95 protein-coding genes and 1 pseudogene (1 of these 96 cut by a window edge) are annotated in these 115343 nt (G+C 67.5%); 47 read left to right on the top strand and 49 right to left on the bottom strand.

Features of this window, described 5'->3' with window-relative positions; all coding sequences use genetic code 11:
• The 6 genes from ASD86_RS03425 to ASD86_RS03450 form a co-directional block, all read left to right on the top strand.
• Positions 1-144 carry the 3' portion of a LacI family DNA-binding transcriptional regulator gene (locus ASD86_RS03425; protein WP_036105828.1) on the top strand. 909 nt of this gene lie to the left of the window's left edge, so 144 of the gene's 1053 nt are visible here — the last part of the coding sequence; its start codon lies off the left edge, out of view; it ends in the stop codon at positions 142-144.
• Positions 141-1439 (top strand): sugar MFS transporter, encoded by a 1299-nt coding sequence (locus tag ASD86_RS03430; protein WP_056106802.1) that lies wholly within the window; start codon positions 141-143, stop codon positions 1437-1439. Before ASD86_RS03425 ends, ASD86_RS03430 begins: the two co-directional genes overlap by 4 nt.
• Entirely contained in the window at positions 1439-2476 is a 1038-nt protein-coding gene (locus ASD86_RS03435; RefSeq protein WP_082578006.1) for a carbohydrate kinase, read from the top strand. Before ASD86_RS03430 ends, ASD86_RS03435 begins: the two co-directional genes overlap by 1 nt.
• Before the next feature lie 13 nt (positions 2477-2489).
• Positions 2490-3710: an AGE family epimerase/isomerase gene (locus tag ASD86_RS03440; RefSeq protein ID WP_056106804.1), complete on the top strand. Its 1221-nt coding sequence runs from the start codon at positions 2490-2492 to the stop codon at positions 3708-3710.
• Positions 3711-3826: 116 nt separating this feature from the next.
• Positions 3827-5473 carry a serine hydrolase domain-containing protein gene (locus ASD86_RS03445; protein WP_082578007.1) on the top strand — a complete coding sequence of 549 codons (1647 nt, stop codon included), beginning with the start codon at positions 3827-3829 and terminating at the stop codon, positions 5471-5473.
• A gap of 146 nt (positions 5474-5619) precedes the next feature.
• Entirely contained in the window at positions 5620-5985 is a 366-nt protein-coding gene (locus ASD86_RS03450; RefSeq protein WP_056106806.1) for a nuclear transport factor 2 family protein, read from the top strand.
• Between the two features lie 108 nt (positions 5986-6093).
• On the opposite strand, the gene ASD86_RS03455 is transcribed toward ASD86_RS03450, so the two are convergent.
• From ASD86_RS03455 to dtd, 5 genes are all read right to left on the bottom strand, one after another.
• Positions 6094-6594 (bottom strand): hypothetical protein, encoded by a 501-nt coding sequence (locus ASD86_RS03455; RefSeq protein ID WP_056106809.1) that lies wholly within the window; start codon positions 6592-6594, stop codon positions 6094-6096.
• Between the two features lie 25 nt (positions 6595-6619).
• The gene (locus tag ASD86_RS03460; RefSeq protein WP_056106810.1) at positions 6620-7102 is read right to left on the bottom strand and encodes a hypothetical protein; all 483 of its coding nucleotides are present in this window, start codon (positions 7100-7102) and stop codon (positions 6620-6622) included.
• A gap of 222 nt (positions 7103-7324) precedes the next feature.
• A complete protein-coding gene (locus tag ASD86_RS03465; protein WP_056106812.1) occupies positions 7325-7840 on the bottom strand; it encodes a hypothetical protein in 516 nt (171 codons plus the stop codon).
• Positions 7841-7982: 142 nt separating this feature from the next.
• Positions 7983-9848: an RNA polymerase sigma factor RpoD gene (gene rpoD / locus ASD86_RS03470; RefSeq protein ID WP_056106814.1), complete on the bottom strand. Its 1866-nt coding sequence runs from the start codon at positions 9846-9848 to the stop codon at positions 7983-7985.
• A 126-nt stretch (positions 9849-9974) separates the two neighbouring features.
• Entirely contained in the window at positions 9975-10415 is a 441-nt protein-coding gene (gene dtd, locus ASD86_RS03475; RefSeq protein WP_036105813.1) for a D-aminoacyl-tRNA deacylase, read from the bottom strand.
• 132 nt (positions 10416-10547) lie between these two features.
• On the opposite strand from dtd, the gene ASD86_RS03480 reads away from it, so the two are divergent.
• The 3 genes from ASD86_RS03480 (at position 10548) to ASD86_RS03490 (ending at position 13771) form a co-directional block, all read left to right on the top strand.
• Complete coding sequence (locus ASD86_RS03480; RefSeq protein WP_056106816.1) at positions 10548-11468, top strand: lauroyl acyltransferase; 921 nt, start codon at positions 10548-10550, stop codon at positions 11466-11468.
• 177 nt (positions 11469-11645) lie between these two features.
• Positions 11646-12215, top strand: coding sequence for a PH domain-containing protein (locus ASD86_RS03485; protein WP_056106818.1), 570 nt, complete (start codon positions 11646-11648; stop codon positions 12213-12215).
• A gap of 116 nt (positions 12216-12331) precedes the next feature.
• The gene (locus ASD86_RS03490) at positions 12332-13771 is read left to right on the top strand and encodes a PH domain-containing protein (protein ID WP_056107147.1); all 1440 of its coding nucleotides are present in this window, start codon (positions 12332-12334) and stop codon (positions 13769-13771) included.
• Positions 13772-13862: 91 nt separating this feature from the next.
• Here ASD86_RS03490 and ASD86_RS03495 read toward each other — a convergent pair whose 3' ends face one another.
• The 7 genes from ASD86_RS03495 to def all read right to left on the bottom strand — a co-directional run bounded on the left by ASD86_RS03495 (position 13863) and on the right by def (position 22335).
• A complete protein-coding gene (locus ASD86_RS03495; protein ID WP_056106820.1) occupies positions 13863-14891 on the bottom strand; it encodes a UDP-N-acetylglucosamine 2-epimerase in 1029 nt (342 codons plus the stop codon).
• A gap of 2 nt (positions 14892-14893) precedes the next feature.
• A complete protein-coding gene (locus ASD86_RS03500) occupies positions 14894-15709 on the bottom strand; it encodes a glycosyltransferase family 2 protein (RefSeq protein ID WP_056106822.1) in 816 nt (271 codons plus the stop codon).
• Positions 15710-15911: 202 nt separating this feature from the next.
• The gene (locus ASD86_RS03505; RefSeq protein ID WP_157476077.1) at positions 15912-17231 is read right to left on the bottom strand and encodes an O-antigen ligase family protein; all 1320 of its coding nucleotides are present in this window, start codon (positions 17229-17231) and stop codon (positions 15912-15914) included.
• A gap of 4 nt (positions 17232-17235) precedes the next feature.
• On the bottom strand, positions 17236-19002 hold the full coding sequence (locus tag ASD86_RS03510; RefSeq protein WP_056106826.1) for a glycosyltransferase family 39 protein: 1767 nt from the start codon (positions 19000-19002) through the stop codon (positions 17236-17238).
• Between the two features lie 76 nt (positions 19003-19078).
• Positions 19079-20401, bottom strand: a complete 1323-nt coding sequence (gene rsmB, locus ASD86_RS03515) for a 16S rRNA (cytosine(967)-C(5))-methyltransferase RsmB (RefSeq protein WP_056107151.1) — start codon at positions 20399-20401, stop codon at positions 19079-19081.
• A 305-nt stretch (positions 20402-20706) separates the two neighbouring features.
• The gene (gene fmt / locus ASD86_RS03520) at positions 20707-21636 is read right to left on the bottom strand and encodes a methionyl-tRNA formyltransferase (protein WP_056106827.1); all 930 of its coding nucleotides are present in this window, start codon (positions 21634-21636) and stop codon (positions 20707-20709) included.
• A gap of 186 nt (positions 21637-21822) precedes the next feature.
• Positions 21823-22335, bottom strand: coding sequence for a peptide deformylase (def, locus tag ASD86_RS03525; protein WP_036105800.1), 513 nt, complete (start codon positions 22333-22335; stop codon positions 21823-21825).
• A gap of 159 nt (positions 22336-22494) precedes the next feature.
• Between def and ASD86_RS03530 the strand changes: the two genes are divergently transcribed.
• The 13 genes from ASD86_RS03530 to ASD86_RS03590 all read left to right on the top strand — a co-directional run bounded on the left by ASD86_RS03530 (position 22495) and on the right by ASD86_RS03590 (position 37243).
• A complete protein-coding gene (locus ASD86_RS03530) occupies positions 22495-23649 on the top strand; it encodes a LysM peptidoglycan-binding domain-containing protein (protein ID WP_056107153.1) in 1155 nt (384 codons plus the stop codon).
• Between the two features lie 100 nt (positions 23650-23749).
• Entirely contained in the window at positions 23750-24982 is a 1233-nt protein-coding gene (dprA, locus tag ASD86_RS03535; protein WP_056106829.1) for a DNA-processing protein DprA, read from the top strand.
• Positions 24983-25071: 89 nt separating this feature from the next.
• Positions 25072-25560 (top strand): DUF494 family protein, encoded by a 489-nt coding sequence (locus ASD86_RS03540; protein WP_036105793.1) that lies wholly within the window; start codon positions 25072-25074, stop codon positions 25558-25560.
• Between the two features lie 342 nt (positions 25561-25902).
• On the top strand, positions 25903-26727 hold the full coding sequence (locus ASD86_RS03545) for a pilin (RefSeq protein WP_056106831.1): 825 nt from the start codon (positions 25903-25905) through the stop codon (positions 26725-26727).
• A gap of 112 nt (positions 26728-26839) precedes the next feature.
• Positions 26840-27982: an RDD family protein gene (locus ASD86_RS03550; RefSeq protein WP_056106833.1), complete on the top strand. Its 1143-nt coding sequence runs from the start codon at positions 26840-26842 to the stop codon at positions 27980-27982.
• 272 nt (positions 27983-28254) lie between these two features.
• On the top strand, positions 28255-30771 hold the full coding sequence (locus ASD86_RS03555; protein WP_056106835.1) for a DNA topoisomerase I: 2517 nt from the start codon (positions 28255-28257) through the stop codon (positions 30769-30771).
• 389 nt (positions 30772-31160) lie between these two features.
• Positions 31161-32156 (top strand): lytic polysaccharide monooxygenase, encoded by a 996-nt coding sequence (locus ASD86_RS03560; protein WP_056106837.1) that lies wholly within the window; start codon positions 31161-31163, stop codon positions 32154-32156.
• Between the two features lie 387 nt (positions 32157-32543).
• Entirely contained in the window at positions 32544-33635 is a 1092-nt protein-coding gene (locus ASD86_RS03565) for a lytic polysaccharide monooxygenase (protein WP_235567661.1), read from the top strand.
• A gap of 108 nt (positions 33636-33743) precedes the next feature.
• Positions 33744-34304 (top strand): Sua5/YciO/YrdC/YwlC family protein, encoded by a 561-nt coding sequence (locus ASD86_RS03570; RefSeq protein WP_056106838.1) that lies wholly within the window; start codon positions 33744-33746, stop codon positions 34302-34304.
• A 65-nt stretch (positions 34305-34369) separates the two neighbouring features.
• Positions 34370-34816, top strand: coding sequence for an EamA family transporter (locus tag ASD86_RS03575; protein WP_056106839.1), 447 nt, complete (start codon positions 34370-34372; stop codon positions 34814-34816).
• Between the two features lie 104 nt (positions 34817-34920).
• On the top strand, positions 34921-35739 hold the full coding sequence (locus ASD86_RS03580) for a DUF4124 domain-containing protein (RefSeq protein ID WP_056106841.1): 819 nt from the start codon (positions 34921-34923) through the stop codon (positions 35737-35739).
• The gene (locus ASD86_RS03585) at positions 35739-36413 is read left to right on the top strand and encodes a DUF4124 domain-containing protein (RefSeq protein ID WP_056106843.1); all 675 of its coding nucleotides are present in this window, start codon (positions 35739-35741) and stop codon (positions 36411-36413) included. Before ASD86_RS03580 ends, ASD86_RS03585 begins: the two co-directional genes overlap by 1 nt.
• Positions 36414-36574: 161 nt before the next feature.
• Positions 36575-37243, top strand: coding sequence for a hypothetical protein (locus tag ASD86_RS03590; protein ID WP_157476079.1), 669 nt, complete (start codon positions 36575-36577; stop codon positions 37241-37243).
• A 25-nt stretch (positions 37244-37268) separates the two neighbouring features.
• Here the strand turns inward: ASD86_RS03590 and ASD86_RS03595 are convergent, their stop codons facing one another.
• Both ASD86_RS03595 and ASD86_RS03600 read right to left on the bottom strand, forming a co-directional pair.
• On the bottom strand, positions 37269-37814 hold the full coding sequence (locus tag ASD86_RS03595; RefSeq protein WP_157476081.1) for a hypothetical protein: 546 nt from the start codon (positions 37812-37814) through the stop codon (positions 37269-37271).
• Positions 37815-37860: 46 nt separating this feature from the next.
• The gene (locus tag ASD86_RS03600; RefSeq protein ID WP_056106848.1) at positions 37861-38637 is read right to left on the bottom strand and encodes an SDR family oxidoreductase; all 777 of its coding nucleotides are present in this window, start codon (positions 38635-38637) and stop codon (positions 37861-37863) included.
• Positions 38638-38722: 85 nt separating this feature from the next.
• On the opposite strand from ASD86_RS03600, the gene ASD86_RS03605 reads away from it, so the two are divergent.
• Positions 38723-38950 carry a hypothetical protein gene (locus tag ASD86_RS03605; RefSeq protein WP_056106850.1) on the top strand — a complete coding sequence of 76 codons (228 nt, stop codon included), beginning with the start codon at positions 38723-38725 and terminating at the stop codon, positions 38948-38950.
• Between the two features lie 418 nt (positions 38951-39368).
• On the opposite strand, the gene sppA is transcribed toward ASD86_RS03605, so the two are convergent.
• Entirely contained in the window at positions 39369-41258 is a 1890-nt protein-coding gene (gene sppA, locus ASD86_RS03610) for a signal peptide peptidase SppA (protein ID WP_056106852.1), read from the bottom strand.
• A 175-nt stretch (positions 41259-41433) separates the two neighbouring features.
• Positions 41434-42867: an MATE family efflux transporter gene (locus tag ASD86_RS03615; protein WP_056106854.1), complete on the bottom strand. Its 1434-nt coding sequence runs from the start codon at positions 42865-42867 to the stop codon at positions 41434-41436.
• Positions 42868-42992: 125 nt separating this feature from the next.
• Here ASD86_RS03615 and ASD86_RS03620 point away from each other — a divergent pair, with 125 nt between their 5' ends.
• Both ASD86_RS03620 and ASD86_RS03625 read left to right on the top strand, forming a co-directional pair.
• A complete protein-coding gene (locus tag ASD86_RS03620; RefSeq protein ID WP_082578012.1) occupies positions 42993-44528 on the top strand; it encodes a DUF3667 domain-containing protein in 1536 nt (511 codons plus the stop codon).
• Complete coding sequence (locus tag ASD86_RS03625; protein ID WP_056106858.1) at positions 44525-44872, top strand: DUF4286 family protein; 348 nt, start codon at positions 44525-44527, stop codon at positions 44870-44872. Before ASD86_RS03620 ends, ASD86_RS03625 begins: the two co-directional genes overlap by 4 nt.
• Before the next feature lie 129 nt (positions 44873-45001).
• Here the strand turns inward: ASD86_RS03625 and ASD86_RS03630 are convergent, their stop codons facing one another.
• From ASD86_RS03630 to ASD86_RS03640, 3 genes are all read right to left on the bottom strand, one after another.
• Entirely contained in the window at positions 45002-45556 is a 555-nt protein-coding gene (locus ASD86_RS03630; protein ID WP_056106860.1) for an SMI1/KNR4 family protein, read from the bottom strand.
• An 88-nt stretch (positions 45557-45644) separates the two neighbouring features.
• Entirely contained in the window at positions 45645-46247 is a 603-nt protein-coding gene (locus ASD86_RS03635; RefSeq protein ID WP_056106862.1) for a DUF3106 domain-containing protein, read from the bottom strand.
• 62 nt (positions 46248-46309) lie between these two features.
• Positions 46310-47329: a sigma factor-like helix-turn-helix DNA-binding protein gene (locus ASD86_RS03640; RefSeq protein ID WP_056106865.1), complete on the bottom strand. Its 1020-nt coding sequence runs from the start codon at positions 47327-47329 to the stop codon at positions 46310-46312.
• Positions 47330-47771: 442 nt separating this feature from the next.
• Between ASD86_RS03640 and ASD86_RS03645 the strand changes: the two genes are divergently transcribed.
• On the top strand, positions 47772-50030 hold the full coding sequence (locus tag ASD86_RS03645; RefSeq protein ID WP_056106867.1) for a primosomal protein N': 2259 nt from the start codon (positions 47772-47774) through the stop codon (positions 50028-50030).
• Between the two features lie 231 nt (positions 50031-50261).
• Here the strand turns inward: ASD86_RS03645 and ASD86_RS03650 are convergent, their stop codons facing one another.
• The 3 genes and pseudogenes from ASD86_RS03650 to ASD86_RS03660 all read right to left on the bottom strand — a co-directional run.
• Positions 50262-50684: a hypothetical protein gene (locus ASD86_RS03650; protein WP_056106868.1), complete on the bottom strand. Its 423-nt coding sequence runs from the start codon at positions 50682-50684 to the stop codon at positions 50262-50264.
• 176 nt (positions 50685-50860) lie between these two features.
• Positions 50861-51142 (bottom strand): hypothetical protein, encoded by a 282-nt coding sequence (locus ASD86_RS03655; RefSeq protein WP_157476085.1) that lies wholly within the window; start codon positions 51140-51142, stop codon positions 50861-50863.
• Positions 51143-51649: 507 nt separating this feature from the next.
• Positions 51650-52375: pseudogene (locus ASD86_RS03660) on the bottom strand (NYN domain-containing protein); the annotation flags it as partial.
• A 180-nt stretch (positions 52376-52555) separates the two neighbouring features.
• Between ASD86_RS03660 and tal the strand changes: the two are divergent.
• Positions 52556-53509 (top strand): transaldolase, encoded by a 954-nt coding sequence (tal, locus tag ASD86_RS03665; RefSeq protein WP_056106873.1) that lies wholly within the window; start codon positions 52556-52558, stop codon positions 53507-53509.
• A 10-nt stretch (positions 53510-53519) separates the two neighbouring features.
• Positions 53520-54809: an NAD(P)/FAD-dependent oxidoreductase gene (locus ASD86_RS03670; RefSeq protein ID WP_056106875.1), complete on the top strand. Its 1290-nt coding sequence runs from the start codon at positions 53520-53522 to the stop codon at positions 54807-54809.
• 81 nt (positions 54810-54890) lie between these two features.
• Here the strand turns inward: ASD86_RS03670 and ASD86_RS03675 are convergent, their stop codons facing one another.
• The 15 genes from ASD86_RS03675 to ASD86_RS03745 all read right to left on the bottom strand — a co-directional run bounded on the left by ASD86_RS03675 (position 54891) and on the right by ASD86_RS03745 (position 72115).
• The gene (locus tag ASD86_RS03675; protein ID WP_056106877.1) at positions 54891-55319 is read right to left on the bottom strand and encodes a hypothetical protein; all 429 of its coding nucleotides are present in this window, start codon (positions 55317-55319) and stop codon (positions 54891-54893) included.
• 266 nt (positions 55320-55585) lie between these two features.
• Positions 55586-56053: a DUF1203 domain-containing protein gene (locus ASD86_RS03680; RefSeq protein ID WP_056106879.1), complete on the bottom strand. Its 468-nt coding sequence runs from the start codon at positions 56051-56053 to the stop codon at positions 55586-55588.
• A 174-nt stretch (positions 56054-56227) separates the two neighbouring features.
• Entirely contained in the window at positions 56228-57106 is an 879-nt protein-coding gene (rpoH, locus tag ASD86_RS03685) for an RNA polymerase sigma factor RpoH (RefSeq protein ID WP_056106881.1), read from the bottom strand.
• Between the two features lie 521 nt (positions 57107-57627).
• Positions 57628-58329: an N-acetylmannosamine-6-phosphate 2-epimerase gene (locus tag ASD86_RS03690; RefSeq protein WP_200957179.1), complete on the bottom strand. Its 702-nt coding sequence runs from the start codon at positions 58327-58329 to the stop codon at positions 57628-57630.
• A gap of 5 nt (positions 58330-58334) precedes the next feature.
• Positions 58335-58688, bottom strand: coding sequence for a hypothetical protein (locus ASD86_RS03695; RefSeq protein ID WP_056106885.1), 354 nt, complete (start codon positions 58686-58688; stop codon positions 58335-58337).
• A gap of 20 nt (positions 58689-58708) precedes the next feature.
• A complete protein-coding gene (locus tag ASD86_RS03700) occupies positions 58709-59875 on the bottom strand; it encodes a peptidogalycan biosysnthesis protein (protein WP_056106887.1) in 1167 nt (388 codons plus the stop codon).
• A 4-nt stretch (positions 59876-59879) separates the two neighbouring features.
• Positions 59880-60632, bottom strand: a complete 753-nt coding sequence (locus ASD86_RS03705) for a class I SAM-dependent methyltransferase (RefSeq protein WP_056106889.1) — start codon at positions 60630-60632, stop codon at positions 59880-59882.
• A gap of 263 nt (positions 60633-60895) precedes the next feature.
• Positions 60896-63118, bottom strand: a complete 2223-nt coding sequence (locus tag ASD86_RS03710) for a carbohydrate binding family 9 domain-containing protein (RefSeq protein WP_157476087.1) — start codon at positions 63116-63118, stop codon at positions 60896-60898.
• Complete coding sequence (locus ASD86_RS03715) at positions 63118-64686, bottom strand: glycosyltransferase family 87 protein (protein WP_056106894.1); 1569 nt, start codon at positions 64684-64686, stop codon at positions 63118-63120. The genes ASD86_RS03710 and ASD86_RS03715 overlap by 1 nt, the downstream gene beginning before the upstream one ends.
• Positions 64687-64794: 108 nt before the next feature.
• Complete coding sequence (locus ASD86_RS03720) at positions 64795-65553, bottom strand: HAD family hydrolase (protein WP_046658196.1); 759 nt, start codon at positions 65551-65553, stop codon at positions 64795-64797.
• Positions 65550-67628, bottom strand: coding sequence for a glycosyltransferase 87 family protein (locus tag ASD86_RS03725; RefSeq protein WP_157476089.1), 2079 nt, complete (start codon positions 67626-67628; stop codon positions 65550-65552). Before ASD86_RS03725 ends, ASD86_RS03720 begins: the two co-directional genes overlap by 4 nt.
• Complete coding sequence (locus tag ASD86_RS03730; RefSeq protein WP_056106899.1) at positions 67625-68209, bottom strand: phosphatidylinositol-specific phospholipase C/glycerophosphodiester phosphodiesterase family protein; 585 nt, start codon at positions 68207-68209, stop codon at positions 67625-67627. Before ASD86_RS03730 ends, ASD86_RS03725 begins: the two co-directional genes overlap by 4 nt.
• Positions 68206-69411 carry a glycosyltransferase gene (locus tag ASD86_RS25720; RefSeq protein ID WP_162253605.1) on the bottom strand — a complete coding sequence of 402 codons (1206 nt, stop codon included), beginning with the start codon at positions 69409-69411 and terminating at the stop codon, positions 68206-68208. Before ASD86_RS25720 ends, ASD86_RS03730 begins: the two co-directional genes overlap by 4 nt.
• A complete protein-coding gene (locus ASD86_RS03740) occupies positions 69408-71066 on the bottom strand; it encodes an NTP transferase domain-containing protein (RefSeq protein WP_056106901.1) in 1659 nt (552 codons plus the stop codon). The genes ASD86_RS25720 and ASD86_RS03740 overlap by 4 nt, the downstream gene beginning before the upstream one ends.
• Positions 71067-71101: 35 nt before the next feature.
• A complete protein-coding gene (locus ASD86_RS03745) occupies positions 71102-72115 on the bottom strand; it encodes a class II aldolase/adducin family protein (RefSeq protein ID WP_200957181.1) in 1014 nt (337 codons plus the stop codon).
• 426 nt (positions 72116-72541) lie between these two features.
• Between ASD86_RS03745 and ASD86_RS03750 the strand changes: the two genes are divergently transcribed.
• The 8 genes from ASD86_RS03750 to ASD86_RS03785 all read left to right on the top strand — a co-directional run bounded on the left by ASD86_RS03750 (position 72542) and on the right by ASD86_RS03785 (position 88569).
• Complete coding sequence (locus ASD86_RS03750) at positions 72542-75895, top strand: non-ribosomal peptide synthetase (protein ID WP_082578019.1); 3354 nt, start codon at positions 72542-72544, stop codon at positions 75893-75895.
• Positions 75892-79236: a non-ribosomal peptide synthetase gene (locus ASD86_RS03755; protein ID WP_056106907.1), complete on the top strand. Its 3345-nt coding sequence runs from the start codon at positions 75892-75894 to the stop codon at positions 79234-79236. The genes ASD86_RS03750 and ASD86_RS03755 overlap by 4 nt, the downstream gene beginning before the upstream one ends.
• A gap of 28 nt (positions 79237-79264) precedes the next feature.
• The gene (locus ASD86_RS03760) at positions 79265-83836 is read left to right on the top strand and encodes a non-ribosomal peptide synthetase (RefSeq protein ID WP_056106908.1); all 4572 of its coding nucleotides are present in this window, start codon (positions 79265-79267) and stop codon (positions 83834-83836) included.
• Positions 83833-85176 carry an MFS transporter gene (locus ASD86_RS03765; RefSeq protein ID WP_056106910.1) on the top strand — a complete coding sequence of 448 codons (1344 nt, stop codon included), beginning with the start codon at positions 83833-83835 and terminating at the stop codon, positions 85174-85176. The genes ASD86_RS03760 and ASD86_RS03765 overlap by 4 nt, the downstream gene beginning before the upstream one ends.
• Before the next feature lie 252 nt (positions 85177-85428).
• Complete coding sequence (locus tag ASD86_RS03770; RefSeq protein ID WP_056106912.1) at positions 85429-86244, top strand: DUF6875 domain-containing protein; 816 nt, start codon at positions 85429-85431, stop codon at positions 86242-86244.
• 40 nt (positions 86245-86284) lie between these two features.
• Positions 86285-87628, top strand: a complete 1344-nt coding sequence (locus ASD86_RS03775; protein WP_056106914.1) for an NAD(P)/FAD-dependent oxidoreductase — start codon at positions 86285-86287, stop codon at positions 87626-87628.
• A gap of 76 nt (positions 87629-87704) precedes the next feature.
• Complete coding sequence (locus ASD86_RS03780) at positions 87705-88052, top strand: hypothetical protein (RefSeq protein ID WP_056106916.1); 348 nt, start codon at positions 87705-87707, stop codon at positions 88050-88052.
• Positions 88053-88116: 64 nt separating this feature from the next.
• Entirely contained in the window at positions 88117-88569 is a 453-nt protein-coding gene (locus ASD86_RS03785) for a hypothetical protein (protein ID WP_056106918.1), read from the top strand.
• Between the two features lie 31 nt (positions 88570-88600).
• Here ASD86_RS03785 and ASD86_RS03790 read toward each other — a convergent pair whose 3' ends face one another.
• Positions 88601-90055, bottom strand: coding sequence for a PLP-dependent aminotransferase family protein (locus ASD86_RS03790; RefSeq protein ID WP_056106920.1), 1455 nt, complete (start codon positions 90053-90055; stop codon positions 88601-88603).
• A gap of 88 nt (positions 90056-90143) precedes the next feature.
• On the opposite strand from ASD86_RS03790, the gene ASD86_RS03795 reads away from it, so the two are divergent.
• From ASD86_RS03795 to ASD86_RS03805, 3 genes are all read left to right on the top strand, one after another.
• Positions 90144-90839 (top strand): glutathione binding-like protein, encoded by a 696-nt coding sequence (locus ASD86_RS03795; RefSeq protein WP_056107162.1) that lies wholly within the window; start codon positions 90144-90146, stop codon positions 90837-90839.
• A 260-nt stretch (positions 90840-91099) separates the two neighbouring features.
• Positions 91100-91903, top strand: coding sequence for a hypothetical protein (locus tag ASD86_RS03800; protein ID WP_056106921.1), 804 nt, complete (start codon positions 91100-91102; stop codon positions 91901-91903).
• Positions 91904-92037: 134 nt separating this feature from the next.
• A complete protein-coding gene (locus ASD86_RS03805; RefSeq protein WP_056106923.1) occupies positions 92038-92511 on the top strand; it encodes a cupin domain-containing protein in 474 nt (157 codons plus the stop codon).
• A gap of 151 nt (positions 92512-92662) precedes the next feature.
• Here ASD86_RS03805 and ASD86_RS03810 read toward each other — a convergent pair whose 3' ends face one another.
• The 4 genes from ASD86_RS03810 to ASD86_RS03825 all read right to left on the bottom strand — a co-directional run bounded on the left by ASD86_RS03810 (position 92663) and on the right by ASD86_RS03825 (position 94612).
• Positions 92663-93010, bottom strand: a complete 348-nt coding sequence (locus ASD86_RS03810; protein ID WP_056106925.1) for a metalloregulator ArsR/SmtB family transcription factor — start codon at positions 93008-93010, stop codon at positions 92663-92665.
• On the bottom strand, positions 93000-93458 hold the full coding sequence (locus tag ASD86_RS03815) for an SRPBCC family protein (protein WP_056106927.1): 459 nt from the start codon (positions 93456-93458) through the stop codon (positions 93000-93002). Before ASD86_RS03815 ends, ASD86_RS03810 begins: the two co-directional genes overlap by 11 nt.
• A 122-nt stretch (positions 93459-93580) precedes the next feature.
• Positions 93581-94015 carry a hypothetical protein gene (locus ASD86_RS03820; protein WP_056106930.1) on the bottom strand — a complete coding sequence of 145 codons (435 nt, stop codon included), beginning with the start codon at positions 94013-94015 and terminating at the stop codon, positions 93581-93583.
• A gap of 84 nt (positions 94016-94099) precedes the next feature.
• Positions 94100-94612: a hypothetical protein gene (locus ASD86_RS03825; protein ID WP_056106932.1), complete on the bottom strand. Its 513-nt coding sequence runs from the start codon at positions 94610-94612 to the stop codon at positions 94100-94102.
• Positions 94613-95368: 756 nt separating this feature from the next.
• On the opposite strand from ASD86_RS03825, the gene ASD86_RS03830 reads away from it, so the two are divergent.
• The 3 genes from ASD86_RS03830 (at position 95369) to ASD86_RS03840 (ending at position 98012) form a co-directional block, all read left to right on the top strand.
• Positions 95369-96067, top strand: a complete 699-nt coding sequence (locus ASD86_RS03830) for a response regulator (RefSeq protein ID WP_056106934.1) — start codon at positions 95369-95371, stop codon at positions 96065-96067.
• Positions 96068-97432, top strand: a complete 1365-nt coding sequence (locus ASD86_RS03835; RefSeq protein ID WP_056106936.1) for an ATP-binding protein — start codon at positions 96068-96070, stop codon at positions 97430-97432.
• A gap of 88 nt (positions 97433-97520) precedes the next feature.
• Entirely contained in the window at positions 97521-98012 is a 492-nt protein-coding gene (locus ASD86_RS03840; protein WP_157476091.1) for a hypothetical protein, read from the top strand.
• A 58-nt stretch (positions 98013-98070) separates the two neighbouring features.
• Here the strand turns inward: ASD86_RS03840 and ASD86_RS03845 are convergent, their stop codons facing one another.
• On the bottom strand, positions 98071-98700 hold the full coding sequence (locus ASD86_RS03845; protein ID WP_162253606.1) for a TetR family transcriptional regulator: 630 nt from the start codon (positions 98698-98700) through the stop codon (positions 98071-98073).
• Positions 98701-99611: 911 nt separating this feature from the next.
• On the opposite strand from ASD86_RS03845, the gene ASD86_RS03850 reads away from it, so the two are divergent.
• The 3 genes from ASD86_RS03850 (at position 99612) to ASD86_RS03860 (ending at position 106694) form a co-directional block, all read left to right on the top strand.
• Positions 99612-103619, top strand: coding sequence for a non-ribosomal peptide synthetase (locus tag ASD86_RS03850; protein WP_056106942.1), 4008 nt, complete (start codon positions 99612-99614; stop codon positions 103617-103619).
• A gap of 10 nt (positions 103620-103629) precedes the next feature.
• Positions 103630-105045 (top strand): glycosyltransferase, encoded by a 1416-nt coding sequence (locus ASD86_RS03855; protein ID WP_200957183.1) that lies wholly within the window; start codon positions 103630-103632, stop codon positions 105043-105045.
• A gap of 377 nt (positions 105046-105422) precedes the next feature.
• A complete protein-coding gene (locus ASD86_RS03860; RefSeq protein ID WP_056106944.1) occupies positions 105423-106694 on the top strand; it encodes a patatin-like phospholipase family protein in 1272 nt (423 codons plus the stop codon).
• A gap of 273 nt (positions 106695-106967) precedes the next feature.
• On the opposite strand, the gene ASD86_RS03865 is transcribed toward ASD86_RS03860, so the two are convergent.
• Both ASD86_RS03865 and ASD86_RS03870 read right to left on the bottom strand, forming a co-directional pair.
• The gene (locus tag ASD86_RS03865) at positions 106968-108641 is read right to left on the bottom strand and encodes a phosphoethanolamine--lipid A transferase (protein WP_056106946.1); all 1674 of its coding nucleotides are present in this window, start codon (positions 108639-108641) and stop codon (positions 106968-106970) included.
• Positions 108638-109465: a phosphatase PAP2 family protein gene (locus ASD86_RS03870; protein WP_235567644.1), complete on the bottom strand. Its 828-nt coding sequence runs from the start codon at positions 109463-109465 to the stop codon at positions 108638-108640. The genes ASD86_RS03865 and ASD86_RS03870 overlap by 4 nt, the downstream gene beginning before the upstream one ends.
• Before the next feature lie 412 nt (positions 109466-109877).
• Here ASD86_RS03870 and ASD86_RS03875 point away from each other — a divergent pair, with 412 nt between their 5' ends.
• Both ASD86_RS03875 and ASD86_RS03880 read left to right on the top strand, forming a co-directional pair.
• On the top strand, positions 109878-110588 hold the full coding sequence (locus ASD86_RS03875; protein ID WP_056106948.1) for a response regulator transcription factor: 711 nt from the start codon (positions 109878-109880) through the stop codon (positions 110586-110588).
• Positions 110572-111894 (top strand): HAMP domain-containing sensor histidine kinase, encoded by a 1323-nt coding sequence (locus ASD86_RS03880; RefSeq protein WP_082578022.1) that lies wholly within the window; start codon positions 110572-110574, stop codon positions 111892-111894. Before ASD86_RS03875 ends, ASD86_RS03880 begins: the two co-directional genes overlap by 17 nt.
• Positions 111895-112075: 181 nt before the next feature.
• Here ASD86_RS03880 and ASD86_RS03885 read toward each other — a convergent pair whose 3' ends face one another.
• The 4 genes from ASD86_RS03885 to ASD86_RS03900 all read right to left on the bottom strand — a co-directional run bounded on the left by ASD86_RS03885 (position 112076) and on the right by ASD86_RS03900 (position 115298).
• The gene (locus tag ASD86_RS03885; protein WP_235567645.1) at positions 112076-112972 is read right to left on the bottom strand and encodes an EcsC family protein; all 897 of its coding nucleotides are present in this window, start codon (positions 112970-112972) and stop codon (positions 112076-112078) included.
• A gap of 148 nt (positions 112973-113120) precedes the next feature.
• Entirely contained in the window at positions 113121-114077 is a 957-nt protein-coding gene (locus tag ASD86_RS03890; protein ID WP_056106950.1) for an ADP-ribosylglycohydrolase family protein, read from the bottom strand.
• 65 nt (positions 114078-114142) lie between these two features.
• Positions 114143-114544, bottom strand: coding sequence for a DUF3037 domain-containing protein (locus ASD86_RS03895; protein WP_056106952.1), 402 nt, complete (start codon positions 114542-114544; stop codon positions 114143-114145).
• On the bottom strand, positions 114522-115298 hold the full coding sequence (locus ASD86_RS03900; protein ID WP_056107182.1) for a HipA family kinase: 777 nt from the start codon (positions 115296-115298) through the stop codon (positions 114522-114524). The genes ASD86_RS03895 and ASD86_RS03900 overlap by 23 nt, the downstream gene beginning before the upstream one ends.
• Positions 115299-115343 lie beyond the last annotated feature (45 nt).

The raw sequence follows: 115343 nt of genomic DNA on the forward strand, positions 1-115343 counted from the left end.
GCGCGCGGCCGCCAGGCCGCCGAACTGATCCTCAAGCGCCTGCGCGAACCCGAGTTGCCGCGCGCCCACACCGTCGCCCCGGTCCGGCTGCAGGCACGCAGCAGCAGCGAGGTGCTTGTTCCGCCGTCCGGAGAGTCCGCATGAGTCGTCGCGACATGTCCTACACCGCCGCGCTGGCGGTGGTGACCATCATCTTCTTCACCTGGGGCGGGCTGACCAGCCTCAACGACGTGCTGATCCCGCATCTGAAGAACGTGTTTCAGATGAACTACACCGAGTCGATGCTGATCCAGTCGACGTTCTTCGGCGCCTACTTCCTGATGTCGCTGCCGGCGAGCAAGGTGGTGGCGATGTACGGCTACAAGAACAGCATCGTGATCGGCCTGATCGTCGCGGCGATCGGCGCGGCGATGTTCTTCCCGGCCGCGCGCCTGCCTTCGTATCCGTTGTTTCTGAGCGCGCTGTTCGTGCTCGCCAGCGGCATCACGCTGCTGCAGGTGTCGGCCAATCCCTACATCAGCCTGCTCGGCGATCCGGCCGGTGCGCCGAGCCGCCTGAATCTCGCGCAGGCGTTGAATTCGCTCGGCACCACAGTATTTCCGTATGTGATCGGGCCGCTGATCCTGGCCGGCGCGGCGCTCAGCGTCGACGAACTGGCGGCCAAGCCGGTCGCCGAGCAGATCGCGTACCGCGCGCACGAAGCGGCCTCGGTGCAGATTCCGTACATGATCATCGCCGCCGGCCTGCTGCTGCTCGCGGTGTTCGTCTACACCATGCGCATCCCCTCGCTCGCCGAAGCCACCGAGAGCGCCGATCCGGTGCATCACAGCTTCGCCGAGGTGCTGGAGCAGAAGCATCTGTTCTATGGCGTGATCGCGATCTTCCTGTACGTCGGCGCGGAAGTGTCGATCGGCAGCTTCCTGATCAACTACATCTCCGCGCCGGAGATCGGCAACATGGATCACGCCACCGCGAGCGAGCATCTGCCGTATTACTGGGGCGGCGCGATGGTCGGCCGCTTCATCGGCGCGGCGCTGCTGCAGCGCTTCGATGCGCGCCGGCTGCTGGCGTTGTTCGCGGTGGTCGCGATGGCCTTGCTCGCGTTGACCATGCTGACCCAGGGCACGGTGTCGATGTGGGCGGTGCTGGCGATCGGCCTGTTCAACTCGATCATGTTCCCGACCATCTTCACCATCGCGATCGAACGGCTGGGGCCGCTGACCAGCAAGGCCTCGAGCCTGCTGATCATGGGCATCGTCGGCGGCGCGCTGATCCCGTTGCTGCAGGGCGTGCTGTCGGATCGCTTCGGCATCCAGCATTCGTTCGTGCTGCCGCTGGCGTGTTACGCCTTCATCGTCTGGTACGGCCTGAGCGGCTCGCGCATTCGCGCCGGCCAGGGCCAACACGCCAACGCCCAGGCTTCCGGAGTGATGCATTGATGTCTGTTGCACCCGTGGTATCCGATTCCGCCGTATCCAACCCATCCTCGTCGCGCGGCGCCGCCATCCTGTGCTTCGGCGAGGCGCTGATCGACTTTCTCGCCCGTCCGTCGTCAATCGCGGGCGAGCCGCGCCACTTCGTCGAATACGCCGGCGGCGCGCCGGCCAATGTCGCGGTCGCGGCGGCGCGCCTCGGCGGCAATGCGCGCTTCGTCGGCATGCTCGGTCAAGACATGTTCGGTGACTTCCTGGCCGAGCAGTTCGAGCACTACGGTGTCGACACCCAGCACGTGGTGCGCACCGCTCAAGCCAAGACCGCGCTGGCGTTCGTCTCGCTCGACGGCCACGGCGAACGCAGCTTCAGTTTCTACCGGCCGCCGGCCGCGGATCTGTTGTTCCGCGATTCGGATTTCAGCGTCGACAGCTTCGTCGATGCGGGCGTGTTCCATGTCTGCTCCAACAGCCTGACCGAGGAAGCGATCGCCGCGGCGACCCTGGCCGGCATGCGCCGCGCGCGCATGGCCGGCGCCTTGGTCAGCATGGACATGAACCTGCGTCCGTCGCTGTGGCCGAGCGATGTCGATCCCGCGCCGCGATTGCTCGCCGCGTTGTTGGAAGCCGACCTGATCAAGCTGTGCCAGAGCGAACTGGATTTCCTCGCCCGCCATCTCGGCGGCGAACGCGCCGCGTTGCAGCGCCTGTGGGTCGGTTACGCGACCTGCGTGCTGATCACCGACGGCGCCACCCCGATCCGCTGGCATACCCGCACGCGTTCGGGCGAAGTGGCGACGTTCAAGGTCGCACCGGCCGACACCACCGGCGCCGGCGACGCTTTCGTCGGCGGCCTGCTGCATCGTCTGGCCGCGTTGAAGGTCGACACGGCGAATTTCACGTCGTTCCTCGAACGCGAGAGCGATTTCGTCGACGCGCTGCGGTACGCCGCGGCGGTCGGCGCGCTCGCCACCACCCGCCATGGCGCGTTCGCGGCGATGCCCAGCGCCGCCGAAGTCGAGCGTCTGATGCAAGAGCAAGCCTGATCCAGGAGCAAGCATGAATCTTCCCGCGACCCCACTGCCCGATTTCCGCAAGGCCGATGTGTTGCGCGCGCATGTCGCCGACACGATGGCGTTCTACGATCCGGTCGCGCTCGATCCGGACGGCGGATTCTTCCATTACTTCCGCGACGACGGCTCGGTCTACGACGCATCGCACCGGCACCTCGTCAGCAGCACTCGCTTCGTTTTCAACTATGCGATGGCGGCGATCGAGTTCGAGCGCGAGGACTACCGCGAACGCGCGCGCCACGGCCTGCGCTATCTGCGCGAGGCGCATCGCAACCCGATCAGCGGCGGCTATGCCTGGACGATCCGCGACGGCGTCGCCGAAGACCGGATGAATCACTGCTACGGCGTGGCGTTCGTGCTGCTCGCCTACTCGACCGCGCTCAAGGCCGGCATCGAGGAAGCGGCGGCGTGGATGGACGAAACCTGGGATCTGCTGGAAGCGCGCTTCTGGGAAACCGACCACGGTTTGTATCGCGACGAAGCCGACGCCGACTGGAACTTCACCGATTACCGCGGCCAGAACGCCAACATGCACATGTGCGAGGCGATGCTGGCCGCGTATGAGGCGAGCGGCAAGACGCGTTATCTCGAACGCGCGCTGACCCTCGCGCAGAACATGACTCAGCGTCAGGCCGCGCAGGCCGACGGGCTGGTGTGGGAACACTACGATCGCGACTGGACCATCGACTGGGACTACCACCGCGACGATCCCAAGCACTTGTTCCGCCCGTGGGGTTTCCAGCCGGGCCATCAGACCGAGTGGGCGAAGCTGCTGCTGATCCTCGACCGTCATCTGTCCGCGCGCGGCGATGCGCCGCGGTGGCTGGTGCCGACCGCGCGGCATCTGTTCGACGTCGCGGTCGCGCGCTCCTGGGACGACGCGCGCGGCGGCCTGTACTACGGGTTCGCGCCCGACGGTTCGGTCTGCGACGACGACAAGTATTTCTGGGTGCAGGCCGAATCGCTGGCGACCGCGGCGCTGCTCGGCGCGCGCACTGGCGACGACTTGTACTGGCAGTGGTACGACAAGCTGTGGGCCTATGCCTGGAACCACATGGTCGATCACCGCTACGGTGCGTGGTATCGAATCCTTGATGCCGACAACCGCAAGTATGACGACGAAAAGAGCCCTGCCGGCAAGACCGACTATCACACGATGGGCGCCTGCTACGAGGTCATGCGCTTGTTGCGTTCGCACGCGGCCTGAGCAGCACGCCACGTCGCAACCGGGCCGGCGCATGCGGGTAACGCCTGAGCGCACGGCGCCGCGGGCGGTCGCGGGCATCGGCTAACCTGCCGGCTTCGCCAGGACAGGATGACCGCATGCGCTCGACCCGCTTCCACATCGCGCATCCGCGCGCGCCTCGTTCGCCGCGGACGTTCGCGCCGCGGCGTTTGTCGTCGCTCGCGCTGGCCTTACTCGCATCGGCCTCGCTCGCAACGGCAGGGATGGCGCCGGTCGCCGCGGCGACCGCGGCCGACACGACAAGCGCATCCGTATCCAAGCCGGCGACAACGACCGCCGCGCCTGCCGCGATCGCCTGGGAACACCGGCTGCGTCCAACCGTGATCAAGGCCGGCGACGCGCAACCTGCGTGGTCGCTGAGCGAACGCATGGCCCACTACCGCGTCCCCGGCGTCGCGGTGGCGATCCTGCGCGACGGCAAGGTCGTGTCCAGCCGCGGCTACGGCGTGCGCGACAGCGTCAGCCGCGAACCGATCGACGCGCAGACCCTGTTTTCCACCGGTTCGGTCAGCAAGGTGGTTACCGCCGCGACGACGTTGCGATTGAGCGCCGCGGGCAAGCTCGACCTGGATCGCAACGTCAACGATTACCTCAAGCAGTGGCAGGTGCCTGCGGATCCGAAGTGGCCCGATGCCCGGATCACGCTGCGCATGCTGATGTCGCACACCGGCGGCTTCAACGTGCACGGCTTTCCCGACCTGCAGCCCGGCGAACCGTTGCCGAGCCTGTTGCAGACCTTGAACGGCCAACCTCCGTCGAAGACCGAAGCGGTGCGGTTGATCCATGCGCCCGGCGCGCAGCAGGATTATTCCGGCGGCGGCGTGACCATCGAACAGGCGGTGATCGAAGCGGTCGACGCGCATGGCCTGGACGCGGTCGCGCGGCGCGAAGTGTTCGAGCCGTTGCACATGCGCCGCAGCGGCTTCATCGCCGAACTGCCGGCGACCACGGCGAACGTGGCCAGGGCTCACGACGAGAAAGGCCAACCGACCGCGTTGCCGCGCGGCTGGGAGTCATTCCCGGAACTGGGCGCGTCGGGACTGTGGACCAACGCCGACGATCTGGCCGCTTTTGTCGCCGCGCTGCTCGGCAGCTATCGCGGCTCAAACGATTTCCTGCCGCGCGCGTTGGCGACGGCGATGATGACCGAGGTCGCGCCGGGCAACTTCGGCCTGGGCCCGCGTCTCAATGGCGTCGGTCGCGGCCGCGTGTTCCATCATGGCGGCGCGAACGATCACTACTACGCCTGGATCGAAGGCCATCTCGACAGCGGCGACGGCTTGGTCGTGCTGACCAATGGCGCGGAAGGCGACCGCTTGATCACCGAGATCCGCAACGCGGTGACCGACGCCGCGCATTGGCCGCTCAACGAACCGGTGCATAGCGTGACGCTCGCCGCGGACGCGGTCGCAAGCGCCGATTATCGCGGCAACTACCGGCTCGACCCGCGCCAACCCATGGACCTGCGCGGTGTGCTCGCCGATATGTTCGATGTCGAATCGCTGGCGATCGGCGGCGACGACGCCGGCGCGATCACGCTGCAGGCGGCCGGTTCCAAGCGCGTGCATCCGCTGCTGCCGCTGACGCCGAACCGCTACGTCGCCCCGGAAATCAGCGTGCCGGCGACGACCTTGCAAGTCGAATTCCACCGCGGCGCCGATGGCCGCGTGCACGCGCTGACCGTGCTGTGCGGCGAATCGCGCGCGCATTACCTGCGCGAGTGAGCGCCGGCTCGCGTGCGTCTCGCAGGCGACCGTCGATCTGAATGAATGCGCGGGTGATGCCTGTCACCGCGCAGCGCTGACGTTAGTGCGCAGCGCCGTCATGGCCCGCCGCCTATGCTGGGCGCTCCCCTCAACGGAGCGCCGCCATGGACATCCAACAGATCGCCAATCGCTATGTCGAGCTGTGCCGCGCCGGCAAGCACGAGCAGATCCAGGACGAGTTGTACGCCGACGATGCGGTCAGCATCGAAGCGCCCGGCAACGAGTCCGGTCCGCTCGGCAATGTCGAAGGCCTCGACGCGATCCGCGCGAAGGGCCGCGCGTTCCAGGCGGACGTGAGCGAACTCCACGACAGCTGGTGCAGCGATCCGGTGATCGGCGGCAGCTGGTTCAGTGTCGCGATGGGCATCGATGCGACCTACAAGAGCAGAGGCCGCATGGCGGTGGCCGAGGTCGCGGTGTATCGGGTGCATGACGGCAAGATCGTGCATGAGCAGTTCTTCTACGGCTGAGTTCGTGGCGCATGCGGCGTAAGCGCATGCACGTGCCGCGATGTTCCCGCGTTGATCGACGGTCGAGTCGCGCGCCTGCCGTAAGCCGCTACGGCAGGCCGCGCGGTCTCAATAGCCCAGCAGCGTCGCCATCACGCCCACCAGCACCATGGCCAGTGGCGCGATGAACAACACCAGCGCCGGCAGCAACGCCACCGCGATCACCAGCGCGAGCACGTTCGACGCCATCGGCCCGCCGGCCCGAATGCGTTGCGCGATCGCCGGGCCTTGCAGCATCGCCGCCAGGCCCGTCATCGCCAGCGGCTGCGTCACCAGCGCGAGCAACAGCAGCGGCATCGGTTCGATCCCGAACCTCCGCGAGCCGACGTACAAGCCGCTCAGCACCACCATCGTCAGCACCGGCCCGAGCAGCAAGACCACCGCCCACGCGGTGCCCCGCTGTTTCTGCGCGGCGTAGTTCAGCGCGATCAGTACCGTGCCGGCGAACACGCTGCCCAGCGCGCTGGCGAGCGCGATCGCGGGCAGGCCGAACAGACCGCGCTCGCCGCCGTCGGCGTCGGGCAGCCGGATGTCCGCTTCGGGTGGTCGGTAGGGGTCGATATCGGTCACGGATCGACCCAGTTCTCGATCCGCATCACAGGCCGCCGCCATCGACGCCCGAGCCCGACAAATAGATTCCGCCTACGACCAGGGCGACGTTCAGCGCCAGCACGATCACAAGGAACAGCAGCGCGATGCCCGCGGCAAGCCAGTTCGAGCGCATCGGCCGGCCCGCTGCGATGCGCTCGGCGATCGCCTTGCCTTGCAGCGAGCGCGCCAAATAGATCAAGCCAAACACCTGCGGGACGATGACTGCGACACGGGGCACCTGCTCGGGCAGCACCATGGATAGCGCCATCAAGGCGAAGAGACTCAACACCGAAAGAACTTTCGCTTTGAGCGCCTGCGCGGGACGACCGAGCGCGGCGTAGTTCATCGCGATCAGCCAACCGCCCGCGAGCACCGACCCCAACACCGTGGCGAGACCGATCGCGTTGATGCGGAACAGCGGAGCACCGACGCGATCTGTAGCGTCTTCGACTACGGATTGCGGTGCCTGATAGGGGTCGCGGTCCATTCGAATTTCCTTGGCCGGTTGCGTATGCGGGGGGATCGGGCGGTATCTATCAAGGGCTCGGCATCAAGGCACAACCGTCGGCCCGGAACAAAACAAGCCCTGTTTCCGCAATGGCCTGTCGGTGCTTTCTTGCGAACTTGGTTCAACGATAGGGATCGATGTCGTGCAAGCGATCATCGTGTTGCACCGCGCGTTCGTCCGCGCTCGGCGTAATCGGTCCGCTCATGTCGCCTCAACCAGACCGACCACGGTGAACATCAGCATCAGGATCAACGGAAACGCGATGGCCAACAGCATGAACGCCATCGCGACCAACAGCGCCAGCCACCACGGCCGCGCCGCCAACCCGGCTGCGGCGCGCGCGCGGATCGCCCTTCCGTGCGCCCAGTCGGCTAGCAGGTACATGATCGCCGGCACGATCACCACGACGGCCAGCGCCACGGTGATCCGATCGTTGCTGTTGGCGTTGACCGCGAAACGGAATCCCTCGAGCGCGGCGAGCGCGAACATCGGCACGGCCACCAACCGCAACAGCCAGGCCGTGGCGTACCGACCCTGCGCCGCGTAGTTCATCGATATCAGCCAGACCCCGGCGAGCGCGCTGCCGACGATGCTGGCGACGGCGATGCTTGCCAAGCCGAACAACGGCGGGCCGGAGTCGGGCGCGCTGACGGTCGTGCCGGCTTCCCGCAGCGGCGGTGGCGGTAACGGCGGCGGTGAACTGGGTGACGCGTCCATGGTCCGGCCTGCTCCAGCGTTGTCCTGCGCCGATCATGCACCGGCGCGACGGCGATGTCGCCATGCGTGCAGTCGCGAGGGCCCAAAACGAAACAGGCCCCGTTTCCGGGGCCTGTTTCTTACACATTTTCTACTGACGCGATCAATCGATATCGAGGAAGCTGCGCAGCTGTTCCGACCGGCTCGGATGACGCAGCTTGCGCAGCGCCTTCGCTTCGATCTGACGGATGCGCTCGCGGGTCACGTCGAACTGCTTGCCGACTTCTTCCAGGGTGTGATCGGTGTTCATGTCGATGCCGAACCGCATGCGCAACACCTTGGCCTCGCGCGGGGTCAGGCCGGCGAGCACGTCGCGGACCGTTTCCGACAGGTTGATGTTGGTGGTGGCTTCGACCGGGGACTCCACGTTGGTGTCCTCGATGAAGTCGCCCAGGTGCGAGTCTTCGTCGTCGCCGATCGGAGTTTCCATCGAGATGGGCTCCTTGGCGATCTTCATGACCTTGCGGATCTTGTCCTCGGGCATGTCCATTTCTTTCGCAAGCTCTTCCGGCGTGGCCTCGCGGCCGTACTGCTGGAGCATCTGACGCGAGATGCGGTTGAGCTTGTTGATCGTCTCGATCATGTGCACCGGAATACGGATGGTGCGGGCCTGATCGGCGATCGAACGGGTGATGGCCTGACGGATCCACCAGGTGGCGTAGGTCGAGAACTTGAAGCCGCGGCGGAATTCGAACTTGTCGACCGCCTTCATCAGACCGATGTTGCCTTCCTGGATCAGATCAAGGAACTGCAGACCGCGGTTGGTGTACTTCTTCGCGATCGAGATCACCAGACGCAGGTTGGCCTCGACCATTTCCTTCTTGGCCTTGCGCGCCTTGGCTTCGCCGTAGGCCATCGCGCGGCTGATTTCCTTGATGTCGTTCAAGGTCAGCAGCGAGGCCTGTTCGATCTCGATCGTCGTCTGCTGTTCGACGATGATCTGATCCTTGACGTCGCGCAGGCCCGACGACCACTTCTGCTTGCGCTTGAGCAGTTCGTCGACCCATTCCAGATTGGTCTGGTTGCCTTCCCACGCGCGGATGAAATCCTTGCGCGGCATCTTGGCGACGCGGGTGGCCAGATCCAGGATCTTGCGCTCGCGGTCCTTGATCGAACCGACCACGTCGCGCAGGTTGCGCATCAGGCTGTCGGTCAGGGCGAGCGGCAGCTTGAGGGTGACGAACACCGCGGCGATGTCTTCGCGCAACTTGGTCACGGTCTTGTGGCCGGCGCCGTTCTTGGCCTGGGCCTTGACGAACTTGCCGTACAGGTCGGCGATGGCCTCCATGCGCGCGGCGACTTCGACCGGATCGGGACCGGACGTGGTTTCCTCGGCGTCGGCATCGTCGCCGGCGGCTTCGACTTCTTCGTCGTCGTCCGCGTCGGCATCGGCCTCGGCCACCACCACCGGCGGCGCCGGCGGTTCGGGTTCTTCGTCGAGGTGATCGTTGAAGCCCACGACGATCTCGGCCAGGCGCTTCTTGCCGGCCTTGTGGGTTTCGTAGTCTTCCAGGATCAACTGGATCGTGGACGGGAACAGAGCGAGCGAAGCCTGGACCTGGTTGAGGCCTTCTTCGATGCGCTTGGCGATGGCGATTTCGCCTTCGCGGGTCAGCAGTTCCACCGTGCCCATTTCGCGCATGTACATGCGCACCGGGTCGGTGGTACGGCCGCCTTCGCCGTCGAGCGCAGTCAGCGCCGCCGCGGCTTCTTCAGCGGCGGTGTCGTCGACTTCGCGGTTACCGGTATTGCCGTCGGCGAGCAACAGCGTTTCGGCATCGGGCGCAACTTCATGCACCTCGATGCCCATGCCGTTGATCATGCCGATGATGTCTTCGATCTGTTCCGCGTCGACGAGATCGTCGGGCAGGTGATCGTTGACCTCGGCATAGGTCAGATAGCCCTGCTCCAAGCCCTTGCTGATCAGGAGCTTGATATCGGACGGAGGGGGCTGACGTTCGTTGGCCATGGGCTGCGCCACCGCGCTATTGAGGGTAGGGAACGCTCCAGTATAGCAGGTCCGGGCCGGTCGGCCGGGTCATGCATGCGGGAGGCTTGGGTCGAGCGGGTCGATCAGGGCGGTCGGATGGACCGGTCAGGCGCGGAGCAAGAAGGTCACCGGACCGTCGTTGACCAGGCTGACCACCATATGGGCACCGAAGCGGCCGGTTTCCACCCCCCCGGCATGACGTTGCCGGCAAGTTTCGACCAAACGGTTGAATAGCGGTTCAGCCAGGGCCGGGGCGGCCGCGGTACTGAAGCCTGGACGCATGCCGCTGCTGGTGTCGGCCGCCAGGGTGAACTGGCTGACCAGCAACAGTCCACCGCCGCTGTCGGCCAGGCCGCGATTCATGCGGCCGGCGTCGTCGGCGAAGACCCGGTACCCGAGCAGGCGTTCGGCCATGCGAGCGATCTGGGGTTCGCCGTCGCCCGGTTCAACCCCGACCAGGGCCAACAGCCCCGGGCCGATCGCGCCGACGGTTTCGCCGTCGACGACCACGCTGGCCTGGGTCACGCGCTGGATCAGGCTCAGCATGCCGCACACCTGTTGGAAAAGTCGGGAACGCCAGTGTAAAGCCTGGATCGCGCCGGCATCGGCGGCGTTCGTCCACCGAACCGGCACACCCGCCACGATCGGCGCCGAAGTGCCTGCCGCTACACTCGCGCCATGAGCTCATTCGTCGCCCGCGTGCTGTATGTCCTGGCCGGTCTGCTCGGCCGCCTGCCGTGGTCGTGGCAGCGGCGCCTGGGCGACGCGATCGCGGCCTTGTGGCTGCGCCGCGACGCCCGCGAGAGCCGGGTGGTCCGGGTCAACCTGGAACTGGCCTACCCTGGCCTGCCGCCGGCCGAACGCGCGCAGTGGCAGCGCGCGATCATGCGCACCACCGCGCGCCAGGCGGTCGAAACGGTGCGGTTATGGACCCGGCCGCATGCGGAAAATCTGCGCCTGTTGCGTGAGCAGCACGGCACCGAACTGTTCGACGCGGCCGTGGCCTCGGGCAAGGGCCTGATCGTGGCCGCGCCGCATTACGGCAACTGGGAACTGTTGAACCAGTGGCTGGCCTCGCGCACGCCGCTGGCGATTTTGTACCGGCCGCCGGAATCGGCGATAGGCGAGGCGTTCCTGAACCTGGTTCGCGCCGATACCGACGCCGAACGCGTGACCCAGGTGCGCGCCGAAGGTGCCGCCGTGCGCCAGTTGTGGAAACGGCTCAACGCCGGCGGCGTGGTCGGCATCCTGCCCGACCAGCAGCCCAAGGCCGGCGACGGCGAGTTCGCGCCGTTCTTCGGCGTGCCGGCGCTGACCATGACCCTGCTCGGCCGGCTGGCCGAACGCACCGGCGCGACCGTGCTGTTCGCGTATTGCGAACGCATCGGCACCGATGCCGACCCGCTCGGCTTCGCCTTGCGCATCGAGGCTGCGCCCGACGGCATCGCCGACCCTGATCCGCAACGCGCCTGCGTGGCGCTCAACGCCGCGGTCGAACGCATCGCGCGGCGCGACCCGGCCCAATACCAGTGGACTTACAAGCGCTACACCCTGCGCCCGTCCGGCGACGGCAACGACAATCCGTATCGGTTGCGTTGAATTCCGGTCGCATTGAACCCTGGGCTTCGTTGAAGCCTCGCCCGTGTCGGCCCCCTCGACGGCGATCCGCGCCTTTTGCACGCACGATCAAACATCGCCGCACGCGCGCGTGTCGATGCCGTTCCACGCCCCGCGCCGACGACTACACTGCAAGCTGACTCGCCCGATGGCCGCAGGATGACGCAGACCGATCACGACGACGCAGCGCCCGCCTCCGCATCGGCCGCCCAGACCGAGCCCGCGTCGGCTCCGCCCGCGCCGCCGGTCGCCGCCGACGGCGAATGGCAGCGGCTGCCGGCGCGCGCGATCCCGCTGTGCACGATCGACATCAGCCTGTCGCTGGCATTCGTGTTCGGCATCGCCGGCACCATCGTCGGCGTGCTCACCCTGGGCCGCTATGCCGGCCTCGCCAGCGGCCTGGCCGGCGCGCTGTTCGGCGCCGGCATCGGCATGTGGATCGGCTTCCGCCGTTATCGCAACACCCTGTGGCGATTGGACGACTACGGCTTCGCGGTGCGCCGCGGCGTGGCCTGGCAACGCGAAACGCTGGTACCGCTGACCCGGGTGCAGCATCTCGACCTCAAGCACGGCCCACTGCAACGCATGCGCCGGCTGTCGACCCTGGTCGTGCACACCGCCGGCACCCGCCACAGCGCGGTCTCGATCGACCATCTCGATGCCGACGACGCCCAACGCCTGCGCGAGCGCCTGGGCCGCCAGCTCGATCACGAAGACGACGACGCCTGATGAGCGCGTCCGAGATCGAGCCTGCCGCGCCGGCCGGATCCGCCGCGCCCGCAAGCGTCAACGCAACGAACGCCAATCCGGCCGCGGCGGTCGACGCCGACCGCCGCCTGCATCCGATGTCGTGGCTGTTCGTGCTGATCCAGCAACTGCGCCAGTTCATCGTGCCGCTGCTGGCGCTGCTGTTCTTCGGCCGCGGCGATCGCAACGAGCTGTGGTCGCTGATCGGCGTCGGCGTGCTGGTACTGGTGTCGCTGTGGCGCTATTTCACTTATCGCTACGGCATCGGCGGCGACAGCGTGGTGGTGCGCAGCGGCCTGTTGAACCGCAGCCTGCGGGTGATCCCGTTCGTGCGCATCCAGAACGTGGCGCTGCATCAGAACGTCCTGCATCGTTTGTTCGGCGTGGCCGAAGTGCGGCTGGAATCGGCCGGCAGTAAAGAGGCCGAAGCGCATATGCGCGTGCTCAAGCTCGACGATGCGCTGGCGCTGGAGTCGCTGGTGCGCCGGCGCGGCGTGAGCGCGGCCGAAGCGGTCGAGGAGCGCGCCGACGTCCTGTTGCGGCTCAGCACGGCCGACGTGCTGCGGCTCGGGCTGGTCTCCAACGGCGGCCTGGTGCTGGTCGGCGCGGGCTTGGCCGCGCTGTCGCAGATGGTGCCCGACGTCAACGGCCGCATCCCCGAACGCATGCTGCGTCAGGGCCTGCGCTGGGTCTCGGGCCATGTCGACGTGCACCACTTCGACACGGCCGGTTATGCGTTGCTGGCGATCGGCGTGATCGGTGCGACCGCGGTCGCACTGAAGACCTTGTCGATCGCGTTGGCGCTGCTGCGTTACCACGGTTTCGAACTGAGCGAACAAGGCCGCCGGCTGACCGCCGAACGCGGCCTGCTCGGGCGTTGGCGCACCACCGTGCCGCGTCGGCGGATCCAGGCGTGGACCTTGGAAGAAGGCCTGATGCATCGTCTGCTCGGCCGTCGCCGGCTGGCGGTGGACACGGTCGGCGCGGACGAGGGCGACGAGGGCCGCGCGCTCAAGGACCTGGCGCCGATCGCGACGCCGGCGGCCTGCGATGCGCTGGTCGAACATCTGCTGCCGCGCGCGCACTGGGATCGGCTGCAATGGCAGGCGCTGCCCGGCGCGACCTGGTGGCGGCTGTTCCTGCCGGACGTGCCGTGGACCGTGCTGGCGACGGTCGCGTTGTATTGGCACCTGGGCGCGTGGGGCCTGCTCGCCCTGCTGTGGCTGCCGTGGACCGCGTTCAAGGCGCGCCGGCGCGCGCAGCGGATCGGTTATGCCTACAGCGAAGATCTGATCGCGGTGCGCGAGGGCTGGTGGCATCGCTATTGGCGTTTCGCCGAACTCGACAAACTGCAGGCGCTGCAGATCAAGCGTTCGCCGATCGACCGGCGCTGTGGCACCGCGACCTTGTGGCTGGACACCGCCGGCGCCGGCACCCTGGCGCCGCCGCTGCGGATCCGTTTTCTGCCGGAAGCCGACGCCCGGCGCATCTACGAGACGCTGGCCGCGACGCTGTCGAAACGGCCGTTGCGCTGGTAACGCGCGACCGGCGCCAGTCCACGATGCCGCCCATCGCGGCGAGCGTGGATGCAGCAACCACCCGCGCGGATCGCGCGGGCCGCCTAGGCGATCAGCGCGCCGATCCCCAGTAGCCGATGCGGCGGCGAAGCTTCAGCTTGCGCCACCAGTTGAGGGGCTTGCGCTTGCGGTTGACGCCGCCGCGGGCGATGAACTCGTCGATCGCTTCGAGCACGCGTTCGCTGGAACGTCCGTCGTGATACGGATGAATCGCCTGACCATATTCGCGGATCGCCTGCATCAACTCCGCGGGCCGCGCCAAGGCGCGCTCGATCGCCGGCTCGAACTGGTCAACTTCCTGGATGTCGATCAGCTGCGGGCCGGGACGGCGGTTGCGGAAGGTCACCACCGGCTTGCCGGTGAGCAGGAATTCGTTGAGCGCCGAGGAGGTGTCCGAACACATCATGTCGACCTGGGCGAACAGTTCGAAGATGTTGTCGTTCTCGGCGAAGGTCAGGTGTTCGTTCTGCAGCGCCTTGTAGCGCGCGACGGTGTCGGGATTCATTTTCGGATGGAAGGTCACGATCCAGCGCTTGCTGCCGTCGCGCGACATCCGCTTGACCTCTTCGTACAGCGTCTCGGCGGCGCTCCACGACGGCGAGAAGGTCGAGTGGTACAGGATCGTCGGCGGCTGGCGCAGCGGTTCGGGCTGGCCGGACAACTGATCGGCGAACGGGTCGAGCTTGGGCCAGCCGGTTTCGACCACGCTGAAGTGGCCGACGCGGTCGGCGATCTCGCCGAACTTGGCGGTGTCGCGCGGCCCGGTGGTGCAGTACAGGTCGAAGAAGCCGCGGATATAGATATGCCGGGGCTTGCCGGCATCGAAGCCGTGGAAGGTTTCGACCTTCACGCCGGGAAAGAAATGCGGCACGGCATTGCTGGAGGTGATGACCGCTTCGGGCCGCCAGCGCCGCACTTCGGCCACGCTCAGCAGACGCTCGCCTTCGACCAGATCTTCCGCGCCGGGGCCGTCGAAGAACCACGCGGCTTCGTCGCCGCGCGCGCGGATCGCGCGCTGCAGCGGCCGCAGGATCGCCAGCGCGTAACGCTCGGAACCGTAGAGAAGATAGTGTTTTGGCATGGTCAGCGATCAAGTCCGTGGCGCCGCAACACCGTGCGCGCCTGTTCGATCGACGCGGGATTGCGCCGCATTTCGTAATAGCGGATGCGTTTGTACACCGCGTAGGCGGCGGCGACATGCGACACGATCAGGCCGCGCCATCCGTCGAGGATCGCCAGCCGCATCACGTAGTCGCGCAGGAACGCCGACAGGTACACGAGCGGCGTCTGCCACATCCGCACCGGGCGGTTCTTGTCGTTCCAGTCCAGGCATTTGAGTTCGGCGTAACGGAGCACCTTGAGGTGCTTGTGCGCCAGGGTCGGGTTGTGCGCGTGATCGAACGGCGCCTTGAAATCGACCGATTCGCCGTCCCAGCGCAGCGACTCGTGCACGCGCGCGTCGGTCCAGCGCGCGCGGCCGCGGTGATACAGCCGCGCCAGGCGCTCGCCGCGCATCGGCCGGTACCAGCGCATCGGCGCGCCCATGTAGGAGGTGCGCCGGCGCAGGATCGCGACCGCGGCCTGAGAGCTCAGCAACTCGGGCAGGCGCTCGCGCAGTTCGGCGCTCAACTGCGGCGTCAACGATTCGTCGGCGTCGAGAAACAGGATCCAGTCGTGCCGCGAATGCGCGGCGGCGGCGTTGCGTTGCGGGCCGAAGCCCAGCCAGTCCTGATGCACCACCCGCGCGCCGTGCGCCTGGGCGATGGCGACGGTGTCGTCGTCGCTGCCGCTGTCGACCACCAGCTTCTCGGCCGCGAACGGAACACTGTCGAGACAGGCCGCGATATTGGCCGCCTCGTTGTGAGTGATGACGATCAGGGAAAACGGCAGTTCGACCATGCCCGAATCATACCCGATGGGCCGAGGCCGCCAATCTCGACCCGGCCTCGTTACCGCGCCGGAATGCGCGGCGATTCAGGCCTGTGGCCGCTTTTTGCAGCGGCCGATGCAGAACCGGGGCGCGGCGTTCAATGCAGCGCCAATGGCATGGCAGCGGCGGACTCACTCTCGATCGACACCGGCGAGGCAGACCGGTAAGGCGTCACGCAAGCGCGGGCTTGAGTCCCATCGCGACCTTGGCATCACGGGCTTCGCGCAAGGCGAAGCCGTACAGCGTGCCGATCGCCACCGCGTAGAACGACGCGATCAGTTGGTGCGCGAACATCGATTGAGTCAGGCCGCAGGCGAGATAGACCAGCACCAGCACCAGGCCGGCCAGCGCCGCGCTGCGCGCGCGTCCTGTCGGCAGCTCGCGCAGGCGTCGCGCGAACAAGAACAACGGCAGCAGATAAACGCCGAGGATCGCCAGCAGCCCCGGCACGCCCATGGTCGCCGCCCATTCGGGCACATCGCTGTGGGCATGACCGAGCCTGCACAATCCGGGACGCGGCGCCGGCGGCTGGCATTGCGGCAGATCGCGCACCGCGCGACCGAAACTGCCCACGCCGATGCCGGTGACCGGGTGCTCGGCGAAGGTTTCGCCGGCCAGCGACAGCAGCACCAGGCGCTCACCCAGCGAGGATGCGGCGTCGCCTTCCATGTAGCGGTCGACGTCCGAGCGCAATTCCTCGATCCGGGTCTGCTCGGCCAGCGGCGGAATCCACCACGACGCGATCACCGCCAGCGCCAGCACCGCCAGCAAGCTCAGCAACAACTTGCGGGCGCGGCCGGCGCTGACCAGCAGGCCGATCACCAGCACCAGCCCCAGCCCCGGCCAGATACCGCGGCTGCCGCTCAGGGCCACCGCGCCGATGCCGATCGCGCAGGCCACGGTCGTCCACAGCAACTCGCCGGGCGGACGGCAGAACACCGCCAGCACGATCAATGCGATCAAGGCGTCGGCGAACATGATCGCGTTGTCGGTCCAGCCCAGCGCGCGATCCACGCCGTTGCCCACCTGCCAGGCCGCGACCGCGAACGCGCCGACCAGCCCGGCCAGCGCCCCGGCCCACAGCCAGCGCCGCGAAGGCCGGTAGGCATAGACCATCAACGCGAAGAACGGCAGGGTCAGCAAGCGCAGCCGGTTGTCGACCTCGCGCCAGCGCACGTCGAAGACGAACTTCGAGATCACCACCACCGCCGTCACCGCCAGCACCAGCGCCAGCAACAGCCGCAGCGAACGGCCGATCTCGCGCTTGCCGCGCGCCAGCTGATCGGGCGCCATCAGCAGCGCGGCCAGGGCGAACGCGGTGAACGGGGTCAGCCCCCAGGGCGTGGAGATCAGCAGCGCCGGCAGGCAGAACAAGCCGATCTCGAGCACCCGCCGCGCCCTGCGCACGCGCGGCGATTGTGCGCTCGCGATGGCGGCGTCGGCGGTCGGGTGGGCGCGCGATTCGGGCAAGGGCATTGGCGATGCGGGCACGGACTCAGTCCAGGTCAGCTTTGTCTATCCCGCTGATCGCCGGCGCGGCGGAACAGGTGACCCGCGCCGAATACGGCACCAGCCACCAGTTGCGCCGATTGGAGACACCGACCTTGGCCTGGCTGCGATCGACGCAGTCGGGCACCGCCGGCTCCTGGATCAGCAACCAGCGCCGTTGCGGCGACTGCGCCTGCCAGGCCAGACCCATCGCCAATTGCTGGTTCCACGGCACCGAGTAGCCGAAGTCCTTGGTGCCCGGCGGGCTCATCAGCATGTTCTGCACCCGCCAACCCACCAGGCCGAGTTCCGCGTCCGGCCCGATCGTGTGCGCGACCCGGGTCATCACGCCGCGGGCGGACGAGGCATCGTTGAAAATCGGCGGAATCAGCAGGCCGTACAGCACCCACAGCCCGGCCAGGGTCGCAATCAAGCCGTGGTACGGCCGCTTCCACCCCGCCCACAGCAGGGCCGCCGTGCCCCACGCGCCGATCGCCAGCACCGCGACGGTCAGCTGGTGCGCGCCGTCGGTCAACTGACGCTCGACGATGAGACGCCGCTCGAATCCCGGATCGCCGAACCACATCGCCAGACCGACGCCGAGCGCGGCCAGGGTCAACGCGGCGGCGAAGGCGATCGCGAACACGCGCAGCGCGCGCCGGCGCATCAGCCCCGGCAACAGCGGCGCCAGCGCCAGACACACCATCGGCAGCGCCGGCATGATGTAGACGTCGCGCTTGCCGGCCGGAATCGAGAAAAACACGATCACCAGCGCCCACCACACCAGCGGCAGCAGATAGCGGCCGTCGAGCCGGCGCAGGCGCCTGCGCCAGGCCGGGATCGCCCACGGCAGCGCGAACATGGTCGGCAGCCACATCGTCGCCATGACGCCGAAGTGGTACCAGACCGGCTGATGGTGATCCCAGGAGCGCGAATAGCGCCCGGCGGTCTGCCGGAACAGGATGTCGTTGAGATAGGCCTGATGCGACGGATCACCGCTGGACAACACGCCCGCGACCATCGGCACGATCCACAGCGACACCGCGACCAGGAACGCCAGCGGCCCCAGCCAGAAGCGTGGATTGCCGATGCCGGCGCGCACCGGCAAGCGCGTCCACGCCAGCAGCCGCGCGCCGACGCCGCCCGGCGCCAGCGCGCCGTGCACCGGCCGCAGCACCGCCGCCAGCGCCACCGGCGCCAGCATCAGCAGTGCGATCACGCCGACGCCCTTGGTGATGGTGCCGATGCCGGCGGCGAACCAGCCCACGGCCCACCAGCGCCAGCTCGGGCCGGTCAGCAGATGCCGCAGCAGGCCGTAGTTGGCCAGGGTGATCCAGAACACCACCGACGGATCGATCTGCGCCTTCTTGCCCTGAAAGACGAATTGCACCGTGATCAGCAAGGCCCAGCCCGCGTACAGGCCGACCCGCGGGGTCCACAGGCGCCGGCCCAGATCGACCACGCACCACAGCGTGCCCAGCGCCGCCAGCAGCGACGGCAGCAGAAACGCGACCCGCCAGTTGCCGGTCAACAGGTAAGAGACCGCCTGGGTCCACATGAACAACGGCGGCTTGTCCGAGTACAGCTCGATGCCGCGATGCGGGAACAGCCACACCCCGGTGTCGACCATCTGCTTGGCGACCAGGGCGAAGCGCGGTTCGTCGGTGGGCCACGGATCGCGCAGGCCCAGACCGGCGACGAGCACCAGCGAGGCGACGACCCAGAACAACCACAGATGTCGCTGGGTGGCTCGATTGAATGCGGTGATAGGCATGGCGCGGATGATACCCAACGAACTCGAAACCAGTGCGGGGCGGCGCCGTCGACGGCGCCGGCTGCTTACGGTGCACTCATCCTGGGTGCGCGGAGCCGTCGGGCGGCGAACGGCGAAGGCGCGCGTAGAAGAATCCGTCGCCGCCGTCCTCGCCGGGCAGGCGCTGACGGCCGACCTCGCGATCGTGGCCATAGCGCGCGTCCAGCGCCTCGCTGCGCGCATCCGGGGTGCGGGCGAGGAACGCGCGCACCTGCGCCTCGTTCTCCTCCTGCAAAATCGAGCAGGTCGCGTAGACCAGCACGCCGCCGGGCGCGACGGTGTGCCACAACGCATCCAGCAGGCGTGCCTGCAGCACAGTAAGCGCGGCAATGTCGGACTCGCGTCGGTGCAGGACCACGTCGGGCTGACGGCGCACGATGCCGGTGGCCGAGCACGGCGCGTCCAGCAGCACCGCATCGAACGGCCGGCCGTCCCACCACGCGTCCAGCTCGGCCGCGTCGGCGGCGAGCAGTTCGACCCGGTCCTCGAAGCCCTGCCGGACCAACCCGCTGCGTACGCGCTGCAATCGCTGCGCGTCGATGTCGAGCGCGGTCAGCCGCAGCGAGGCGTCGCGTTCGAGCAGGTGCGCGCTCTTGCCGCCGGGCGCGGCGCAGGCGTCGAGCACGCGCGCGCCGGGCGCGGGCGACAAGGCGTCGGCGACCAGTTGCGCGGACAAGTCCTGGATCGAGACCACGCCTTCGGCGAAGCCGGGCAGCGTCGAGACCGGCACCGCCGCATCCAGGCGCAGCGCTTCGGCCGGCGCGGCCGGCGCCATGCTCTGGATACCCGCCTCGGCGAGCTGAGCGCGGTAGTCCTCACGCCCGACCCGCGCGGCGTTGACCCGCAGCCACATCGGCGGCGCGATCGCGCTGTTGGCCAGGATCGCGTCGAAGTGTTCGGGCCATTGCTTACGCAGCAAGCCGCGCAACCAACTGGGCCAATGCGAATGGCGCGGGTCGGTGGCCGGCAGGCCGTCGCGCTGGGCGCGGCGCAGCAGCGCGTTGACCAGTCCGGCCTGATGCTTGCGGCCGAGCACGCGGGTCGCTTCGACCGTCGCGGCGAGCGCGGCGTGCGCGGGCAATTGCAGCGGATCGAGCTGGGCCAGCCCGGCGAACAGCAAGGCGCGCAGTTCGCCGTCGCGGCGCGACAGCGCGCGCGGCATCCACGCCTCGAGCGCGGCCTCGTACCGCAACGGTTGGCGCAGCACCGCGAAACACATCGCCTCGACCAGGGCGCGATCGCGAGGGTCGGGCAAGGTCGGCAGCGCGGTGGCGAGTTCGGCTTTCAGCGAGCGGCCGCGATGCAGCACCGCATCGAGCACGCGCGCAGCGATCGCGCGCGGCTGTGCGCCGGGCAGCAACGGCGGCGGCGCGGGCCGGGTGACGGTGGGCTTACCGGTTGACGACGCGCCGGCCGAGTCGTCGGCGCGGCGCGGCGAAGCGCCACGGGGCCGATCGCCGGCGCGCGGCGCGGCGCGATACGGCGACTTACCGTCCGCCGGCTTTCCGCCAGCAGACTTCGCCCGATACGCCTTGGTGCCGCCAGGCTTGGTCGCACCCGGTGTCGCATCGGCCTCGCCGCGCGGATCACGCGCGCCGGGCGATCCGTTCACACCACGCTCGCCTCGCGGCCCACGCGGACCTTTCGGCGGCGGAGTCGATTCGCTCATGCGCCGCGCGCCGCGATCAGATCGCGCCGGCCGTTCAAGTAATCGGCCGCGGTGATCGCCTTGCCGCCGTCGCGTTGCAGCACCCGCACGCGCAAGGCGCCGACGCCGCAGGCAATGTCGATGCCGTCGCGACCGGCCAGCAGCACCGTGCCGGGTTCGGCGCGATGCTCCAGCGGTAACGCGATCGCGCCGTGGATGCGCACGCGCTCGCCGGCGATCAGCGCATCGGCCATCGGCCAGGGATTGAACGCGCGCACCTTGTTGGCCAACGCGGTCGCGCTGTGGCTCCAATCCAATCGCGCTTCGGCCTTGTCGAGCTTGTGCGCGTAGGTCAAGCCGGCCTCGGGCTGGATCCACGGCCGCGGGAATAGTTCCGCGCGCGCCAGGCCCAGGCCGTCGCCGAGCACTTCCGCGCCGAGTTCGCTGAGCCGGTCGTGCAACTGCCCGCCGGTCTCGGTGTCGCCGATCGCGAGCTTGGCCTGCAGCAGCACCGGCCCGCTGTCGAGGCCCTTTTCCATCTGCATCAGGCACACGCCGGTTTCGGCGTCGCCGGCCTCGATCGCGCGCTGGATCGGCGCGGCGCCGCGCCAACGCGGCAGCAGCGAGGCATGCACGTTCCAGCAGCCGTAGGTCGGAATATCGAGCACCGACTGCGGCAGGATCAGGCCGTAGGCGACCACGATCATCAGGTCCGGCTGCAATGCGCGCAGCGCCTCGCGCGCGGCGCGGGTCTTGAAGTTTTCCGGCTGGAACACCGGAATCCCGCGCAGCAGCGCCTCGCGCTTGACCGGCGAGATCGACATCTCACGGCCGCGTCCGGCCGGACGATCGGGCTGGGTGTACACGCCCACCACCTCGCCGCGTTGCGCGGCCGCGCGCAGGCTCGGTACGGCGAAGTCTGGGGTACCGGCGAAGATCAGGCGCATAGGGGCGGGGATTCGGGATTGGAGATTCGGGATTGGAGATTCGCAAAAGCGCTGCGCGCAGTTTGCGGTCTCAGAGCACAGACGTGGTCACAACGGCGATCCGAACGAGACGAAAACCGACGCCACGACCCGACCGCGCCGAAACGCTCTTTCGAATCCCGAATCCCGACTCTCGAATCCCGGCCCTTACGCCGACTGCCGCCGCTGCTTGGCCAGCTTCTTGCGCACCATCTCGCGCTTGAGCGGCGAGAGGTAGTCGACGAACAGCTTGCCGTCGAGGTGATCCATCTCGTGCTGGATGCACACCGCGAGCAGGCCGTCGGTGCTCAGCTCGAACGGCTGGCCGTCGCGGCCGATCGCCTGCACGGTGATTTCGTTGGCGCGGGTCACGTCGGCGAAGATGCCCGGTACCGACAGACAACCTTCCTGGTAGACCTGCTCGCCGGATTTAGCGACGATCTGCGGATTGACGAACACCAGCGGCCGGTCTTTCTCTTCCGACACGTCGATGACCATGAACCGCTGATGCACGTCGACCTGGCTGGCCGCGAGGCCGATGCCGGGGCATTCGTACATGGTCTGGAACATATCGTCGAGCAACTGCTGGAATGCAGGCGACGTTACGTGCGAGGCTTCCACCGGCACTGCTTTGGTCCGCAGGCGGGGGTCGGGAAATTCGAGGATGGGGAGCAGGGCCATGGGCGTCAAAAATGGGGGCGTGGGTCACATACGCAAGCTTTGGTTGCATTGTACCCCCGTTATAGGCTGTAAATGCCTGCTAGTGTTCGCAGCTCTTGGGCTATAGTCCGGGTGCCCGCAGAGGGCAAACCTGGAAGGGGAATCAGGTAGATGGCCGCCATGTTTAAACCTATCCGTGCGGTTTTTACCGCAGCGTTGCTGACTGTTGCCACGTACGCCCTCGCGGCGGAACTGCGTGGCGACCACCCCAACACCTATACGGTGAAACGGGGCGACACCCTGTGGGACATTTCCGCGCGCTTCTTGAAGAAGCCGTGGCTGTGGCCGGAAATCTGGCAAGCCAACCCGCAGATCAAGAATCCACACCTCATCTATCCCGGTGACGTGATCTCGCTGGCCTACCTCGACCGCGTCGCCGCGGCCCAGGTCCAGCCCGGTCCGCGCCAGGAAGCGCCGCTCACCGGCGTGCCGTTGTCGGAGATCGAGCCGTTCCTGAAGAACCTGCGCGTGGTCGACGACTTCGAACAGCTGCCCTATGTGGTCGGCCTCGAGGAAGACCGCCTGCGGGTGACCCAGGGCCAGGCCGCCTACGTCAAGGGCCTGACCGACCAGAGCCCGGGCACCCGTTACGCCGTGGTCCGTCCGACCCAGCGCTACACCCGCCTGGACCGCGTCGCCTGCTGCGACATCATGCGCGCGGCCGATCTGGACTACCGCGGCAAGCGCACGGTCGACTTCGACGCGATCTGGACCGACGTGGTGGTGCCCGACAAGGGCCGCGAACTGCTCGGCTACGAGCTGCTGCAGGTCGCCACCGGCACGCTCAGCCGCGGCGCCGTCGGCGGCATGCAGGCCTCGACCCTGGTGATCGACGACACCGGCCGCGAAATCCGCGTCGGCGACCGCCTGATTCCGGTCCAGGCCCAGCCCTACGACCTGCAGTTCTTCCCGCATCCGCCCAAGGCCCAGTTCGACTACGGTCGCGCCCAGGTGCTGTCGGTCGCCGATCTGGTCAAGAGCGGCGGTCCGCGCGACGTGATCGCGCTGTCGGTCGGCTCCAAGGACGGCATCGACAACGGCACCGTGTTCTCGACCTGGCGCGTAGGCACCAGCAAGCCCGACCGGGTCAAGGTCGGTCCGGACCGCGCCGAGGATCTGTTCGGCAAGCATTCGCGGGTGCGTCTGCCCGATGAGTTCTCCGGCCACGCGATGGTGTTCCGCACCTTCGACAAGGTCAGCTATGCCTTGATCATGGACGGCGTGCGTCCGACCAAGGTCGGCTACGAGCTCAAGCACCCCGATTCGTCGTACTGAGTCTGGATAAGCCTCGCGGCCAAGGCCGCGCGGACTTTTCCTACAGCATCACGCGACGGCGCCTTCGGGCGCCGTCGTCGTTTGCGGGCTAGGCTGGGGCATGAACCAGACCGATGCCGACATCACCGGCGAAGACGCCCTCGCCCTGCTGAGCCTGATCGACGCCGGTGGCGCTGCGGCGCCGCGACGGCTGCTGCTCGAACAACACGGCAGCGCCGCGGCCGTGCTGGCGGCCGGGCCGCGCGCCTGGCGGGCGGCGGAGTTGTCGGAAAAACAGATCGACCGCCTGCGCACGCCGCAGGCCGAAACCCTGGACCGCGCCAGCCGCTGGCTGAGCGAGCCGGATCACCACCTGATCGAGTGGAACCACCCCGACTACCCGCCACTGCTGCGGCGCGCGCCCAGCCCGCCGCTGGCGCTGTTCGTGGTCGGCGAACCGGCCCTGCTGTGGCATCCCTCGGTGGCCGTGGTCGGCAGTCGCTCGCCGACCCCGACCGGCAGCGACAACGCCGCCGACTTCGCCCGCGCCCTGGCCCGCAGCGGCCTGGCGGTGATCAGCGGCCTGGCCGCGGGCATCGACACCGCCGCGCACCGCGCCGCCCTGGACGCCGGCGGGCTGACCGTGGCCGTGCTCGGCACCGGCCCCGATGTCGCCTACCCGCGCAGCAACGCCGAACTGTTGGCGCGGATCGGCCAGCTCGGCGCGGTGGTCAGCGAGCACCTGCCCGGCACCCAGGCCCGGCCCGAGCATTTCCCCAGCCGCAACCGGATCCTGGCCGGGCTCAGCCTGGGCACCCTGGTGATCGAGGCGGCCGAGCGCTCCGGCGCGCTGATCACCGCGCGCTTGGCCAGCGAATGCGGGCGCGAGGTGTTCGCGGTGCCCGGCTCGATCCACAACCCGCTCGCGCGCGGCTGCCACCGCCTGATCCGCGAGGGCGCCGGGCTGGTCGAAAGCGCCCGCGAAGTGACCGCGGCCTTAGCGCCTTTGGCGGCCGAACTGGCCGACGGCTTGCGCAGGCGCCTGGGCGTCCCCACTACATCGGGCCATGCCAGCGACGAGGCGTCGCCTCCGGCGGATTACGCCAGCCACGCGAGCGTCACACACGACGATCACGATGGCCACGACAGTATTTCCGGAGCGCCGCCGCACGCCGAATACGCCGATCCCGACTACCAGCGCTTGTGGAATGCGCTGGGTTACGACCCCACCGGTATGGATCGCCTGGTCGATCGCACCGGATTGACGATCGCCGAACTGTCCTCCATGCTGCTGGTCATGGAGCTTGAGGGTCGCGTCGCGGCGCTGCATGGCCGTTACTTCCGCAACCGCTGAATCCGAATCGGCATCGATCTGCCGGCGGGTCATTCGGTCAATCAGCAACTCCTGACCCACCGCGCCGCATGCGGCGCAGGCCGAGGGAAATGAAAGAGAGCATCCTGGACGTCCTGCTGTACCTGTTCGAGCATTACTTCACCGACGATGCGGACCTTGTCCGCGACCGCGATTCGCTCCGCAGCGGCCCCCTGTTCGATGAACTGGGTCAGGCCGGTTTCAGCCCCGCCGAGATCAACAAAGCCATCGAATGGCTCGATGCGCTGGCCCAGCAACGGCCCAGCGTCAACGCGCCGCGCGTGGGCGGACCGACCCGGATCTATTTCGGCCCGGAACTCGACAAGCTCGATGTCGAATGCCGCGGCTTCCTGCTGTTCCTGGAACAGCACGGCATCCTCGATGCCGATCAGCGCGAACTCGTGCTGGATCGGGCGATGGCGCTGGATCAGGAGGAACTCGACCTGGACGACCTGAAATGGGTCGTGCTGATGGTCCTGTTCAACCAGCCCGGCTCCGAGGCGGCGTACGCCTGGATGGAAACCCAGATGTTCGCCGACGAGCCCGAACCGGTGCATTGACCCCGCTCGCGCCGGCCGTCTGACGCCGGCGCGCAGCCCTCGCCGCGCCGGCCCTGCCGGCGTGGCGGCAGCGATCCGGAGCGCCTCGCGCCGCGCTTGCCGAGCCTCCCCAGACCGCCCCATCCGGATCTCGCGCGACACCGTTCATCGCCGAGCGCGTGCCGCCGCTGCGGCCTGCGTCACGTTTTCTCCTCTCCGTGCTAGTTTCTTGCGTCTCGCGCACGCCCCAGGGGGCGGCGGCGCGGCAGCATGCCATCGTCCGCGCGATCGCCCGACCGGGTCCGTCCGCCACCACGATGGCCTTCACTACACAGGGACGATCGCAAGATCAGGGGGAACGACATGACGAATTGGTACTACCACGACCCGGCCCAGGGCCGCGTCGGTCCGATCGACGCCGACGCGCTGCGCGGCCATTTCCGCGAAGGCCGCATCCAGCGCGACACCTTGCTCTGGCGCGAGGGCCTGCGCGAATGGCAGCCGCTGGAACGCCTGTCGGCCGAACTGGGCCTGGACGGCGACCTGCTGTCGTCGACCCCGCGACCGCCCGCGCCGCCGCCGTTGCCGCCCGGCGCCAACGACGCGCCGGCGTACTCGGCACCGGCCTATTCGGCCGGCCCGGGTTCGAATGGCCAGGTTTCGAATGGCGCGGGGCCGTCCACCGGCGCCAACCCCGCCGATGCCGCAGCCGCGCATTTCAACCGCCGTCCGGCCGCGCCGCCGCCGCGCAAGGGTCTGTCGGGCTGTGTGATCGTGCTCATCGTGCTGGCCGTGCTGGCGATCCCGGTGATCGGCATCCTGGCCGCGATCGCCCTGCCGGCGTACCAGGACTACACCCACCGCGCCAAGGTCGCCCAGGCCATGGTCGCCGCCAGCAGCCTCAAGGTCTCGGTCGCCGAGTACGTGCTGAGCAACGACAGCTGCCCGGCCAACAACAGCGAAGGCTTCCAGCCCTCCGAGGACTACGCCGACACCTATATCGCCAGGATCAGGATCGGCCAGTTCACCGAGAACGGCAGCTGCGCGATGCAGATCGAACTGCGCGGTATCGGCGCCGCCATCGACGGCAAGCACCTCGTACAGTCGTACGACCCGGCCAGCGGCAGCTGGACCTGCAGTTCGGACATCGAAAAGCGCTCGGTCCTGCCGATCGAGTGCCGCGACTGAGCCCGACCCGGCGCGCGCGATCGCGCGCGCCGGCGCATCGCGACGGCAGTCGATGGCATCATGCGGGGCATTGCGGCCCCGCAGCCGGGCCCACGACCGCCAGAGACTCGCGATGACCCAGTGGTACTACAGCGACAACGAACGTAACCGGCACGGACCGCTGGACGGCGCGCAGATGATCGAGCGCCACGGTCGCGGCGAGCTGGGTCCCGATACCCTGGTGTGGCGCGACGGTCTGCCGCAGTGGCAGCCGTGGCGCGATCTGGCCGCCGAACTGGTCGCCGACCCCGGCTTCAGCGCCGCGCCCGACCCGGCCCAGGTCCTGTCAGAGCGGGTCGACAACGTGGTCGGCCATGCCGTCGCCGATGCTCATGAGCGCGCCGACGACGCGGTCGATGCGGCCGCTGCGCGCAACCCGGCCGGCACCGCCGCGCCGCTTCAGGACGAGCCCCGGCCGAGTCCCGCCGAGGCTTTTCAGGCCGAATCGACATCGGCCAACGTCGGCGATACCGCATCGTTCACGCCGTCTTCGTCAGCGAAACCGAGCGATACCTACATCCCCGCGCGGGCCCTCGACGAACCCGATTCGCCCTACGCCGCGCCGCGCGCCGGCGTGGCCGAGGACATGTCGGTCGTGCTGGGCCACGAGGTGGTCTATGCCGGGTTCTGGAAGCGCCTGGCCGCGTACATGATCGACGGCCTGCTGGTCACCATCACCTATTACGCGGTCAACACCGTGCTGGTGCTCGGCGGCATGGTCGCCTTCGGCGCCGCCAGCGGGTTCGATTCGGCCAAGTGGCTGACCAGCGGCGCCGACAGCATGTTCATCGTGTACACGGTGCTGTCGTACGTGATGATGGGCGCGATCAGCCTGAGCTACTACGCCGGGTTCGAGTCGTCCTCGATGCAGGCCACGCTGGGCAAGCTCGCGGTCGGCATCAAGGTGGTCGACGCGCAGGGCCGGCGGCTCAGCCGCGGGCGCGCGATCGGCCGCTGGTTCGCGGCCATGCTGTCCTACCTGAGTCTGTACGTGGGCTACCTGTTGATCGCCTTCACCGACCGCAAGCAGGGCCTGCACGACATGGTCGCCAAGACCCAGGTGGTCGACCGTTGGGCCTACACTGCGCGCCCGGAACTGCAGAACCGGACCCTCGGCGCGGTGGCGCTGGTGATCCTGATCCTGGCCGGCCTGATCTGGGCCGCGGTGGTCGGCGTGCTGCTGGTCGCGCTGGGATTCGCTGCCTTCTCGAGCTGAGTCGCAACGCGCTGGCAGCTGAACAGGACACAATCCATCACACCTTCTTCAAGCAATTGAGTGCCACTTTATTGGCGGTTCCGAGGGGCCGAGCTTGACAGCTCCGCCCAGCTCGTGATTCCACTAGAAAGAGGAAACCTGAACGCCCGCCGCTGAACGCTGCGGGCGTCGCCTTCTTAAACCTTCGCAGCGCCGGGCCCGTCCCGACGATGCCCGCCGCAACAGAACACGCTGTCGAGCAGGCGCCCCGCCCCGGGCCCTGCGGAGTACCAATGGCCAAGAACCTCCTCATCGTCGAGTCGCCCGCCAAGGCCAAGACGATCAACAAGTACCTCGGCAAGGACTTCACTGTCCTGGCCTCCTACGGCCATGTCCGCGACCTGGTGCCGAAAGAGGGCGCGGTCGATCCCGACAATCACTTCGCGATGGACTACGCCGTCATCGAGAAGAACGAAAAACACGTGGACGCGATCGCCAAGGCCGCCAAGAGCGCCGACAACGTGTTTCTGGCGACCGACCCGGACCGCGAGGGCGAGGCGATCAGCTGGCACATCGGCGAGATCCTGCGCGAGCGCGGCCTGCTGGAAGGCAAGCCGCTGCAGCGGGTGGTGTTCACCGAAATCACCCCGCGCGCGATCAAGGAAGCGATGAACCACCCGCGCGAAATCGCCAGCGACCTGGTCGATGCGCAGCAGGCCCGTCGCGCGCTCGATTACCTGGTCGGCTTCAATTTGTCGCCGGTGTTGTGGCGCAAGGTCCAGCGCGGCCTGTCCGCCGGCCGCGTGCAATCGCCGGCGCTGCGCATGATCGTCGAGCGCGAAGAGGAAATCGAAGCCTTCGTCGCCCGCGAGTACTGGTCGATCGAAGCCGAGTGCGCGCACCCGCAGCAGTCGTTCACCGCCAAGCTAAACAAGTTCGACGGCAAGAAGTTCGAGCAGTTCACCATCACCGACGGCACCACCGCCGAGGACGCGCGCAAGCGCATCGTCGCCGCCGCCAACGGCGCGCTGCAGGTGACCGACGTCACCAGCAAGGAACGCAAGCGCCGTCCGGCCGCGCCGTTCACCACCTCGACCCTGCAGCAGGAAGCCTCGCGCAAGCTCGGCTTCACCACCTCGCGAACCATGCGCGTGGCGCAGAAGCTGTACGAGGGCATGGCGCTCGGCGACGAGGGCACGGTCGGCCTGATCAGTTACATGCGTACCGACTCGGTGAGTCTGTCGCAGGAAGCGGTGGCCGAAATCCGCGACGTGATCGCACGCGACTTCGGCACCAAGGCGTTGCCGGACAAGCCCAACACCTACCAGACCAAGTCGAAGAACGCGCAGGAAGCGCACGAAGCGATCCGTCCGACCTCGGCGTTGCGCACGCCGACGCAGGTCGCGCGTTTCCTCGACGACGACGGCCGCCGTCTGTACGAACTGATCTGGAAGCGCGCGGTCGCCTCGCAGATGGTGCCGGCCACGCTCAACACCGTCAGCGTCGATCTCGCCGCCGGCTCCGAACACAGCTTCCGCGCCTCGGGCACGACGGTGATCGATCCGGGCTTCCTCGCCGTGTACGAGGAAGGCAAGGACGCGAAGGCCGCCGAGGACGAAGACGAAGGCCGCAAGCTGCCGTTGATGAAGACCGGCGACCGCATCCCGGTCGATCGCATCCACACCGACCAGCATTTCACCGAGCCGCCGCCGCGCTTCTCGGAAGCGTCGTTGGTCAAGACGCTCGAGGAATACGGCATCGGCCGTCCCTCGACCTACGCCTCGATCATCCAGACCTTGTTGTTCCGCAAGTACGTCGAACTCGACAGCCGCCGCTTCCGTCCCAGCGACGTCGGCCGCGCGGTGTCGAAGTTCCTGTCCGGCCATTTCACCCAGTACGTCGACTACGACTTCACCGCCAAGCTCGAGGACGAACTCGATGCGGTGTCGCGCGGCGAAGAGGACTGGGTGCCGCTGATGGAGCGCTTCTGGGGCCCGTTCAAGCAATTGGTCGAGGACAAGAAGGAATCGGTCGATCGCAACGAAGCCACCGGCGCGCGCGAACTGGGCACCGATCCCAAGAGCGGCAAGCCGGTCAGCGTGCGCCTGGGCCGCTATGGGCCGTATGCGCAGATCGGCACCGCCGAGGACGAGGACAAGCCGACCTTCGCGTCGTTGCGTCCGGGCCAGAGCATGCACACGATTTCGCTCGAGGATTCGCTCGAGCTGTTCAAGCTGCCGCGCAAGCTGGGTTTGGACAAGGAAGAGGAAGTCAGCGTCGGCGTCGGCCGTTTCGGCCCGTTCGCCAAGCGCGGCAGCGTGTACGCCTCGCTGAAGAAGGAAGACGATCCGTACACGATCGACCTGGCGCGCGCGGTGTTCCTGATCGAAGAGAAGGAAGAGATCGCGCGCAACCGGATCATCAAGGAATTCGACGGCAGCGACATCCAGGTGCTCAACGGCCGCTTCGGTCCGTACATCAGCGACGGCAAGCTCAACGGCCGCATCCCGAAGGATCGCGAACCCGCGTCGCTGACCCTGGAGGAAGTGGTCAAGCTGATGGAAGAAACCGGCAAGCCGATGCGCGGCCGTTTCGGCAAGAAGACCGCGGCGAAGAAGGAACCGGCCAAGAAGGCGGCGAAGAAAGCCGCCAAGAAGGTCGTGAGCGCCGACGGCGAGGCCAAGGCACCGGCGAAGAAGGCCGCGGCCAAGAAGGCGCCGGCGAAGAAGGCAGCGAAGAAAGTCGCAAAGAAGACCGCAACCAAGAAGGCCGCGAAGAAGGTCGTCAAGAAAGCTGTGGCGAAAGCTTGATCGAACGATCGCCGCGGTCAGCGGCGACTGAGGTCAGCGAGTTCAAAACGGGCGCCGGTTTCGGCGCCCGTTTCGTTTGCGCGAAGGCCCGCGCGCCCGACGCGCCGCAACAAACGCCAGCGACACGGTGTCGCAGCCGCGCGGTCAAGCCGTGACGCCGCTTCCGCTTTCGCATCGCCGCCGCGACCACACGCCCGCGCATGTCGCCGCCAGCGACCGCTCGCACAGATTCAGCCTGCCCCGGCCACTAGGATCGGCCCCACATCGCGGGCCGGTCCATGGACCGAAGCCCGACTCAGACGCGATCCAAATCGCGCGCGCATCACGACCAGCACGAAGACCTGTTCCCTGGGGGGTGTCTTTCACCTATCCCATCGACAGGAGTCGTCATGACCCGCGCCACTCGTATTTCCCTGCTCTCCGCCGCCGTCGCTTTGTGCGCGGCCGCCCTGCCGGTGTCTTCGGCCTTCGCCCACGGCACCTTCGTCAATCCGCAAAGCCGGATCTACAAGTGCTATCTGGGCAATAAAGAGAATCCCGCCGATCCGGCCTGCCGCGCCGCCTGGGCGGTCGCCGGCTCGCAGCTGTTCTACGACTGGAACGGCATCAACCAGGCCAACGCCAACAGCAACCATCGCGCCGTGGTGCCCGACGGCAAGCAGTGCAGCGGCAACAACCCGACCTTCCGCGGCCTGGATGTGATCCGCAGCGACTGGCAGACCAGCAACGTGCGTTCGGGATCGAGCTACACCTTCACCTTCTACGCGACCGCGCCGCACGCGACCAAGGACTGGACCTTCTTCGTCACCCCGCAGGGCTGGAACCCGAACACGCCGCTGCGCTGGAACGACCTGCAGCAGTTCTGCAAGACCGGTCCGGTGCCGCTGTCGAGCGGCAACAACTACCACATCACCTGCACCCTGCCGGCGCGCACCGGCCGCCACGTGATCTACAACGCGTGGCAGCGCTCGGATTCGACCGAAGCGTTCTACACCTGCATGGACGTCAACTTCACCAACTCGGTCGCGGACGCGAAGTCGCCGTGGCGCGAGTCGGGCAACGTCAACGTGGTCAACGACTATCCGGTCGGCACCGCGGTGACCCTGCGCGTGTTCAACCCCGACGGCAGCGACGCGGAGAAGATCGAAACCGTGCTGCGCGAGGGCGAAACCTCGATCGTCGCGTGGCCGCGGCGGGTCGCCGAACAGGTCAACGCGCGCGCCAAATTCGCCCGCATCGGCGAGCAACGTGGCGGCCAAGTGCAGGCGAAGGACGGCCCGGGCAATCGCGTGTACCTCAGCGGCAATCGTTCCTATGCCTTCGACGTGCGCCTGCCCGCATCGGCCAAGCCGTTCACTGATGAGCACGCGCATCACGATCACTGAGATCGCGCTGAAGACCCATCGGCGTTGCGAGGCGGCTTGCCGTCTTGCAACGCCGAGTGGGTGAAACTGGTTCGCGGGCATGTCGATCTTGATCGTCATACCCGCGTTCGTCGTCGATTCCGCGAGTTCGCCGTCGACCACATCGATCGGTGCCGTCGAACGGAGCATTGCTGCCTGGCCCTGCAGTCGGCGGCATTCGGCAAGCACGCACAATGCGTACTTGTCTGATTGTGCTCGCGCTGAGCGTGCCTACGCTGGCTTGTCCGGATGCCCCCGGACGCCATTCCAGGAATGCTCATGACTCCGTTTCCCCCGATACGGTCCGCCCTTCTCGCCCTCGCCGTGCTGACCGCATTGCCGGTCGCGCACGTTCACGCCCACGGCTCGATGATCAAACCCAAGAGCCGCGTCGTCGCCTGCGCCGACGGCAACCGCGAAAACCCGACCGACCCGGCCTGCGCCGCCGCGCATCAGGTGTCGGGCTCGGCGATGTTCTACGACTGGATGAGCATCAATCAGGCCACCGCCAACGGTAACCATCGCGCCGTGGTCGCCGACGGCAAGCTGTGCAGCGGCGGCAATCCCACCTTCGACGGCCTGAACCTCGCCCGCGCCGACTGGCAGGCGCAGCCGATCGCCGCCGACGCCAACGGCCGCTACGAATTCCTGTTCAAGGGCACCGCGCCGCATGCCACCCGCGAGTGGACGTTCTATGTCACCCGCGACGGCTGGAACCCCAACCAACCGCTGCGCTGGGCCGACCTGGACGCGTTCTGCACGGTCGGCAATACCGCGCTCGCCGCCGACGGCAACTACCACTTGAACTGTCCGCTGCCCAAGCGCAGCGGCCGCCATGTGATCTACAACACCTGGCAACGCTCGGATTCGACCGAGGCGTTCTACACCTGCATGGACGTGGCGTTTTCTGGTGCGGGCACGCCGCCCTCGCCGACGAGCTGGACCGACGCTGGCGCATTGAGCGCACACACCGCGCTGCCTGTCGGAACCAGCGTGAGCCTGCGGGTGTTCGCAGCCAACGGCAACGACGCCGAGCGCATCGAGGTCACGCTCAAGGCCGGCGAAACCGCGGCGACCGCCTGGCCGCTGCGTCTGGGCCGGCAGGTCAACGCGACCGCCCGCCACGCCCGCATCGGCGTGCTCAGCAACGGCGTGATCACCCCGCAGCCTTCGGCCAGCGCCAACCGCGTGTTCCTCAACGGAAGCGGTCGTCGCCATCAACTCGACATCCGGCAACCCGCACCCAATCCAAATCCGAATCCGGGCACGCCGTCGGGTTACGACTACGTCTACCCCGACGGTATCGGCCGCTACCTGCCCGGCGTCACCGTGGTCAAGGGCAGCGACGGCAAGCGCTACGGCTGCCGGCCGTTCCCCGAAGGCGGCTGGTGCAACATCAACGCCGACGCCTACCGCCCCGGCACCGGCTATGCCTGGAAGGACGCCTGGGTGCCGTACTGAGCTCCGCCGTACCGAGTTCGAACCGGGCCCGGCACGGGCCTCAACGGGTCGATCCCGACGCCGCAATCGCCATGCGACACTGCGCCATCGCCCCCGCGCCTGACCCGCATGCCTGAGCTGAGCCTCGAACACGCCGCCGCCGCGCTCATCCGCGGCGGCGTCGTCGTCTATCCGACCGAAGCGGTATGGGGGATCGGCTGCGATCCGTTCGACCAGACCGCGGTGCTGCGCCTGCTGGCGATCAAGCAGCGGCCGGTGGATAAGGGGGTGATCCTGATCGCCGCCTCGGTTGAGCAGTTCGACGGCCTGATCGACTGGCCGGCACTGCCGGTCGAGCGCGCCGAGACGGTGCGCGCCAGCTGGCCCGGACCGAACACCTGGGCGGTGCCCGCCACCGACGCGGTCCCCGCCTGGATCCGCGGCAGCCACGACAGCGTCGCCGTGCGCGTCACCGCGCATCCGCAGGCACGCGCGCTGTGCCAGGCGCTCGGCCGCCCGCTCGTCTCCACCAGCGCCAACCTTGCCGGCCAGCCGCCGGCGTTCCAGCGCGACCAGCTCGACCGCGCCCTGCTCGCGCTCGCCGATGGCGTGTGCGTCGGCGAAACCGGCGGCCTGTCCGCGCCGACCCCGATCCGCGTCGCCGCGACCGGCGAGGTGCTGCGGGGCTGACGACCGGGGTCCGACACGGCCGCGACTATGCTCGCGCGATCCCGCCCTTGGTCCGAGGTCCCGCCATGAACGCCGCCATCAACCCGTTCCCCGCCTGGGCGCTGTGGGCGCTGTTGTCGGCCGTGTTCGCGGCCATGACCGCGGTGCTGGCCAAGGTCGGCGTGCAGGGCGTGAGCGCCGACTACGCGACCCTGGTCCGCACCGTGGTGATCGTGATCGCCCTAGCGCTGCTGGTGCCGCTGAGCGGGCAATGGGTCGATCCGCGCACATTGCCGTCGCGTTCGCTGCTGTTCCTGATCCTGTCCGGGCTGGCCACCGGCGCCTCATGGCTTTGCTACTACCGCGCGCTGAAACTCGGCGACGTGGCCCAGGTGGTGCCGGTCGACAAGCTCAGCGTGGTCCTGGCCGCGCTGTTCGCGGTGACGTTCCTGGGCGAGCGGCCCAGCGCGCGCGAGTGGCTGGGGCTGCTGATGGTCGGCGGTGGCGTGCTGGTGCTGGTTTGGCGTCGTTGAACCGGCCGTCGCCGCGCCGCGCTTCGCTAAACCCGCCCTCAACGCCAGCGATCGGCGACCGGATTCGACTTCCCCGTAACGCAGGCGAGGCGCAAGATGCGTGCATGAACGCCATCCACGCCCGCCGTCGAAGCCTGGTCCTGGCCGCCCTGCTGTCTACCGGCGCATCGCTGGGCACGGCGCAGGCCGCCGAGGTGCTCATCTATCGCTGCACCGACGATCGCGGTCAGCTCAGCCTGCGCGACACGCCCTGCGCCCAGGGCCAGCGTCAGCAGACCCTGAGCATGGCCCGCCCGGTCGACCCGCCGCCGCGGACGATCGAAGCCTCGGCCGCGCCGGCCCCGGCCTCGCGCCCGGGCATCGACAGCAGGCCGCGCGTGCTGGTGGTGCGCAACCCGCAACCGATGTTCGACTGCGTGCGCCCGGACGGCAGCAGCTACACCAGCAGCAACGGCGACGGCAATCCGCGCATGGTGCCGATCGTCGACCTGGGCTACGGCGTGCCGGTCTACAACGGCAACCACACCTCACTCGGCGGCCGCATCGGCGCGCCCCGGCCGCGCCTGGGCGACCCGTCCGCCGTGCTCAATTCCACGAGCTCCCGCTCGATGGGCATCGGCTCGGCGGGCATCGCGGTGGCCGCCAACGGCCGCCACGGCAATGTGAGTTATGCGACCACTGCCTATTCGGGCGGGTATTATTCCGGCGGCTACAACTACGGCTCCGGCGTGTACTACGGCAGCCAGTTGATCCGCGACGAATGCGAGCAACTGCCCCAGGAAGAAGTGTGTTCGCGCCTGCGCGACAACCGCTACCAGGGCGATCGCCGCTACAACAGCGCGCTGCAGAGCGAGCGCGAACAGATCACCCGGGAACAGCGCATCATCGATGCGCGAATGAACGCCGATTGCGGAGCTTACTGATGCGTGTGTGGTGGTTGTCGGTTTTGTTGCTGGCCAGCGCCGGCACGCACGCGCAAGGCGGCAAGGTGGTCATCTACCGCTGCACCGATGCACTGGGCCAGTTGACGGTGCAGAACAACACGCCGTGCCCGAAGGGCCAGCAGCAGGAAAAACGCGTGCTCGAAGGCGTGTCGACCTCGTCCGCGCCGCCGACCTTCATCGGCTCGCCGGTGGCGCCGTACGCGCCGGCCAACGCGCCGCCACCGCACCCGCCGGTGTCCTCGCAACTGCCGTCGGTGAAAACGCCCGCCGCGATCAAGCAAGGCCCGCCCGTGCCGGCCGGCCCGCAGATCGCCGACGCCGACCGGCTGCCGCCGCCGGTGCTGTTCGAATGCCGCACCTACGACAACGGCCGCTACCTCAACGACGACGGCAATCCGCCGCAGCGTTGCGCGCAACTGCAGACCACCGGCCTGGGCGGCAACACCAGCCCCGGGGTCGGCGTCGCCTGCCAGATGGTCACCGACCAATGTCAGCGCCTGCCCGACGAAGCCTTGTGCGAAAACTGGAAGCAGCGCCTGCGCGAAGCGCAATCGGCGCTGCGTTTCGGCCGCAGCGACAGCAAGGATGCGTCGGCCGCCGAGGTCGCGCGAATCCAGCGGATCGTGACCGAGAGCACCTGCGGCAAGAAATAAACCGCGGCGCGACAACGCGCACGTCTCGGCACACCGCGTCGCCCGCGGCGTCGATCGCGCTTCGTGCTCAATCGCTTGCATGGTTTTGTATGGCCCTCGGATGGACCGCGGCCTGAGCGGTCGCGGCGCGCGCCTATCGCCCGGACCGTTCGCCCGCGCATTTGCCGCGGCGCCGGGCGCGTCGCATAGTCGGGTATCGCCGACGCGCGGATAACGCCATGCCGGAACCGAATCCACCACGTTCGCGTCGCTTCGATCGCCGCCTCATCGTCTGGATCGTCGCCGCCATCGCCGTGTCCGTCGCGATCGCGATGGCGTCCACGGCGACAACGGGCAAGTTCCTGCCTTCGCCCGACATCCTGTGGCTCAAGCTGCTGTTGAACACGGTCGCGGCGAGCGGCGCGGTATTCGCTTTCATCGCGCTACGGCGACGACAACGCGCGCTGGCGACGGACACCATCGATCCATCCGAGCTGATCGTTCGATTCCAGCCTTCCGGCGGCAGCGCGATACTGAGCGCATTCGTACTGCTGGCCCTCAATGCCATGCTGACCGGTCTGGTTCCGCCGTTGCTGCATCGGCTGGCAGGCCCGGTCGAGACGAGCGTGATCGAGCCGGTCCGCACGCAGACATCGCGCATGCGCGGCTGCCGGCGGATGGCCGTGCTGCCCGGCGATTCGATGTTGATGCGCCGCCGGCTGTGCGCCATCCCGGTGTTGCTGCATGACGAAGTGAGCGACGCCGGCCGCATCGAAATCGTCGGCTCGGTGTCGTATTTCGGTATCGCCGTGCGTTCGTATCGCGCGGTTCCTGTCGCCGACACGCCGTGACGCGAGCAAGCGTCGCTCGCCTCTATCAACGCGATGCGCGCGGCGCGGCGTCGTAACCCTCGACCGAGATACCGAAGTACGAGCGCTTGCCGCGCAGCTCGATGCGTTCGCTGTGGCGCAAGGCGCCGAAGGTGTTGGGCGGAATCGTGCACAGGCGACGACGCAGCAGAAAGCCGTCGCCGGGCAGCACGGCCGAGGTGCGGCAACCGCGGAAACTCGATTCGCGCACGCGCACCGCTTCGATCTGGGTCGCCGGACGCGGGCCGGCCAGATGGTGCAGCAGTATCGGCAACCCGAAGCGCAACGCGCTGTGTGCGATGAAGAAACACGCCACGCACAGCAGCACCTGGATTGCGCCGCCATGGCGCCGGTCGGACGACGAGGCCAGCGACAGCGGCCAACCGTATAGCAGCACGATCACACCCAGGGCCACCGCCGCGGCCAATAGCACCATCACCGGGCCCAGCCAGGCCGCCTCCAGCGACGGCACGAACGGGTCCAGCATCGTCCGGATTCCCATCGCCAGCAAGACCACGCCGAACAAGGTCCAGCCGGAACCCGACTTTCGCATATCGATGACAACCGGCGCTTTGTCGCGAGCGGGCATGGCGATGTTCTCAGAATCCGTAACGCTGAAACCCGCCATCCACCGCGATGCATTCGCCGGTGATGTAGCCCGCCGCCGGCAGACACAAAAACGCGACCGCCGCGGCGACTTCCTCGGGTTCGCCGATGCGGCCGGCCGGCGTGCGCAGCAGCACTTCGTCGAGATAATCCGGATCGGCGAGTTTGTCGGAGGTGCGGCGGGTGCGGATGTACCACGGCGCGACCGCGTTGACGCGCACGCCGTCCTCGGCCCATTCCACCGCGAGGTTGCGGGTCATCTGGTGCATCGCCGCCTTGCTCATGCCGTACGGCGAGCCGGTGCGCACGTGCAGGTTGCCCGACACGCTGCCGACGTTGACGATGCTCGACGCGGCATGGCGGGTCAGCAATGCATGCGCGTAGCGCGACAGTTCGAACGCCGAGAACACGTTGATCTCGAAGATCTGCCGCCACTCGTCCTCGGTGTAGTCGTTGGTCGGCTTGCTCAGGTTGCCGCCGGCGTTGTTGACCAGGATGTGCAGGCCTTCGCCGAAGTCCTCGACCCAGTCCAGCAGTTCGCGCCGCTGTTCGTCGTCGGCGACGTCGGCGACGAAGCCGTGGATATCGCGGTCGGGGAAGTCTTCGAGCAGTTCGGCGCGCGCCGCGTCCAGCGCGGTCGCGTCGCGCGCGGCCAGCAGCACGTCGGCGCCGAAGCCGAGCAGTTCGCGCGCGATCGCGCGGCCGATGCCGGCGCTGCCGCCGGTGACCAATGCGAGCTGTCCGTCCAGTCGCCAGCGCTTGGGGTCCATGGCTTGTCTCCGGGTGTGCGGTGGATCGCCGCGCTGCGCGCGCGACCGGCGTAGCATAACGGCCGGACCGACCGAGGATGCCGCGATGAAACCACGCCGTATCGTATCGACCTTCGCCTGCGCCGCCCTGCTGTGCGCGCTGGGCGCATGCTCCAAGCCCGAGCCGCCGGAAAAAGAGCGGCCGGTGGACCCGCAGGCGACGCAGATGCGCGACGCGATCCAACAACCGATCGAGCAGGCCAAGTCGGTCGAGGGCGCGGTCGATCAGGGCGCCCAGCAGACCCGCGACGCGATCGATGCCGCTGGCGGCTGAGTGATCGCGGTGCAATGCCGGACTGCGATGCGGCCCGGCCCGGTCACGACGTTGCCGTCGTCGACGTCGTTGCCCGAATACTTTTCGTTGCCTCGTTACTTTTACGGGTGGCGCTTCAGCCCCGACGCTCTTGTGTCGGTTCGCGCGGATGGTTCGTCGCGATCGGAACGAAAGGCGTCGGGGCTGAAGCCCCTTCCCCAAGAGCTGCCGCGCTCAAGCCATATCGGGCCGCGCGCCAACGCGCCCGCAACGATTGGGGCTCGGCGCCCGCAGTGGCCTTTTGCTTGTGAAACGACAACGGGCCGCGATGCGGCCCGTTGGCTGGTGACTCGTCGCGGCTGTGGCCCTCACCCCAGCCCTCTCCCGCCAGCGGGAGAGGGAGCGGATCGTGGCGCTCTGCCGGGTTACGGGAGGCGCGTTACAGCTCGCAGAAGCAATACGCCAGCGACTTCACCGGCACGCCGCTGGTCGGCTTGATCGAGCTTTCCAGGAAACGCAGGTCCGACGCGGTCTGCGGCAACGCCTTGGCCAGCAGGCCGCGGGCGAGGTCGGAACGGCCCAGCAGCGCGCTGCCGGCCTGGCTCTGGGCGATGCCGGCGAAGAAACGCTCGAACGGAGTCGGCATCTTCTCGACGTAACGCACGCGGTACTCGCCGGCCTTGCCGAGCTTGGCGCGCGCGGCGACATCGGTGATCGCATCGGGCAGGCCGCCCAGCGCGTCGACCAGACCGCGTTCCTTGGCCTGCGCGCCGCTCCACACGCGACCGCGCGCGATCGCGTCGATCTCGGCCACCGGCTTCTTGCGCGCGTTGGCGACGCGGCCGGTGAAATCGGCATAGCCCTTGTTGATCACGGTCTGAATGACCTGACCGACTTCCGGCGCCAGCGGCCGGGTGATGTCGAAGGAACCGGCGAAACGGGTGGTGCCCACGCCGTCGGTATGCACGCCGATCTTTTCCAGCGCGCGCGGCACGGTCGGGATCATGCCGAAGATGCCGATCGAACCGGTGATGGTCGAGGCGTCGGCGTAGATCTTGTCGGCGTTCATCGAGATCCAGTAACCGCCCGACGCGGCCAGATCGCCCATCGACACCACCACCGGCTTGCCGGCGGCCTTCAGCGCGACGATCTCGCGACGGATCTGCTCGGAGGCGAACACTTCGCCGCCGGGCGAATCCACCCGCAGCACCACCGCCTTGACGTGCTCGTCGTCGCGCGCGTCGCGCAACAGCGCCGCAGTGCTGACGCCGCCGACCGAACCGGGAGGCTGCTCGCCGCCGGCGATTTCGCCCTCGGCGACCACGATCGCGACCTGCGGACGCTGATCGGCGGGATTGACCATGCGGTCCATGCCGGCGATGTAGGCGTCGAACGAAATCTGGCGGAAACCGCCCTCGGCGTCGGCATCGGCCGCGCCGCGCTTGGTCAGCAGGGTGTCGACTTCTTCGCGCGTCTTCAAACCATCGATCAGCTTGAGCTGCATCGCGTACTTGCCCAGGTCGCCCTGGACCGCGTCCAGGCGCTGCGGCAGTTCGTCGATCGCGGCGGTCAGGTCGGCGGCCTTGAGCTTGCGCGCCTTGGCCACGTCGTCGAGATAGCGCGACCACAGGTCGTTCATCCAGAACAGATCGGCGGTCTTGGACTCTTCCGACGCGGCGTCGAGGATGTACGGCTCGGCCGCCGACTTGAACTCGCCGACGCGGAACAGATGCACGTCCACGCCGAGCTTGTCTTGCAAGCCTTCGCGGTAGTACTGGCGATAACGGCCCAAGCCCTCGAGCATCAACCCGCCCATCGGATCGAGGAAGATTTCGCTGGATTGCGAAGCGACCAGATACTGCTTCTGATCCATGGTCTCGGCGAAGGTGATGACTTCCTTCTTGCTCGCGCGCACCCGCGCCACCGCCGCGGCGACTTCGCGCAGCGACGCCATGCCGGCCGCCTGCAGCTTGTCCAGACGCAGCACGACGCGCTCGATGCGCTTGTCGTCCTTGGCCGCGTCCAGCGCGCGGATCACGTCGCGCAGCTGCACTTCCGGGTTCTTGTCGCCGAACGCGCGGCTGAGCGCGCGCGAGGCCGGGTCGGAGCTGTACTGCTCGACCAGATTACCTTCCGGCGCGATCACCAGGGTGGTGCGCTCCTGCAACGGCTTGGCGCCGCCGCCGCTGAACAACAGCATGGCGAGAAACAGCAACAGGAAGCCGAAGAACAGCAGGTTGAAGATCAACCGGCGAGTGAAATTCATCGTGTCCCAGACGCCGACGAAGAATCGCATCAACGGCCCGCGACTTGGGGTGACTTGGTTCATTGCACAGACTCCATGTGTACCGGGTCAGACTAACCCGGCACGGGTTGCGGTTTCACCCGCCATTCGTACTGGGGCCGGGATTCGAGATTCGAGATGGGGGATTCGCAAAATCAAGGCAAGGGCCAGGGTCCTGGGCATTCACAAATCCCGAATCCCCAATCCCGAATCCCGGCGTTCAAGTACATCCGGTTTCGTGCGGATCGACCTCATGCGGCGACTCGGTCGCCATCCGCGCCGCCAGCCGCTCGGGCTGACTGGAACGCAGGAAACGCAGGCCCAGCAACACCGAGGCCACGGTCAGGCCGGCGATCAGGCCGATCCACATGCCCTTCGGGCCCCAGCCCAGGCCCAGGCCGAGCCCGGCGCCGACCGGCATGCCCACGCCCCAATAGGCCAGCGCGGCCAGGATCATCGGCATGCGGGTGTCCTTGAGGCCGCGCAGGGCGCCGGCCGACAGCACCTGAATGCCGTCGGGGAACTGGAACATCGCCGAATACAGCAGCAACGACGCGGCCAGGGCCGCGACCGCGGCGTCGGCGGTGTAGAAACTCACCAGCAGCTCGTTCGCGCTCAACAGCAGGATGCCCGAGCACAACTGGGTGGCGATCACGATCGCGTACCCAGCGAAACCGGCCCGGCGTACGCCGAGGTAGTCGCGCCGGCCCATCGCATGGCCGACCCGCACCGTGGTCGCTTCGGCCAGGCCCATCGGCACCATGAAACACAGCGCCGACAGGTTGATCGCGATCTGGTGCGCCGACGCCGGCACTTCGCCCAGGCGGCCGATCAGCAGCGCGGTGACGATGAACAGACTGCCCTCCATCAGCACGGTCACGCCGATCGGCAGGCCGGTCGCGAGCAGGCCGCGGATGGTCGGCCAATGCGGCTTGTCGAAGCGCTCGAACAGGCGCAGGTCGGCGAAGCGCTTGGCCCGGCTCAGCACCACGAAGAAACCGATCGCCTGCACCCACAGCATCGCCGCCGAGGCGATGCCCAGGCCGCCCGCGCCCATTTCCGGCAGGCCGAACTTGCCGAAGGTCAGCACATAGCCCAGCGGCGCCAGGATCAGCAGGCCGCCGGCGCTGAGCAGCATCGTCGGCAAGGTCCAGTGCAGGCCCTCGCTGAGATAGCGCATGCAGAAGAACAGCGTCAGCGCCGGCACGCCCCAGCGAATGCCGTGGAGGAAATCGCGCGCGCCGGGAATGATGCCCGGGGCGATGCCCATCGCGCCCAGCGCATAAGGGATCAGAGTCAGGAACGCGAACAAGAACACGCTCAGCAGCACCGCCATCCACAGGGCCTGGCGAAACAGCGCGCCGATTTCGCCGCGGCGGCCAGCGCCTTCGAGTTGCGACACCGACGGCGGCACCGACAGCAAGGTACCGATCGGCACCATCATCGGCAGCCACCACAGCGCGGTGCCGATGGTCACCGAGGCCAGCGTGGTGGTGCTGTGGTGACCGGCGAGGGTGTTGTCGACGAAGCCGATCAGGCCGGTGGACACGTGGCCGGCCACCAGGGGCGCGGCAAGAATCAAGGTGGTGCGGATCTCGCCCGCCAGGCCGGAACGGGCGGCGGGGCGGGAATCGGTGGGGGATGACGCGGACATGGGAGAGGACCAACAGCACGACTGCGGCCGCGCATCCGGTCTAGGGCGCTGGCGCCGGGTCGCGGCGGACGGCTATCTTACCCGCTCGAAAGTGAAGGCCGGGGAGCCTCTTTTCTCGATTCCCAATGAGCGCAACCACTTCTTCAGGCGCCAGCCATGCTGGCGAGCACGAACCAGACCACGAGCAAGGCCACGCACCCGGCGACGGCCACGGCCATCCCAGCCATTGCGAAAACTGCAATGCGCCGCTGCAAGGCCACTATTGCCACGTCTGCGGCCAGTCGGTCGTCAATCCGATCCGCCACGCCGGGCATGCGCTGGAGGAAGTGTTCGAGTCGTTCTGGCATCTCGACGGCCGCATTTTCCGGACTTTGCGCGATCTGCTGTCTCCGGGCCGGGTCGCCAAGAACTACATCGCCGGCCATCGCGTGCGCTATGTCGCGCCGCTGCGGCTGTTCGTGATCGTCTCGGTGCTGACCTTCTTCGTCGCTCAGTTCACCGTGCATTTCGATGAATCCAAGTCCGAGGGCTTCGAGGTCATCGACCTGCAAGGCACCACGGTGCGCATGGGCAACCGGCAGAAGCAGATCAAGAAAGCCAATTCGGTCGCCGAAGTCGAATCGCTGCGCCTGCAGACCGTCAAGGAACTGGAGATCGCGCGCGCGGCGATACCGGCGTCGGCCCGCGGCGCCATCGACAAGTCGATCGAAGGCGTACATCGCCAGGCCGACCTGCGCATCGAGATCCTGCGCGGCGAGCAAAGCCTCGACGAAAGCGACATCGCCGAGGGCAAGGCCGAGGGCGCGCGCGAGGCCGCCGAAGCGCTGCTGCCGCCGAACGGCATCGCCGCGGCCAAGACCCTGGCCGAAGTCGAACAACGCCGCGACGCGCTGATCGCGCCGCTCAAGACGCAACGCGCGACCACGCCGGCCGGTTCCAAGCCGCGCGATAAGATCGATCGCGAAATCGCCAAGACCAATGCCGAAGCCGGTTGCCGCATCGCCGCGTTGCAGGTCAAACACGCCACCGTCAGCCAGGGCGCGCCGCCGCGTCCGCTCGACGCGCAGCGCTACGGCGACACCGATTGCGACGACGGCAGCCCGTTGTCGTTCAATGGCCGGGCCTGGGACGCCAAGACCAATCCGCTGACGGTGAGCTGGTGGCCGCAATTCGCCAACGACTGGCTCAACCGCCAGGTCGGCCGCGGCGAAATCAACTTCAAGCGCGCCAGCAAGGAACCGTGGCTGTACATCCACTCGCTGATCGCCGCGGTGCCGTCGGCGCTGTTCCTGATGGTGCCGATCTTCGCGCTGCTGCTGAAGCTGACCTACCTGGGTTCGGGCCGCGGTTATCTCGAGCATCTGGTGGTGGCGTTGTACAGCCATGTCTACCTGTGCCTGTCGATCCTGGCGATGTTCGTGCTGGTGCTGCTCGGCAACGCGATCTCGCCGCACTGGAGCGGCTTCGCCTGGATCAGCGGACTTGGCATCAGCGCGCTGTGGATATGGATGCCGATCTATCTGCTGCTGATGGAAAAACGCGTGTACGGCAACGGCTGGCTGCCGACCCTGGTGCGCTACGTGGTGATCGGCACGCTGTACTTCGTCCTGCTGAGCTTCGTGGTGCTCGCGCTGGCGGTCGCCGCGCTGGTGCGCATGTGAGCGCGCCGCGCGCGGACGATGCCGGCGAGGCGACGGGCGTGATCTACGAGGTCAACCTCGACCTCGACGCCACCATCGCCGACGACTACCTGGCCTGGCTGCGCGAACACATCGCGCAGATCTGCGCCCTGCCCGGGTTTCTCGGCGCGACGCTGCACGTCGTCGCCGATCCGGTCGCCGAACCCGGCCGCAGCGCGCTGTGCGTGCAATACCGATTGCGCGACCAGACCGCGCTGGACGACTACCTGCGCGATCACGCGCCGCGATTGCGCGCCGACGGCATGGCCCGTTTCGGCGGGAAGTTCAGCGCGTCGCGGCGAATCCTGCATCCCATCGCACGCTGAGCGCGGCCCCTGTAGGAGCGGCGCAAGCCGCGACCGCGATACTTCGCTTGCATCGAAACCCTCGCCGCAACCGAAATGCCGCGGTCGCAGCTCGCGCCGCTCCTACACGGGCTTCGGCGATATCGATCCTCAGAACAACTGCAGGAATTCTTCCGGATCGGCCTGGATATCGCGCAGCGATCGGGTCAGCAGATCGGCGAAATCCGTGGCGACATACGCGATTTCATCCGGATCGTGCACGTAGGCGATGATCTGCCCGACCTCGCCGCCCGGCGCCGGCGCGTAGTCCTGGATCAGCAGCAAGCTCGCGCCGCCGAAGCTCGCGAACGGCAGCCAGCCCTCGTGGAACCAGCCGGCCTGGATGCGCGGATCGCGCGGCTGCGGATCGGCATAACCGGCGTATTGCTTCGCGCGTTTGCGCATGCCCTCGCGCGCGGCGAGCGCGGCCTCGAGCGGCAGGAATTCGTAACTGGTCAGAAAGTCCGGCCGGACGAACAAGGACACCTCATCGGCCGATCCGTCGCCGCTTCGCCACGCTGCGCGCAAGCCCGGATCGAGCGCGAATCCGAGCTTGCGCTCGGCCGCGGCGAGCACGGATTCGCTCGCGCCGGCTTGCGTCGACCACGGCACGTCGTGCTCGTTGTAAATCGCTTCGAGTCGAACGAGATACTGGGCGAAATCCATGTCGTGGCTCTTGTCGGACCCGTACCCGTCGGGTCGTTCGGCGGATTTGTTTCGACTGGTTGGTTTCGGCAAGCCCGGCGCGGCGATCTTAGTGCAGCAACGCATCCTGCAACCACGCGCCACGCTGCGCCGCCGGCGCGGCGAGCAGACCACTGCGCAGACGTTCGCGATCCTGCGGCGCGGTGCGCTGCACCAGCACCGCGAGGTCTTTGCGCTGAGCCGGCGTCAACGCACGCAGCGCGCTCAACAGCGCGGCGTGCTGGGCCTGCGGCAGTTGCGCCAGCAACGGCTGCAACGCGGGATAGTCCGCGCCGAGCGCGGGACCGAGCAGCCAGCCACGGCGCTCGCTGCGATCGAGCGCGTCGAACTGTTCGCGCAAGGCCCGTTGCTGCTCCGGCGGCAAGGCGGCGTAGCGCGCGGCCGCGGCCTGCAGCTGCGCGCGTTCGTCCGCGCTCAGCGCTTGCCAGGCCTGAAAACGTTCGCGGCGCTCGCCGCGCTGGGCGTCGCTGAGCTCGCCCCATTGCGCGGCGCGGCGGCCGAAGTCGCGGCGTTGGTCTTCGTTCCAGCCGTCCCAACGCTGGCCGTTGTCGCGCAGGCGGGCCTGGGCGTCGGCCGGCAGGCGCGACAAGGCCTGGTCCAGTTCCGGTGGCAATGCGCTCGCCGGCCACAACACCGATACCAGAACCAACACGGCCGCTACCAGCGTCGTCCGATGCGATCGGGTGCGCGAGGAAACTGATGCATGACGACGCATCATTCGCCCTCCGAGGCGTCGGTTTCGGACGAGTGGGTTTCGCTGCCCGGCGCGGCGGGCGCATCGGGCACGGCCGGGGTTTCGAGCGGCACCGCGGCGGCGACCGTGATCGTGCCGGCGTCGCGCGCGGCCAGCCAACTGCGGAAATCCACGTCGGTCGCGGCGGCTTCAGCCTCGGGGTCGGCCAGCAGGGCGAAGTCGCGGTGGGCGATCAGCCCGGCCTCGCGGCCGTAGCGCTCGGCCGGCGCGGACGCCTCCGGCAATGCGCTGACCTGGACGCCGTCGGGCGCGCCGAGCCAACCGCCGGCCAGACCGCCGCCGGGCCAGAACGTGGCCGCGAAGGCCAACACGCATAACGCGAGCAGGGTCCACAGCAACGGCATCAGCCAGCGCGGGCGCGCCGGCGCCGGCCGGGTGGCGCGTCCCGGCGCGGACACCGGCGCGGCGTTCGCGGGTCCGCCGCTGAGCGCGAGCTCGCGCGCCTGGGCCAGCCGCTGCAGGCGCTCGGGCGGCAGGGTCTTGATCCGGCGGTGGACCTGTTCGCGCAATTGCTGCCAGGCCTGCGGGTCGGCGCGGCCGTCAGCGTGCCGCGGCAGGGCGCGTTGCAGGGCCAGCCGGTAGGTCGCCGGGGCGACCCCGAGCACGGCCGCGGCCTCGCCTTCGCTGAGCCCGGCGGCCAGCCGCAGTAGCAGCGCAGCGCGCGGTCCGCTGCCCAGTTCGGCCAGTCGGTCGGTGGCCTCGACCGCGATCGCGACCGGGGTGCGATGGGCCAGGCCGGGCTGGGTCAGCAGCAGCGACCAGAACCGGCTCGGCCAGTCGCTGAGCGCGGCGTCGGCGGCGATCGCGCGGAATGCGCCCATCGCCGCGGCCAGCGCGGCGTCGCCGGCGGCGGCATCGCCGGCCTGCAATTCGGCCAGCACCGCGCCGCGTCGTTCGACGCCTCGCAGGAACGCGGACAGCGCCGCCGGAGCGGTCGAACGCAGTGCGGAAGGGCCCGTAGCGGGGGTCGTGGAACTCATCGGGACGGCTTCACCATACGGTGCATCATAGCGATGCGAGCGGCACACAAAACCGCTTGACAAACCGTGCAGACGCGTTCGCACGAAGCAGGACGCGGCTTGCAGCCAAATCCGGTTGTGCACAGCAGTAACAGAACCGTCATCCGCCTCAATTTCGGACCGCGCCGCGCCCGCATTACAACGATGTTTCACGAGCAAAGCCTTGATACGCAAGGGATTGGCGCGTCTGGCGATTTTTTCACCAACCTAACCCGAGGGCTTATTTCAACGCCCTCGCGCATAGCTGCGGACCCGCCATGCACAGATTTATCCACAGGCGGTGTGGATAAGGAGATTTTCCCTTCGAACTCGGCCACTTGCGTGATTATTGTCACTTAATCCAGAGCAATGCCCTGCAACTGACGCGTCTGCCGCCGTTCGCTCCAGCTCGCTAGACTGAGGCATGCCCGAGGCCCTGTTTCCACCGCCGTCGACCGTCTGGCGGGTCGCTTTGCCGCTGCCGTTGCCGCGGCTGTTCGACTACCTGCCGCCCGCCGGACCGAACGCCGCGGGCGACCCGGTCGGCTGCCGGGTGAGGGTGCCGTTCGGGCGCCGCGAACTGATCGGAGTGGTGACCGAAGTCGGTCCGCCCGAGGCCGGCACCGACCCGGCCGCGCTCAAGGCGGTCGCCGCCCGGCTCGACCCCGAGCCGCTGCTGCACGGCGAGCTGCTCGACTCGCTGCGCTGGCTGGCCCGCTACACCCATGCCCCGCTCGGCGAGGTCCTGGCCACCGCCCTGCCCGGCCCGCTTCGCCACGGCGAGCCGCTGGCCGACACCCATGCCTGGGCCTGGCGTCTCACCGAAGCCGGCGCCACCGCCCGCGAGCGCCTGCGCGCCGGCAAGCCGCGCCGGCTCTCCGACCTGCTGGCCGAACACGGCACGCTCGACGAGGACCGCCTGGACGAACGGCTCGAGGACTGGCGCAGCGCCGCGCGCGCCCTGGCCAAGCGCGAACACGCCGAACGGATCGCGGTGGCGCCCACGCAGCGCGCGCCGGCGCCGCAACCCGGCCCGGCGCTCAACGACGAACAGCAGGCGGCCACCGATTCGGTGCTGGCCGCGCGCGGCCGCTTCGCCGCGTTCCTGCTCGACGGGGTCACCGGCAGCGGCAAGACCGAGATCTACCTGCACGCGATCGCCGACTGCCTGGCGCGCGGCAAGCAGGCGCTGATCCTGGTGCCCGAGATCGGCCTGACCCCGCAGACCCTGGCCCGCTTCCGCGCCCGCCTCGGCGTGCCGGTGCATGCGCTGCACTCGGGCCTGAGCGACGGCGAACGCGCCCGCACCTGGGCCGCGTTCGCGCGCGGGCAGGCGCGGGTCGCGGTCGGCACCCGCTCGGCGGTGTTCCTGCCGCTGCGCGAACCGGGCCTGATCGTGATCGACGAAGAACACGACGGCAGCTTCAAGCAGCTCGACGGCATCCGTTATCACGCCCGCGATTTCGCCCTGGTCCGGGCCAAGGCGCTCGACGTGCCGGTGCTGCTCGGCAGCGCCACGCCGTCACTGGAATCGCTGCGCAACGCCCAGGCCGGGCGCTACGGCCATCTGCAACTCAAGCGCCGCGCCGGCCAGGCGCAGCCGCCGCGGGTGCGGGTGCTCGACGTGCGCAAGCGCCCGCTCGAAGCCGGCCTGTCGCCGGAGCTGATCGAACGCATCGGCGGCGAACTGCGCGCCGGCGGCCAGGTGCTGGTGTTCAAGAACCGGCGCGGTTACGCCCCGGTGCTGCTGTGCCACGACTGCGGCTGGACCGCGCACTGCCCGCGTTGCTCGACCCCACTCAAGGGCACGCCGATGACCGTGCACGGCGGCGGCCGGCGCCTGCAATGCCATCACTGCGGTACTCGCCGGCCGGCGCCGGACGCGTGTCCGGATTGCGGCGGGCTAGCCCTGCAATCGCAGGGCGCGGGCACCGAGCGGATCGAGGAATCGCTGGCCGCGCGGTTTCCGGATTTTCCGGTCATGCGCATCGATCGCGGCAGCACCCAGAAGCGCGATGCGCTGGAACAGATGCTGGGCGAATTCGGCACGACGCCGGGTGTGCTGGTCGGCACCCAGATGCTCGCCAAGGGCCACGACCTGCCGAATCTGACTTTGGTCGCGGTGGTCGGCATCGACGAAGGCTTGTTCAGCGCCGACTTCCGCGCGCCGGAAAAACTCGCGCAGTTGCTGATCCAGGTCGCCGGCCGCGCCGGCCGCGCCGACAAACCCGGCGAGGTGATGCTGCAGACCCATCATCCCGATCACGAACTGCTGCATACGCTGCTGTCCGGCGGCTATCCGGCGTTTGCCGAAGTCGAACTGGCGCAGCGCGAAGCCGCCGGGTTTCCACCATTCGCGCACATGGCACTGATCCGCGCCGAGGCGCAGGAAGTCGAAGCGGCGAACGCGTTCCTGGCGATGGCGCGGCGCGAGTTCGAACGCGTCGCCGGCCCGCGCGCGCGCAACGCCGCCGATCCGGCCACGTCGCTGGAAGTCAACGGACCGGTGCCCGCGCCGATGCCGCGCCGCGCTGGTTACCTGCGCGCGCAGTTGATCCTGTCCGCGCCCGAACGCCGCCCGTTGCACGCCGCGCTCGATGCGGCGTTGCCGGCGATCCATGCCGCGCCGGAAGCGCGCAAGGTGCGCTGGTCGCTGGATGTGGATCCAGCCGATCTGTACTGACGCCACCGCTTCATTGCGGCGATTCGTGCCGCGGAAACCCGCATCGCGCGCTCGTCGCCGCACATCATCTCGCCGATCTGCGCCGATGCTCCGCTGCTCCCTGTAGGAGCGGCGCAAGCTGCGACCGCGACATCTCGCTTGCGTCGTATATGAGGTGTCGCGGTCGCGGGCGAGAACTTCAGCTCCTGATAAATACAGATTCCGCACGTAGCGACTGCATGCGCGCGGAGCTCAACGCACCTCGATCTTCAACGAATACTTCACCACCGCGCCGCGACGCGCGCTGGCGCGCGGCTGATACATCTGGATGCGATACACGCCATCGGCCGGCAGCCGCGCGCCGCGGGTGTCGTCGCCTTCCAGCGGCAAGGCGAGCTGTTGCGGATCAGGCAGTACGTAATCGGCCGGCGGAAACACGTTGAGGTTGGCGTTGCTGCTGCCGCTCACCTTCACGCTCAACCGCTGGCCGGCCTTGGCGGTGAGTAGATACTCGACGGTGTCGTAGCCCTTGAACGAACCTTTGAGCGTGGTCGCGCTCTGGCCCTTGGCGAAATGCACCGGCACCTGGCTGACCTTGTCGGCGGCCGAAGCCACCGACGAGGACATCAGCAAGGACAGTGCGAGCAAAGCGGCCGATACGGGGTGAGCGATCATGTTCGAGTTCCATGGGGATGGGCGATGACCTTAGCCCAAGCCACACTACGCAATCGTGAACCACGCCGACGTGGCGAAATGAAAGTTCTTCAGCGCCGATATTTTCTCCACGCATTGCACGTAAAAACAGAGCGCGATGTCAACGCGACAACACCGACCCAGCGCGTGCTACCGCCTCACCCACCCAAGCCCGTGCCCGACGAGACCGTGCTTTCATCGCAGGGAAATCCCGCCGGCAGCGACAGCTCGGTGCGCGAATCGATCAATCGCTGACAGCCCACCGCGATCGCGACTGCCGGCTCTGTGATCTCACGCGGACACCGATGCGATTCGCCACCGGTCAGGCCCGCCATGTTCGCCATCGCGCCCATCCGATCCACACGCCGGTCGACATCGCGGCGCCAGGTCAACTCGGTCACTCGCGCCCGTGCCGTGACCGGATCCCCGGCGATCTTCATGCGCGCCCGCGGCTCGGCCGACGCGCGCATCAGCCCGACCGACCACTGCGCCGAGGCGCGACCGTTCTCGACATCAAACCAAACTCAGGACGAGCGGCTGAGGCTGCATGCGAACCCCGACGGCGTACGGTCGCGTCGGTTAGCGCCGCGCATCGAGAGATCGCGGTATATCGATGCGCGACGAGATACCCGCCCGGATGGATCTTGCCGTCGTGTTCAAACGTTGCCGGCGAATACGGATCAGGACTGCGGCTTGCCTGCGGGCTTCGCGGGCGCAGGTGTCGCGGCCGCGGCCGGCTTGGATGCGGGTTGTTGCTTGGATTGTTGCTTGGGCTGCTGCTTTGGATTTTGTTTGGCTTGTTTCTGCGGCTGCGGCTTCGACTGCTTCTTGGGTTGCGGCGCGGCCTGTGGCTTGGACTGCGCCGCAGGCTGTTGCGTGGCTTTCTGCGCAGGCTGTGCCACCGGCTTCACCGGCGAGGCCACCGGCTTGATCACGCTTTTATTCTTGTCGCGTATCCACACGCTGAGCGAATCGCGCCGAATCTCGAACAGCCCCATCGCCTCGATCAGGTCGCTGAGCTTGGGATACCCGTAATTGCGCGGATCGAACGAGGCCTGGTTGCCGACCTGCTGGCCGACGCTCGCCAACCGCGACCAGCCATCGTCGCCACTGGCCGAATCGGTCGCACGCCGCAGCATCTGCACCAGACGGGTATCGCCGCGCAGGTCCTTGGCGCTGCGCGGCGGCGTGGTCGCCACCTCGTCGGCCGGCGCGTCCTCGCTGGCCGGCTGACCCAGGCCTTCGACATAGGTGAACTTCGAACACGCGTTGACGAACGGCTCGGGGGTTTTCTTTTCGCCGAAGCCATAGACCTTGACCCCGTCGGTGAGCAGACGCATCACCAGCGGGGTGAAGTCGGCGTCACTGGAGACGATCGCGAAGCCGTCGAGGTTGCGCGCATACAACAGATCCATCGCGTCGATCACCATCGCCATGTCGGACGCGTTCTTACCCTTGCTGTAGGCGAACTGCTGGATCGGCCGGATCGCGAACTCGTGCAGCACCGCTTCCCAACTCTTGAGGTTCGGGCTTTTCCAGTCGCCGTAGGCGCGGCGCACGTTGGCCACGCCGTAGCGCGCCACCTCGGCCAGAATCACTTCGATCTTCGCCGCCGGCGCGTTGTCGGCATCGATCAGCAGCGCGATGCGTTTTTCTTCCGAAGCCAGGCCCATGCGCTCATTCTCCCTGCCGCCGGCCCGGACGCGGGTGGGCGTTGTCGCGGCCAGCCTAGCGCAACCGCCGCCGCGGCGCGTGGCACTGAAGATCGACGCACTGAAGATAGGCCGGCTTCATGACGGCCTAACCCCGATGCGGGACAATGGCGCGGAATCCGACGACAAGACACTCCCCCCATGAGCAATCAACTCGAACAACTGCGCGCGCTGTCCACGGTGGTCGCCGACACCGGCGACATCGACGCGATCGCCCGCTTCCATCCGCAGGACGCCACCACCAACCCTTCGCTGCTGCTCAAGGCCGCCGGCCTGCCGAATTACGCGCCGTTGATCGACGCGGCCCTCGGCGGCGCCCAGGGCAACGACGAGGCCGCGCGCGTGAGCGACGCCGGCCTGCGTCTGGCGGTGGCGATCGGCGGCGAAATCCTCAAGCTGATCCCCGGCCGCGTCTCGACCGAAGTCGACGCGCGCCTGAGCTTCGACACCCAGGCCAGCCTGGCCCAGGCGCACCGCATCGTCGAGTTGTACGAGCAGGCCGGCATCGGCCGCGATCGTCTGCTGATCAAGCTCGCCTCGACCTGGGAAGGCATCCGCGCCGCCGAGCAACTCGAGCGCGAAGGCATCCACTGCAATCTCACCCTGCTGTTCTCGTTCGCCCAGGCGGTGGCCTGCGCCGAGGCCGGCGTGTACCTGATCTCGCCCTTCGTCGGCCGCATCCTCGACTGGCACCTCGCCAACGGCATGGCCAAGCCGGCGACGCCGCAGGACGATCCGGGCGTGCAGTCGGTCACCCGTATCTGGGAGTACTACAAGCGCAACGGCTACCAGACCGTGGTGATGGGCGCGAGCTTCCGCAACACCGGGCAGGTGCTGGCACTGGCCGGCTGCGACCGGCTGACGATCTCGCCCGAACTGCTCGGCGAACTCGAATCCACTCAAGCAGACGTCAAATGCGCCCTGTCCGACGACGGTCAACGCACCCAACCGACCGAACCGCTCAGCGAAGCCGCATTCCGCTGGCAGCACAACGAAGACGCGATGGCGACCGACAAGCTCGCCGACGGCATCCGCCGCTTCGCCGCCGACCAGCGCAAGCTCGAAGAACAACTCGCCCAGCGTCTGCGCGGCTGAGGCCATCGCGATGAACAACGATCCGCGCAAGCACGTCGTCATCGTCGGCGGCGGTTTCGGCGGTCTGTGGACGACGCGCGCGCTGGCTTCGGCCGACGCGCGCATCACCCTGATCGATCGCCGCAACCACCATCTGTTCCAGCCGTTGCTGTATCAGGTCGCCACCGCCGGCCTGTCGGCGCCGGACATCGCCGCGCCGCTGCGCCACATCCTGCGCAAACAGGCCAACGTCGAAGTGCGGCTTGGCGAAGTGGTCGGCCTGGATGCGGTCGCGCGCAGCGTCACGCTCGCCGACGGTGAGGTGATCGGTTACGACTACTTGCTGCTGGCCAGCGGCGCGACCCACGCCTACTTCGGTCACGACGAATGGGCGCAGCACGCGCCGGGCCTGAAGACGCTCGACGACGCGCTGCACATCCGTCGCCGCGTGCTGACCGCGTTCGAGCGCGCCGAAGCGGCCGACGACGAGGCCGAACGCGCGGCGTGGCTGCATTTCGCCGTGGTCGGCGGCGGCCCGACCGGGGTCGAACTCGCCGGTACCCTGGCCGAGATCGCGCACAAGACTTTGCGTCGCGAGTTCCGCCGCATCGATCCGTCGCAGGCGAAGGTCCGCCTGATCGAAGCCGGGCCGCGAGTGCTCTCCAGCTTTCCCGAGTCGCTGTCGGAGAAAGCGCGCGCGCAGTTGCAGCGATTGGGCGTGGAAGTCGTCACCGGCACACCGGTCGGCGCGATCGGACGCGACGGCTACAGCCTCGGCGCCGAGTTCGTGCCCGCGCGCACGGTGCTGTGGGCGGCCGGCGTCGCCGCCTCGCCGCTGGGCGCGCTGCTCGACGCGCCGCGCGACCGCGCCGGCCGGGTGCGGGTCGAACCCGACCTGACCGTGCCCGGCTATCCGGACATCTTCGTCGCCGGCGACTTGGCGAGCATCCAGCAAGCCAACGGCCAACCGGTGCCGGGGGTCGCGCCCGGCGCCAAGCAGATGGGCAGCTACGTCGCGCGTGCGATCCGCGCGCGCCTCGGCGGCCGCACCATCGACGCCTTCCGCTACGTCGACTACGGCAACCTGGCCACCATCGGCCGCCGCGCCGCGGTGGTCGATCTGCGCGGCTTCAAGTTCTCCGGCTTCCTGGCCTGGGCGTTCTGGCTGGCCGCGCACGTGTTCTTCCTGATCGGCTTCCGCAACCGTCTGATCGTGATGCTCAACTGGTCGTGGGCGTATTTCACCTACCAGCGCCATGCGCGGATCATTTTCGGCGGCGCCGGCGAAGACGGCGATGGCAAGGACGACGACGCCGGCTAAGCCATGCGGACTTCACCGCAACAACGAAGGGCGCCTCGCGGCGCCCTTCGTTTTTTCGATTGAGTCGAATGCGGCGATCGATCAGGTGTAACCGTCGTAATAGAACGCGGTGGCCTGCACGTTCTTGGTCGCGCCGGTATCGAGATCGGTGATGGTCACGCGCAAGGTGGCCTCGCCGTCGCCCTGGGTTTCGGTGCTGATCGACTTCTCGCAGTAAGGCTGATTGCCGCAACCGGCCGGCACGGTGTTGGTCTCCAGGTCGCGCCAGGCATAGGAATAATTGCCCGCGCCCAGGCCGGCTACCTGGAACAGCGCGGTCGTCGGATTGGTCGCGCCGCCCGGCCGCCACACCGAGGTGCAGCTGAAGGCCTCGGGCACGTCCAGTGCATAGGTGTCGACGAAGCAGGTCACCACCGCATTGCTCATGTCGCCCGCTCGTGCCGGCTGGCTGTGCGCCAGCCCCAAAACCGCAATCAACGCGCCCACCGCCCATAGCTTGATGCCTTGCATACACCCTCCATTGGTCTGCGTGACGCGGGCCGCGATCGGCCCGCGCGATTCGGGAAACCGCCGGTCCCGGCGGCTTCGAACGCGAGTCTAGACAGGCCCGGGGGCGCGCATGCGCCTGACGCGGCAAGCGCATGCGGGAGTGCGATGTGGCTTCCACTTTATCCCGATGCGCAGCACATCCCGGCGCGATGCCATCGCAAGTGCAGCATGCCGGCCATCGTCAGGCGCACGCCGTTCGCATCGGCCGATGACGGCCTCGACGCGGCTCAATGCCGATCGATCCGGCACAGGAAGCAGCCGAAGCGCGCGTTGTGCGCCATCACGCTGACCACGCCGTCGATCGCGAACAGCGACTGCAGTTCGTCCTGCGCCGCCGCGCCCTCGACCGCGCGCGCATCGCGCATCCAGCCGTCGCGGTCGTAGGCGCGCAAGGACAGATAGCGGGTCGCCAGGATCGGCGGCAGTTCGTTGCGATAGGTCGGCTCCTGCAGCGCGGCCTCGCGCACGAAGATCGGACCGCTCGCGCGATACGGCCCCAGCGCATGGTGTTCGTACGGCAGCAGCAACAGCGTCTCGCCGACCGCGGCATCGGTCAGCGACACCCGGCAGGGATAACCGCGCGGCGAATCGGCGACGACCCGGCGCATGTCGTGGGCGCGCAGGCGGTCGTCGTCGAGCGCGAACAAGGGACGGAACGGTTCGGGCGACAGGCCGCTGATGCGATAGGCGTTCATGGGCGACTCCAGGCGATGGCTTGAACTCACGATAGCCATCGCCTGGCGCGGTCGATATCCGGATCTTGTCGCGGCCGCGCGCCCTCAGCTCCGCGTGTCGCGGTGGTCGATCGGACAATAAAAAACGGCCCGGTTTCCCGGGCCGTTGCATTGCATCGCGTTATTCGAAGCTTGTTACGCCGCGAACAGGCCGCGCATCTTCTTCAGCGCGTTGGCTTCGATCTGGCGGATACGCTCGGCGCTGACGCCGTATTCGTCGGCCAGTTCCTGCAGGGTGATCTTGCTGTCGTCGTCGAGCCAGCGGCGCTTGATGATGTCGCGCGAACGCGCATCCAGGCCGGACAGACCTTCGCGCAGCAGACCCAGCTTGCTGTCTTCTTCGTCTTCGCGCTCGTAGGACTGCGACGGATCTTCCTCGGCGGCGCGCAGGTACGCGGCCGGCGACGGCGGCGCGTGGTCGTCGTCCTCGTCGGACGGCGCGTCGAAGCCGATGTCGCGACCCGACAGGCGCGATTCCATCTCGAGCACTTCGCGCTCGGAGACGTTGAGGTCCTTGGCGACCTGGCTCACCTCTTCGGCGTTCATCCAACCCAGGCGCTTCTTGCTCTTGCGCAGGTTGAAGAACAGCTTGCGCTGGGCCTTGGTCGTGGCGACCTTGACGATGCGCCAGTTCTTGAGGATGAACTCGTGCATCTCGGCGCGGATCCAATGCACCGCGAACGAGACCAGGCGAACGCCCTGGTCTGGGTCGAAGCGCTTGACCGCCTTCATCAGGCCGATGTTGCCTTCCTGGATGAGGTCGCCGATCTGCAGGCCATAGCCGTTGTAGCCGCGGGCCACATGGACCACGAAGCGCAGATGCGAGTGGACGAGTTCACGGGCCGCGTCGAGGTCTTCGCCCTCGCGGAAACGGCGGGCCAGGGCCTGCTCGTCTTCGGCGGTCAGCACCGGGATCTGATGCACCGCGCCGATATACGCGTCCAGCGAACCGAGCGCGCTGGGCACAGGCAGGTTGTTGGTGACGAGAGCAGCGGATTGGGCAATAGAGGTCATGGGGGTCATCTTAGCAGTCGGCATATAGGACTGCTAAAGGGGGAAAAGGTTCCGCTGTGTTGCGGGATTGGAACGCACGAACGCGGTCTTGGGGTGTCGGTCGCATTCGCTATGACGGGCCTTGGCCGAAATTCCGGTCAAAACCATGAGGCCGAGTCGAAAGCTCAACAACATCAATATGTTACAAAATACAGCCGGTAAGTCCTTGTGAATCTTTCCGCGCGCCGGCCGAATCTGGCCTGCGTTATTCGGCACTGCCGGGCATCCAATTCGGCGGTTTGTTGCCATTTCCCGCCGAATCCCTTTATCCGCGGTTACGCCAGCGGTTTTTCGCGGCACGGCGGCGAGCGAGATAACTATTTGAACCTCATGAATTAAAAGATTATTAAGAGCAGGCGCCGCAGCCGCTCTACCAGACCTTCGCGGGGCCGGGACCCTCATCGATCACGGCCAGGATCGACCGCCAAAGCGAGCTGTTTACGGCATCTTTCAGGCCGCTCGATCGACGCCAAACGCAGCAATTAGCCTGCAATTGCCTTCATTTCGCCGACGAAGCGCGCCGTTATGCGCTGCGGCCGGGTAATGGCACTGCCTATGACCACGAAATCCGCGCCAAGTTGCAGCGCTCGGGCAGCCTGCTGCGGTGTGTCGATACCGCCTTCAGCCACCAGCAGGCAACCGTCGACGGCCCGGCGCATGCGCCGGAACGCGGCGAAGTCGTCCTCCGGCAGGCGCTGGCCGCGGGTAGCCTCGGTATGGCCGAGCGCCGCGCTGGACACGCAGTCGAAGCCCAGCGCCTGCGCCCGCAGGGCCTCGACCGTGGTCGCTACCTCGGCCATCAACCGCAGGCCCGGATGCCGCTTGCGGATCGCGGCGTAGAAGTCGGCCAGGCGTTGGCCGCCCGGACGACGGCGCTCGCTCGCGTCCAGACCGGCCATGTCGGCGCCGGCCTGCGCCACCTGGTCGATCTCGACCAGGGTCGGGGTCAGCGCGATCTCGCAATCCGGATAGACCTGGGTGAGCACGCCAATCAGCGGCGCGTCCACGGCGGCGCGGATCCGGGCGATGTCGTTCGCGCCGTTGGCCAGCACCCCGCAGGCACCGCCCTCGACCGCCGCGCGCGCCATCGCCGGCATGCAACCGTGCATGGGCTCGCCGGGCAAGGCCTGGCACGAGACGACCAAGCCGCCGCGCAGGCGTTCGAACAGGCGGCTGGTCGCCACGCGGTTCATCGCCCGGCGTCGCCGCGCGCCGACGGCAGCGGCGCGTCGTTGAGCAGGCGCGCGTCGAGGATGTCCCACCAACGATCCTGCTCGATCCGTCGTTGCTCCCAGGCCGGGTTCGCGGAACGACGCGACACCTCGCGGCGGTAATCGCCCCAACCGGCTTCGTCGGCGAACGAAATCCAGTGCTCCAGGCTGTGCACGCCCGGCCCGACCGTGCACACGTACCAGCGCGGATCGTGGGCCATGGCCAAGCCGTCGTAGAACCAGCGTTCGCGTTCGTCGACCCAGCGCCAGAACGCGGGCAGATCGGCGCGCGCGACGGCGGTCGGGCGGAAGGTGTAGATCAGATGCAGCATGGCGACTCCGCGTGCATGGATTACAGGAACGCTTGCCAGGCCGGGCCCAGGTGCGCGCCCAGTTCGCGACGATGGCGCTCGGCGAAGCGCCGGTTGTGCCGGTGCATCGCGATCGAATCGAGCGAGCGATCGCTCAGCAGCACCGCCGCGGCCAGCGGCTCGATGCGCGCGCCGCGGCTGGCTTTCGCGTGCAGGGCCGAGGTCGACAGACGCAGTTCGCCGAGTCCTTCACGGGCGGCGTAGTCGATCGGTTCGTAGCAGGTCAGGACGAAGTAGCGGAAATCGCGATCGTCCAGGCTGTAATCGCACCCGTAGTAGCGCGCATGCAGCGCGCGGCCGAAGCGATACAGCAGGCATAGCGCGACGATGCACCGGTCGCGTCGCGCCACGACCGCGATCGGCGACAGCCCTACGTGGCGTTGCGCCTCGAGCATCCGCTGCATCCAGGACGCGCCCTGCGTGCTGCCGTAGCGGGCGCGATTGCAGGCGATCAGTTCCGCCGCGCGCATCTGTTCGGAAGGATCGATGACGCCCCATTCGACCCGATTGTCGCAACGCGCGAACGCGGCGATCTCAGCCCGGACTTCGAAGCGATGGTGCTTGTTCCAACCCGCCATCAGCCCGGCCAGACCGTCGGCTGGAACCTCGATGTTGGCTTCGGCCGAGTGCAGCAGCACGCTGGCGCCGCAGACGTCGGCCAGTTCTCGCGCGGCCGTCAGCGGCATGTACGGCAGGACCACGCCGGCGGCGCCGCGCTCGCGTGCGATGTCGGCCATCGCCTGCAGCAGGCGGCTCAACGCCTGCGCGCGCCGGCGCCCGCTCACGCACGGCACTTGGTTATGGGTCGAACGACGTCCACCACCCCAGACGAAGCCGCGCGTCCATGGGCCGCGAACGTCGTTGAATAAAGCGCCGAGTTCGAACAATCCGTCATCGCGTTCGCCGCTCCATAGCGGGCAGGCAGCGAGTAATCCGGCCGAACTCCAGACCGCAAGCACTTCGCACGCACCCCGTGCGCGATCCAGCCCGGCCAGCCAGGCGTGACTGTTGTAGAAATTCTGATCGCTGACCAACGCATCCCACTCGTGCTCGTCGATGGCGGTGACGCCGCGACCGAGCGACACCGTCAGCGCCTCATCCGTCTCGCCGATGGCTTCGGCCCGTGGCTGCAACAGACAGGCGCGCATGGCCTCAGGCTTTGCGCGCGAGAATCAGCGCCGCGTGCGGACGATCCAGATAGGCGCGCAGCAACGGCGCCGCCGCGGACGGATCGGATGCGGTACTCGGATCGCGCCAGACCAGATCGGTCATGCCGGCCTCGCGCAACGCCGCTTCCAGTGTCGCGCGCGACCAGTACCAGGCATGCACGCTCGCCTGATAGCGACCGTGGCACAGCTCCAGGCGGATGCGCGCGCCGTCCGTGCGCGGCGGGCGATCGTTGTCGTCGTCCGGAATCAGACGAAAGCCATAGGCCTGGTAGTAGTCGGGATCGGGCTGGTAGTCCGGATGGATCGGCAGCGCGACCAATCGCCCGCCGGGACGCAGCAAACCGGCGAGCGCGCCGCACATCTCGCCCAATTCCCGCGTGCTGGTGGCGTAAGGCAGCACGTAAACGCTAAGCACCACATCGAACCGGCCGGCGAAACGCGGCTGCAGTTCGGATACGAACTCGATGTCCAGGCCTTCTTTCTCTGCCCTGCGCCGCGCGTACCCAAGCATGCCGTCGGCCAGGTCGTAGCCGACCACCGAGCGTGCGCCGCTGCGTTTGAGCAGGCGCGAATACAGACCGCTGCCGCAACCGAAGTCGAGCACGTCCAGGCCATGCAGATCGCCGAGCGCCGCGATCACGCTCGGCGTCTCGATATCGTGCCGGAACGGCCAGCTCGCCATGTCCTCGTACAACGCGGCCAGCTCATCGAACTGCGCGGCGACTTCCTTGCTCATCGGGCTCTCCCGGCGATCGAGCGATCGTCTTGTCCGAGCCGTGAGTTAGGCAAATCCATGCGCGCGCGGTCGCGCCGGCAATCACGTTTCCAAAGCGACGCGGCTAACCGACGCTCACACTGGGACGGCGATCGTGCATGGCGCCGCGGCCGCCGTCGGGACGTTCAAATCTGCAACAACGCGATCGATCGCGCGCGCTGGAAAACGAACAGGCCGACTTGCGCCGGCCTGTTCGTGGATAGCCATCGTTGTCGCGCGAGCAATCAGAAATTGAACAAATAGCTGAACTTCATGAAAAGCTGCTTGCCGGTGTGCAGGTCGAGATCGCGCGTGGGAATGACGATGTTCGGGTTCTGGTTGATGCGCAGGTTCTTCTGCTGGTCGGTATAGCCCAGGTAGAACGAGGTGCCCGGGTTCGGCGAGTAGCTGACCAGCAAGTCGGTGACCAGGGTCTTGTCGCGCGGAATCAGGAACAGGTCGGTGTTGCTGTCGAGTGCGCGGTAATCGAAGATCACGTGCGCGGCCCAGAAGCGGCTGAACTGGTACTTGACCTTGGTGCGCGACTGAATGCCGCGGAACACCTTGGCATCCGATTCGTTGCCGGCGATGGAATACTGCGTGCGCAATTCGTCCCAGATGAAGGACTGGTCGATGCGAAGCTGAGCGAACGGACTCACCGTCAGCTTGATGATCGCCTGGCGCTGGTCGCCTAGGAACGGCTCCACGCCCGCGGCCGGCAGGTAGTTGATCTTATCGCGGACGATGATCTTGGCCTCGGCGGTCAGCCAGCGCCACCACTCGGTGCTGGCGCCCAGGGTGAAGCCGTCCATGTAGAACTTCTTGCCGCCGAAGTATTCGAAACCGCGGATCAGGCTGCCTTCGAACTTGGTCTGCAGCAGGCCGTTGACCACGAAGCCGGGTTCGAAATTCCAGTCCTGCACTTCACCGTCCTGGTCCCAGGTGTGCTGGGCGAGCAGGGTCGGACCCATGTTGATGAGCCACGGCGCATCGGGGAACTGCTTGAGATAGGACGACTTCTGATAGAACTGGCGGATGTTCACCCGCGGCACAAAGCCGAGCTGCGATTCGAAGTTGTCGGTGGCGTCGAAGTACTGGCCGTCGAAGTTGAAATCGCGGCCGCCGCGGATCGCCTGCAGGAACACCATGCGTCCGTCGTAATCGAGATTGTTGGCGCCTTCGGACTCGCTGCGGGCGAGCTGGCCGTTGACGCTCCAGTTGTCGTTCAACTTCACCCGCGAATCGACGCCGAACACGCGGTTGAACTGGTCGCCGACGGTGCGGTCGGTCAGCATGACGCCGACGTTGGACTGCTGGCCGATGTCGCGCTGCACGCGCGCCACGCCGATGTTGCCGGTCTTGCCGAAGTCGTCGCCGAGCACGGTCAGGCCGGCGGATTCGTCGTCCATCAACAACCCGCCGACCGCCCAACGGCCCAGACGTCCGGACACGCGCGCGCCGTACTGCGGATTGACGATCCGGCGCGAGTAGAACAGCGGCACCGGCAGGCCGAAGATGCCGCTGTTCTCGAGGAAGAATGGCCGCTTCTCGAGGAAGTTCTGTTCGTAGCGCTCGTTGACGATGACCTGCGGCTCGTCGGTCTCGACTTCGCTGAAATCGGGGTTGACGGTGAGGTCGACCGCGATCGAATCCTTGATCACGAACTTGGCGTCGACGCCCAGCTCGCTGCGCTCATGCCGGCGCATCGAGGGGTCGCCGGCCGAATTAACGCCCAAGGTGCGCGCGTCGCGGTAGGTCAGGTGCGGAATGACCTGGATGTTGCGGCCGGGCTGGATCGAATCGTCGATACGCGCGTGCGCGAACTGGGCGACGAAGCCTTCCTTGCGCTCGGTGATGTAGGGCCAATAGACGAATTCGTTGGTGCGCGGAATGATCCGGTTGACCGCGATGCCCCAGTCCTGCACGTTGCCGCGCTCGAACCGCAGGCTCTTGAACGGGATCTGCATGGTCACGACATAGCCGTCGTCGGTCAGGCGGCCGTCGGAGGTCCACTGGGTGTCGAAGTTGAAGTCGTAGCTCAGGCCCTCGGTGTAGCGGCTGTCCATCTGCGCGCCGTAGGGATTGACCGTGAACACGAACGCACGCTGCTTGTCGTGGTAGGTGTCGAGCATCAGCTGCACGCCGTCGTCGCCGAACACCGCGTCGCGCCGTGCGATGCGCGCACGCACCTGCTTGGGATCGTCCTTGCACACGAACACCACGTACAGGTTGTGGTCGTCGTAGGACAGGTAGGCGCGGGTTTCCAGGGTCGCCGGATTGCCGTCGCCGGGCTTGTTCTGGACGAAGTCCTTGACCTCGATGCCGGCATCGGCGGGAACGCCGCCGACGTAGTCCTCGAGCCTGGGCGCGTGATCCGCGCGCGGAATGTTCAAAGTGTCCTGGGCCTGCGCCGAAAACGCGCTGCCCAACAGCGCGAGCATGACCGCCCACAAAGTATTACGCCGCATCACGTTGCCACCTTCGTATTATCAAGAGAAAAGAAATCGTCGTCGGCCGCCGCGGCGGCCGTGGAATCGTCGTTGCGCCAGGAATGGGTCGCGGCGCCCGCGCGCAGCGCGCGCGGCTTGCGCAGCACCGCCCACACGCACAGCGCCAGCGCGATCACCTGGATCGCCAGGGCCAGCACGATGCGCGTATGCACTTCGGGCAGCTCGATGCCGCCGACCGGAATCACCGCGGTGCACACCAGCCAGCCCAGCACCAGCAGCACGGTCTTGCGCGGCGTGAGCACGGTCGCCGCGGCGATCAGGCTCCACAGCCACATCGGCGCGATCAGGCCGCTGTGATCGGGCAGGAACGGGCTGCGCATGGTCGCAAGGCCCAGCACCGCGACCCACACCGCGGCGCGTTCCAGCCGCGTCATCGACGCGTTGCGCAGGGCCGCGATAATCGTCAGCACCACCGCGATCGCGGTCCACATCCAGGCGACCGTGCCCATGGTCGCGCGGGTCATGCCGTCGAGGCCGAGGATCTTGGCTTTCAGCACCAGCCCCGGCACCGATTGATTGAGCGCGCTGACCCACTCGAGCCCGGGGATCTCCAGAAACGCCCAGGCGTCGCCGCTGGCGATGCGCGGCGCCTGATAGTGGAAGAACGCTTCGAACGGATGCGCGCCGAGCCACAGCCAGGCGATCGCGGTGTACAGCGCCGAGAACGCGAAGGTCCAGATCGCCGCGCGCCAGCGCCGGGTCACCAGCAGATAGATGCCGAGCAGGCCCGGGAACAATTTGAAGATCGCGAACCCGAGCAGCGCCCCGCCGACGGCGTTGCGGCCGCGCTCGAACTGGATCATCGCCAGCACCGACATCGCGATCGCGGCGAGCTGGAAATTGCCGACCTGCAAGGTCACCAGGATCGGGCTCGACAACATCACCGCCGGAATCAGCAGCCATGCGCGGCGACCGACGCCGGCGCCGATCCAGCGCGCCAACGACCACAACGCGGCCATCGTGATCGCCGCTTCCAGGCCGAACCACACCGCGCGCATGCTGTAGAAATCGCCGCCGAGCAACAGCCCCAGTTCCGGCAGCAGCACGAACTGCGGCAAGTACATGAACTCGTCAAGCTTGATATGGTCGACCGAGCCGGTGTACAGCGCAGTGTCGTAGAGATTGGCCACGCCTTCGCGCGCCAGTTCGGCCGCCTGCCAATACGCCGAATAACAGCTATGGCCGATGTAGAACGGGTCGAACCAGAACGCCGAGAATTCCGGGTGCTTGGCGTCGGCCATGTACCAGGCCACGCCGAGGGTTCGCGCGATCGCCAGCAGACCGACCACCAGCAACACCACGCTCGCCAATGCATGCTTGCGGCGTTGTCCGTCCCAGTGCGCCGGCAGACGCCGCGCCAGCGGCAACCACGCCGCCGCGAACGGCACCGCGGCGACGATCAGCGCGATCGCGAACGACAGGCCGAATCCGGCCAGCGCGGACGCCAGCATCGGCCAGCCCAGCGCCAGCACCAACGCCGCGGCGGCGTGTCGTTCCAGGGAAATCTTTCCGACTGCGGTGTTCATCGTGGCGCGGACTCCTTGCGCTGATCGCCGCGATTCGCGGCGCGGTCGCGGGCCGGGCCCGCAAGCGGCGACGGCATGGCTACCGCGGCGTCAGGCGCCCGCGGACGCTCAACGTTTCTGGATGCCATCGACCTTCCCCGAGAAAAAGTAGTGATGCAGTTCTGTGAAATCGTCGAATTCGACATCGCAGCCGGTGCCCTTGGCTTCGTGGCTGCGGTCCACCCGCAACAGCGTGCTGATGCCGAACGGACGCGCGCCGGCGATGTCGTTGACCGGGTGATCGCCGATCATCCAGATCTGCGCCGGGTCGATGCCGAGCTTGTCGATCGCCAGCCGGAACGGCGCTTCCTGCGGCTTGTCGGCGCCGGCCTCCTCGGAGGTCACTACGTAGTCGAAGCAGTCGTCCAGGCCGAAGTAGATGATCTTGCGGAACTGAATCTGCGAGGTCAGGTCGGTGATGATCGCCGTGCCGATGCCGCTGCTGCGCAAGGCCAGCAGGAATTCGCGCACCCCGGGAAACAGCTCGCAGTGGGCGAGGAAGGTGCGCCAGTAGGTCTGCTCGAGATCGAGCGTGATCACCAGCTGGGTCTTGCGCCCGAGGATCTCGATGCCGCGCTGGAAATACAGCAGGCGGCTGTGCGAACTGGCGGTCTTGCCGAGCTGGCGCTTGACGTCCTCGCGCGCTTGCGCGAACGCGTTGCGCACCTCGCCCGGGTCGACCCCGAGCAACCGCACCGCCTTGCTTTCCGCCGCCGCCAACGCCTGGGTATGCGGATGGTCGTAGGCATACAAGGTGTTGTCGGTGTCGAAAATAATCGCCTGCGGCGCGCGCAGGACCTTGTCCGAGTTGTGAATTCTCAGGGTCATTTGATCCGGCTCTTCAACGATTCTTCGATCTGGATCAGGACCAGCAATTGCATGATCCCGCTCATGCCGTCCTCCCATTGAGGGTGGATATCGAGCATTTCCTGCAGGCCGGGCACCAACTGCCGCGCGGCCATGGCGATGTCTTCGGCGGCGACTTCGCCTTCGATGGTCATTTCGACTTCGCGCCCGTCTTCCGAGGGCTGCACGTCCAAGTGCAAGCCGCAGATACCAATCAAAATCCGCGCCATGCGCTCGTGCGAGGTGCCGTTGCGGATCAGCGCGACCAGCTTGAGCCGCACCTGGCCCATCGCGGTGCTGGACTCGAGCTGATGCGCGTTGACCGGCGCGAGCCTGAGCACCAGGCCGGCGTCGCGGCGCTGCGGATGGATGTGCAGACGCGAATCGGCCATGCGTTTCTCGATCGAGGCCAGCACCGTGGCCAACGCATGACCGCGCTGATGCACATCGCGCTCGATCTTCCAGGCCCGGCGCAGCTCTTCGTCCACATCGAGGAAGATGCTGACGTCGAAACGCTCGCGCAGCCGCTGCATGTGCAGCGCGTGCAGGCCCGAGGCGATCACCACGTCGTTCTTGTCGAGCAGGGTCGGCGGAGTGAAGCGGCCGGCGCCGTGATCGTAGCGGCGGCACATGATCGCCTTGCCGTCCATCAACGCCAGCACGTCGTTGTTGAAACGCTGCAGATCGTTGGCGCGTGGGTTGAGGTGGGTCAGGCCCTTCCACATCGGCGCGTAGCGGTCCCAGACGTGGTAGTCGTCGCCCGACACGTGCACGACCGAGTGCTCGCCGAAGATTCCGGCCAGCGCGCGGCTCAAGGTGTCCTTGCCCGAACCCGAATCGCCGGCGATGCCGAGCGTCACCGGCTTCTGGCCGATGCGGTAGTAATCGTTGCGCGACACCCGCTCGCGCAGCATCTGCACCAGCAAGACCAGGCCGGCGGCGACCAGCAAGGTGTAGCCGAGCGAATGCAGGTGCGGACTCATCAGCGCGCCGAGCCGCGCAATGGCCGGCGCCGGATCCAGACCGAGCAGCGGCAACGACGCGCCGCTGGAATAGATCAGATGCATGCCGATCAGCAGCGCCGAGAACATGCCGGTCAGCAAGCGCGCGCTGCGATCGCTGTACAGCTGATGCGCGACCAGGAACGGCACCAGCCACAGATACCAGCCCGGCGGCGCCGGCGTGGCCAGCACCACCAGGAAGAACGACAGGCCGATCGCGGCGATCAGCAGTTCGAAACTGATCCGACGCAGCCGCCACAGTCCGTACACCGCCAGCAGGTACAGCAGCGGAGTCAGGTACAGGCGCAGGCCGTTGCCCAAAGGCAGGGCGAGATCGAACAGACGCAGCGATTCGGGCGTACCGAACACCATGCGCACGAAGCCCGGCGAGGCCAGCCAAGGCACCACCGAAATCAATGCGGTCGCGCCGCAGGCGATCGCGAACGGCCGCATCAGTCCGCGCAGGCGCTTGTTGCGCCACAGATAGATCGCCACGAACGGCGCGGCGAGCAGCATGCTGAACTTCGCCGCCAGCGCCAGCCCGAGCGCGACGCCGCCCAGACGCACGCGGTACTGGCGCAGCAGCAGCAGCGACCACAGCACCAGCGCGACCGGCACGATATCGGTCTGACCGTTCCAGTAGGTCACATACAGCGCGATCGGCGACCACCAGTACAGCCACAGCAACAGCCGCGGCCGCTCCGGCCACAGCCGCGACAGCAGGTACAAGGTCGCGATGTCGGCGCCAAGCAGACCGAGGCGGAAGCCCATGCCGGTGAAATAGTCCGATCCGCTCAACGCCGCGGCGATCATGCCCAGCGCGGTGCCGGGCAGATGCGCCAGCAGCATCGCCGGCCCGTACGGATAGGCCATCGGATCGCCGCCGGCGGCGAGGAAACTCGACCACGGGTCCAGCGATGGCTGCGCGATCGCGTGCTGCACGAACGGCACGAACCAAGCCTGCTGGATCTGCGGCACGAGCAAGACCACCAACGCGACCTTGAACAACAGGCCGAGTCGGAATACGGGATCGCGCCAGATCCGGTTCGCGTTCATCGCCAAAGCGCGGGCTCCTTGGTGCAGACCGCTTCGGCGGCGATGCCTTCGCGCGCCAGCAGCGCGCGCAGTTCGGCGATTTCCTCGCTGGCGCGTCCCTGCAGTTCCGGCGACACCAGACACAGCTTGAAACCGGCGTCCTGCAGGCGTCGCGCCTGCGCGCCGTCGAGCGGGAAACGGGTGAAGCAATCGACCCAGACCCAATCGATCTGTCCGGCCAGGCTCAGCGCGGTGTCGATCGATTCGAATTCCGACACCCGCACCGCGCAGCGCGATTCGCCGCGCCTGGCGGTGCGCACCAGGAACGGGAACGACTGATCGAGGAAGAAATAGTTCTCGATGCCGCGTTCACGCATCAGCGCGATCAGCCGGTCCTCCAGCCCCTCTTCCTTGACGTTGAGGATCAGCAGGCCGTGGCGATAGCCGTCGAGCCAATCCTCGAAGCGTTCGCCGTCGACGAAGGCGTCGTGATGGATGATCAGATCCTCGCCGCGGCTGCGCAGATCCAGTTCGATACCCAGGTCCTGCGGCGTGGCGCGCAGTTCGTCCAGGGTGTTGCGGCGGTGGCGGACGATGATCATGCGCGCTCCTGCAGGCCTTGACGCAGGCGCAGACTGAAATCGACGGTGCGCTTGATGAAGCGCAGCTTGGCTTGCCAGTTCACGTTCCAATGCGAGCTGCCGTGCGCGCGTTCGCCGAAGCGCACCGCGAAGCGCTGCACGCGCAGACCCTCGCGCAGGGCCTGGTAATAGGCGTACAGATCCAGGGCGAAATCGTGCGGCGGCTCGCGCCAGCGTTCGAAGAAAGCGCGCGGAAACAGCGTGGGCTGCGCATTGATGTCCCACATGCGCCGGCTCATCAGCACGGTCTCGAACACCGACATGCCGACGGTGAAGGCGACATCGGCGGCCGGACGACCGTAGCGGCGGCCCTTGACGAACAGACGCGTCGGATCGGCGGCCTGGTCAGCGGCCTGGTCGTACAGCGCCAGCCCGCGCAAGGCGTCCTGCGGATCGGTCTGCATGTCGGCGTGGGTCCAGCCGAGCACGTCGCCGCGCGCCGCGCGCAGGCCGGTCAAAATACCGTAGCCGTAGCCCTGGTTGACCTCGACCCGCACGCTACGGATACGTTCCTGCCCGGCCAGCAGCCGCGCCAGCACCGCCGGCGAATCGTCGGTCGAGCCGTTGTCGACCAGCACCACTTCGGCGCGGTCGTCGAGAAAGGTTTCGCGCAGGCGCGCGACCAGCAACGGCAGATTGGCCGCTTCGTTGTAGCAAGGGATCACCAGCGACAGGCTCAGCCGCGCCGCGCCATCGGCGCGCGCGGGCGTCGCCATGGTCGCCTGCACCGGAGCGTTCGCGCCGGCATCGCCCGCGCCAAACACGAACAACTTCAAACCGACGAAGTTCATCGCCGCCGACACTCCGGTCGCGGCCACGAAGGCCGAGGCCAGCGCGATCTCGCCGCGTCCGAGCACCGCCAGCACCAACGAGTTAACCACCACGTTCGCGGCCAGCGCGATCAGGTATACGGCGATGAAGCTCAGCAGTTCGCGCCGGCGCCATTGCGCGCCTACGCGGAAGGTGAAGCTGCGATTGGCGAAGTAGCCGAACACCGCGCCGGCGATGTAGCCCGCGGTCTTGGCCGGATGCACCGCGATCGCCAGCGCCAGCAGCCCGCGATAGACCGCGAAGTCGATCACCACCGAGGTGACGCCGACCAGCACGAACCGCGCGAGTTCGCCGCGCAGCCTGCCCGATGCGGCGGTGGACAGCGCATTCACCACGTCGCGCGCTCCGGTTGGCGCATGCGGAAGCGCTCGGCCAGCGCCGCGCGCGCCGGCTCGGCGATGCGCGGGTCGTGCTCGATCCGGTACGGATGCACCGGCCATTTGTGGAAACACGATTGCCAGTATTCGTAGGTGCGCAGATCGTCCGGCGTGCCCCAGCACAGGTAGTGCGAGACCTCGAACACCCGCACCTTCAAGCCCAGCGCGAGCGCGTCGTTGATGCAGGTGTCGACGTAGAACTCGCCGTTGACGCGGCCGTCGCGGGCGATCATCGCCTCGGCGGCGGCGGCGAAATCGCCGGCGCGGCGGAAGGTGAAGGTGCCCAGCACGATCGGATCGCGCGCCGGATCGGCCAGCGGCTGCTTGACCGAGACCGAGCGCACCGCGCCGTCGGCTTCATCGACCCAGCCGTAATGCGTCGGCCGCCGCGCCGCGCCGGGATAGCCGCGCGCGACCCACACCAGCACGTCGGCGTCGGCATCGTCGAGCAGCAGCGACAGCGCCTGCGCATCGAACACCGCGCCGTTGTCGCAAGCACCGATGGTCAACGGCTGCTGCGGATCGATCCCGTCCAGGCCGAGCAGGCAGGTACGCGCCTGGCCGTCGGTGACCCGCTCCAGATCGATCAGCACGCAATCGGGAAAGCGGCTGCGCAGCGCTTCGGCGATGCGGCCGCGGCCGGGAATGTCGCGGCGCTGCACGAACACGCGTTGCGCCGGCTCAGGCAGATCGCGCGCGGCCTGCACCACCATCGGTTCGCCGGATACGTCGATCAACGGCTTGGGATCGGCATAACCTTCGGCGCTGAAACGCGAGCCCAGTCCAGCCATCGGCACCATCACCGCGCCGCGCTGGCGCGGCGGCGGGTGCGCGCGCGCCGGATCGGCCAGGCCGCGGAACGCGCCCGACCAGTAGCGGTATTCCTCCAGGTCCTGCGGCGTGCCCCACTGCATGAAGTGGTTGAGTTCGTAAACCGCGATGCGGCGGCCGTCTTCCAGCATCGGCTTGTAGGCCAGGCTGACATAACGTTCGCCCCCCACGATCAAATCCGGCCGCGCCATCGTGCGTTCGAACGCGTCGCGCATCAGCGCGCCGGAGCCGAAGTAATAGGTGCCGCTGGAGGCGAATTCGCTGCGCGGCTGATCGGTGTAGGGCTGTTTTTCCTGGATGTCGAGCACCCGCCCGCGGTCGCTGCGCACGTAGGCGTAGTTGGTCGAACCCATCATGTGCGGGTGGAAGCCGGTGTAGCAGGGGATCGCGCCGTCGCAGCCGCTGCTCAGCACGAAATCCTTGAAATCCGCGTAATCCCAGCTGCAGGTGAAATCGCAGTAATTGACCACCGTCGGCTCGGCCGGATCGATGTGATCGATGGCCTGCAACACCGCGTTGACCGGCCCGAGCTTGTGCGGCGCAATGCCGACGACGCGGCCGGTCGGGCAGTACTGCGCCAGTTGTTCGGCCATGCGGTACGACGGTTCGTCCAGATGCTCCTGGTTGCAGATGAAGACGAACTGGGTTTCGCCCGGAAACAGGTCGATGACGTGAGCGATGATCGGCTTGCCGTCGACTTCGATCAGCGGCTTGGGCACGCGATAGCCCGCGCGCCTGAAGCGTTCGCCGAAACCGGACATGGGAACTACGATCTGCATGGATTCCTTCCGTGGATCTGTTCGCGATGGATGGATCAGTTGTGTGTCCGCACCAGCGAACGTCGGTATTTCTCGGCTTCCCAGTCGATCAGCGCGGCCACGTCGGCCTCGCCCAACCGCACCAGGCCGTCGTCCTCGCACACCCGCAGCGTGACCAGCGCCAGGCACTGCAACATCGCCTGCGCGCCGTCCGACAGCCCCGGCACGGTCAACACGCCGGCGCCGGGCACCAGCGCGAACGCCGGCGCGACGCCGCTGTCGCCGGTGGTGCGTTCGACCGCTTGCGACAAAGATTCGCCCTCGCCCACCACCGCCGCGCAGTGCCCCAGAAACACCGCGTGATCGGGGTACAGCACGCCGTCGCGCGCGATCTGCAACGCTTGCGCATCGGTCGCCAGCCCATGCACCGATTCGGTGCCCGGCAGCGCCCACTGCAAATCATTGACCGCAGCCAGTCGCTGCGGCTGCGACGGCGGCGCGACCCGTTCGACGATCGCCACGCGGCGTTCGACCTCGGCCAGCAATGCATCGGCCTGAACGCGGTCGTTCGCGCCGATCACCAGACCGTGATTGGCCAGCACCAGTACGTCCGGCGCGCGCGTGGACAGCACTTGCGCGACCGCGCGGGTCAAGGGATAGCCAGGCCGTTGATACGGAATCCACGCCCAGTCGAGGCCATCGAGCAATCTCGCCAGCTGCGCTTGCGCGCGTGTGCGTATAGCCCACGCGATGGTGTTCACCGAGTGCACATGGACCACCAGCGGATGCGGCAGCAGTGCATGCAGCGAGGTTTCGATCGACGGACGCAGCGCAAGACCGCTGCCGAGCTGAGTCAGACGGGCTTCGCCATCCTCGTGGCGCAGCGCGTCGCGCACCTTAGCTAATGGCAGCGGGACGAAGATGTCGCGCTCGCGCGCATGCGCAAGCCACGTGCCTGAAGCCTTCACCCACAGCACATCATCGCGTTTAAGCGATGTGTTGCCGCCACCACCCTGCACCAACAACGGATCGGCGCCGATCCGCGCGGACAGGTCGATTAGATCGGTCAAAAAGTCGATGTTGGCCACATCACCCACCCATGGGCAATGCTCGTTTCCGGCACCTCAAGTGCCTGTATGAACAGCCATTCCATGCATAGCCCCCCGGCTAAAAAAAACTCCTGAAATCCCCTTAACGCAGCGGTATTTGAGAATCGGACGCCCCCGTCCGTTCCCTGCAGCGCGCCGTTGGTCGGCACCGTAATCGTTTCCCCTGCCGAGAATTCAAGGTCTCGACAACCGATTGCGGCCCGCTTTGTGCCTAAGCCCCGTTATGTGGATAGGATATACGCGGGGGGCACAGCCAACAGCATGCCTAGGATGATAGCGGCCACATGCCGTGCGTAACAACATCTCATGGTTTGCGAATAGTGCGTGCCATAAAAACGCCGACAGGGTAGGTCGGCTGACGAGAGTCGTCACAAGGAAGGTAGAGGGATGAGCGAGATTGACCATCGCATCGCAGGGTTGTCCCCGGCGAAGCGGGAACTGCTGCGCCAGATCGCGGCACGCCAACGCGGTAGCAACCAGATTCAAGCCCGGCCACGGCCCGAGCGGATCCCGCTGACCTTCGGTCAGCGCCGCCTGTGGTGGCTGGACCAGTTCACGCCCGGCATGACCGCGTACAACTCACCGGCCGCGCTGTGGCTGGACGGCACGCTCGATCGCGATGCGCTGCATGCCGCGGTACAGGCACTGGCCGATCGCCACGAAGCGCTGCGCACGGTGTACCGCAAGCACGACGGCGAACCGTTCCAGAAAATTCTCGACCAGGTGCAGGCGCCGTGGCGCGAATTGCGCGCCGACGGCGCGACGCCGCAGGCGCGGCGCGAGGCCGCGCTCGACATCGCGCGCGCCGAAATCCGCGGCACCTTCGACCTGAGCGCCGACGCGATGCTGCGCGCGGCCTTGATCGAAGTCGAACCGCAATTGCATCTGTTGGTGCTGACCTTCCACCACATCGCCATCGATGGCTGGTCGATCAGCAAGCTGCTCGACGAGATGTACACGGTCTACAACGCGCGCCTGGCCGGCGAAGCGCCGAAGCTCGACGCGCTGCCGCTGCAGATCGCCGACATCGCGCTGTGGCAGCAGGAAACCCTCGGCGAAACCGGCCTACAGCCCCAGCTCGACTACTGGCGCGAGCGCCTGACTGGCGCTGCGACCACGCTGGATCTGCCGGCCGATCGCCCGCGTCCGGCGGTGCAGAGTTTCCGCGGCGCGCTGTACCGGGTCGAGATTCCGGCCGCGCTCAACGAACGCATCGAAGCCTTCGCGCGCGAGAGCAAATCGACCCTGTCGATGGTGTTCATGGCCGCGTACCAAGCGCTGCTCGCGCGCTACACCGGCCAGGACGACATCACCGTCGCGATGGGCATCGCCGGCCGCAACCGGATCGAACTCGAATCGGTGGTCGGCTTCTTCGTCAACACTCTGGCGCTGCGCACCACCTTCGAAGGCGATCCGAGTTTCGCCCAGTTGCTCGAACGCGTGCGCGAAAGCGTGCTGGCGGCGATGGAGAACGGCGACGCGCCGCTGGACAAGGTGCTCGAAAGCCTGCGCCTGCCGCGTTCGTCCAGCCATACGCCGCTGGCGCAGGTGATGTTCTTCTTCCAGAACTACCCCGCGATCGAGTCGGAATTGACCGGCCTGCGGGTCGAATCGATGCAGCTGACCGAGCTGCAGCCGGGCAACGCGCAGGGCGACCTGAGCCTGTTCGTGACCCAGGACGCCAAGCGCGAAATGGTGTTCGAATACAGCACCGATCTGTTCGACGCAGCGCGCATCGAACGCCTGGCCGAGCATCTGCTGACCCTGCTTGAGCATGCGGTCGCCGCGCCGGACACGCGCGTGGCGCAACTGCGCCTGATGAACGACGCCGAGCAAGCCGAACTGGCGCACTGGAACGACACCGTGCGCGAATTGCCCGCGCAGCGCACCTTGTCGACCTTGATCCAGGCGCAGGTCGAACGCACGCCCGACGCGATCGCGCTGAGCTTCGGCGCGCGCGAAATCAGCTATCGCGAACTCGATCGCCGCGCCAATGCGCTCGCGCATGAACTGCGCGCGGCCGGCGTGACCGCCGGCGCGCTGGTCGGGCTGTATGTCGAGCGCACGCCGGAGATGCTGATCGGCCTGCTCGGCATCCTCAAGGCCGGCGGCGCCTACGTGCCGCTGGACCCGACCTACCCGGTCGATCGCCTGGCCTACATGCTGGAAACCTCGGCCTCGCGCGTGCTGGTGACCCAGCGCGAACTCGCGGCCACGCCGCCGGCGGAAGTCGAAAAAGTCGTGCTCGCTGACGCCGACGCGGTGCTCGGCGACAACGCCGATCATCCGCCCGCCGACGGCGCGAGTGAAGACGATCTGGCCTATGTGATCTTCACTTCCGGCTCGACCGGCAAGCCCAAGGGCGTGGAAATCCGCAACCGTTCGGCGGTGAACCTGCTGCGTTCGGTCGCGCGCGAACCCGGCCTGGCCCAGGGCCAGAAGCTGTGCGCGATCAGCACGCTGTCGTTCGACATCGCGCTGTTCGAACTCGTGCTGCCGTTGACCGTCGGCGCGAGTATCGTGCTGGTCGACCGCGACACCGCGCGCGACGGCATGAGCCTGCGCCGCCTGGTCGACAACGCCCATCTCGACGTCATGCAGGCCACTCCGGCCACCTGGCGCATGCTGTTGGAAGTGGGCTGGCGCGGCAACGACACGATCAAGATCATCTCCACCGGCGAAGCGCTACCGCGCGAACTCGCCGACCGCCTGCTGCCGTGCTGCGGCGAGCTGTGGAACCTGTACGGCCCGACCGAAACCACGGTGTATTCGGCGCTGTGCCGCGTGCATGCCGGCGAAGGCCCGATCCTGGTCGGCAAGCCGGTCGACAACACCCAGATCCACATCGTCGACCGCAACATGCAGATGCTGCCGATCGGCGTGCCGGGCGAGTTGCTGATCGGCGGCGACGGCCTGGCCGCGGGATACAGCGGGCGTCCGGATCTGACCGAAGAGAAGTTCATCCCCGATCCGTTCAGCACCGTTGCCGGCGCGCGTTTGTACCGCACCGGCGATCTGGCGCTGTGGCGCCGCGACGGCACGATCGAGGTGATCGGCCGCATCGATCACCAGATCAAGCTGCGCGGTTTCCGCATCGAACTGGGCGAAATCGAATCGGTGCTGGCGCAGTACGACGGCGTCACCCAGGCAGTCGTGCATTGCCGCGAAGACACCCCGGGCGACAAGCGTCTGGTCGCCTACGTCACCGCCGAAGGCGCGGCGCCGGCGTTGGTCGCATTGCGCGATCATCTGCGCGCCGCCCTGCCCGACTACATGGTGCCCAGCGCGTTCGTGGTGCTGGATCAGTTCCCGCTCACCCCGAACGGCAAGGTCGACCGGCGCGCGTTGCCGGCGCCGGAAACCGCGAGCGGCGCGCAGGACGGCGAGGCCGACGTGCTCGCGCCGCGCACGCCCGAGGAAGAAATGCTGGTCGAGCTGTGGCAGCAGTTGCTCAATCTGCGCAGCGTCGATGTGCGGGCGAATTTCTTCGACCTCGGTGGTCATTCGCTGCTCGCCACCCGGCTGCTGTCGCGCATCGATCAGGCCTACGGCGTCGAATTGCCGCTGCGCACCCTGTTCGCGGCGCCGACCCTGGAGCAGCTGGCCGTGTGCGTCGCCGATGCGCGCGCGCAGTTCCAGCCCGACGATCTGGAAGCGCTGCTCGCCAGCCTGGAAAACCTCAGCGACGAAGAAGCGAGCGCGCAGTTGAATGCGTCCTCGCAGCCCGGAGCTTCATCATGAGTGAGCTCGACGCACGTCTGGCCGGCCTGTCGCCGGAAAAACGCGCGCTGCTGTTGCAGCAACTGGGCCGCAAGCAAAGCGCGGCCCCGAAGCAGGATATCGTTCGCCGTCAGCGGCCGGCGCGCCTGCCGCTGTCGTTCGCCCAGCAGCGCCTGTGGATCCTCGACCAGCTCGATCCGGGCTCGGCGGTCTACAACGTGCCGCTGACCCTGTGGCTGCGCGGTCCGCTCGACGCCGCGCTGATCCAGCGCGCGCTCGACGAAATCCTGCGCCGTCACGAAAGCCTGCGTTCGGTCGCCCGCGCCGACGACGACGGCCCGTTCCAGGTGGTGTTGCCGCCGTCGACGGTGCAACTGGCGCAGCAGGACCTGCGCCATCTGGACGAACCGGCGCGCGAAGCGGCGGCGTTCGAACTCGCGCGCGCGCAGGCGGCGCGCTCGTTCGACATCGGCAACGGCCCGCTGTTGAGCGCGTCGCTGAGCCGGCTCGAGGACGAGCGTCACCTGCTGACCGTCAATGCCCATCACATCGCCGTCGACGGCTGGTCGCTCGGCATCGTGCTGGACGAATTGCAGCAGCTGTACGCGGCCTATCGCGGCGAGCGCCCCTCGCCGCTGGCCGAGCCGGCGTTGCAGTACGTCGACTACGCGCTGTGGCAACGCGATCAGTTCGAAAACCAGACCCTGGCCAAGCAGCTCGACTACTGGAAACAGCAGCTGTCCGGGCGCCTGCCGGTGCTGGAATTGCCGGGCGATCGTTCGCGACCGGCCTTGCAGAGCCATCGCGGCCAGGTGTTCCGCGACGCGGTGCCGGCCGAGTTGTACGAAGAGGTGAAGCGCCTGAGCCGGCAGGAAGGCGCGACCGCGTTCATGACCGTGCTGGCCGCGTTCAACACGCTGCTGATGCGCTATTCGGGCCAGTCCGACCAGATCGTCGGCGTCGGCATCGCCAATCGCAATCGCCAGGAACTCGAGTCGCTGGTCGGCTTCTTCGTCAACACCCTGGCGGTGCGCAACGATCTGTCCGGCGATCCGACCTTCCGCGAGTTGCTCGCGCGGGTACGCGACAACACGCTCAACGCCCAGTCCAACCAGGACCTGCCGATCGAACGGCTGATGGAGGAACTGGACCTGGACCGGGCGCTGAGCCATTCGCCGTTGTTCCAGGTGATGCTGTTCTTCCAGAATTTCCCCGGCGAATCCAATCGCGTCTCCGGCCTCGACATGAGCCCGGTGACTTTCGACGCGATCAACCAGGGCACCGCGCGCAACGACCTGTCGCTGTTCGCCAGCGAGCACTTCGGCGCGTTGCAGTTGTTCTTCGAATACGCGACCGATCTGTTCGACGAAGCCACGGTGGCCGCGTTCTCGCGCCATCTGATCCAGTTGCTGCGCGCGGTGGTCGCCGATCCGACCAAGCGCCTGAGCGAAATCGACATCCTCGGCGACGATGAGCGCCGGCAACTGCTGCGCGACTGGAACGACACCGCGCGCGAACTGCCGGCCGATCCGACCCTGCATGCGCTGTTCGAAGCCCAGGCCGCGCGCACGCCCGACGCGATCGCGGTCGAGCAGAACGGCGCGCGCGTGAGCTACGCCGAACTCGACGCGCAAGCCGACGCCATCGCCCGCGCGCTGGTCGCGCACGGCACCGCGCGCGGCGACATGATCGGCCTGTTCGTCGAACGCAGCCCGCGCATGCTCGCGGCGATGCTCGGCGCGCTCAAGGCTGGCGCGGCCTATGTGCCGATGGACCCGAGTTATCCGAGCGAGCGTCTGCGCTTCATGCTCGAGGATGCCGCGCCACGCGTGGTCCTCGGCGAACGCGCCCTGCTCGCGCAGTTGCCGGCATCGACGAGCCCGACCCTCGCGCTCGAGGACGCGCTTGCCGCGCCCGCGGGCGAACGCGTCGCCGCAGGCGTCGGTCCGGACGACATCGCCTATGTGATCTTCACCTCGGGCTCGACCGGCCGTCCGAAGGGTGTGCAGATTCCGCACCGCGCCGCCGCGAACTTCCTGAGCTCGATGGCGCGCGAACCCGGCCTGAGCGCCAGCGACGCGGTCTGCGCGGTGACCACGCTGTCGTTCGACATCGCCCTGCTCGAGCTCATGCTGCCGCTCAGCGTCGGTGCGCGCGTGGTGCTCGCCGATCGCGACACCGTCGGCGACGGCGCCGCTCTGGCGCGCCTGATCGAAAGTTCGACCAGCACTGTCATGCAAGCCACCCCGGCGACGTGGCGCATGTTGCTCGACGCCGGCTGGCGCGGCGCGCCGCACCTGCGCCTGCTGTGCGGCGGCGAAGCGCTGCCGCGCGAACTCGCCGATCGATTGCTGGCGTGCTGCGGCGAGTTGTGGAATCTGTACGGCCCGACCGAGACCACCGTCTGGTCGACGGTCGAACGCGTACGCGCCGGCGAAGAGGCGATCAGCATCGGCACGCCGATCGCCAACACCCAGGTCTACATCGTCGATCGCCAGATGCAGCCGGTTCCGGCCGGTGTGCCCGGCGAATTGCTGATCGGCGGCCTCGGTGTCGCCCGCGGCTATCTCGACCGGCCCGAAATGACCGACGAAAAATTCATCGCCGACCCGTTCGGTGCGAACGCGAACGCGCGCCTGTACCGCACCGGCGATCTCGCCCGCTGGCGTCGCGACGGCCGGCTGGAAGTGCTCGGCCGTATCGATCATCAGGTCAAGCTGCGCGGCTTCCGCATCGAGCTGGGCGAAATCGAATCGGTCCTGGCCGAACAGCCCGACGTGCTACAGGCGGTCGTCATCTGCCGCGAAGACCGTCCCGGCGACAAGCGCCTGGTGGCCTACATCGTGCCGCGCGCGAGCGACACGTTCGACACCGGCGCCGCGCGCGCCGCCGCGCGCCAGCGCCTGCCCGACTACATGCTGCCCTCGGCCTGGGTCGTGCTGGCGCAACTGCCGCTGACCCCGAACGGCAAGGTCGATCGCCTCGCCCTGCCCGCGCCGGAAGCCGGCGCGATCGAAGCCGATCGCTACCTCGCGCCGCGCAACGGCGAGGAAGCCACGCTGGCCGGTCTGTGGGCGGAAGTGCTGGGGCTCCAGCGCGTCAGCATCGACGGCGACTTCTTCGAACTCGGCGGCCACTCGCTGCTCGCGACCCAGCTGGTCACCCGCATCAACAAGGCCTTCGGCGGCGAAACCCCGCTGCGCGCCTTGTTCGAAGCGCCGACCGTGGCCGGCTTCGCGCAGTGGCTGATGCAACAGCGGGTCGACAGCGTCGATGCCGACGATCTGCTCGGCATGCTCGATCAGCTCGAAGGTTTGTCCGACGACGAAATCCAGGCCCTGCTCGCCGACGCCGGCGCTTGATCGCACTCTCAAGGACGAACCGCACCGCATGAACCAGTCTTCTTCCAATCCCGCCGACATCGTCGCCGGCACCGGCGCCGACACCGTCGTTTCCGACGCGGCGGCCGAGCGTCTGGCGCGACTAAGCCCGCAACAGCGCGAGCTGCTGTTGCGTCAGCTCGCCGCGCGCAATGCCGCGGCCACGCCGAAGCCCGACGCGGTGACGCGTCGCAGCGTCGCCGGCGTGCCGTTGCCGTTGTCGCCGGCGCAGCAGCGGATGTGGTTCTTCGAACGGTTCCAGCCGGGCACCGGCGCGTATCACGTCTGCGATCACCTGCGCCTGCGCGGCGCGCTCGACCTCGCCGCCTTGCGCAACGCGTTCGCGCGGATCGTGCGCCGTCACGACACCTTGCGCACCGGCTTCAGCGAAGTCGCCGGTGAGCCGCGCCAGACGGTGTTCGACGAAGTAGTTTTCGACATTCCGACCATCGACCTGAGCGGACTGGCGCCGGACCTGCGCGAGCAGGAAATTCAGCGTCTGGTCGACGCCGAGACCGAGCGTCCTTTCGATCTGGGCAAGCCGCCGCTGATGCGCGCGAGTCTGCTGCGGGTCGATGCGCACGATCACGTGCTGATGGTCGTGCTGCATCACATCATTTCCGACGCCTGGTCGATCGGAGTGATCTACGACGAACTCGGCCGCCTGTACACGGCCGGCCTCGACGGCGCCTCGCCCGATGCGCTCGACGCGGCATTGCCGGAACTACCCGTGCAGTTCGGCGACTGCGTGTTGTGGCAGCGCGAACCGGCGCAGGAACAAAGAGTCGCCGCGCACATGACGTTCTGGCGCGATGCGCTGGCCGGTCACGCCGGCCTGCTCGATCTGCCCACCGATCTGCCGCGTTCGGCGACCGCGCTCGGCCGCGGGCGCCGGCAATCGCTGCAACTGCCCAAGGCCTTGGCCGACGGCGTGGCCGAACTCGCGCGGCGCGAAGGCGCGACCTTGTTCATGGCCTTGCTCGCGGCGTTCCAGACCTTGCTCGCGCGTCACAGCGGCCAGGACGACATCGTGGTCGGTTCGCCGGTCGCCAATCGCGGCTTGGCCGAATCGACGCCGTTAATCGGCCTGTTCGTCAACACCGTGGCGCTGCGCGGCGATCTCAGCGGCGATCCGTCGTTCCGCCAGTTGCTGGCGCGCACGCGTTCGCACTGCCTGGATGCGTTCGAACACGTGCAGGCGCCGCTCGAACGCGTGGTCGATCAACTGCGGATCGAGCGCGTGCCCGGCCGCACGCCGCTGTTCCAGACCATGTTCGTCTTGCAGAACGCGGTCGGCGCGCCGTTGACCCTGCCCGGCCTGGAGCTGGACTGGATCAATCCACAGACCCAGGCCGCGCGCTTCGAACTCACCTTGTCGCTGGCCGCCGGATCCGACGGCATCAACGGCGTGCTCGACTACGACATCGACTTGTTCGACGCCGGCACCGCCGAGCGTCTGCTGCGCCAGTTCGAACATCTGCTCGGCGATGCGGTCGCGCATCCCGATCGGCCGCTGTCGCAGCTCGCGCTGCTTGACGAGGCTGATCGCAGCGCATTGCTGCATTTGGGTCACGGAGGCGACGCCGAACTCGATGACGCGAACGAGCATTTGTACGCGATGTTCGCGCAACAGGCCGCGCGCACGCCCGATGCGGTTGCCTTGATCGAACCGGGCCGCGAACTAACCTATCGCGAGCTGCTGCAACGCGCCAACGGCCTCGGCCTCGCCTTGCAGGCGCTCGGCGTCGGCGCGGAATCGCGGGTCGGCGTGCTGACCGATCGCTCGATCGAAGCGCTGGTCGCGGTGCTCGGCGTGCTCGCCGCGGGCGCGGCTTATCTGCCGCTGGACCCGGCGCATCCGGACGAACGCCTGCATTTCCTGCTCGACGACACCGCCGCGCTGGCGCTGCTGGCGCCGCCGCAATGGCGCGCGCGCGCCGAGGCCTTGAACCTGCGCGTGCCGGTGCTGATCAGCGATGAAGTCGCCGCATCGGCCAGCGCGCCCGTGGTCGAATTCGCGCCCGAGCACGCCGCCTACGTCATCTACACCTCCGGTTCGACCGGCCAGCCCAAGGGCGTGGTGATCGAACACCGCGGCGCGGCCAACCTGACTCGCGGCTTCATGGCGCGGCACGATTTCCGCGATCAGCGCCTGCTGATGATCCCGCCGCTGGTGTTCGACGCTTCGGTCGGCGATGTGTTCCCGGCGCTGGCGAGCGGTTCGGCGCTGGTGCTGCATCCCAACCCGACCGAGCTGGGTCCGTTCGAACTCGAAGCGTTCTGCCGCGAGCACCGGATCAGCGCGATCGACGCGCCGGCCGCGCTGTGGCGGCGCTGGAGCGAAGGCTGGTCGACGATCGTGCGCAGCGAACCGCTGTTGCCGCATCTGCGCCTGATGATGATCGGCGGCGAGAGCGTCGCGGTCGAACAGGTGCGCCGTTTCGCCCAGATCACCGACGGGCGGGTCGCGCTGAGCAATCACTACGGCCCGACCGAGACCTCGGTGTGCGCGGCCATGCTCAGCACGGTCGATGCCAGCGAGTACCTAACTCGCGAGTTGCCGATCGGCCGGCCGTTGCCGGGCGTGCGACTGTACGTGCTCGATCCGCACGGCGCATTGGCGCCGCGCGGCGTGGTCGGCGAGCTGTGCATCGGCGGCCTCGGCGTCGCGCGCGGCTATCTCAATCAACCTGAGCTCAGCGCGGCGAGTTTTCCGCCCGATCCGTTCGCGGCCGATGGCCGGCTGTACCGCACCGGCGATCTGGCCCGCTGGAACAGCGACGGCAGTCTGCAGTTCCTCGGCCGCCGCGATCATCAGATCAAGCTGCGCGGCTTCCGCATCGAACTGGGCGAGATCGAAACCGCGCTGGAATCGCATGCGCAGGTCGAAGCCGCGGTGGTGCTGCTGCGCGAGGACCGGCCCGGCGACAAGCGTCTGGTCGCCTATGTCGTCGCCGACGAAGCCAGCGGGCCGAATCAGTGGCGCGAGCATCTCGCCCGCAGTCTGCCCGAAGCGCTGCTGCCGTCGGCGTATGTGCGTCTGCCGGCGATGCCGCTCAATCGCAACGGCAAGGTCGATCGCAAGGCGCTGCCCGAACCCAGCGCCGAATTGCTGGTCGAACGCACCCTGATCGAAGCGCAGACCGACACCGAACGCGCCGTGCTCGCGGTGTGGCGCGAGGTGCTCGGCCGCGAGGAGATCAGCGCCGACGACGATTTCTTCTCGATCGGCGGCGATTCGCTGATGACCCTGCCGCTGGTGTTCAAGCTGCATGCCGCGCTCGGCGTGGAGCTGCCGCTGGCCTCGGTGTTCGCCGCGCCGACCCTGGCCGCGCAGGCGCGTCGCATCGACGAGCTGCTGTCGGGCGAAGCGGTCGAGGAATTCGATCTGGCCGCGCAGGTCCAGCTCGCCGACGATATTCACCCGCGCAGCGCCGCGTTGCCGGCGGTCTCGCGCGCCAATCCGCGTTCGGCCTTCATCACCGGCGCCACCGGTTTCCTCGGCGCCTACATGGTGCGCGAGTTGCTCGACGTGACCAGCGCCGAAGTCGTGTGCCTGGTGCGCGCCGCGGACGCCGACGAAGGTCTGGCCCGGATCCGCGCCAACCTGCACGGCTACGGCCTGTGGCGCAGCGGCGACGAAGCGCGTCTGGCGATCGTGCTCGGCGACCTCGCCCAGCCGCGCCTGGGCCTGGACGAAGCCGCGTTCGACGCGCTCGCGCAACGCGCCGAAGTGATCTTCCACAACGGCGGCCAGGTCAACTTCCTCGCGCCGTATCAGCATCTGGAAGCGGCCAATGTCGGCGGCACCCGCGAAGTGTTGCGGTTGGCGACCTTGCACCGGATCAAGCCGGTGCATCTGGTCTCCACCCTCGGCGTGTGCCTGACCGCGTCGAACCTCGATCGCACCGTGTTCGAATCCGATCCGCCGCCGAGCGCCGACGAACAATACGGCGGCTACAACCAGAGCAAGTGGGTCGGCGAACAACTGGCCCTGGTCGCGCGCGAACGCGGCCTGCCGGTGGCGATCTATCGGCCGGCGCGGATCACCGGCGACAGCCACACCGGCGCCAGCAACCTCGGCGATTACTTCAACGCCTGGCTCAAGGGCTGCGTGCAGATGGGCCGCGCGCCGCATCTGCCCAACGAAGCCTTCGACATGGCCCCGGTCGACTACGTCGGCCGCTCGATCGTGCGCATCGCGCTCGGCGCGGGCGACGCCAACGGCAACTTCCATTTCTATAACCGCCGCCGCCTGCCGATCCCGACCGCGGTCGCGACCCTGCGCGAAGCCGGCTTGGCGCTGGAAGAAATCGACTACTTCGAATGGCGGCGCGAATTGCTGGCGAACGCGGCCGTCTCGCGCGACAACGCGCTGGCGCCATTCGCCGGCCTGTTCCCGTCCAACCCCGATCCGCGCGAACCCAGCTTCGATTGCAGCGCGACCACCCGCGCGGTCGAACCGCTCGGCTTGATCTGTCCGCCGGCCGACGCCGCCTTGCTGCGCCTGTACGTGCGCTTCCTGCAATCGCGCGATTTCTTTCCCGCGAATACTCGTGCGGCGGCCGAGGTGAGCGCATGAATCCGTGGGCGGGCCTGCGCAATTTCCTGCTGATCTGGTTCGGCCAACTGGTCTCCGGCGTCGGTTCGCGCCTGACCGCGTTCGCGCTGGGGGTGTGGGTGTTGCAAAGCACCGGCTCGACCACGCGCTTCGCGATGGTGTTCGTGGCGATGGCGGTGCCGTCGCTGCTGATCTCGCCGATCGCCGGCGCGTTGGTCGATCGCTGGGACCGGCGCCGTACCATGATCGTGTGCGAGGCGATCTCGGCCACGACCATGCTGGTGATGGCGGGTCTGCTCGCGAGCGGCCATCTGGCGATGTGGCATATCTACGCCGGCGTCGGCATCACCGCGCTGGCCAATGCGTTCCTGCAACCGGCCTATGCGGCGAGCATTCCGCTGCTGGCCACCTCCGATCAGCTGACCCGGGTCAACGGCCTGGTCCAGACCGGTTTCGCGATCGCCCAGGTCGGCGGCCCGCTGCTGGCCGGCATCCTGGTCAGCACGATCTCGATGCAGGGCGTGTTGATCGTCGACGCGCTGACCTTCGTGACCGGTCTGCTGGCGCTGGTGTGGGCGCGGATACCGCGGCCGCAGCGCAGCTCCGACGACGAGGAACGCGGCCTGTGGCACGAAGCGGCGACCGGCTTCGCCTACGTGCGCGATCGCCGCGGCCTGTTCGGCCTGCTGATCGTGTTCGGCCTGAGCAACTTCATGTTCGGCATCGCCAGCATCGCGATCACGCCGCTGATTCTGTCGTTGGCCGATCCGGCATTGCTCGGCATGCAGATGGCGATCGGCGGCGTCGGCCTGTTGCTCGGCGGCGTGGCGATGACCACCTGGGGCGGACCGCGCCGGCGCGTGGTCGGCGTGCTCGGTTTCTCGATGCTGGCCGGCCTGTTCCTGGCCGCGCACGGGCTGCGCCCGTCGTTCGCTTTGGTGGTGGTGGCCGGGTTCCTGTTTTTCCTCAGCGTTCCGATCATCAACGCCAGCAACGCCACGCTGTGGCAGAGCAAGGTGCCGGCCGATCTGCAGGGCCGCTGCTTCGCGATCCAGCGCGTGCTCGCCGAAGCGGCGATGCCGCTGGCGTTCTGCCTGGCCGGACCGTTGGCCGAGCACGTGTTCGAACCGTTGATGGCCATCGACGGTCCGCTCGCCGGTTCGATCGGTCTGTTGATCGGCACCGGTCCCGGCCGCGGCCTGAGCCTGATGTTCATCGTGCTGGGCTTGTCGATGGTGGCGATCGCCGCGGTCGCCTGGTCGGTGCGTTCCATTCGCGAAGTCGAAGAGCAGTTGCCCGACGCGCCGGTCGCGGTCGAGCACGGCGAGATCGACGAGACCCCAATCAAATGCGTGGCCTGAGTCGCTCAGGCATCAACAAGGAGTCGTTCATGCAAGACCCACTCATCGATCCAGGGCCGTATCGCGCGGTACGCGACCGTCGCGACCGAAGCTGTACACCGCCGCTCGACGACGCGTTCGCCGGCGGCGAACGCGGGTAAGGATTCAAACGCAGTGCCTCGCCGATGCCGGCGAGTTATGGACGGACTCGCGCACGCGCATACACCGCGGCACGGTCTGAGCTAAGCCAAGTGATGCAGGGATGAAATGGCAATGACCCCAGACAACGACTCGACTTCGGTCATCGACTCCGACCGCCTGCTGATGCAGGGACAGGCTTTCGTCGAGAGCCCGATCGCCGCGGTGCGCGGCAAACTGCTGCAGGCCTCCGTGGTCGAACGCGAACAGGACCCGAGCGCTCCGCTGCCGCAGACCGTGGCGTGGATCCGCACCTTCCTCGCCCGTCCGCACCCGGACGTGGGCCGGCCGGGACCGGTGTGTCCGTTCACGCCGACCGCGCTCGCGCTCGACACGATCTGGCTGGCGGAAATCCACGACCGCGATGTCAGCGTCGACAGGATTACCCAATTGATCGGGGAATACCGCGACCTGTTCGCCGAAATCGAACCGCGCACCGGTCAGGTGGCGATCAACAAGACCGTGCTGATCGTGTTCCCGCATCTGGGCGACGAAGCGGCGGCGTTCATCGACGAAGTGCAGCAGCAGTTGAAGCCAAGCTTCGTCGACCTGGGCCTGATGCTCGGCGAGTTCCATGCGACCAACGAAAGCCCCGGCTTGCGCAATCCGGACTTCCGCCCGCTGCGCAGCCCGGTGCCGATGCTCGCGATCCGGCACATGGTCGAAACAGACCTGCCGTTCCTGCGCCGCTCGCTGGATACGCCGCAGGTGCGCGGCCAGTACCTGCGTTCCTACCTGCGCCGACTCGGCCCGACGGTGCGGCGCAACTACTTCGAGCAAGCGGTCACCGCGCTGGTCGATGCGGAACTGGAAGTGCGCGCGCTGAAGCGGTCCAAGGCGGACAAGACCGCCGACAAAGCCGCCAAGACCGACAAAGCGGCGCGCGCCTGAGCCGCCGCCGATACCTTCGAATGTACGGATACTCACTTCGATGACTGAGCAAGACATCAACGCCGGCGGACGCGTGGCGATCGTCGGCGGCGGCCTGGCCGGTTCGCTGCTGGCCTTGTCGCTGGCGCGCCAGGGCGTGGGCGTGGACGTGTACGAACGGCGCCCGGACCCGCGCGTCGGCCTGAGCGAGGGCGGACGCTCGATCAACCTGGGCCTGTCCAAGCGCGGCATCCAGGCGCTGACCGAGGTCGGCCTGATCGACCAGGTGATGCCGCTGTCGGTGGTGATGGGCGGCCGCGTGATCCACGCGCCCGACGGCAGCACCCGCTTCCAGCCCTACGGCAAGGACCGCGGCGAAGTGCTGCACTCGATCGACCGCAACGAACTCAACCGGCTGCTGCTCGATCACGCCCAGCGCCATCCGCAGGTGCGCCTGCATTTCAACCATCGCCTGGACCGGATCGACAAGGCCCGGCGTGAACTGGAATTCGATCACGACGGCGAGAAAGTACGCGCGCAGCCGGCCTGGGTGGTCGGCGCCGACGGCGCGTTCTCGCGCGCGCGCCAGGAAATGCAGCGCGGCGAACGCGCCGACTACCACCAGGAATACCTGGAATGGGGTTACAAGGAACTGAGTCTGGCGGCGCTGCCCGGCGGCGGCTCGCAGATCGAACTCGAAGCGCTGCACGTGTGGCCGCGCGTGCATTGCTTCTTCGTCTCGCATCCCAATCGCGACGGCTCGCATACGCTGACTTTGTTCCTGCCGCATGAAGGCCCCGATAGCTTCGCCACCACGCGCAGTCCGGATGAAGTGCGCGCGTTGTTTGGCAAGTACTTCCCCGACTTGATCCCGCTGCTTCCTAACTTGGTCGACGACTGGGTCAGTCATCCGACCGGTTCGCTGATCACCACCCGCACCGCGCCGTGGAGCATGGACGAGTGGATCGTGCTGGTCGGCGACGCCTGCCACGCGGTGTATCCGTTCTACGGCCAGGGCATGAACTCGGCGTTCGAGGATTGCTCGGCGCTGATGGCCGCGTTCGCCGCGCATCCGCGCGACCGCCGCGCCGCCTTCATCGCTTACGAGCAATCGCGGCGGCCGCACACCGATACCCTGGCCGAGCTGTCGAAGGCCAATTTCATCGAGCTCAAGCAGAAGGTGCAGTCGTTCTGGTTCCTCGCGCGCAAGCGCGTCGACGCCGCGCTGAACCGCGTGCTGCCCAAGACCTGGCTACCGCTGTACACCATGATCGCGCACACCACCATGCCGTACGGCGACGCGCTCAAGCGCTCGCGGCAGCAGGAGAAGATCCTGCTCGGCGCGGTCTCGGCGTTGGCGCTGGTGGTGGTCGGCGCGGGCGTGTGGGTGGGCCGGCTGCTCTGAGTCCGGTCCGGCGGTGAGCCGCTTGCAGCAGGCGGATTTCATCGGATCGACACGATCTTGCGATAAGGATATCGGCATGAACGAGAACTCTGCGACCCAAGCCAGCCTGCCCCCAGCCGCCCTGACCGACGTCGGGGCCATCGAAATCGGTGTGAGCCAGGATGGGCTCGCCCGCTGCGGCGAGCGCGAACTGGGGCTGTTGCGCGCATTGCACGGCTCGCGCGACGACGCGGCAATCCGGATGCCGTCCCATGGCGGCCCCGGCCTGGGCGGCGGATTGAGCCCCGATGAGCAGGCGCTGCTGCTGGCCGCGTTCGGCATCGATGCGCGCACCCGCCCCTTGAGCCTGCTCGCGGTCGATTTCATCCGCACCCGCCGGCGTCTGCGCGACGCGCGGCCGCGGATCGCCGACGCGACCTGCTGAGTCGGCCGCGGCGAAGCACGACTACACTGATGGCGTCCAAACCGCCGCCATCGCGTAACGATCGATGATCCGCCGCAAGACCCAGCTCGACAGCACCGGTTGCGGCCTGGCCTGCGTGGCCATGCTAGGCGACATCGGCTACGCGCAGGCGCGTTCGCTCGCGCGGCAGCTCGGCATCGTGCCGAAAGCGCCCGGCGAAGCCAGCGGCGGCGCCACGCGCGGCAGACGCAAGGCCTACTACACCAGCGCCAACGAACTGGCGCGGATGCTGCGCCTGCTCGGCGCGCGCCCTGGCCGCGAGCGCATGCTCGAGCGGGCCGACGCGCTCGACAGCGACGGCATCCTCGGCATCAATCCCAACCCGCGCGACGGCAGCTGGCATTGGGTGGTGTACATCCACGACGACGACGGCGGCTACGTGCTCGATCCGAATCCGCGCGTGCGCAGCGAACGCCGCAACGATCTGCGCCGGATGCGCTGCCGCAGTTTCCTGCCGGTGCATTCGCGTACGGACTGATCGCGACGCGATCGCGCGCCGATCGCGCCGGTTACAACGACTCCAGCGCGCGCCGAACCTTTCGCAACGCCACGCCGATCTCATCGGCATCGATCACCCCATAACCGAAGGTGATCGCCGGCCGCGGCAACGGCGCGATCGCGTAATCGTCGATCGTCTGCGCGCCCGGCAACAGCGGCAGCGCGCGCGCCATGATCGCCGGCGCGAGCGCCGGGTCGCGGATGCGCGCGGCCAGATGCAGGCCGGCCTCGCACGGAATCGGCTGCATCCACGGGTCCAGTTCATCGCGCAATCCCGCCAGCAAGGCCTCGCGCCGCTCGCCGTAGATCGCGCGCATGCGCCGCACATGCCGGGCCAGATGGCCGTCGCGGATGAACGCGGCGAGCACCGACTGGGTGACGGTGTCGCAATGCGAATCGGCGCAGTGCTTGACCGTGATCAAGGCATCGCGCGCCCACGCCGGGGCGACGATGAAACCCTTGCGCAGCGCCGGGAACAGGCTTTTGGAAAACGTGCCGACGTAGAACACCAACGCATCGCGGTCCAGCGTCTGCAAGGCATCCAGCGGCCGCCCGCCGAAGCGGAACTCGCCGTCGTAGTCGTCCTCGATCACGATCGCGTTACGTCGCCGCGCGAAGTCGAGCAACGCGCGCCGCCGCGACAGCGACAAGGCCACCCCGGTCGGCGACTGATGCGATGGGGTCACACTGATCACACGCACGTCCTCGGGCAACTGCTCCACGCACAGGCCTTCGTCGTCGACCGGTATCGGCACCAGTCGCGCACCGGCGGCGGCGAACGCGGCGCGCACCGGCGGATAACCGGGCTCCTCGACCGCGACTTTCGTAACGCCCGGCGTCACCAGCAGACGCGCGAGCAGATCGAACGCCTGCTGCGCGCCCGAGATCACGATCACATCCTCGGCCACGCACGCCACCGCGCGCGCGAACGCGACGTGCTGGGCGATGGCCTCGCGCAACGGCGCGATGCCTTCCGACGGCGGATAGCTGAAACGGGTCTTCGACCACGCGCGCAACGATTGCGCCGACAAACGCCGCCATACGTCGTGCGGGAAATGGCGATGATCGGGAATGCCGAGGCGGAAGCAGCGCTCGGGCAGGTGACGCGGCGGTTCGGGGCGCAGGAACGGCGTGCGCCACAAAGGATTGAGTCGCGGGTCTTCGATGCCGGCGGCCAGCGAGCGCGGTCCGCGCCGGTCGCGGCGTCCGGCGACGTCGGCGACCACCGCCTTGGCGCCGGCGCGCGGGGTCGCGTAACCCTCGGCGATCAACAGGTCGTACGCGGTCACCACGGTGTTGCGGGCGATCCCCAGCGCGCTGGCGACCTGGCGCGTGGCCGGCAGCGCCGAGCCCGCGGTCAGGCGCCCGTCGAGGATCGCCGCGCGCAGTTGCTGGTGCAGCGCCTGGGTCAGGCTGCCCTGGCCGCGCTCCGGCAGGGCCAGCGGAAACTGGAAAACTGGTTCCATGGAATCTACCCAATCTGGACCAACCATGGCACCAGCTTACCCCTAAGCTGACCTCATGAAAGCGGCCCTCGCCGCGCGGAGCGCCCCCATGATCGACCTGTATTTCGCCGCCACGCCCAACGGCCTGAAGCTGCGCCTGTACCTGGAAGAGACCGGCCTGGCCCACCGCGTGGTGCCGGTCAAGCTGTCCGCCGGTGAGCAGTTCGCGCCGGACTTTCTGGCGATTTCGCCGAACAACAAGATCCCGGCGATCGTCGACCACGCGCCCGTCGACGGCGGCGAGCCGCTGGCGGTGTTCGAATCCGGCGCGATCTTGCTCTACCTCGCGCGCAAGACCGGACTGCTGTGGCCGCGCGAGGAACGCGCGCAACTGCAGGCCACCCAATGGCTGTTCTGGCAGATGGCCGGACTCGGCCCGATGACCGGCCAGGCCGGACACTTCCGCGCCCACGCGCCCGAAGCGGTGCCGTATGCGATCGAGCGCTACACCCGCGAAGTGAAGCGTTTGTTCGGCGTGCTCGACCGGCAATTACAGGGACGCGACTTCATCGTTGGCGACACCTATTCGATCGCCGATGTCGCCTGTTATCCGTGGATCGTGCCGCATGCGGGCCTGGGCCAGACCTTAGCCGATACGCCGAATCTGCAGGCCTGGTTCGAACGGATCCGCGCGCGGCCGGCAACGCAGCGTGCGTATGAGGGCGTCGAAGATCCTTATGCGAAAGCAGCGAATTTCACTGACGAGGAGCGCAAGGTTTTGTTCGGTCAGGGCGCGAAGACGTAAGCGGCGACCGCCGTGCAAGCAGCGACGCGGCTCGCACACCAGCGCCGTCGTGCCGCATGAATAACGCCCCTGGCCGCCATCGCCCGCCAAGACCGGAACTCCGCTTCATCCGGTAACACCGACAAGTCACTGGATCCCCGCGTTCGCGGGGATGACGGAATCGGGAAAAACGAATCGAACCCAAGACGGCCAACGCTGTCACGGCAACGCTTTGCCCACTCGAACCACAAACCCCCATCGCCACCTCGACGAGGCCCGCCATGCATCCGATCTGCGAAACCTGCGGCACCCAGTTCGCCGAATCCTCCGCGCCGCCCGAGCACTGCCCGATCTGCGAAGACGAACGCCAGTACGTCGGCTGGAACGGCCAGCGCTGGACCACCCATGAAGCGATGGCGCAGCACTACAGCCTGCGTTTCGAAGACGATGCCGGCGTGCTCGGCATCGGCCTGAGCCCGGACTTCGCCATCAACCAGCGCGCGGTCTATCTGCAGACCGACGCCGGCAACATCCTGTGGGAATGCCTGACCCTGGTCACCGACGAAGCCGTGGCCGAATTGAAGGCGCGCGGCGGCGTCGATCTGATCGCGATCTCGCATCCGCATTTCTATGCCTCGATGGTCGAATGGAGCCAGGCGCTCGGCGGCGTGCCGATCTATCTGCACGAGGCCGACCGCGAATGGGTGCAGCGCGACTCGCCGCTGATCCGCTATTGGAGCGGCGACGAACTGGCGCTATCGCCCGACGTCACCCTGATCCGCTGCGGCGGCCATTTCACCGGCAGCACCGCGCTGCACTGGCGGCGCGGCGGCGAACGCGGCGACGCGCTGTTCCCCGGCGACGCGTTGCAGGTCGTGTCCGACCGTCGCCACGTCACCTTCATGTACAGCTACCCGAACTACATCCCGATGAAGCCCAGCGATGTGCATGCGATGCAAGAGCGCGTGTCGCGCTACGGCTTTGAGGATGTTTACGGCTACACCTGGGGTCGCAACATCATCGGCGGCGGGCGCAGCGCGGTGGATGGTTCGTTCGAGCGCTATTTCGCCGCGATCGCGGCTTGAGCAGCGTTGCGTGATCGGAGGACACGCAAGCGATGCTGGCTCAGGCGAGTGGTTTGCGCTCGTTGAACGCCGCCTCGGCTCTCGGAGTTCTTCGGTCCCTTCTTGATTTTCGACCTTTCAATGGAGCTGTTGCCATGACGCTTGGTCCCGACACCCTGCATCAATACCTGCCGGCGCGCATCAGCACCAGCGCCGACCTGCCCTGGATTCCCTCGGCCACGCGCGGCAAATACGCCAAGCCGCTGCGCTTCTTTGCCGAGGACCGCGGCTTCGTCGAACTGCTGCGCATGGACCCCGGTGTGACCATGCCGCTGCACCGGCATACCGGCGAGATCCACGCCTACAACCTCAGCGGTACCCGTCAACTGTGCACCGGCGAACTGATCGGCCCGGGCGACTACGTGTTCGAACCGTCCGGCAACGTCGACTGGTGGAAGATCGTCGGCAACGAACCGATGATCGCGCTGGTGGTGGTGATGGGCACGGTCGAATTCCTCGGCCCGGGCGGCAGCGTTCGCGCCCGCGCCAACGCCACGACCCAACGCGCGGAGTACGAGCAGTACTGCCGCGAGCATCGTCGGGCGATATTGGACCTGACCGATCGCTGAGGCTCGGCGGGACGCGAATCGCCACTCGATGCGGGTGAGCGCATACAGCGAAACGCAAGGCCGAACCCGATTAATTCGGTCCGCGGCTCGATCGCTCCGAGTCGATTGATCCGGTACGACCGCATGCGCGGCACGGATCGGATCGGACCGCTCAGCCCTCGACGAACGCCTGCAACCGCAGCAACGCCTGTTCCCATTGCCCGGCGATGCTCTCCAGCGAACGCCGCGCCTCATCGATCTGCGACGGTTCGAACTCCCACAAGCGCTCGCGCCCAACCTTCAGATCGCGCGCCAGCCCGGCTTCGGCCAATACCTGCAAATGCTTGGTCACCGCCTGCCGGGTGATCTGCGTGGTCGCGGTCAACTGCGCGATCGAGAACGCGCCGCCCGCGCACAGGGCCACCACCAAGCGCAGCCGCGTTTCGTCGCCGAGCGCGCCGAACACCCGCGCCGACTTGCGCAGCGCGGGCGCCTTCAACGCCGCCGGCTTAACCGACATAGCGTTCGATGTTCCCGATCTGCTCGTCCCAGCCGCCGGAATTCATCCGGAACGCCTCTTCGCGCCGCGCCGCCGGCACCTTGTCGAAGCCGGACTCGACCGTGCGCAACAGCGTGCCACCCTCGACTTCTTCGAGCGTGAACTCGACCAGGGTCGGCTCCTCGGTGGAGTAATCGACCGCCGGATCGACCGCATACGGATGCCAGTTGAACGAGAACAGCCGCTGCGGCTGCAATTCGCGCACAGTCACCTGCATCAGCAGATGCTCGAAGCCCGGATAGGTGATTCTCCCCTCGGTGACTTCCCCGGGCACAAAGCGTTGGCCCTCGAACTTCACGCCGAACCACTGGCCGAAGGACTCGGCATCGGTCAACGCATGCCAGACCTTGGCGCGCGGAGCCTTGAGCAGGATCTGGCGTTCGATGCGATCGGTGGATGATGTGTTCATGACAGGCAACCTCCTGGGTGCATTTGGTATGCGGCATGCTGCCACGGCCAAAATGCAACCGTCAAGTTGCCTGTTTATATTTACCGATCGAATCGTTGGCCCGTCTATCAACGTATCCGACTTCAACCTACAGAAATAGTCTTGTCTACGCCAAACCTCACGCCCGTCAGCCGCACCGAGCGCGCGACCGTCGCCAGCTCCTCGGGAAGCTCGTCGCAGTGAATCGCAGCGGCGGGAATCGCCATCAATTCGTAGGCATCGAGGTGTCCGGAACCTCGGCTTATGTCGGTCCAGTCGTACACATACAAGCCCCGGCTCGCCAGGTCGATGTAGGAGTCCGGTCGCGGTACCTTGACCAGCATCTTGACTCCCTCGCGGTCCCGGATGCTCATGTCCAAGACCCTGGGTTCGACTTCGACGACAGGGAAGAACTCGGCGTTCAACGCCGCACTCGCGATCGGCCCTTCACCCGCGGTAATGAATATGCCGACATTTCCCTGATCGTCGGACGCGATCCAGCCAAAATCCTTGGCGTGCGGATACGCTTGCTGATTCATATCGCTCCTTGTATGTGAATCATTGGCCGGGTCATAACCTTGCAGGAGAAACCGGCCCTGTCGGGCCCGAAACCGCGCGAACGCTCAGAACGGCCACTTCCTGCCTACGATCTCGTCAATCGAATGGAACTTCCCGTGATCGTGTTGATTGAAGTGTTCCACATGCTTGTAGGCGCTGGCGCGCGCAAGCCCGAGCGTGCGCTGCAGTTCTGCGTTGAGGTAGGCGAGGGTCAAGCGCAAATGACCGGCCTCCATGTCGATGCGCGCTTGCCCGTCGTCGAGATAGCGCGCGATCTTGCGCAACACATCGTTCGCCATCGGGAAGAACGAAGCACTGACGACCGGATCGTGCCGGAACTGATTCATCAACTTCAGCCGCAATAGACGCGGCGCTGAACCGAGCCGATCGTCCGCATCCAGGTGGATACCGCGCCAGAAAAAATCGCATACCTTGCCGGGTACCGCGCTGTGCTCGCGCAGATAGTCCGTCAAAACGTGACGTGGATGGCCGGAGGCCCGATGCAGGGACAGATCGACCTGGAGCAGGTAGGCGCCCAGACCGATGACGACCAGGCGATCAACTTTCTGGTGCTTCATGCAAGCCGCCTCCTTGGCAATCAGGTACTCCGAATAAAGAATCGGATCCAGGCGTCTGGGACATTCTTCGCCGCCAGATCCTGTCCATGGCGTCGTTCTCCGGATCGGTTGATGCATCGAGCGCGCCGCCGCGGCTACATAGCATGACGGCCGCGAACACAGCAAGCGCAGGCCGGAACTCCGGGCGAGCGGGCATCGGCCAGTGCGCGATCGTCAGGTCAAAACCATTCGGAGCGAATATCGCCTCATGCTCGCGGCGCACGCCTGATCGATGGCGCCCGCCGCACCATCGGCAAACTCGCCAGCCCAGCCGCTCGGCAAGCGCATAGATACCGGAACGCGGATCGATCTCGCGACGCTCGCATGACGTTTGTCATCGATCGCCACTGCACCGCGCCAGATCGCCGGCATCCCATCAATGCGAGCGTCACGCCGCATACAATGCGCAGATCTCCACGCACCGTGGACTCGCAACTACGCCTGCATCAAGGTTTGCAACCCAATCGCCGCTGCCGGCATCTCCATTATCAACTCCCCCGCCAGACCGATACTGGATGCCCCCACCGCCGCGTCACCGATACGATGGACAGTCGTCCGGCTCGTCCCCTCGACGCATCGTCCGTTGTCTGCGTTCGCGCGATCGTTGGTCTGCCCGCATGCCGAGCAACGGCGAGTTGTGCGTCGGATGTGTTTGTTTGTATTGCCCCGACCGACCGCACCGGTCGGCGCTACCATGCCGGCTCGCATGAGGTGGCCATGAACAAAGTCCTGCTGATCGAGGACGACGCCCGTCTGGCCGGGTTGATCTCCGAATATCTGCAACGCTACGACTTTCAGACCCGCGTGGTGCTGCGCGGCGACCAGGCACTGACCGCGATCGAGGCCGATCCGCCCGATGTGGTCGTGCTCGACCTGATGTTGCCCGGCATGGACGGCTTCGATGTTTGCCGCCAGATCCGCAAGCAATCGGATTTGCCGATCGTGATGCTGACCGCGCGCGCGGATCTGTTCGATCAGGTGACCGGGCTGGAAGTCGGCGCCGACGATTACGTGCTCAAGCCGGTGGAACCGCGTCTGCTGCTGGCGCGACTGCGCGCGATCCTGCGCCGCAGCCAGGCGCAGCCGCAGGCCGCGATGCCGTCGCTGTTGAGCTACGGCGGGTTGCAGATCGATATGAGCGCGCGCCAGGTGTATTGGCGCGGCGAGGAGATCGACCTGAAGACCGCCGACTACAACCTGTTCGTGATCCTGGCCCAGGCCGCCGGCCGCGTGCTCAGCCGCGACGAACTGCTGCGGCGCTGGCGCGGCATCGGCTTCGACGGGGTCGATCGCACCGTCGATGTCAGCATCTCGCGGCTGCGCCGGCATTTCGCCGACGACGCGCACGAGCCGCGCAAGATCAAGACGGTGTGGGGACGCGGCTACTTGTTCAGCCCGATCGCCTGGGAGGATTGAATGCTGCAGATGCTGGTGCGGCTGTACCTGACCGTGGCCGGCTTGCTGCTGTGCTCGTTCCTGTTGGTGCAGCAGGTGTTTCCGTATGTGTTCCCGGACCAGTACGGCGAATCGGCGCGGCAGGAATTCGTCGGCGAACTGGCCTTGCTGCGCGAACGTCTGGCCGGGGCGAGCGGCGATGAACTGCGCGCCCGCGTCGCCGCGCTCAACCGCGTCACCGCCGATCGTTACCGCCTGCTGCCGCTATCGGGGCTGAGCGCATTGTCGGCGCAGGTGCGCGACGACCTGCGCCGGTCCGACACCGCCAGCGACCACGGCAACAACGATCATCATCACGTCTACCTGCGCCTGCACGGCGGCGAGGTGATCCAGATCGGCTACGACGAAGGCGATTTCCCGATCCGCTACATCGCCTACTTCACCGTGTTCACGATGGTGCTGTTGGGGCTGATGATCTGGCTGCAGCCGCACTGGCGCGACCTGGAGCGCCTGCGCGACGCGGCCGCGCGCTTCGGCGACGGCGACCTGAGCGCGCGCGCGCGATTGCGCGGCGGCTCCTCGATCCGCCAGCTGTGCATGTACTTCAACAACATGGCCGACCAGATCGGCCGGCTGATCCAGTCGCAGCGCGACATGGTCAATGCCGCCTCGCACGAGTTGCGCACGCCGATCATGCGGCTGGAGTTCGGCCTGGCGAATCTGGCCGACACCGTCGACGACCGGGTCGCGCGCGCCCGCGTGCATGCGCTGCGTTGCGACGTCGAGGAGCTCGACCTGCTGGTCGGCGAATTGCTGACCCTGGGCATGATGGAGCGCAACGGCCCGCTGCCGACCCTGGAGCATGTCGACCTGGGCGCGCTGTTGCGCGCGTCCACCGGGGTATCGGCCGAGGAACTGCGGATTCGCGCGACCACGATCGAATGGGCGATCGCGACGGGCCTGGAGCAGATCGCGGTGGAGCCGCGCAGCCTGGCCCGCGCGTTCTCCAATCTGATGCGCAACGCTTTGCGCTATGCCGACAGCACCATCCGGGTCAGCGCCGAAGGCGACGGCGCGGCCTGGCGGCTGATCGTCGAGGACGACGGCGTGGGCATTCCGGTCGAGGACCGGCGCCGGGTGTTCGAACCGTTCTACCGCCTGGACCGCAGCCGCGACCGCGCCACCGGCGGCTTCGGCCTGGGCCTGAGCATCGTGCGCCAGGTGATCGAACGCCACGGCGGCGACATCCAGGTCGACGGCTCCGCCCTGGGCGGCGCGCGTTTCGTCGCGCGCCTGCCGCGCCATCAGCCGGGCCCGTGGGCGGGCCGCAACCGGGGCGAGGGCGAGGATCTGGACGAGCTGGAGCACTCTTTCCATATTCAGTGACCCTTTTTTGCCGCAAGCGGCGTTATTCGTTACGCAAGCTCCCTTTACCGCCCTACCGGCTTCCAGGATGGAACCCCAAGGACATCTCATGCATATGGATATGAATGCGTTCCGCGACGACACCCGCCACGACGGCGGCGCCACCGAGTTGCTGTTCGACGACGTCGAGTCGCAGGTGCTGGACCTGGCCAATCAGGCGATCGGCTACCTCGCCAGCGAACAACCCCGCCAGGCCGCCCAGCACTGGGCACGCGCGATCGCCCTGGCCGACGCTGGCCTGCCCGGCGATGAAATCCGCTTCTGGTTGCGCAGCGGCGTGGCCGAGGCTTATTTCCAATTGGGCAACGACGCGGCCTGCATCCACGCCGCGCGCGAGGCGCGTGCCTGGTGCCTGCAACAGCAGGCGCCGCTGGCGACCCTGCTGCTGGGCCAGGCCTTGCTGCGCAGCGGCCAGGTCGATGCGGCGCTGGACGCGCTGCGCGAGGCGCGCTCGCTGATCGGCGCCGGATTCTTCGAAGCGCTGGACCCGTCCTTGCGCGACAGCATCGCCGATCTGCTCGCGCAGACCCGCGCGGCCTGAGCGGCGCGCGCCGCCTCAGCCGCAACCGGCGAACGCCACGATGCGTACGCGACGCGGTTCAGAACCGCGTCCACCACTGCACCGAGCGTTCGAAATAACCGATCAAGGTCTGGCTGAGGCGCTGCCGGTCGGCCGGTTCGCCGCTGGCGATCACCCGGTCGACCGCGCTGTGCATCGCGGTGAAGAAGATCACCGCGGTCAGGCGCGGGTCCGGCGCGACCCACACGCGCGCGGCGATCCCGCCTTCGAGCAGCTCGACCAGCCGCTCGATCACCGGGTTTTCCTGCCAGGCGTGGCGGTCGTGGCTGCGCTGGTCGTGAAAGACCACGTCGTGCAAGGCGACGTGATCCAGGTAACCGTCGACGCCGGTGCGCACGAAGGTACGCAGGCGCGCGCTCCAGTCGCCCGGCGGGCAGCGCGCCATCGCTTCATCGAGGTGCGCGCAGTAATCGCTGACGAAACGATCCTGCATGGCCTGCAGCAACTGCTCGCGGGTGGCGTAATGCCCGCGCGCCGCGCGCGCCGGCAGGCCGGCGGCGGCGGCGATGTCGGCCAGGCCGACGCGCTCGACCCCGCGCTCGATGAACAAGCGCTCGGCGGCGTCCATCAACGCGATCGCGGCGGCGGGCGACTTGGGCGATGCGGACGGCGGCGAAACGGCGAGCGCGGACGACCGGAACGTCGCCATCGGGGCATCCATCAAATGAGAATGGTTCTCATCATAGCCGATTCGCCAATCCCGTGCTGGGCCCGGCCGGGCCGCCCGACACCATCATGCCCGGACAGACATCCGCGCTTCGAATTGCCGATCGATAACGAACCGATTTTCCCGCGTCGATAAATTTTTCACCGTTGCTCACCAACGTTTGCGACGTCGATCGATATTCGCATGAGACAAATCCATTCGCGCGCGAGAAAACCGATCGGCGTTCGCCGGAAACAAATCCGAAATCATCACAACCAATCCGTGAACTTCAACGCGCTTGCGAGCGCGCGAAGAAACACGCGATTTTTCAGGGAAAAACGCGACGCACGACGATCTACCTGGATTATTCGCGACGCAGTCGATGACCGTATAAAAAGCTTCACATATCCGTCTTGTGATCCGGCTCTCACCGCACGCTTCGTAAATACTCGACTTGTGATCCGGCTCTCACCGATCTCGATGGACACGGCCTGAGCGCTCGGGGATATTGATTCCGCAGGTGACGAACGGCACTGCCGATGTGTCACTTGCGAATGACCCGCTTTGGAAGCGAGCCGCTTTTTCGCACGCTGCGCTCTGAAGATGCATCGCCTCCCGAGCACGCGCCACGCAGGACCGTCAGCACACCAATAAGAACTCAGGCCCACCGTAAGCGCGCAAGCGCGCCGGAACCCGCCTTCGGCGCGCAAGCGCGCTGGATGCATACGGACAGGGTCATGCCCAAGCGCGCTGCGCTCAGGCCATGGCGGTATTTGAATCGCGACACATGGAGAGGGGGCCACTCGTAACAACGAGCTGGCCGCAGGCTCGCGCGCGTCGAACACACGCGCCGTCGGACAGCGTCCGCCGGCCGTCGGCGGCGTGCGGCCCCACGGTCGCTCAAAGGAAGCGCAATGAACGAACTCCATACCCCCGGCCTGCCCCTGACCACCGCCCAGCGCGGCCTGTGGGTCGGGCACAAACTCGCTTCGGTCGAAGCCACGTTGAACATCGCCGAAGCGGTGGAGATCCACGGACCGATCGAACCGGCCCTGTTCCTGCGCGCGTTGCGTCAATTCACCCAGGAGGCCGAAGCCACCCGGGTGCGCATCGTCGAGCAAGGCGGACTGCCTTATCAGATCGTGCGCGAGCACTACGAATTCGATTTCCCCTACTTCGACGTCAGCCAAGACGCCGACCCGCGCGCCGCGGCCGAGCGCTGGATGCAGGCGGAAATCGTCAAGCCGGTCGATCTGGTCCACGACCCGCTGTGGGTCGGCGCGCTGTTCAAATTCGCCGATGACCTGTTCTGCTGGTACCAGCGCGCGCACCACACCGTCTACGACGGCTTCAGCGGCGGCATGGCGGCCAAGCGCATCAACGAACTGTATTGCGCCTACCTCGACGGCCGCGAGCCCGAGCCCAGCGACTACGGCACGTTGGCCTCGCTGGTCGAGGCCGAGGCCGGCTATCGCCAGTCCGAGCGCTGCCGCCGCGATCGCGAGTACTGGCTGGAACAACTCGCCGACCTGCCCGAAGCGGTGACGCTCGCGCGTCGGCGCGTGCGCAACAACGGCGGCCTGCGTCGGGTCAGCGGGCATGTGCCGGAGCATGCGCGCGAGCGCCTGTCGCAGATCGCGCGCGATTGCGGAGTCAGCCTGCCGCAAGTGCTGATCGCGCTGATCGCGGCGTATTACCACCGCGCCAGCGGCGCCAACGACCTGGTGTTCGGCATGCCGGTGACCGGGCGCGTCAATCACGCGTTGCGCAACACCCCCGGCATGGTCGCCAACGTGGTCGCGATCCGTCTGGCGATGCGTCCGGACATGGGCATGAGCGAGTTGTTCGGACAGGTCTCGCGCGTGGTCAAGTCGGCGCTGCGCCATCAGCAGTACCGCTACGAAGACCTGCGCCGCGATCTGGGCCTGGTCAACACCGACCAGCACATGGCCTGGCTCGGCATCAACATCGAACCCTACGATTACGGCAGCTTCGGCGGCCACCGCGCCAGCGGCCGCAACCTGCACAACGGCACCGCCGAAGACCTGACCGTGTTCGTGTTCGACCGCCTCGACGGCAACGGGCTGAGCTTCGATTTCGACGCCAATCCGACCTTGTATCCGGCGGCCGAACTCGACGAACACCTGCGCCGGTTGATGCGCCTGATCGACGCGGTGCTGGACAATCCCGATGCGACCCTCGGCGCGATCGACATCCTCGGCCAGGACGAGCGAGAACGCCTGCTGCTGGGATGGAACGACACCGACGCGCCGTTGCCGGAAGCCACCGCGCTGGCGCAGTTCCAGCAGCAGGCCGAGCGCACGCCCGACGCGATCGCGGTCATCAGCGGCGACACCAGCCTGAGCTATCGCGAACTCGACGAAGGCAGCACGCGCCTGGCCCAGCGTCTGATCGCGCGCGGCGTGCAGCCCGGCGCGATCGTCGCGATCGCGCTGCCGCGCGACGAGATCCTGATCGCCGCGTTGCTGGCGGTGTGGAAGGCCGGCGCGGCCTACCTGCCGCTGGATCCGGAAGCGCCGATCGAACGCATCGCCATGACCCTGGACGATGCCGCGCCGAGCCTGCTGCTGACCACGGCGAATTTCGCCGACGCGTTCGGCGCGCACGGCGTGCCGTTGTTGTTCGCGCACGAACAGGACGAACGCTACGACGCCGATGCGGCGGCGGCGCTGCCGCACACCCACGCCGATGCCGACGCGTATCTGATCTACACCTCCGGCTCGACCGGACGGCCCAAGGGCGTGCGCGTGAGCCAGGGCAACCTGAGCAACTTCCTGCTCGCGACCCAGCGCCTGTTCGCGCCGACCTCGGCCGACCGCTTCCTGGCCCAGACCACGGTTGCGTTCGACATCGCCTGCTTTGAGCTGTTCCTGCCGCTCAGCGTCGGCGCGCGGATCGTGCTGACCACCGCCGAGGTGATCCGCAATCCGCTCGCGCTCGGCCGCCTGATCGCCGAACACGCGCTCAACTTCGTCCAGGCCACGCCGTCGCTGTGGCGCATGCTGCTGGCCAATCCCGACGTGCGCCTGGACGGCGTACACGCGTTGTCGACCGGCGAAGCGCTGCCGCCGGAACTGGCCCAGCGTTTGATCGCCGCGGCCGCGCGCGTCACCAATCTGTACGGCCCGACCGAAACCACGGTGTGGGCGAGCGCGATCGAACTGAGCGCGCTCGATGTCGCCGACGGCGCCGCGCCGCCGATCGGCCGGCCGTTGCTCAACACCCGCGCCTACGTGCTCGATTCGCAGTGGCAGCCGGTGCCGACCGGCAGCGTCGGCGAGTTGTACATCGGCGGCGCCTGCGTGGCCCAGGGCTATCTCAATCGCGACGATCTGACCGCCGAGCGCTTCATCGCCGATCCGTTCGCCGGCGACGGCGCGCGCATGTACCGTACCGGCGACCTGGCGCGCTGGCGCGACGACGGGGTGATCGAATACCTCGGCCGCGCCGACCAGCAGGTCAAGATCCGCGGTCATCGGGTCGAATTGGGCGAGATCGAAACCCTGCTCGGCGCCGACGACAACGTCGCCGACGCCGCGGTCGCGCTGCACACCGACGCCGCCGGTCACGCCCTGCTCGCCGCGTACGTGGTGCCCGCGCCCGGCGCGCGGCTCGACAGCGACGCGCTGCGCCGCCGCCTGGCGTTGAAACTGCCCGACTACATGGTGCCCAGCGTGTACACCGAACTGGCCGCGTTGCCGCTGAGCGCGAGCGGCAAGCTCGACCGCAAGGCGCTGGCGCCGCCCGAACGCAGCCGCAGCGCGCGCTACGTGGCGCCGCGCAGCGAGACCGAGCACAAGCTCGCGCTGATCTGGCAGCAGATCTTCGGCCTGGAACAGATCGGCGTCCACGACAACTTCTTCGAACTCGGCGGCGATTCGCTCAGCGCCGCCGAACTGGTCGCGGCGTTCCCGCGCCACTTCGGCAGCGAGTTGTCGCTGGGCGCCTTGTTCGAAGGCTCGACCATCGCCGGGCTGGCCGCGCATCTGGAACGCAACGGCGGCGAAAACGATCCGCTCGCCGGCCTGCTGTCGCTACGTCCGTCCGAACGCGACCGGCCGCTGTTCTGCATCCATCCGGTCACCGGCTTCAGCTGGTCGTACGCCGGCATGCTGCGCCACCTCGACGACATGCCGGTATACGCGTTGCAGTCGCGCGGATTGCGCGGCGGCGGCGCCCTGCCCGGCAGCATCGAGGAAATCGCCGCCGACTACATCGCGCAGATGCGCAAGGTGCAGCCGTACGGGCCGTACCGCTTGCTCGGCTGGTCGCTGGGCGGCCTGATCGGCCACGCCATCGCCGCGCAGTTGCAGGCGAACGGCGAACGGGTCGAGTTGCTGGCGATGATGGATTCGTATCCCTTCGTCGCCGACAACGCCGATGCCAGCGAAGCGCAGCAGGCACTCGCCGTGCTCAAGTTCCTCGGCTTCCACCAGCGTGCGCGCGAAAACCCGCCGCAGGACATGCGCGGGCTGGCCGATCTGCTGTGCCAGGAATACGAGGTGTTCTCGATTCCCTTGGTGCAGGAAATCATGAAGGCCGATACCCGACTGATCGAGAACGTCGCCGCGGTGACCCGCAACAACCTGATGCTCGCGCGGCGCTACCGGCCCACCGCGATCGACGCCGACGTGGTGTTCTTCAATGCGCGGCTGAAGGAACACGTCGACCTCGACGGTCTGCTGCATTACCACCCCAAGGCCTGGCAGCCCTTCGTCGGCGGACGCATCGACGTGCACGACATCGACTGCCATCACCAGAGCATGCTCGAGCCGCGCGCCGCCGCGCACATCGCCCGCCTGCTGCGCGAGCGCCTGCAACCGCCGCAGGCCGAGCCGCAACGGCTGGAATCGCCCGTGCCGACGGCCACCGCGCCGCGCGCCATCGCCGCTTACTCGTAAGGAGACGCACGTGTCCGCACCGACCTTAGCCATGCCCGCCGCCGGCCCGGCCGCCAACGATCACAGCGTCGACGGCCCGGTCCAGCCCGGCGCGATCGTGATCTTCACCGTTGGCACCCAGGGCGACGCCCGCCCGTGCATTGGCCTGGGCCAGGCGCTGCATCGCGCCGGTTATCCGGTGCGCATCGTCACCAGCGACAACTTCGCTCCGCTGGTGCGCGAGGCCGGACTGGAGTTCTGCGCGATCAGCGCCGACTTCAGCGATCTGCTGACCAACAACCCCGAGACCGTCGACAAGGCGCTCAATCCCTGGTTCCTGGTCAAGCACACGCGGGCGAAATTCGCCGAGTGGGCGGCGACCTGGGCCAAGGAAGCGCGCCCGGCCTGCAAGGGCGCGGCGCTGCTGATCGGCACCGGCATCGTCACCCAACTCGCCAAGGCGCTGGGCGAAGCGGAGAACGTGCCGTTCCTGCAAGCGCATCTGCAGCCGTTCACGCCGTCGCGCAAACTCTCGCCGCTGTCGTTCTGGTCCAAGCGCGAGTTCCCCGGCTGGGCGAACATGGCGCTGTTCTCGGTGATGAAGCTGCTGGCCTGGTACACGCTCAAGCCGGCGGTCAACGGCGCGATCCGTCCGCAGCTCAAGCTGCCGCTGTATCCGTGGTACGGGCCGTACTTCGACAAGGACCCCGAACGCATGCGGGTGTTGTACGGCTACAGCCGGCACATCCTGCCGCGTCCCGACGACTGGCCCGAACAGGTCTGCGTCACCGGCAGCTGGTTCCTCGATCAGGCCGGCGAATGGCAGCCGCCGCAGTCGCTGACCGATTTCCTGGCCGAAGGCGAGAAACCGATCTACATCGGCTTCGGCAGCATGCTCGCGAACAACGCCGAAGCCTTCACCGACATCGTGGTCGACGCGGTGCGCCTGAGCGGCCGTCGCGCGGTGCTGGCGACCGGCTGGGGCGGCCTGCGTCGCGAACCGGGGCGCATGGACGACCAGATCTACGTGATCGAAGCCGCGCCGCACGACTGGCTGTTCCCGCGCATGGCGATGGCGATGCATCACGGCGGCGCCGGCACCACGGTGGCCGCCGCGCGCGCCGGCATTCCGTCGGTGTTCGTGCCGTTCTTCGGCGATCAGCCGTTCTGGGCGCGACGCATGAACGAACTGGGCGTGGCGCCACCAGCGCTGGACCGGCGCACGGTCGACGCGCAGCAGATGGCCCAGGCGATCGCGCAGGCGCTGGAGCCGCAACGCGTCGACGCCGCGCACGCACTGGGGGAAAAAATCCGCGCCGAGAACGGCAACGCGACCGCGGTGCGAACCTTGGGGGAGTGGGGCCTGCTGCCGCCGTTGCGCGGCAGCCACGAGGCGGCGACGCCGGCCACCGCGCCAACCAGCGAACCGCTGGTGCAGGTGGCCTGAGGCGAACGCGCCGGCCCGGGCGTGAGCGCTGCGGCCTCTCTCATGGCGTGAGGGAGGCCGCAGCGCGGCGAGGACAACGCGTTACCCGTCATGCCCTGTAGGAGCGGCGCGAGCCGCGACCGCGAAACTTGGCTGACGACGCCACTTCATTGCCGCGTCGCGGCTTGTGACCGAAGGAAATCCAGCAGGACGCCGCTCCTACAGGGAGCATCGGCACATCGCCGCCCCCCTTTTAGCCCCTCTCCCGCTTGCGGGAGAGGGGTTGGGGTGAGGGCCACACGACACCTCGAAATCGCAGCCTCAGCGACACCCCTATCGCAAAATAACCGGCTGCCAGCGCGATCCCCAACCGCGCCGCAAACCGTGAGGCGTCCGCGATGAAAAGCACCGATGTCGAACTCGAACGTCTGCGCATCCGCCGCGAGGCGCTGCGCGCCGAACTGGCCGCCGACACCAGTCGCGCGAGCGAACGCGAAGGCCGCGCGCTGTGCCTGTCCGGCGGCGGCTACCGCGCCGCGCTGTTCCACCTGGGCTCGCTGCTGCGGCTGCACGAAACCGGCCTGCTGGCCGGCATCACCTTATTCAGTTCGGTCTCCGGCGGCAGCATCGTCTCGGCCTGGCTGGCCTGCCGTTACCTCGACACGCGCACCTCCCGCGACGAATCCTTCGCCGCCTGGAGCGACCGCATCGATTTCCGCGCGACCGTGGTCGAACCGTTCCGCGCCGTCGTCGCGCGCGACCTGCGCACCTGGCCGGTGCTGGCCACCCTCGCCCACAACTGGCTCGTGCCCTCGCACCGCATCGCCCTGCTCGAACATGGCTATATCCGCGCGCTCGGCGAACGCACGCTCGACGATCTTCCGGATGCGCCGGCATTCGTGTTCTGCGCGACCGACCTCACCTTCGGCGTGAACTGGGAATTCTCGCGCCGCCGGGTCGGCGACTACCTCGCCGGCTATCTGCGCGACGGCGCACAGCGCACGCGCCTGAGTTGCGCGGTTGCCGCCTCGTCGTCGTTCCCTCCGGTGTTCGGCCCGGTGCGCTTCGAAGCCGCGCCCGGCGACTACCAGCGCGGCAATTACCAAGGCGACGACGCGCCGTTGCTGCGCGCGCGCATCGAACTCAGCGACGGCGGCGTGTACGACAACCTCGCCACCGAACCGAGCCTGCGCCGCTACCGCGAAGTGCTGGTGTCCGACGCGGGCGGCCCGTTCGTGTTCGAAACCAAGCGCTGGTGGCTGCAAAAGCTGATGCGCTACACCCAGGTGATGAGCAATCAGGCCGAAGCGCTGCGCAAGCGCCTGTTCTTCGGCCAGGCCGGCAGCGGCGCGATGATCGGCGTGTATTGGGGCCTGACCGGCGACCGCGACGAAGGCGCCGACGGTTACAGCCCGGCGCTGGTGCGCGATGTGATCGGGCAGATCCGCACCGACCTCGACCGCTTCCTTGATCCGGAGTTCGAGGTGCTGGTCAATCATGGCTATTTCGCCTGCGTCGATGCGTTGTGGCGGCAGGACGATTGGATTTCGCCGAATACGCAGGCCGCGACGTGGCCGTACCCGCAACGCGCCAATGAGAGCGAGGTGCGGCGATGGTTGCGTTATAGCCATCGGCGCGTGTTGCATCGGCGCTGGTGGGGCGCGACTTGATTTGCTTGGCTGGCTCGGTGATGCGGTAAGTCGTTGCCTCGAGTCAGACCGCTTTTGCTGGTCATTCCCGCGAAACGGTCTCTGCTTTACTTCGGTGAAACCGAATATTCAGCGACTTCAGGCATTCTCGCACGAAAGGCACTGGATTCCCGCTTTCGCGGGAATGACGGTCGGGGTGGATGACGCCGAAAGCAGTGGATATTCGGTTTCGCCGAAGTAGAGCAGAGCCCGCCTTCGCGGAAGCAACGAGCAAAAGATATTTCGAGCCGCCGCCTATCCCTTCGCCACAGCCCTGCCATCGCACGGCGCGAACAAATCCAGCCGCTTCTGATACACGCCGGTCTCCACCTGCATCAAGCCCAGCACCGAGTGGAACAGGTTGTCCTGGCTCGCCGGCCTGGCGGCTTCGTCGCGCAGACAGCGCAAATCCAGGCCGCGCGCCGCGCTGAAGCCCGGCGAGAACCACATCAACATCGGCACCCGGGTCTGGGTCTTGGGCGCGATCGCGTATGGCACGCCGTGCAGGTACAAACCGTTCTCGCCCAGCGACTCGCCGTGATCGGACAAATAGATCATCGCGGTATCGCGCGAACTGTCCTGAGCCAGATACCGGATCGTGCGCGCCAGGAATTCGTCGGTGGCCAGCACCGCGTTGTCGTAGGCGTTGACGATCTGCTGCTGGCTGCACTGGCCCAGTTCGCTGGTTTCGCAGGTCGGGGTGTAACGACGCAGGCGCTGCGGATAGCGCAGGTAATAGCTTGGGCCGTGATTGCCGAGCTGGTGCAGGATCACCACCGCGTCGCCGGGCTTGGCGTCGATGCGCTCGCGCAGACCTTGCAGCATGACTTCGTCGAAACAGCCTTCGGTGGTGCAGAACTTGGGGTCGGTGCCGTGTTCGAACGACTCGAACGCCAGATCCTTGCACACGTTCTTGCAACCGGTCTGGTTGTCGCGCCACAGAGTCTGGATGCCGGCGTACTCGAGCACGTTGAGCAGCGACTCCGAGCCCTGGATGCGGTCCTTGTTGTAATTCTCTCGGCCGTACGGCGAGAACATGCACGGCACCGACACCTCGGTGCTGCTGCCGCATGCGGTCATGTCGGGGAAGTTGATCGGTGCGATCCGCGCCAGTTCCGGCGTGGTCTGGCGCGCGTAACCGTTCAAGCCCCAGTTCTGCGCGCGCACGGTTTCGCCGACCACGATCACCAACAGGCGCGGCTTGCTGCCCACCGGCCGCGCGGCGGCGCGCGCATCGGTGCCGATCGGCATGCGTCCGCGCACTCGCGAGGCCGAGTCGTCCAACGCGACCCGGGTCAGCGAGACCAGATAATTGGCCGGCGTCACCAGATGGCGGATTTCCTTGTGATTGCGCAGCAGCGAGGAAATGTCCTGATAGGAACCCAGCAAGGCCAGTGCGGCGATCACCAGCGAGGCGAGCAGCAAGCCCACCCGGACCAGCATCGCGCGGCCCAGCGCGCGCGTTTTCAGCCGCACCCGCCACAACAGCGATGCGGGCAGCAGGCCGTACAGCAGCACCGAAAACAGCATGCCGCCGGTGATCAGCTCGCGCGATTCCTTGGTGTCGGACTGCAGCACGTTTCGGATCATGCCGGTGTCCATGTAGACGCCGTAGTTGCTCATGAAATAGGCCGCACCCGCGCTGACCAGCAGCAACACCGTCAGCAGCGGCTTCACTGTCCATCGATTGAGTAATAGGCCCAGCAGCAGGAAGGTGATCGCCACCACCGCCACGAACACGCATACCGCGACCCAGGCGCCGTGCGCGCCGCTCAGTACGCCGGTCGCCGAGGTCGCACGCCAGAACGCGCTGTTGGCGCATAGCGCGAAGTAGACGCTGGCCATAAGCACCAGCGCGTCGACGCCGAATTCGGGCCGGTACGCGAACCACGCCGGCCAACGCAACTGGGTCCGTGCAATGACATTCATCGCGCGGCGCCTCCCGGCAGCGGCAGCGCATCGCGCACGGCCATCGGCGCCTCGCGCGTAACCATCGCCAGATACAGCGCAAGCGCGACGAACCAGCTGATCGCCAGGGTCCACACGTCGTGCGAAAGAAAATGCGCGCCGCGCAGTTGCTGCGCGAAACCGAACAGCAGGCCCAGCCCCAGACCGATCGCGAGCCCGGCCCAACGCAGGCGTGGGCGCAGCATCATGAAAAAGAAGTACAAGGCGACCCAGGCATAACCCGCGCTGGCGTGGCCGGCGGGGAAACACACGCCGCGCGCGAGCGCGGCCGGTCGCGCGTCGAACAAGCCGAAGAACTCGCGGTCGCCGCCGTAGCGGGCCAGGTCCCAGGGGCAGTCCATGTTGGTCAGCGACTTGAGCCCCGATGCCAGCACGATCGCTATCAGGGTCGACAGCAGCAGATACGCCAGCGGCCGGCGCCACTGCGCCAGGGCCGGACGGCTCCGGGCGAACAGCCATAGCGCGAACACGCCGATCCACGCGGCGGTGCTGGCGTCGCGGCCGAAGCGATGGATCACGTGCTCGGTCAGGAACGCGTTCTGTAGGCTCCAGTGCCCGCCCTGCCAGGCGTAGAAGCGATCGGCGAGCCAGAAGTCGCCGCCCAGGCCCATGCTCAGCAACGACAGCGCCAGCCATGCCAGCAGCGGCCACAGCGCATGCCGCAGCAGGAACATGCGGGGCAACGGCACGGACGACAGCACATAGGACGACGGCTGCGGCGCGAAGCCGGGCAAGGCAGGCGAAGCGGCCACCGTCGGGCGGGGCCAGGAAGCGGAACGGTTCATCGACGGCAGCGGGCTCGAAGGCGATCAGGGAACCGGTGCAACACACGGACGTCGTGGAACCGGGTGCGGCGATGATCGAAACGGTGCTGTCGGAGCGCGGTCGGAGCGGAGTTGCGGCTTCGTTAAAAGCACTTGGGGCGCGCAAGGGATGTGGCTGATCGTTCAGCCTTGGGCGGCGACCGGACCCGCTTGGCTGAATCTCCGCCAGATTCCGACAAGGTTCCGACGCTTGCGGCCGCAAGCTGGCGGTTTGGTTCGACGCCGCCGTCGGCGACGACCCTCGTCGGCCCTGGTCGAGACTGTTCCAATCCAGACTGCTCCGATCCGGACTGTTCCGATGCGGGAACCCCGGCGGCCCCGCGGATGGGGCACTATCGCAATCGCCGCTCCCGCGGCATGGAGAACCCGGCGCATGCGCCTGTTGGTGGTGGAAGACAACCGCAACCTGGTCGCCAACCTCTTCGATTATTTCGAAGCGCGCGGCTACACCCTCGATGCCGCCCCCGACGGCCCGACCGGCCTGCACCTGGCGGTGACCCAGCGTTACGACGCGATCGTACTGGACTGGATGCTGCCGCGCCTGGACGGGCGCGAAGTGCTGCGCAGCCTGCGCGAGGAAGCCGGCTCGGACGTGCCGGTGCTGATGCTGACCGCGCGCGACGAACTGCCCGACAAGATCGCCGGTTTCCGCGCCGGCGCCGACGACTACCTGACCAAGCCCTTCGCCCTGCCCGAACTGGAAGTGCGGCTGGAAGCGCTGGCCGCGCGCGCCGCCGGCCGCGGCCGCAGCCGGGTGCTGCAGGTCGCCGACCTCAAGCTCGACCTGACCACCCTGGAAGTCAGCCGCGGCGGTCGCGCACTGCACCTGTACCCGGCCTGCCGCAAGCTGCTGGAGGTGCTGCTGCAGTCCAGCCCCGGCGCGGTCACCCGCGAGCGCCTGGAACACGCCTTGTGGGGCGACAGCCCGCCCGACGGCGACATGCTGCGTTCGCATATCTACGAATTGCGCCGCGCGGTCGACGGTCCCTATCCGGTCAAACTGATCCAGACCTTGCCGCGCGTGGGCTACCGGCTCGCGATCCCGCAGGCCGCGGACACCGCGAGCGATGACGACGCCGGCTGATTCCATTTCCAACGGCACCGCGACCGCCACGCCGAGCGCGCGCAACCCGCGCTCGAGCCTGCGCAATCGCATCCTGCTGGGGTTGTTCGGCTATACCGCGCTGCTGTCGATCGCGGTGGTCGTGCAGGGCGTGATCGTCAACGAACACGCCGAGCATCTGGTGTGGACCTCGTTGATGGACACCGAGCTCGACCATTTCGTCGAGCGCAGCCGCCTTGATCCGGATTACCGCTGGACCGACACCCCGGCGCTGCACCTGTACGACGACGCCACCCGCCCGCCGCCGACCGAACTGCGTTCGCTGGAGCCGGGCGTCCACGACGAGATCGTGGTCCACGGCACCGAGTATGTCGCGCTGGTGCGCGACGTCGACGGCCGCCGCCTGACCCTGGCGCTCGACATCGACGACATGGAACATCGCGAGTTCGATCTCGCCCTGACCATCGCCGGCTCGGCGATCACCACCTTGCTGCTGCTGTGCGCGGTGATCGCCTGGGGCGTGCACCGGCTGGTGCGGCCGCTGAGCAACATGGCCCGGCGCATCGGCACCCTGCAGCCCGACCGCGCCGGCCAACGCATCGACGTGCCCGAGTCGGCGAGTTCGGAACTGGTCGTGATCGCCGACGCGGTCAACGATTACGTCGCGCGCCACGACCGTTTCGTCGCGCGCGAACGCGCCTTCATAGACAGCGCCAGCCACGAGCTGCGCACACCGATCGCGGTGATCGCCGGCTCGACCGAAATCGCGCTCGACCAGCCCGACCTGTCGCCGGCCACGCGCAACCAGCTCGGCCGCATCCACCGCACCGCGCGCGATGTCGAGCAACTGATTTCGCTACTGTTGGTGCTGGCCAAGGACCCCAAGCGCCTGACCGCGAGCAGCGACCGGTTTTCGCTGGATCAGCTGCTGCCGGAGATCATCGAGGACCACCGCCACCTGACCCGCGACAAGGACCTGACCATGGTGCTGGCGCCGATGGCGCCGTGCGAGATCGTCGCGCCGCTGCCGATCGTGCAGGCCGCGATCGGCAACCTGCTGCGCAATGCGATCGAGAACAGCGACCGCGGCGAGATTGTCATACGCCTGGAAGCCGAGGCCACCGTGGTGATCGAAGACCCGGGCCACGGCATGACCCCGGAAGAAATCAGCGAGATCTACACCCGGGTCGCGCGCGGCGGCCGCGAAGGCGGCGGCATCGGCCTGGACCTGATCTCGCGCCTGTGCGAACACCTGGGCTGGAACCTGCGCTTCGACAAGGCCGAGCGCGGGACGCGCACGACCCTGGTGCTGCGCGGCAGTCAGTGAGGCGTTCGGGTTCGACGTAATCCGGGAATAAGCGTGGGGCTGAAGCCGCTGTCACACGAGCCGCATCGCATTGCCTGATGCCGACGCGAAGGTCGGACGTCTTGCGCGCAACCTCTGCGAATCCCCAGCGTTCATTGCGAGAGAGACTCCAGCGCCGACGCCACGCGTGAGGATCGACGCGTTACTCGCCGCCGTGCTCCAACACAGGCAACGCGCCCTCGCCCGCCTTGACCTGCCGGTACGCCCGTTCCACCGCTTCCGCGCCGTACTTGCGCTCCAGCCGCTTGACGATGAAATGCCCGCGCGCCATGTCCTGGTAGTGATTGGTGAACAGCACATTCATCGTCGCCGCGGTCGCCGCGCCGATCACCGGCACCAGTTGCGCGGCGGTCTTCTCGGTGATGATCACGCCGAAGCGCGTGGCCACCGCATCGATCAGCTTGGCCATCCACGCCGCGCCCTGCTTCTTGGCATAGGCATGGGTGACCTGTTCCGCGCCGCGATGCCCGGCCAGATGCACCAGCTCGCGCGTGGCGTTCTTGGTCAGTTCCGACAACACCCCGCGTGAGGCGTAATAGCCCGACTCCGACGCATCGTCGTCCTTGCTGTTGCCGCCGAACGCGAACACCTCCACGCAGGCCGCCTGCACCCAGGGCTCGGACACCGAGAAGCCTTCGCTGCGGGCGATGTCGGCGACCGAGCGCATCATGATCACGGTGGTGACCGGCAGCTCCAGAGTCAATCCGAGCGCGCCGAACATCCCGCCGGCCACGCCCGACGCCGCCGCGGCGAGTTTGTGGGTCTTGGTCGACGAGCCCTTGTTCGGCACGTCCTTGACCGTCCACAGCGCCGCTGAGGCCGCCTTGTGCAAGGCCGCGTGGACGGTCTTCTGGATGCCGCGATGGGCGAACTTCGGCAGCTTGGACATGCCGAATTCGATCGGCGCCCCGGCCAGCGCGGCCATGCGCGCGGTCAGCGACGGGGTTTCCAGCAACGCGACCGCGCGCTTGAGGTCGGATGCGTCGCGCGCATCGTCGAAGAGGTTCGGTCCCTGCTCGCTCATATCCATCTGGGTCATGTCGCTTCGCTCGCTCCTGCCGCACGATGCCGCGGCCGGACGGCCTGGGCCTGTGAAACATAGGGACGATGCATGAGTACGGCAAGGTCGGCGTCCGCGTCCGCTCGATGGCCGTCAAGGCGAAACCTGATTGGCTGGTGGCCGCGTTTTATTCGTGACCCGCTTTCGCCAGCAGTCGATCCAGCAATGGCTGGTACAACGCGCCTCCGCGCAGCCCGGTGCGCCAGCGTTCGGGTATCGCGCCGATCCCCTCGCGCAGTCCGGCTATCCCACCGGCGATGCAGGCCGTCGTATCGGTATCGCGACCCAGCCCGATGGCGGCCCGCACCACTTGCTCGTACGTCGGCAGCGACGACGCCCACAGCGCCGAACGCAAGCTGTCGACCACATAGCCCGAACCGTGGCCGATGGCCTGCTCGTCCGGCCGCAACGACCACTCCAGTTCTTCAAGCGCCTGCGCGTTATCGACCCATAGCGCGCGCAGGGTCGTCACCGCATCGCGCCACGGATCGTCCACTGACTGCAATATCCGCCGAGCCCACAGGCAATACAGCGCGCAGCACACTTGCGAGCGCATATGCCCGTGAGTTACCCGCGACTGCAGTTGCGCATCACCTACCAGCTCGGCATCGCTACCCCGGTGCCACAGCGCCAGAGGCAGCGAGCGCATCAGCGCGCCATTGCCGTGGCTGCTGTGCTCGCCATCGCGGTGCCCGGCGGCCAACGGCGACGCGCCGTCACGCAGCGCGAGCAAGGCGCGACCGGTCGCTACGCCGACATCGAACACCACGCCATCCACGGCCAGATGCCCGTCGTCGTACCAGCGCACCAGACGGCGCCCAAAGTCATCGACATCCAGACGATCGCATTCGAGCAGGGATTCAAGCAGACACAGCGCCTGCGCGCCGTCGTCCGACCACGTGCCCGGCTGGATCGCCTTGTGCGAGCGATCGAATCCAGGCGGCGGCGTGTATTCGATATCGTCGGCGGATGGAATCTCGTGCGGCGGATGGAATTCGTAGGGCACGCCCAGCGCATCGCCCACCAGCAGGCCGACCAGCCCACCGGCGATACGATCGCGTCTATCGCGTTGTGTCGATTCCATCAGCGACGCCCCTGTTCCAAGTCGGTGCGAGCTCGATGCGCCGACGCTTCGCTCATCCGAAACTTCTAATCGCGCGGCGCAGCCACCCGCACCATCCGCTCCAACAAATGCTCGACGATCGCGTCGGCCTGCAGGCAGCGGCCGGTGTGCACCGGCGAGAGCTGAATGATCGAGCTGCGCTTGGCGGTCAGCCAATGGAAACGCGCGCGCGGCGGCAACTGGCCGATCGGGCCGGAATCGGCGCCGCCTTCGCAGATCTTCGCGATCGCCTGCAAATGCAGGCGCACCGCGTCGATATCGACGTTGGGATCGAGCGCGAGCAGCCGCCGTGGATCGAGTTCGATGCCGGCGACCAGCAACTTGGCCTGCGGGCACGAGACCAGCACGCCGACGTTGACGAATTCCTCGCGCTCGACCCGCGGCACCACGCGGATCACCGCGTAGTCATAGCTGGAGCGAACGAGCATGCAGCGCCTCCTCGACGAAAGCGCGCGGCGCGAGCACGCGGCGGTTGAGGTAGTCGGCATAGGCGCGGCGGTGCGCGTCCGCGTCGCTGAAGCCGGGTTCGTCGATCAGCCAGCTGTCGGGAATCAATTCAAGGATGGCGTGCACCAGCTCCGGGGTGATCTGCGCGGCCAGCGCTTCGTCGACCTGCGCGAGTCGGTCGGCCAGCGGCAGCAGCACGTGGTCCTTGATCGGCGCGAAACGGCTCGCCGCGGCATCGGCCGCGCCGGCCCAGTTGTGATGGAAGTACAGCGCCGCGCCGTGATCGATGAGGGTCAGGCGACGATGCCACAGCAGCATGTTGGTGTTGCGCGGCGTGCGGTCGACGTTGGTCACGAACGCATCGAACCAGACGATGCGCGAGGCCAGTTCGGCGGTCGGACGATCGACCAGCGGGTCGTAGTTGACCGAGCCGGGCAAGTAATCGAGCGCGAGATTGAGACCCGCGCTTTCGCGGATCAGGTGCTGGATTTCCGGATCGGGTTCGGTCCGCGCCATGTCGGGGTCGAGTTCGATCAGCACGATTTCGGGCACCGGCAGGCCGAGCCGACGCGCGAGTTCGCCGCCGATGATCTCGGCGATCAGCGCCTTGCGGCCCTGGCCGGCGCCGCGGAATTTCATCACGTACAGACCGTCGTCGTCGGCCTCGACCACGGCCGGCAACGAGCCGCCCTCGCGCAGCGGGGTGACGTAACGGGTGGCGCACACGGTTCTCAACACGGCGGTGTCATCGATCGGTTCTCGCACGACGGCGATCGCGGC

The sequence above is a fragment of the Lysobacter sp. Root690 genome, assembly GCF_001427785.1.
Lineage (GTDB): Bacteria > Pseudomonadota > Gammaproteobacteria > Xanthomonadales > Xanthomonadaceae > Lysobacter.

Excerpts from the sequence above, each read along its gene's own strand:
- ASD86_RS03430 (WP_056106802.1), top strand. The coding sequence starts at position 141 with ATGAGTCGTCGCGACATGTCCTACACCGCCGCGCTGGCGGTGGTGACC.
- ASD86_RS03435 (WP_082578006.1), top strand. The coding sequence starts at position 1,439 with ATGTCTGTTGCACCCGTGGTATCCGATTCCGCCGTATCCAACCCATCC.
- ASD86_RS03440 (WP_056106804.1), top strand. The coding sequence starts at position 2,490 with ATGAATCTTCCCGCGACCCCACTGCCCGATTTCCGCAAGGCCGATGTG.
- ASD86_RS03445 (WP_082578007.1), top strand. The coding sequence starts at position 3,827 with ATGCGCTCGACCCGCTTCCACATCGCGCATCCGCGCGCGCCTCGTTCG.
- ASD86_RS03450 (WP_056106806.1), top strand. The coding sequence starts at position 5,620 with ATGGACATCCAACAGATCGCCAATCGCTATGTCGAGCTGTGCCGCGCC.
- ASD86_RS03460 (WP_056106810.1), bottom strand. The coding sequence starts at position 7,102 with ATGGACCGCGACCCCTATCAGGCACCGCAATCCGTAGTCGAAGACGCT.
- ASD86_RS03465 (WP_056106812.1), bottom strand. The coding sequence starts at position 7,840 with ATGGACGCGTCACCCAGTTCACCGCCGCCGTTACCGCCACCGCCGCTG.
- rpoD (WP_056106814.1), bottom strand. The coding sequence starts at position 9,848 with ATGGCCAACGAACGTCAGCCCCCTCCGTCCGATATCAAGCTCCTGATC.
- dtd (WP_036105813.1), bottom strand. The coding sequence starts at position 10,415 with ATGCTGAGCCTGATCCAGCGCGTGACCCAGGCCAGCGTGGTCGTCGAC.
- ASD86_RS03480 (WP_056106816.1), top strand. The coding sequence starts at position 10,548 with ATGAGCTCATTCGTCGCCCGCGTGCTGTATGTCCTGGCCGGTCTGCTC.
- ASD86_RS03485 (WP_056106818.1), top strand. The coding sequence starts at position 11,646 with ATGACGCAGACCGATCACGACGACGCAGCGCCCGCCTCCGCATCGGCC.
- ASD86_RS03490 (WP_056107147.1), top strand. The coding sequence starts at position 12,332 with ATGTCGTGGCTGTTCGTGCTGATCCAGCAACTGCGCCAGTTCATCGTG.
- ASD86_RS03495 (WP_056106820.1), bottom strand. The coding sequence starts at position 14,891 with ATGCCAAAACACTATCTTCTCTACGGTTCCGAGCGTTACGCGCTGGCG.
- ASD86_RS03500 (WP_056106822.1), bottom strand. The coding sequence starts at position 15,709 with ATGGTCGAACTGCCGTTTTCCCTGATCGTCATCACTCACAACGAGGCG.
- ASD86_RS03510 (WP_056106826.1), bottom strand. The coding sequence starts at position 19,002 with ATGCCTATCACCGCATTCAATCGAGCCACCCAGCGACATCTGTGGTTG.
- fmt (WP_056106827.1), bottom strand. The coding sequence starts at position 21,636 with ATGCGCCTGATCTTCGCCGGTACCCCAGACTTCGCCGTACCGAGCCTG.
- def (WP_036105800.1), bottom strand. The coding sequence starts at position 22,335 with ATGGCCCTGCTCCCCATCCTCGAATTTCCCGACCCCCGCCTGCGGACC.
- ASD86_RS03530 (WP_056107153.1), top strand. The coding sequence starts at position 22,495 with ATGTTTAAACCTATCCGTGCGGTTTTTACCGCAGCGTTGCTGACTGTT.
- dprA (WP_056106829.1), top strand. The coding sequence starts at position 23,750 with ATGAACCAGACCGATGCCGACATCACCGGCGAAGACGCCCTCGCCCTG.
- ASD86_RS03540 (WP_036105793.1), top strand. The coding sequence starts at position 25,072 with ATGAAAGAGAGCATCCTGGACGTCCTGCTGTACCTGTTCGAGCATTAC.
- ASD86_RS03545 (WP_056106831.1), top strand. The coding sequence starts at position 25,903 with ATGACGAATTGGTACTACCACGACCCGGCCCAGGGCCGCGTCGGTCCG.
- ASD86_RS03550 (WP_056106833.1), top strand. The coding sequence starts at position 26,840 with ATGACCCAGTGGTACTACAGCGACAACGAACGTAACCGGCACGGACCG.
- ASD86_RS03555 (WP_056106835.1), top strand. The coding sequence starts at position 28,255 with ATGGCCAAGAACCTCCTCATCGTCGAGTCGCCCGCCAAGGCCAAGACG.
- ASD86_RS03560 (WP_056106837.1), top strand. The coding sequence starts at position 31,161 with ATGACCCGCGCCACTCGTATTTCCCTGCTCTCCGCCGCCGTCGCTTTG.
- ASD86_RS03565 (WP_235567661.1), top strand. The coding sequence starts at position 32,544 with ATGATCAAACCCAAGAGCCGCGTCGTCGCCTGCGCCGACGGCAACCGC.
- ASD86_RS03570 (WP_056106838.1), top strand. The coding sequence starts at position 33,744 with ATGCCTGAGCTGAGCCTCGAACACGCCGCCGCCGCGCTCATCCGCGGC.
- ASD86_RS03575 (WP_056106839.1), top strand. The coding sequence starts at position 34,370 with ATGAACGCCGCCATCAACCCGTTCCCCGCCTGGGCGCTGTGGGCGCTG.
- ASD86_RS03580 (WP_056106841.1), top strand. The coding sequence starts at position 34,921 with ATGAACGCCATCCACGCCCGCCGTCGAAGCCTGGTCCTGGCCGCCCTG.
- ASD86_RS03585 (WP_056106843.1), top strand. The coding sequence starts at position 35,739 with ATGCGTGTGTGGTGGTTGTCGGTTTTGTTGCTGGCCAGCGCCGGCACG.
- ASD86_RS03595 (WP_157476081.1), bottom strand. The coding sequence starts at position 37,814 with ATGCGAAAGTCGGGTTCCGGCTGGACCTTGTTCGGCGTGGTCTTGCTG.
- ASD86_RS03600 (WP_056106848.1), bottom strand. The coding sequence starts at position 38,637 with ATGGACCCCAAGCGCTGGCGACTGGACGGACAGCTCGCATTGGTCACC.
- ASD86_RS03605 (WP_056106850.1), top strand. The coding sequence starts at position 38,723 with ATGAAACCACGCCGTATCGTATCGACCTTCGCCTGCGCCGCCCTGCTG.
- sppA (WP_056106852.1), bottom strand. The coding sequence starts at position 41,258 with ATGAACCAAGTCACCCCAAGTCGCGGGCCGTTGATGCGATTCTTCGTC.
- ASD86_RS03615 (WP_056106854.1), bottom strand. The coding sequence starts at position 42,867 with ATGTCCGCGTCATCCCCCACCGATTCCCGCCCCGCCGCCCGTTCCGGC.
- ASD86_RS03620 (WP_082578012.1), top strand. The coding sequence starts at position 42,993 with ATGAGCGCAACCACTTCTTCAGGCGCCAGCCATGCTGGCGAGCACGAA.
- ASD86_RS03630 (WP_056106860.1), bottom strand. The coding sequence starts at position 45,556 with ATGGATTTCGCCCAGTATCTCGTTCGACTCGAAGCGATTTACAACGAG.
- ASD86_RS03640 (WP_056106865.1), bottom strand. The coding sequence starts at position 47,329 with ATGAGTTCCACGACCCCCGCTACGGGCCCTTCCGCACTGCGTTCGACC.
- ASD86_RS03645 (WP_056106867.1), top strand. The coding sequence starts at position 47,772 with ATGCCCGAGGCCCTGTTTCCACCGCCGTCGACCGTCTGGCGGGTCGCT.
- ASD86_RS03650 (WP_056106868.1), bottom strand. The coding sequence starts at position 50,684 with ATGATCGCTCACCCCGTATCGGCCGCTTTGCTCGCACTGTCCTTGCTG.
- ASD86_RS03655 (WP_157476085.1), bottom strand. The coding sequence starts at position 51,142 with ATGAAGATCGCCGGGGATCCGGTCACGGCACGGGCGCGAGTGACCGAG.
- tal (WP_056106873.1), top strand. The coding sequence starts at position 52,556 with ATGAGCAATCAACTCGAACAACTGCGCGCGCTGTCCACGGTGGTCGCC.
- ASD86_RS03670 (WP_056106875.1), top strand. The coding sequence starts at position 53,520 with ATGAACAACGATCCGCGCAAGCACGTCGTCATCGTCGGCGGCGGTTTC.
- ASD86_RS03675 (WP_056106877.1), bottom strand. The coding sequence starts at position 55,319 with ATGCAAGGCATCAAGCTATGGGCGGTGGGCGCGTTGATTGCGGTTTTG.
- ASD86_RS03680 (WP_056106879.1), bottom strand. The coding sequence starts at position 56,053 with ATGAACGCCTATCGCATCAGCGGCCTGTCGCCCGAACCGTTCCGTCCC.
- rpoH (WP_056106881.1), bottom strand. The coding sequence starts at position 57,106 with ATGACCTCTATTGCCCAATCCGCTGCTCTCGTCACCAACAACCTGCCT.
- ASD86_RS03695 (WP_056106885.1), bottom strand. The coding sequence starts at position 58,688 with ATGCTGCATCTGATCTACACCTTCCGCCCGACCGCCGTCGCGCGCGCC.
- ASD86_RS03700 (WP_056106887.1), bottom strand. The coding sequence starts at position 59,875 with ATGCGCGCCTGTCTGTTGCAGCCACGGGCCGAAGCCATCGGCGAGACG.
- ASD86_RS03705 (WP_056106889.1), bottom strand. The coding sequence starts at position 60,632 with ATGAGCAAGGAAGTCGCCGCGCAGTTCGATGAGCTGGCCGCGTTGTAC.
- ASD86_RS03710 (WP_157476087.1), bottom strand. The coding sequence starts at position 63,118 with ATGCGGCGTAATACTTTGTGGGCGGTCATGCTCGCGCTGTTGGGCAGC.
- ASD86_RS03715 (WP_056106894.1), bottom strand. The coding sequence starts at position 64,686 with ATGAACACCGCAGTCGGAAAGATTTCCCTGGAACGACACGCCGCCGCG.
- ASD86_RS03720 (WP_046658196.1), bottom strand. The coding sequence starts at position 65,553 with ATGACCCTGAGAATTCACAACTCGGACAAGGTCCTGCGCGCGCCGCAG.
- ASD86_RS03725 (WP_157476089.1), bottom strand. The coding sequence starts at position 67,628 with ATGAACGCGAACCGGATCTGGCGCGATCCCGTATTCCGACTCGGCCTG.
- ASD86_RS03730 (WP_056106899.1), bottom strand. The coding sequence starts at position 68,209 with ATGATCATCGTCCGCCACCGCCGCAACACCCTGGACGAACTGCGCGCC.
- ASD86_RS03740 (WP_056106901.1), bottom strand. The coding sequence starts at position 71,066 with ATGCAGATCGTAGTTCCCATGTCCGGTTTCGGCGAACGCTTCAGGCGC.
- ASD86_RS03750 (WP_082578019.1), top strand. The coding sequence starts at position 72,542 with ATGAGCGAGATTGACCATCGCATCGCAGGGTTGTCCCCGGCGAAGCGG.
- ASD86_RS03755 (WP_056106907.1), top strand. The coding sequence starts at position 75,892 with ATGAGTGAGCTCGACGCACGTCTGGCCGGCCTGTCGCCGGAAAAACGC.
- ASD86_RS03760 (WP_056106908.1), top strand. The coding sequence starts at position 79,265 with ATGAACCAGTCTTCTTCCAATCCCGCCGACATCGTCGCCGGCACCGGC.
- ASD86_RS03765 (WP_056106910.1), top strand. The coding sequence starts at position 83,833 with ATGAATCCGTGGGCGGGCCTGCGCAATTTCCTGCTGATCTGGTTCGGC.
- ASD86_RS03770 (WP_056106912.1), top strand. The coding sequence starts at position 85,429 with ATGACCCCAGACAACGACTCGACTTCGGTCATCGACTCCGACCGCCTG.
- ASD86_RS03775 (WP_056106914.1), top strand. The coding sequence starts at position 86,285 with ATGACTGAGCAAGACATCAACGCCGGCGGACGCGTGGCGATCGTCGGC.
- ASD86_RS03780 (WP_056106916.1), top strand. The coding sequence starts at position 87,705 with ATGAACGAGAACTCTGCGACCCAAGCCAGCCTGCCCCCAGCCGCCCTG.
- ASD86_RS03785 (WP_056106918.1), top strand. The coding sequence starts at position 88,117 with ATGATCCGCCGCAAGACCCAGCTCGACAGCACCGGTTGCGGCCTGGCC.
- ASD86_RS03790 (WP_056106920.1), bottom strand. The coding sequence starts at position 90,055 with ATGGAACCAGTTTTCCAGTTTCCGCTGGCCCTGCCGGAGCGCGGCCAG.
- ASD86_RS03795 (WP_056107162.1), top strand. The coding sequence starts at position 90,144 with ATGATCGACCTGTATTTCGCCGCCACGCCCAACGGCCTGAAGCTGCGC.
- ASD86_RS03800 (WP_056106921.1), top strand. The coding sequence starts at position 91,100 with ATGCATCCGATCTGCGAAACCTGCGGCACCCAGTTCGCCGAATCCTCC.
- ASD86_RS03805 (WP_056106923.1), top strand. The coding sequence starts at position 92,038 with ATGACGCTTGGTCCCGACACCCTGCATCAATACCTGCCGGCGCGCATC.
- ASD86_RS03810 (WP_056106925.1), bottom strand. The coding sequence starts at position 93,010 with ATGTCGGTTAAGCCGGCGGCGTTGAAGGCGCCCGCGCTGCGCAAGTCG.
- ASD86_RS03815 (WP_056106927.1), bottom strand. The coding sequence starts at position 93,458 with ATGAACACATCATCCACCGATCGCATCGAACGCCAGATCCTGCTCAAG.
- ASD86_RS03820 (WP_056106930.1), bottom strand. The coding sequence starts at position 94,015 with ATGAATCAGCAAGCGTATCCGCACGCCAAGGATTTTGGCTGGATCGCG.
- ASD86_RS03825 (WP_056106932.1), bottom strand. The coding sequence starts at position 94,612 with ATGAAGCACCAGAAAGTTGATCGCCTGGTCGTCATCGGTCTGGGCGCC.
- ASD86_RS03830 (WP_056106934.1), top strand. The coding sequence starts at position 95,369 with ATGAACAAAGTCCTGCTGATCGAGGACGACGCCCGTCTGGCCGGGTTG.
- ASD86_RS03835 (WP_056106936.1), top strand. The coding sequence starts at position 96,068 with ATGCTGCAGATGCTGGTGCGGCTGTACCTGACCGTGGCCGGCTTGCTG.
- ASD86_RS03840 (WP_157476091.1), top strand. The coding sequence starts at position 97,521 with ATGCATATGGATATGAATGCGTTCCGCGACGACACCCGCCACGACGGC.
- ASD86_RS03845 (WP_162253606.1), bottom strand. The coding sequence starts at position 98,700 with ATGGCGACGTTCCGGTCGTCCGCGCTCGCCGTTTCGCCGCCGTCCGCA.
- ASD86_RS03850 (WP_056106942.1), top strand. The coding sequence starts at position 99,612 with ATGAACGAACTCCATACCCCCGGCCTGCCCCTGACCACCGCCCAGCGC.
- ASD86_RS03860 (WP_056106944.1), top strand. The coding sequence starts at position 105,423 with ATGAAAAGCACCGATGTCGAACTCGAACGTCTGCGCATCCGCCGCGAG.
- ASD86_RS03865 (WP_056106946.1), bottom strand. The coding sequence starts at position 108,641 with ATGAATGTCATTGCACGGACCCAGTTGCGTTGGCCGGCGTGGTTCGCG.
- ASD86_RS03870 (WP_235567644.1), bottom strand. The coding sequence starts at position 109,465 with ATGAACCGTTCCGCTTCCTGGCCCCGCCCGACGGTGGCCGCTTCGCCT.
- ASD86_RS03875 (WP_056106948.1), top strand. The coding sequence starts at position 109,878 with ATGCGCCTGTTGGTGGTGGAAGACAACCGCAACCTGGTCGCCAACCTC.
- ASD86_RS03880 (WP_082578022.1), top strand. The coding sequence starts at position 110,572 with ATGACGACGCCGGCTGATTCCATTTCCAACGGCACCGCGACCGCCACG.
- ASD86_RS03885 (WP_235567645.1), bottom strand. The coding sequence starts at position 112,972 with ATGACCCAGATGGATATGAGCGAGCAGGGACCGAACCTCTTCGACGAT.
- ASD86_RS03890 (WP_056106950.1), bottom strand. The coding sequence starts at position 114,077 with ATGGAATCGACACAACGCGATAGACGCGATCGTATCGCCGGTGGGCTG.
- ASD86_RS03895 (WP_056106952.1), bottom strand. The coding sequence starts at position 114,544 with ATGCTCGTTCGCTCCAGCTATGACTACGCGGTGATCCGCGTGGTGCCG.